Raw genomic sequence first — 112597 nt, forward strand, 5'->3', positions numbered from 1 at the left:
CCCGCCGCGATGTCCCATTCCCAGGACGCGCGCAACGTCAGCATCGCGTCGAACCGCCCCTGCGCCACCAGCCCCAGCCGATAGGCGATCGACGGCCTGTGGTGGCGGGCGAGCCGGGGCACGGCGCCCGCCCAGTGCCGCGGGTCCAGTGCGGGCCGGGTGACCAGCACATGGGCGCTGTCGGCGTCCCCTGTGTCGCTGGCCCGCAACGCGTTGCCGTTCAGCCGGGCGCCGCCGCCGAGGTCCGCTTCGTACAGGCGGTCGAGCATGGGCAGGTAGACCACCGCAGCGGTGATCTGCCCGTGGCGGGCGATGGCCAGCGAATGCGACCAGCTGTCCGAGCCTTCGATGAAGCTGCGCGTGCCGTCGATGGGATCGACGATGAACACATGCTCGGCCCCCAGCCGCGCGTCGCTGTCGGCGCTTTCCTCGCTCAGCCAGCCATAGCCGGGGCGCGCGCCGCGCAGGATGTCGGACAGCGCCGAATTGACCGCCATGTCCGCATCCGTCACCGGGCTGCCGTCCGCCGCCTTGTAGCGCACGCCCAGCGCGCCGCCGACATAGGTCGTGGCGATCCGCGCTGCCGCCCGCGCGGCGCGGATCAGCAGCGCAAGGTCACTCTCCGGCAAGGGTCAGCCCCTCGACCAGCAGCGACGGAATGACCCGGCCCAGCCAGACGCGGGCATCGTTGGCCGGGGTCATCCGCAACAGGAAATCGCGCAGGTTGCCGGCGATGGTCACGCCCGAGACGGTATAGGCGGGGACGCCGTTTTCGACCCAGACCCCAGCGGCGCCCCGCGAATAATCGCCGGTGTTGGGATTGATTGTCGCGCCGATCATCGAGGTCACGATCAGCCCGGTGCCCATCTGCGCGATCAGCGCGTCACGGCTGTGGGGGCCCTGCGTCAGCGCAAGGTTCCAGTTGCTGGGCGAGGGGCCCGCGCCCGTGCCGCGCGCGGCGTTGCCGGTGGGGTCCATGCCCAGCTTGCGCCCGGTGGCCAGATCCAGCGTATAGCCCTTGAGGATGCCGTTTTCGACGATGGCGCGGCGCCGCGTGGGCAGGCCTTCGGCATCGAAGGGGCGCGATCCCGCGATGCGCGGGCGCAGCGGATCCTCGATCAGCGACAGCCCTGCGGGCAGCACCTGTTCGCCCAGCGCGTCACGCAGCCATGAGGCCCCGCGCGCCACGGAGGCGCCGTTCACCGCGCCCAGCAGATGCCCGATCAGCGACGACGACACCCGTTCATCGAACAGCACCGGCCAGGCGCCGGTCCTGGGCTTGCGCGGGTTCAGACGTTCCAGCGCGCGCTCCGACGCGCGGCGGCCGATTTCTTCGGCGGGGCGCAGATCGGCCTGAAAGGTGCGGCTGTCGCCATCGTAGTCACGCTCCATCGTCAGGCCTGACCCGGCGATGGCCACGCAGGACCGCGACCGGCTGGTGCGGCTGTAGCCGCCGGAAAACCCGTTGGACGCCGCAAGATGCACCCGCCGCTGCCCGTATCCCGCCGAAGCCGATTGCACCTGACCGATGCCGTCCACCGCCAGCGCCGCGGATTCGGCGGCGCGCGCGTCTTCCTGCAATTCGGCGGGCGAGGGTTCGGGGGCTGGGTCGCACAGCTCCAGCGGGCCGGCATCCCAGTGCCGCACCAGCTGATCGGGGCCGGCAAGCCCCGCATAGGGGTCTTCGGGGGCTTCGCGCGCCATGGCCACGGCGCGTTCGGCCATCGTGGTCAGGGTTTGGGTGCGCACGTCGGACGACGAGACCACCGCCACCCGCCTGCCCACGAACACCCGCAGACCGATGTCCACGCCTTCGGAGCGTTCCGCCTGTTCCAGCGCGCCGCCGCGCACGTCGATCTCGATCGAGCTCCCATCGACGGCGATGGCGTCAGACGCATCGGCGCCCGCCTTTGCGGCTGCGTCCAGAAGGGCGCGGGTGAGTGTGTCGAGTGATCGGGTCTGGTCTGTCATGGGGCCTCCGCCTGGGCTGTCCATCGAGGTAGGGTGTGGCGGGGCAAGGCGCAAGGAAAAGCGCGCCCCGCCCGTTCGACCGCCCGTTCATCCGCCCGTTCATCCGTCAGTCGCGCTTGCCGACCACGCCGACGATCGGCCCCATCGACCGCCCGACAAGATCGCGCCGCCCGAGCGCCGGCGCGTACAGGCGCGACACGTTGCCATCCAGAAACAGCGCCTGTCCGATCCCCAGCCTGTCGCGAAAGAAGCTGGCGAATTCGTGAAAGTTCACCGCGTTGTCCGAAATCGCAAAGATCGCCGTCTTGCCGTCATCGGATGTGCCGACCCCGTTGCGCAGATACCGCGAATCGCTGCCGTCGATGAACCGCGGATGCAGCGCGCCGTCGATGACAAGCATCGGCCCCGACTGGGTGGCGTAAGTGCAGGCGGGCCTGTCGGCCAGATAGCGGCGGGTTTCGATCACATCGGCGCGCTTGGCGCGAATGCACAGGATGCCGTTGGGCAGCAGGCCGAAATTGCCGGGGCTGGCGCTGGATACCGCCTCGCGCTGGGTTTCCCCGTCTTCGATATACAGCCCGACCGGGGCGCGATCTTCGTGATACATCCCGGCGTTCATCGCAAACAGCAACGACTTGCCATGGGCACCAAGGCTTGCGTCCAGCTGGGGGAATTGCCCCCAGACGCCGCCCTGCGGGTTGTGCAGAAAGGTGCGCAGCTCTTCGCGCCGCGCATCCACCGTGCACCAGGTGTAGCCGTTGCCGCCGAACGCGCCGCTTTCGCATTCGACCGCACCTGCCTGCGATCCGGTCCAGGACGCGATCAGTGCGATGGCGATACCTGCGGCGAAAAGGCGGGCGCGCATGGGATCAGTCCTCGACGTCGCGGCGCACGGCATCCTGGGCGAACAGTCGCCGCGTCTCGTCGAGCCGGTCGAACGTCTCGTCAAGGCGAAAGCGCAGCTCTGGCGCGTATTTCAGGGTCAGCGCCTTGGACACGGCGCGGCGCAGTTCGGACTGGTTGTGCTTGAGCCGGTCGAACATCAGATCCGTATCGCCCCCGCCGAGGGGAACCACATACGCGGTCGCCACCTTGAGATCGGTCGAAACGCTGACCTCGCCGACGGTGATCGACAGACGGTTCAGATCGGGGTCGTGGATGTCGCCGCGCTGCAGCACTTCGGACAGGGTGCGGCGGATAAGTTCGCCGACCCGCAGCTGCCGTTGCGTGGGCCCTTGCCCGTCGTGGGATTTGTTCTTTGCCATCGTTCCCACTTAGTCGTCCGACGGGGCTTTGCCAAGCGGCAGCGCGCGCGCTAAGCAAGGCGAAACTGACGAACAGGAGAGCGGGATGACCGATAAGCCGGGCGTGGTGGTGACGGGGGTGTCTGGTCGCATGGGCCAGATGCTGGTGCGCGAGCTGGAAACAAGCGACCGGCTGAGGCTGGCGGCGGCTGTCGAACGAACGGGCCACGCTTGGGTCGGGCGCGACCTTGGCGCCTGCATGGGCGGTCAGGACAGTGGCGTCATGGTCACCGATGACGCGCTTGAGGCCTTTTCAAAGGCGCAGGCCGTGATCGACTTCACAACGCCCGCCGCGACGGTCGCCTTTGCCGAACTGGCCGCACAGGCGCGCGCGGTGCATGTGATCGGCACCACAGGGCTGGATGAAAGCGATCTGGCCAGGATTGCGGCCGCCGCCCGCCACGCGGTGGTGGTGCGCGCCGGCAATATGAGCCTCGGCGTGAATCTGCTCACCAGGGTCACGCGGCAGGTGGCTGCGGCGCTGGATGAGGACTGGGATATCGAGATCGTCGAATCGCACCACAACCAGAAAGTCGATGCGCCTTCGGGAACGGCGCTGATGCTGGGCGAGGCCGCCGCCGCCGGGCGGGGCGTCGATCTGGCCGAGGTGTCGGACCGGGGCCGCGATGGCATCACCGGCAAGCGCGCGCGGGGGCATATCGGATTCCACGCGCTGCGCGGCGGCGATGTCGTGGGCGAGCACGAGGTGATCTTTGCCGCCGCTGGCGAGCGTATCTTTCTCAAGCATGTAGCCTCTGACCGCGGGCTTTTCGCGCGCGGCGCGCTGAAGGCGGCGCTGTGGGGGCAGGACAAGGCGCCGGGGGAATACGACATGCTTGACGTCCTGGGACTTGGGAACTGAAACAGGCGCGCCTGATGGGGCGGCAGGGGGCGCTGCCCCCTCGGCCTTGCGGCCTCACCCCCGGAGTTTTTAGGGCAAGATGAAGCCTGGGCGCGGCGCCACGTCTTCATCTTGCTCGATAAACTCCGGGGGAGTCGCGCATCGCGCGGCGGGGGCAGCGCCCCCAGCCCGGATGACGTCCGCGCCTTTCGCCGGGGCGGCACGCGCTGGGGCTACTGTCGGTGCGCGGTGTCAGAAGTCGATGGCGAGTCCCTTTTTCTCCCAGTCGCCGTAGCGGGCGGGGTCGAGTCCGTCGCGGCCTCCGTATTCTCTGGGCGCAGGGTTGCGCGCGATCTCTTCCTCGGCCAGGCGGCGCCGTTCGGCGGCTTCGGCGAGGGCGCGTTTTGCGGCCGGGGCCAGATCGGTGGTTTCGGTGGCCTGTGAGGGGGCGGGCGTGTTGGTCATGGCGGCTTTCCTCGTGTGGTTCCTCCTGATATAGGGCCCGCCAGCCCATCCAGACAACCCGGGAGAGATCCATGGCCGCCATTCCCTCTGCCCGTGCGCAGACCGTTCATCTGCTGGGCCAGGTGCTTGGGCAGGGGCGGGGGATGTCCGACGCCATGTCCGGGCCGGCCTGGCGGGCCCTGCCGCCCGCCGATCGTGCGGCCGCGCAGCGCATGGCGCAGGATGTCTTGCGCACCCTCGACAAATGCGACCGGGTGCTGAAGCCGCACCTGCGCAAGGCGCCGCCGCTGTTCGTGCACAATGTGCTGCGGCTTGGCGCCTTCGAGCTGTGCACCGGCGGCGCGGCGCATGGGGTGGTGAACGAGGCGGTGCGGATCGTCGGGGCCGACCGCAAGACGCAGACCATGAAGGGCATGGTCAACGCCGTTCTGCGCAAGGTGGCCGAGGATGGCCCCGAGCACTGGGACAAGCTGCGCGCGCCGCGCCTGCCGCGCTGGCTGCGCGATCCGTTGGTGGCGGCCTGGGGGGCCAGGCCTGTCACGGCGATGGAGGCCGCGCATTATGCGGGCGCACCGCTGGATCTGACCCCCAGAGACGATGCACAGCGTGTCGCGACGGCCACCGGCGGGGTGTTGCTGCCCACGGGGTCGGTGCGGTTGATGCAGGCCGGGCAGGTCTCGGCCCTGCCGGGGTTCGATGCAGGAGAGTGGTGGGTACAGGATGCGGCGGCGGCCTTGCCGGTACGTCTGCTGGGCGATGTGACCGGCCTGCGGGTGCTGGACATGTGCGCCGCGCCTGGCGGCAAGACCATGCAGCTTGCGGCGGCGGGGGCGGATGTCACGGCGCTGGATATTTCCGCGAGCCGCATGGCGCGCGTCACCGAGAACCTTGCCCGGACCGGTCTGTCCGCCAATATCGTGACCGGCAATGTTCTTGAGCACGAAGGCCGATACGATGCCATCGTACTGGATGCGCCGTGTTCGGCCACGGGCACCATCCGCCGCCACCCCGATCTGCCCCATGCCAGGCAGGGCGAGGGAATTTCAGAGCTGATCGCCTTGCAGGCGGCGATGATCGACCACGCGCTGGGTCTGCTCGCACCGGGCGGGCGGATGGTGTTCTGCACCTGCTCGCTGATCCCGGACGAGGGCGAATGCCAGATCGAAGAGGCGCTGGTCCGCCATCCGGATCTGACGATCCTGCCCGCGCAGGCGCCGGGGCTGGAAAACGCCTGGCGCAGCGACGAAGGCGGGGTGCGCTTGCGGCCCGATTTCTGGGCAGAGCGCGGCGGCATGGATGGCTTCTACATGGCGGTGCTGCACAAACCCGGTTAAGCAGGGCCATTGCGGGATGACTTGATTTTGTGGCTTCGTTAAGACTGGCGCCAGCACGAACCGCGCCGGCAAGAGCTGCGGGCAGGACGCGGACAGGTAAACTGCGGTGAGGGGCGAAAGCACGGCATGGCACGGACAGCAGGCTGGTCCGCCGCAACGACGCGGTTCCTGAACCGGTTTCACGCGCGGCTTGCGGCGCGCGGGCGACCGGCGACGGCGTTCGTGTCGAGCCCGGAGCCGCGCAGCACCGGGCGGTTCGCCAGGGGGCGCCAGCTTTGCGCGGGAAACCTGATGTTCGCGGGGCATTTCGTCGAGGCGCGGGGGGCGATGATCTGGGATCTGGCCACGCCCGACGCCGCCTGGGACGAAGAAATCCACAGCTTTCGCTGGCTCGACGATCTTGCCGCCGTCGGGGACATGCGCGCCCGCGCCGTGGCGCAGGCCTGGCTTTGGGGCTGGATCGACCGTTACGGCAACGGCAGGGGCGATGGCTGGCTGCCCGAGGCGGCCGGTCAACGGCTGATCCGGTCGATCCATCACGCGCTGTTCGTGCTGCGTGGCACAGATGCGGACCGCTCGGCGCGGTTTTATCGCGCGCTGGCCCGGCAGACGGTCTTTTTATCGCGGCGCTGGAAGGCATCGCCGCCGGGGTTGCCGCGCTTCGAGGCGCTGACGGGGCTGCTATACGCGGGGCTGGCGCTGGAAGGGATGGCCGGCCATGTCGATCCGGCGCGGCGCGCGCTTGCCGCGGAATGCGCAGCACAGGTCGATGCACAGGGCGGCATTCCCACCCGCAACCCCGAGGAATTGCTGGAGGTGTTCACCCTGCTGACCTGGGCGCAGGCGGCGCTTGAGGCTGCGGCCCACGCGCCGGACCCGGCACTGACCGACGCGATCGTCCGCATCGCCCCGACCCTGCGCGCGCTGCGCCACGCGGATGGCGGGCTGGCCCGGTTTCAGGGCGGCGGTCGAGGGATCGACGGGCGGCTCGACCAGGCGCTGATCGCGTCGGGGGTGCGGCGCAAGCCGCGCGAGGGGCTGGCCATGGGCTATGCGCGGCTCGCCTTTGCCCGCACCTCGGTCATCGTCGATGCGGCGCCGCCGCCGCATGGGCCCGCCAGCGCCGATGCGCACGCTTCGACCCTTGCGTTCGAACTGACCTCGGGGCGGCGCCCGCTGATCGTGAGCTGCGGGTCGGGCGCGGTGTTTGGCGAAGACTGGCGGCGCGCGGGGCGGGCCACCCCGTCGCATTCGACGCTGTGCCTGGATGGCTACAGCTCGGCCCGGCTGGGGGCGTTGAAACCCATCGGCGGGGCCGAACGCGAATACCTCGAGGACGCCCCCGAGGATGTTCCCGTACAAATCACTTCGGCCGCGGGCGGGCTGCGGTTCGAAGGCGGGCATGACGGGTATCGCGGGACCCACGGGCTGACCCATGCGCGCGTGCTGGACCTGGCGCAGGACGGGCGCATGCTGTCGGGCGAAGACCTGCTGATGACGCTGAACGACCTGGACGTCCGGCTGTTTGACCGGCGCATGGATGCGGCCACGCTGGGCGGGCTGCCCTGGCAGGTGCGATTCCATCTGCATCCGGATGTGGATGCGGCGCTGGACATGGGGGGCAATGCCGTGTCCATGGCGCTGCGTTCGGGTGAAATCTGGGTGTTTCGCGCGGAATCCGGGGCCAAACTGACGCTGGAGCCGTCGGTTTACCTTGAAAAGGGCCGCATTCGGCCCCGCGCCGCCAAACAGGTCGTTTTATCCGGCCGCGCGATGGAGTATGCGACCCGCATCCGCTGGACCCTGGCCAAGGCACGGGACACCGCAATCGCGGTCCGTGACCTGGTCGAGGATGTGGCGGAAGACGAGCCGTCATGAACCATCTGGGAACCCGATCCGTATGCCCGACCTGCACAAAGTCACCCGCGCGCTGATTTCCGTATCCGACAAGAAGGGGCTCATCGAGCTGGGCCAGGCGCTGGCCTCGCGCGGGATCGAGATCCTGTCCACCGGCGGATCCGCCGCCGCCCTGCGCGCCGAAGGCGTGCCCGTGCGCGACGTGTCCGACGTGACCGGGTTTCCCGAAATGATGGACGGCCGGGTCAAGACCCTGCACCCGCGCATTCACGGCGGGCTGCTGGCGTTGCGCGACAACGACGCGCATGTCGCGGCGATGCAGGGCCACGACATTCCGGAAATCGACCTGCTGGTGGTGAACCTTTACCCATTCGAGGAAACCGTCGCCGGGGGCGCCGATTACGACACCTGCATCGAAAACATCGACATCGGCGGCCCGGCGATGATCCGTGCGGCGGCCAAGAACCACGCTTTTGTGACCGTCGTGGTCGATGTGGCGGATTACGAACCGCTGCTGGCCGAGCTGGATGCAAATGACGGCGCGACCAGCTATGCCTTTCGCCAGACGCTGGCGCAGGTTGCCTATGCGCGCACCGGCGCCTACGACGCCGCCGTGTCCACATGGATGGCCGGCGCGCTGAACGATGTCGCCCCGCGCCGCCGCGCCTTTGCCGGAACCCTCGCGCAGACGTTGCGCTATGGCGAGAATCCGCATCAGTCGGCCAGCTTCTACCGCGATGGCAGCGACCGCCCCGGCGTCGCCAGCGCCGTGCAGCATCAGGGCAAGGAACTGAGCTACAACAACATCAACGACACCGACGCGGCGTTCGAGCTGGTATCGGAGTTTCTGCCCGGCGATGGTCCGGCGGTGGCGATCATCAAGCACGCCAACCCCAGCGGCGTGGCGCGCGGCGCGACGCTTTTGGAGGCCTACAAAAAGGCCTATGACTGCGACCGGACATCTGCGTTTGGCGGTATCGTGGCGCTGAACGGCAAGCTGGATGCCGAAACCGCCGAGGCGATCACCGAGATCTTTACCGAGGTGGTGATTGCCCCCGGCGCCGATGACGCCGCCAGGGAAATCTTTGCCAGGAAAAAGAACCTGCGCCTGCTGACCACCAATGGCGTGGCAAACCCCGCGACGCCGGGGATCACCTATCGCCAGGTCGCGGGCGGTTTTCTTGTGCAGGACAAGGATACCGGCATGATCGGTCTTGACGATCTGCGGGTGGTGACCAGGCGCGAACCGACGCAGGACGAGCTGCGCGACCTGCTGTTCGCCTGGAAGGTGGCCAAGCACGTCAAGTCCAACGCCATCGTCTACGTCAAGGATGGCGCCACCGTCGGCGTCGGCGCGGGGCAGATGAGCCGCCTTGATTCGGCGCTGATCGCCGCGAAAAAGGCCGAGCGCATGGCCGAGGCGATGGGCCTGCCCGCGCCGCTGACCAAAGGCTCTGCCGTGGCATCGGATGCGTTCTTCCCCTTTGCCGACGGTCTGCTGGAGGCGGCGGCGGCGGGAGCGAGCACGGTGATTCAGCCAGGCGGGTCGATGCGCGACGACGAGGTCATCGCCGCCGCCGACGAGGCCGGGCTTGCGATGGTGTTCACGAGCATGCGCCACTTCCGCCATTGACCGTATACCGGTGCTTTCGATGGGGCGCGTGGTGAAAGGATTGCAGGAGGATGAGTCCGACAAACGGCGCGCGCCGTGCCCGCCGGGCCGTGCCTGGCTCATGGCCTCTGGGCGGGGACGATGCGGTCTGTGCCGCCGGGCCGGCGGGGGGGGGGGGCGCCAGCGCGTGCGCAACACGCGGCACAGGGAAGGCGATCAGCCTGCTATCCCCGGAGCCCTGAACCGTTGCCGGGTGTCCCTCTTGCAGTCAGGGTGCGAAACCACGCGGGAAGATGGCGGAACCGCGATTTCGCACCCGTCGCGCCGCTGCGAGAGATCCCCAGGTCGTCGGCCCGTGTCCCTCCTCCTGCCTGCGCCGTTGGCGTGACTGGTGTCCGGACCGGGGGCGGTCCGGGGGCGGTTTGCAGGCAGGCATCAGCCCGGCGTTTCGTCCAGCCCTACGGGCTGGCCAACCACGACGAAACGCAGCGCATCTGGTTTCAGGATGCGCGCGGCGACCCGTTTGGCATCCGCCAGCGTCACCGCCTCGACCTGCGCGTTGCGGGTCTGAACATAGTCCGGGGTCAGCCCGTCCATCTGCATCCCGACAAGAATGCGGGCGATCGGCCCGTTGCCATCGAAGCGCAGCGGGTAGGCGCCGGTCAGATAGGTCTTGGCCTGGTCCAGTTCGTCCTGCGTGACGCCGTTTTCTGCCATCCTGGCCCATTCGCCGCGGATCACCGCAACCGCTTCGGCGATGCGGTCGTTGGCCGAGGCCACGCGCCCGACATACAGCTCGGCATGGTCCATCGGCATCAGATAGGAATAGACGCCATAGGTCAGCCCGCGCTTTTCGCGCACCTCGTTCATCAGCCGCGCCTCGAACCCGCCGCCGCCAAGAATGGTGTTCAGCACATACGCCGCAAAGAAATCCGGGTCGTCGCGTTTGATGCCCTCATGCCCGAAGACGGCGACCGATTGCGGCGTGTCGAAGGGCACCACCGTCACGCCCGCGTCGGTGCCGACCTGCATGTCCGGGGGCAGCGGCGCGGTGCTGACGGGCAGATCGCCCAGCAGATCGTCGATCAGCACCGACAGCTCGTCGGCCGAGATATCCCCGGCGGCGGCAATATAGACCCGGTCGCGGGTCAGGGTGGCGGCGTGCGCGGCAATCAGATCGTCGCGGGTCAGCGCGGCCACGCTGTCTTCGGTGCCCTCTTTCGGGCGTGCATAGGGGTGATCGCCAAAGGCCACCTTGTCGAAGGCCGCGGCGGCGATGGTGTCGGGATCCTTGGCATCGTTGCGTAACCCGGCCAACACCTGCGCGCGGACGCGGTCGACGGCATCCTGATCGAAGCGCGGATCGTTCAGGCTGGCGCGCAGCAAGGCGGCCGCCGCGTCACGGTTTTCGGTCAGGAACTGGGCCGAGACCGACACCGCGTCCTGCGTCGCGTCAAAGCGGTAGCTGGCCGCCAGCGATTCGCTGGCCCTGGTGAAGGCGGCGCTGTCCATATCGCCGGCGCCCTCGTCAAGCAGGGCGGACATCAGGTTCACCGCGCCTTCCTTGCCCGCAACATCCATCGAGGTGCCGCCGCGAAACCGGATTTCCAGCGATGTGAAGGGAATGCTGTCTTCCTGTGCGAGCCAGGCGTGAAACCCGCCGGGGGTGTCGACGGTCTGGATGCGCATCTCGGCCAGCGCGGGCGTGGCGGTCAGCAGCGCGAAAGCGGCGGCGATAAGCGGCTTCATTGGGTCACCTCCTTGGTGGTGCTGACCGGCAGGGGGGGCGCGGGGACAGCGCGCGCGGCGTCGGCCGGCATCAGGTAGCCGGTGACAGACGCGGCGCGGTTCAGCACGCCGCGCGCCGCCGCGACGATTTCCTGCGGTTCGATCTGCTGAAGCAGGCCGGGCCAGGCGGCGATATCGTCCAGCGTCAGCCCCGAGGTCAGCGCATCGCCATAGCGCCGCGCCATGCGGGACACATCGTCCCGGTCATAGATTTCCTCGGCGCGTAGCTGAAACTTGATGCGTTCCAGCTGGGCCTCGTCGACGCCATCGGTCAGGAACTGCGCCAGCACCTCGTCCAGCTTTGCCTCGGCTTCGGGCAGGGTCACACCCGGCGCGGGCACCACGACGAGGCCGAAATCGGTGTCGTCATGGGTGGTGCCGTTGTACCACGCGCTTGTGTAGACGGCGGTCTGGCTGTCGAACTGCATCGCGCGCTTCAGCACAGAGGTCTGGCCGCCCGACAGAACCTCGCTCAGCAGTGTCAGCGCGGCGGCGGTGCGCTGGTCGCCGGGGTCGCGTTCGGGCGCGAGATAGCGGCGCATCACATAGGGCTGGGCGACGCGGGGGTCGGTCATGGACAGCCGGCGTTCGGCCAGTTGCGGCGGTTCCTGCGGACGCATGCGCTGTGCATCAAGGCCGGGATTGGGCAGCAGGGGGCCGTAATGCTGTTCGGCGAGGCCGCGTACCTCGTCCGGGGTGACGTCGCCTGCGACGATGACGATGGCGTTGTTGGGCGCGTAATTGCGGCGATAGAAATCGTAGGCGGCGGCCAGATCGAGCGTTTCCATTTCCTGCCGCCAGCCGATGATGGGCACGCCGTAGCGGCTGTTCATGTAAAGCGCCGCGCCAAGCTGTTCGCGCATCAGCGCCGAGGGGTCGTTTTCGACCCGCATGTTGCGTTCTTCGATGATGACATCGCGCTCGGTGGCGATGTCGCCCTCGTCAAGGCGCAGGTTCACCATCCGGTCCGCTTCCATCTGCATCATCAGCCCCAGCCTGTCGGCGGCGACGTTCTGATAATAGGCGGTCTGGTCCCAGGATGTGAAGGCGTTGTCGATACCGCCGTTTTCCGCGACCACCTTGCTGAATTCGCCGGGCGCCAGCGTGTCGGTGCCCTTGAACAGCAGATGCTCCAGGAAATGCGCCACCCCCGAGGTTCCGGCCGTCTCGTCCGCGGCTCCGGCGCGATACCAGACCATGTGGGACACGACGGGCGCGCGGTGGTCTTCGATGACCACGACCTCAAGTCCGTTGTCCAGGGTGAAGCTGGTGACCTGATCCTGCGCGGAGGCCGCTGGCGCGGTCTCCTGCGCGAAAACGGGCAGGGCGGTGAGCAGGGCTGCGGTGCAGGCCGCGGCGAGTCTCAACATCGGCAATACGCTCCGGTGGGGGATGGTGTGCCGGTCAAGCTACGCGCGAAAGAGAGGTATTCCAAGCGGTGGTGGCGGGATCGTGAAGCGCCGGTCAGTCCTCGTAGCCCTGTGGAGGCGCCGAAGGCGTGCGCGCCCCGGCCCGCCGGAACGCATCAAGCACCGCGTAGGTGTCCAGCCACTGGCTGCGATAGGCGTCGTAATATTCATCCTGCGGGACGATCTTGTAGCTGAACAGCGACTTGCGCTTGCGATAGGCCAGATCTTCGGCGGCAAGCCGGGTGCGGATCTGCGGGTCGCGCCCGAACCGCGATGCGGTGCCGATCAGCGCCCCATCGCCCGCCGGTGCGCCGGTTTCGGCCAGCCGCGCGGGGTTGCCACCCAGCGCTGCGACCGCATCCGCCTTGGGGGTCGGGTCGGTCCGGTTGGCCGCGCCGGGAACGGGAGCGGGCAGTTCGGCGAAATTCGGCGGCGTTTGCAGCGGCTTGGTAGGGAGAATGGCAAATTCCTCGGGCTGGCCGCTGTTGGTCTTGAGACGATGCAGGCGGATGTCCCGTTCGCCCGGCGAACAGGCGGCAAGGCCGGTGACCCCCAACATCAATGCGACCTGCGCCAACTTCATTGCCATACTCCGGACCTTGTCTTTCATTTGCTTTACCCTATCGCGCGCGGCCCGTCACGGGGCCTTTTTGCGCGGGCCGTTGCCCTGCGATCTTCCGCCCGGAAGCAGCACCAGACCAAGCGCCCCGGCAAAGATCGCAATATCCGCGACGTTAAAGGCGAACGGGTTGTCGATTCCGCAACACGACATGTTGAGAAAATCCGCCACCGCCCCGTACAGCAGCCGGTCCACCACGTTGCCCAGCGCACCGCCGATCAGCAGGCCCCCCGACACCAGCCCCGGCCAGCCCGGCGGGTCGCGCCGCAACCAGACCACGACGAACAGGACGATCCCCAGCGCGACCGAGATCAGCACCCATTTGGTCGCCTCGGACCCGCCGCCCAGCAAGCCGAAATTGATGCCGTAATTCCAGGCCATGCGGAAATTCAGCAACGGCGGCAGAATGTCGATGGCATGGCGCACATCCAGCGACATCACATGCACGACGATCCATTTGCTCAACTGGTCGATGATGAAGGTGAACAGCGCCACCCAGGTCACGATCCGCACGTTCTGTCTCCACCGCCTGGCTTTCGCCACGCTCTACCCTCCCGGCGCGCCAATGAAAAGGTCCGGCACAAGGGTGACCGCGTGGCGCGCCGGCCACAAGGGCAAATCGCTTTTGCAGTCCCGGCATGTCCGGTCGCAATCTTTCCACGATCCTGCTTTGTCAGGCCGCCATGCACCCATTTCCGCCCCAAGCGGGGGCCGCCGGGTCATCGCGCCTCTTGCTGTGCGTCGCAGCCCGGCGGAGCGACGACGCGAAAACGAAAAAGAGAGGCCACCGCCAGGCGCCTCTCTTAAGTCTCTTCGGGCCAGATCGGGGGGGGCGAACGCCGCCGCCCGCGATGCCCTCTAGTCGAGCAGCCCCGCGTGGCGCAGCGCCCCGTCCAGCCGGGCGGCCACGGGTTCGCTCACCGGCAGCAGCGGCAGACGTACGTCGTTTTCGCACAGCCCAAGCTTCGACATGGCGTATTTCGCTCCCGACACTCCGGGTTCGGCAAAAATCGCCTGATGCAGGGGCATCAGCTTGTCCTGAATCTCCAGCGCCCTGGCGTAATCGCCCGCCAGCGTCGCTTCTTGCAGTTGCGCGCTCAGCGCGGGGGCGACGTTGGCTGTCACCGAAATGCAGCCGATGCCACCCTGCGCGTTGAACCCGTGCGCGGTTGCGTCCTCGCCCGAGATTTGCAGGAAATCAGGCCCGCAGGTCATACGCTGGGCGCAAACCCGCGCAAGATCGCCGGTCGCGTCCTTGACCCCGACGATGCGCGGCAGTTTGGCCAGTTCACCCATGGTGGCGGGCGACATGTCCACGGCGGACCGACCGGGGATGTTATAGATCACGATCGGGATTTCGGCGCAGTCGTGCAGCGCGGTGAAATGCGCGATCATGCCCGCCTGCGTCGGCTTGTTGTAATAGGGCGTGACCACAAGTGCCGCGTCCGCGCCGATGCGCTTGGCGAATTGCACGAAGCGGATCGCCTCGTCGGTGTTGTTCGACCCCGCACCCGCGATGACGGGAATGCGGCCCGCGACGGCATCCACGACGCATTGAATCACCGCTTCGTGTTCGGAATGCGTCAGCGTCGGGCTTTCGCCCGTGGTGCCGACGGGCACAAGCCCGTGACTGCCCTGATCCACATGCCATTCGACAAGACGTTTGAGCGTGTCGAAATCCACTGCACCGTCCCTGAACGGCGTAATGAGGGCAGGCATCGACCCTTTCAACATGACACGCTCCATTTTCTGTTATCTCCTCGTGCGCAACGGCGATCCTCTGCCAGAGTTGTGAGTTGGACGGGCAAGGAAGGCACGCTAGTGTTCGCCGCGCGTCTATTCCTTTTCAGAACGGAAATTGCAAGCTTATGTCGCGCCTCTGGGTCCTGATCCTTTTTCTTCTCGTGTCGCTTCCGGCGACGGCACAGGAAACCCGCCCTCTGGCCAAGGCGATGGGGGATATGCGGTCGGGCAACTGGGCGGCGGCGCTGATCGATTCGCGCGGCGACGGTCAGGCCGCGCTGGACGTGATCCTGTGGCACTACCTGCGCGCCAGCCGGGGCGATGCCACCCAGATCATGGATTTCCTGGCCCGCAACCCCGATTGGCCGGGTATGGATTATCTGCGCGAGAAATCCGAAATCGCGATTTCGGAATCCGGCGATAATGACATCATCCGCGCGTTCTTCGATGGGTACCGCCCGCAAACCGGCGCCGGTGCGCTGGCGCTTGCCCGCAGCCATATGGCCCAGGGGCAGCGCGGCGCCGCCGAGGCCGAGGTGGTACTGGCCTGGCGCACCCTTGCGCTTTCGCCGGACGAGCGCAGCGCCTTTCTGGCCGACTGGGGAGATTTGCTGAAGGATCACCACCATGCGCGCCTGGATATGGCGCTGTGGAAGGGCTGGAGTTCCAACGCGCGCGCCATCATGTCTCTGGTGTCGGAAGACATGCGGGCGCTGGCTGAGGCGCGCCTGGGGCTGCGCGACATGGTGCCCGGTGTGGACGGGCTGATCGCCAAGGTGCCGGACTCGCTTCTGGATGACGCGGGGCTTGCCTATGAACGGTTCCTGTGGCGTGTGAAGAAGCGGCGCACTGACGATGCCATAGCCCTGCTTCTGGAGCGGTCGCAAACCGCCGAGACGCTGGGCGAGCCCTGGGCCTGGGCGGGCAACCGCGACGACCTGGCCCATGCGCTGATGCTGGATGGCAGGGACCGCGAAGCCTACCAGGTGGCGTCGACCCACCACCTGGTGGACGGGTCCGATTTCGCGGCGCTGGAATGGCTGTCGGGCTACATCGCGCTGCGCCGCCTCGATGATCCGAAAACGGCGCTGTCGCATTTCCGCGGCCATGGCGAGGCGGTGGAATCGCCGATCTCGCGCGGCAGGGCCGGGTATTGGCGCGGTCGGGCGCTGGAAGCGCTGGGCGACGCCGAGGGCGCGCAGACCGCCTATGCGGAAGGCGGGCGCTGGCAGACCTCGTTCTATGGGCTTTTGTCGGCGGAAAAGGCGGGGTTGCCAACTGATCCCGCCTTGTCGGGCGCCGAGGATTTTCCGCCCTGGCAAGAGGCGGCGTTCACCCAAAGCAGCGTCTACAAGGCTGCGATTCTGCTGCTGGCCTCGGGCGAGAAAGCCCTGGGCGAGCGATTCCTGACCCATCTCGCCGAGAGTTTGGATCGCCAGCAGATCGGACAGATGGGCCGCATGCTCGAAGAAATGCAGTTGCCGCATGTGCAGGTGATGCTGGGCAAGCGCGCCGCGCGCTATGGCATTGAATTGCCGGGGCCGTATTACGCGCTGCATCCCGACATCGTCGCGACCGAATTTCCGGTACCAAAGGAGCTGGTCCTGTCGATCGCGCGGCGCGAATCCGAATTCGATCCGGTGGTGGTCAGCCACGCTGGTGCGCGTGGTCTGATGCAGTTGATGCCGGGCACCGCCAAGGACGTTTCAGGCTGGCTGGGGATCAGCTACTCGGTCGATCGACTCACGTCCGACCCGGCCTACAACGCCACGCTTGGGTCGACCTATCTTGCCGACCTGGCGAAACGCTTCGACGGCAATATCGTGATGATGGCCGCGGGATATAACGCCGGGCCAGGGCGGCCGACCCGCTGGATGGCCGATTATGGTGACCCGCGAAAGGGCGAGATCGACGTGGTGGACTGGATCGAGATGATTCCGTTTAACGAGACGCGCAACTATGTGATGCGCGTGTCCGAAAGCCTGCCTGTCTACCGCGCGCGGTTGGGGCGGGACCCGCTGCCGGTGTCGTTCAGCGAAGAACTTGTCGGTGGCACCTTGCGCGTCAGCGACTGACGGGCGGTACATCCGGCCCAAGATTTTTCGTACGAAAAATCTTGGGCAACGTCGCGCGGGATCAGCGGATTTTTCGTACGAAAAATCCTCGGGCGGACGTTAGCCGAGGGCACGGCGCAGGATGACCATCGTCTCGTCGACGTTGCGGGCGCTTTGCACAAAATCCAGCAGTGAGCTTTCAGCGAATCCTTCATTGACCACATGAGTCATCAGCGCTTTGAGCGGTCCCCAGAAGCCGTCGCTGTCCAGCAGGACGATGGGCTTGTCGTGCAGGCCCAGCTGGCGCCATGTAAGGACTTCGAAGAACTCGTCGAGACTGCCGGCACCGCCCGGCAGCAGCACGATGGCATCGGCGTTCATCAACATGACTTTTTTGCGCTCGTGCATGGTTTCGGTTATCACAAGTCGGGTCAGATCGGTTTTACCGACCTCGCGGGCCAGCAGGTGGGTGGGAATCACGCCAAAGGTCTCTCCTCCGGCGCTTTGAGCCGCGCGCGCCACGATCCCCATCAGTCCGACGTCGCCCGCGCCGTAGATGAGACGCCAAGTCTCGCCCGCGATAGCCAGTCCCAGCGCCTCGGCCGCCCGGGCGTGGGTTGCATTTTTGCCATTGCGTGCGCCGCAATAGACACAGATTGACCGTTGGCTCATGGCTTTGACTCGACAAATGGATGATTTTGTCCGGTGATAACGGGATCGTCATGGCACCTCAACCGGTCGGAACCGCGTCCACGTCGGGACCTGCCTGGGATTTTGGACTTAAATATGGACAGCAAGCTTCTTGGATGGGGGATCCTGGGGGCCGTCGCGTTTGCGGGGGTTGCTGCCGTCATGTTTGGTGTGGACCGGGCCAGGGGCCCCTCGGATCTGGCCTCGCCGCAGGCGGAGGGGAGGGACTTGCCCGTCACGGCGCCGTCGTCGGCCCCCCCCTCTGCGGCGATGACATCGGGCTGGTCGGTGGACACGCCAACCCCGCCCGCCGCGGCATCGGCGCCCTTGTTGCCGGACAGCAGCGTGGCGGTGGCGAACGTTCCTCCTTCCGATCCGGCTCCGCCCAGCTTCGACCTCGTCCGCGCCGATCCGGACGGAATGACGCTGGTCGCGGGCAACGCCCCGCCCGGAGCGATCGTTTCAGTCCTGATCGACGGTGTCGCCCAGGCCACGGGGGCTGCGGATGACAGGGGGCGTTTCGCGCATTTCCTGGATCTGCCGCCCGACGATGCCGCGCGGGTGCTGACACTTCGCATGTCTGTGGGCGGGCGCGAGATCGTGTCGACCGACGAGGTCTTGCTGGCCGCGCCGCCGCGCCCATTGGCGCCGCAACAGCCGGTTCCACCGCAGGCGCTGGCGCCGGATGCTGTCGCGGTCACTGCCCCGACCGCCACCGCTTCGCCTGTCGACGCCCCGCCTGCCGCAACGCCGCGAGCCCCGGCGTCAGTCGCGTTTCTGTCGACTGAAGATGGGGTTGCGCTGATCCAGCCCGCCGTTCCGCCGCTGGCTCCCGGAGATGTGGCCATCGATGCCATCACCTATGACACGGGGGCGAAGGTCGCGCTGTCCGGGCGCGGCCGTGCCGGGGCACAGCTGAGGGTCTACCTCGACAACCGTTCCGTCGCGACGGCGACCGTGCCACGGGACGGGCGCTGGCGGGCCGAGCTGCCGCAGATCGACGCGGGCACCTACACGCTTAGGGTCGATCAGATGGGGGTGGACGGCGACGTTACCGCGCGCGCCGAAAGCCCGTTCCTGCGCGAATCCCCCGCAAAGCTGGCTGCCGTCGCGCAAGAGGCGGACGCGCCGCTGGCGGTGGTCACCGTCCAGCCGGGTCACACGCTGTGGGCGCTTGCGCGGGACCGATACGGCGACGGGTTCGCCTATGTAAAGGTGTTTGAAGCCAATCGCAGCCAGATCCGCGATGCGGACCTGATCTATCCGGGGCAGGTTTTCGATCTGCCCGACTGACGGGCGCGCCGGTCGTGCAAATGCGCACAGATCGGTCTTCGCGCGCGCGCAAGCGTGCCGCGCGTCGCTGGCATCCTGCCGGTCTGCGCGCTATGGGCGGCACAGCCGACCCGAAAGGACCAGCCATGCCCCCCGATACCGACACGGACACCGAGATCGCGCGCGCCGAGCGCCGCTCTGCCTGGCGCACGATCCGCCGCGTCGGCCCGTACCTGTGGCCTGACGGTCAGGGCTGGGTGAAACGGCGCGTCGTGCTGTCGCTGGTGCTGTTGCTGGTGGCAAAGCTGATCGCGGTCGGCACCCCGATCCTGTACAAGCGTGCCGTTGACAGCCTGTCGGGCGAGGTGCCCGATCTGGCGCTTGGAGCGGTGGGGCTGACCGTCGCCTATGGTGTGGCGCGGCTGACCACCGTTGGGTTCCAGCAGTTGCGCGACGGCATCTTTGCCCGTGTCGGCCAGCGCGCCCTGCGCCGCCTGGCGCTGGAAACCTTTTCCCATATCCACCGCCTGTCCATGCGGTACCACATCACGCGCCGGACCGGCGGGCTGAGCCGCATCATCGAGCGCGGCGTAAAGGGTGTGGATTTTCTGCTGCGGTTCATGCTGTTCAGCGTCGGGCCGCTGATCGTCGAGCTGCTGCTGGTCGGCGGGGTTCTGTTCTGGCTGTTCGACATCTGGTATCTGGCGGTCGTTGCCGTCACCATCGCGCTTTATGTCTGGTTCACCTTCAAGGTGACCGAATGGCGGGTGCGCCTGCGCCGGACCATGAACGATCAGGACACCGACGCCAACCAGAAGGCCATCGACAGTCTGCTCAATTTCGAGACCGTCAAGTATTTCGGGGCCGAGGCGCGCGAGGCCGCGCGCTACGATGACGCGATGCGCGGATATGAGGCGGCAGCGGTCAAGACCTCGACCTCGCTGGCCTTCCTCAACTTCGGCCAGTCCTTGCTGATCACCTGCGGGCTTGTCATCGTCATGGTGATGGCCGCAGTTGGCGTGCAGAACGGCAATCTGACGGTGGGCGATTTTGTCATGGTCAACGCCTACATGATCCAGATCACCATGCCGCTGAACTTTCTTGGCACGGTCTATCGCGAGATCCGCCAGAGCCTTGTGGACATGGGCCAGATGTTCGACCTGCTCGATCAGCCGCAAGAGGTGTCGGACAAGCCCGGCGCGCCCGCCATCACGGTCGCGGGCGGGGTCGTGGAATTCGACGACATCCGCTTTGGCTACGATGCCGAGCGCGCGATCCTGCGCGGTGTGTCGCTGCGCGTGGGGGCGGGGGAAAACGTCGCGCTGGTCGGGCCGTCGGGGTCGGGCAAGTCGACCATCGGACGGCTGCTGTTCCGCTTTTACGACGTGCAGGGCGGCGCCATCCGGATCGACGGGCAGGATCTGCGCGATGTGAGACAGGACAGCCTGCATGCGCAGATCGGCGTGGTGCCCCAGGACACCGTGCTGTTCAACGATTCCATCCGCTACAACATCGCCTATGGCCGCGCCGGGGCAAGCATGGACGACATCGTCGCCGCTGCGAAGGCCGCGCAGATCCACAGCTTTATCGAAAGCCTGCCAGAGGGGTATGACACCGCCGTGGGCGAGCGCGGGCTGAAGCTTTCGGGCGGTGAAAAGCAACGGGTGGGGATTGCGCGCACGCTGCTCAAGAACCCGCCGATCCTGCTGTTGGATGAGGCGACATCGGCGCTGGACACTGAAACCGAGGCCGAGATTCAGGACGCGCTCGAACGCGCGGGCGAGGGGCGCACCGTCATCACCATCGCGCACCGGCTGTCCACCATCGCCGACGCGGACCGGATCGTGGTGCTGGAGGCGGGCGAGGTCGTCGAAGAGGGCACCCACGAGGCGCTTTTGGCGCGCAAGGGACGCTACGCCCAGCTTTGGGCACGCCAGCAGGCGGAAAGCGAAGAAGCGGCCTGACCGCGGCTGCGCAGCGAGGCGGCAGGTTGGCTGTGAAAAGGCGTCGAATTGGTCAGGTTAGTTGACCGGTGTTGTTTCCGATCGGAAACTTCCCTAGACCGGACAGCAACCCGATTCCGCCAGGAGGCCCCATCATGACCACGCGACTTTCCCGCAGCGATCTTCGGGTCGATCCCGTTCTGGTCGATTTCATCGAGACCAAGGCCCTTGCGGGCAGCGGCGTGACGCCCGATCGGTTCTGGTCGGCGCTGTCGAGTCTTGCGCATGAGTTCGGCCCGCGCAACCGCGCGCTTATGGAAAAGCGCGACGATATTCAGGGGCTGCTGGACACTTGGCATCTGGAACGCCGCGGCCGGCCGCATGATGCCGCCGCCTACCGGGCGTTTCTGGAAAGGATCGGCTACATCCTGCCCGAAGGCCCCGATTTCGAAATCGAAACCCAGGACACCGATGCCGAAATCGCGAGCATCCCCGGCCCGCAACTGGTGGTTCCCATCACCAACGCGCGCTACGCGCTGAACGCGGCGAACGCGCGTTGGGGGTCGTTGTTCGACGCATTGTACGGCACCGACGCGCTGGGGTCGGTGGCGCCCAGGGGCGGGTTCGACCTGGACCGCGCCGCACAGGTGGTGGCGCGGGCCAAGGCGTTTCTGGATGAGACCTTTCCGGTGGCGGGCGGGCAGCACGCCGGGGCGGACGGCTATACCGTCGCCGATGGCGCGCTGCTGGTCGGTGGCAAGCCGCTGGCGTCGCCGGGGCAATTCGCAGGCTATCGCGGCGACGCGACAGCACCTGAGGCGATCTTGCTGCGCAACAACGGACTGCATGTGGAGCTGGCGCTGGATCGGGACCATTCCATCGGCAAGACCGACAGCGCGGGGCTTGCGGATGTCGTGATGGAATCGGCGATCTCGGCGATCATGGATTGCGAAGACAGCGTCGCCTGCGTGGATGCGCGGGACAAGACGCTGGCCTATGCCAACTGGCTGGGCCTGATGAAGGGCGACCTGTCGGACACGTTCGACAAGGGCGGCAAGACGGTGACCCGCACGCTGGCGGCGGACCGCAGCTATACCGCGCCGGATGGCTCGGCGCTGACGCTCAAGGGCCGGTCGCTGATGCTGGTGCGCAATGTCGGCCACCTGATGACCAACCCCGCGATCCTGCTTAAAGACGGCTCCGAGATCTATGAGGGGCTGATGGATGCGATGATCACCACGCTGATCGCAAAGCATGATCTGGCGCGCGAGGGCGGCAATTCGGTCAAGGGGTCGGTCTATGTGGTCAAGCCCAAGATGCACGGCCCCGAAGAGGTGGCGTTCGCCGACGAGATCTTCAGCTTTGTCGAAGACGCGCTGGGCCTGGCGCGATACACCGTCAAGCTGGGCATCATGGACGAGGAACGGCGCACATCGGTGAACCTGCGCGAATGCATCCGCGCCGCGAAGCACCGGGTGGCGTTCATCAACACCGGCTTTCTCGATCGCACCGGCGACGAGATGCACAGCTCGATGGAGGCGGGACCGATGCTGCGCAAGGGTGACATGAAGGACACCGCCTGGATCGCGTCCTATGAGGATCGCAACGTCGATGTCGGGCTGGCCTGTGGCCTGCGCGGACGCGCGCAGATCGGCAAGGGCATGTGGGCGATGCCGGATCTGATGGCGGACATGCTCAAGGCCAAGATCGGCCACCCCAAGGCCGGCGCGACCTGCGCCTGGGTGCCGTCGTCCACCGCGGCCACGCTGCACGCGCTGCACTACCATATGGTTGACGTGCTGGCGGTGCAGGCCGAACTTTTGGCGGGCGGGCCGCGCGGCACGCTGGACGATCTGCTGACCATTCCCGTGGCCGAGGGGGTCAACTGGTCCGACGCCGAAATCGCCGAAGAGATCGAGAACAACGCGCAGGGCATCCTTGGCTATGTGGTGCGATGGGTCGATCAGGGGGTCGGGTGTTCCAAGGTGCCCGACATCCACGATGTCGCTCTGATGGAGGACCGGGCGACCTGCCGGATTTCCTCGCAGCATCTGGCGAACTGGCTGCACCACGGCGTGGTGTCCGAAGACGAGGTGATGGCAGCGATGAAAAAGATGGCTGCCGTGGTCGATCGTCAGAATGCGGGCGACGCCGGCTATGTGCCGATGGCGCCGGGATTCGACGGGCCCGCGTTCAAGGCCGCCTGCGATCTGGTGTTCGAGGGCCACGTGCAGCCGTCGGGCTACACCGAGCCGGTGCTGCACAGGCGGCGGCTGGAACGCAAGGCGGGCTAGGCCGCCACATTTTTACAGGCATTTTGCCGAAATGATGAAAGGATGTCCCAGTGGCAGGGATTTCACTGAGCCGGGCGCGGCAAATGATCCGCAAGACGTTTGATGCGGGCAAGGAAGCACGAATGAACCCGCTGTCGGCGGTGGTGCTGGACGAGGGCGGCAACATCATCGCCTTTGAACGCCAGGACGGGGCAAGCCCCGGCCGGTTTCAGATCGCGCATGGCAAGGCCCATGGCGCGGTGATGCTGGGCATGCCCGGCAGCGCACAGATGGCGCGCGCTGAAGCACAGGCCTATTTCATGGCCGCGGCCAACGGTGCGTTCGGCGGTGCGCTGGTGCCGGTGCCGGGTGGCATATTATTAAAGGATTCCAAGGGCCGGACTCTGGGCGCGCTGGGCGTGACGGGCGATACGTCCGACAACGACGCCGTTGCCGGAAAAGCGGGCGTCGAGGCCGCCGGACTGGTGCCCGAGGTCTGAGCAACCTTTCGGAAACTTTGCTCCTGCACTATGTTGAGTTTCAGGTGCAGTAAAGAAGAGGTTCGCATGGCCCGCCCTGTCGTCGGAATCATTGGCAATTATCTCATGGTGAACGACAGCTACCCCGCGCATGCGGGGGGCGAGATGAACACCGAGGCGGTGTCCTGTGTATCGGACTGCGTGCCGCTGCTGGTCGCTCCCGATCCGCGCTTTGTCTCCGTCGACGAACTGATGGAGGTATGCGACGGATTCCTGCTGACCGGGGGACGCCCCAATGTCCACCCCGAGGAATACGGCGAAGAGGCGACCGAGGCGCATGGCACCTTTGACCGCGCGCGCGATGCCGTCGTGCTGCCGCTGGTGCGCGCCTGCGTCGAGCGCGGGCAGCCCTTCATGGGCATCTGCCGCGGTTTCCAGGAGGTGAACGTCGCCATGGGCGGCACGCTTTATCCCGAAATCCGCGATCTGCCGGGGCGTCTTAACCATCGGATGCCCCCCGATGGCACGCTTGAAGAAAAATTCGCGCTGCGCCACAAGGTGTGCCTGACCGAGGGCGGCTGTTTTCATAAACTCTTCGGTGCCGCCGAGGTGATGACCAACACGCTGCACGGGCAGGGCATCAAGACGCCCGGCGCGCGGATCGTCATCGAGGGGCTGGCGCCCGACGGCACCCCTGAGGCGATTGTGGTGAAGGGCGCGCCAGGCTTTACCCTGTCGGTGCAGTGGCATCCCGAATGGGACGCGGCCAACGACCCGGTGTCGCGCCCGCTGTTCGAGGCATTCGGCGATGCGGTGCGCGATTTTGTCGCCCGGCGCCACACGCGACAGCGGATCCCGGCCTGAGACGCGGTCACGCAGCCCGGCGGGCGTGCGCCAGCCCCTGATGCCCGCCGCCCGCGCCGCTTGTCAGACAGAGCGCCTGACGGCGCACAGTTCCAGTCGCTTTCCGGGCCTTGGGGCCCGTCGGCTTCGCGCGCGTGGCTGTCGTGACGCCTCATGAATGCGATCGCGCGGGTGGCAGGGCCGGCTGACAGGGTCGCCTGACACGCGCCCTGCGCAGGCGCGGTCAGGTCACGGATTTGCGCCGGTGATATTTCGGGTGGTCCCAAAGCGCGCCGCGCAGGATCCGGGCGAGCACCTCGACCGCTTCGCGGATCTCGGCCTCGCCGATATAAAGCGGGGTGATGCCAAAGCGCAGGATGTCGGGGGCGCGGAAGTCACCGATCACGCCAAGGTCGATGAGTGCCTGCATGATGGCGTAGCCGTGTTCCGAACGGAAAGAGACCTGGCTGCCGCGCGACTCGTTTTCGCGGGGGGTGGCGAGTTTCAGACCGGGGCAATGCGTTTCGATTTCCTCGATCATCAGCCCGCCGAGGTCGAGCGAGCGTTTGCGCAGATCGGCCATATCCACCCGATCCCAGACATCGAGCGCCGCGTCGAGCGCCGCCATTTGCAGCACGGGCGGCGTGCCGACGCGCATCCGCTCGATGCCGGTCGCGGGGCGGTAGCCCGGTTCGAACGAAAACGGTTTGTCATGCCCAAGCCAGCCGCACAGCGCGGGTTCGACGTGGTCGATGTGTTCAGGCGAAACGTAGATGAAGGCGGGCGCGCCCGGGCCTGCGTTGATGTATTTGTAGGTGCAGCCAACGGCGAAATCCGCGCCTCCGGCGGCGACATCCACGGGCAGCGCGCCGGCGGAATGCGCCAGATCCCAGATCACCACCGCGCCCATGTCGTGGGCCTTGCGCGTCAGCGCCTTGAGATTGTGGCGCCGCCCGGTGCGGTAGTCGATTTCGGTCACCAGCACTACGCCGACCTCTTCGGTGATGGCGTCTTCAAGGTCGTGGGGGGGCACCAGACGCAGGTCATGCCGGTCGCCGAGCAGGTGGATCAGCCCTTCGGCCATATACAGATCGGACGGAAAATTGCCCCTGTCGGACAGGATCGTGCGCCGTTCGGGCACGATCTGAAGCGCGGCGGACAGGGCCTGAAATACCTTGATCGACAGTGTGTCACCGATGACCACATGGCCGTGTTCGGCGCCGATCAGCCGACCGAGACGGTCGCCCAGCCGACGCGGCATATCCATCCAGCCGCAGGCGTTCCAGCCGGTGACAAGCCGTTCGCCCCATTCTTCGGTCAGAAGCCGTTCGATCCGGGCGGGGGTTGCTTTTGGCATCGGGCCCAGCGAGTTGCCGTCCAGATAGATCAGCCCGAGCGGGACGTGGAACTGATCGCGGGTCCAGGCGAAATCGGTCAATAGGCTCCTCCGGGCGGCTTGTGCGGCTTGTGGGGCTGGGTGGCGCAAGCGGTTCGGGCAACTTGACGCGGATTCGCGGGATCGGCAAGGCGTCGCGTCCTTGCGCGCGGTGCGCGACCACGGAGAGCGCGGTGGCGCGCCGCGCGGTCGGCGCTGTTTCAGCCGTGCCGATCGGTACTTGCGGTGGCGCGGTGGCTGCGCAATCCTGTCGATTGTGGCGCCTGGACCGGGAACCGGATGAGAAAATGGATCGACATTCCACCCGTATGGCTGGGTGCGTGCCTGGCGGTTGCCTGGTGGCAGGCGCATGCCTGGCCGATGGGGCTGGGCTTTGGCCCGGTGTGGGCCGATTTGCTGGGCGGTTTGCTTGTGGGCGCCGGCGCGCTGGTGATGCTGCTTGCCGTGGCCGAGATGCGGCGCAACCGCACCACGGTGATGCCGCATGGCGAGGTCTCGCATCTGGTGACAAGTGGAATTTTCGGCAGGTCGCGCAATCCGATCTACCTTGGCGATGCCATGATTCTCATGGGGTTTGTGCTGTATTGGGACGCGGTGTTCTCGCTCGTTTTGGTGCCGGTGTTCGTGTGGATTGTCGAAAGGCGATTCATCGAGAACGAAGAGCTGCGATTGCGACGCAAGTTTCTTTCGGAATATCGGGCATACTCGCAACAAACGAGAAGATGGCTTTGAATTCAACGGCGGATGCGGTTACAGGTCGCGTTGACGTTGAAGCCGGGGGGCGCCGCCTGTAGCACGGGCGGGATGGCCCGAACTGCCTGCGACAAATGGATACCTGAGAAACAAGAGGGGGATGACGAACGTGAAGATAGGGACGCCGAAGGAGCTTGCGCATGGTGAGAACCGTGTCGCGATGACGCCCGATTCGGCGCGCGCGCTGCACAAGCTGGGGCATGAGTGCCTTGTGGAAAGCGGTGCGGGCGCGGCGGCGGGGTTTGCGGATGCGGCCTATGAGGCGGCAGGCGTGACGGTGGTGGACAGCGCCGAGGTGCTGTATGCGCAGGCGGATGTGATCGCCAAGGTGCAGCCTCCGAGCGATGCCGAGGTGGACCGGCTGGGGCAGGGCAAGACGCTGATCTCGTTCTTCTGGCCGGCGGCCAACGAGGCGCTGATGCAGCGCGCCGCCGACACCGGCGCGAGCGTGATCGCCATGGACATGGTGCCGCGCATCAGCCGGGCGCAAAAGATGGACGCGCTGAGCTCGATGGCCAATATCGCCGGCTATCGCGCGGTGATCGAGGCCGGGAGCAATTTTGGACGTTTCTTCACCGGTCAGGTGACGGCGGCAGGCAAGGTGCCGCCCGCCAAGGTGCTGATCGTGGGCGCGGGCGTTGCGGGGCTGGCGGCCATCGGCACGTCGACCTCGCTTGGCGCGATCACTTATGCGTTCGACGTGCGTCCCGAGGTGGCCGAGCAGGTCGAATCCATGGGGGCGGAATTCGTCTATCTGGATTTCGAGGAAGATCAGGCGGATGGCGCGGCCACGGGTGGCTATGCGTCGGTGTCCAGCCCCGAATTCCGCGAGGCACAGCTGGCCAAGTTCCGCGAGCTGGCGCCCGAGGTCGACATCGTCATCACCACGGCGCTGATCCCCAACCGTGAGGCGCCCGAGCTGTGGACGCCGGACATGGTGGCCGCGATGAAGCCCGGCAGCGTCATCGTCGATTTGGCGGCCGAGCGCGGCGGCAATTGCAAGATGACCGTCAAGGATGAAAAGATCGTCACCGACAACGGCGTGACCATCGTTGGCTACACCGATTTCCCCAGTCGCATGGCGACGCAAAGCTCGACGCTTTATGCCACCAATATCCGCCACATGATGACCGATCTGACGCCGGACAAGGACGGCGTGGTCAATCATAACATGGACGATGACGTCATCCGCGGCGCCACGATCGCCCATGGCGGCGATGTGACATGGCCGCCACCCCCGCCCAAGACCAAGGCGATCGCGGCGCAAAAGCCCAAAGAGAAAGCCCCCGAGCTTACGCCCGAGGAAAAACGTGCGGCGGAAACGGCGGCGTTCAAGGCGCAGACTAAAACGCAGGTCACGTTGTTGGCCGTTGGGGGGGCATTGCTGCTGGCGGTGGGGCTGGTGGCGCCTGCCAGCTTCATGCAGCATTTCGTCGTCTTCGTGCTGTCGGTATTCATCGGCTTTCAGGTGATCTGGGGCGTGGCGCACAGCCTGCACACGCCGCTGATGGCAGTGACCAATGCGATTTCGTCGATCATCATCCTTGGGGCGCTGATGCAGATCGGATCGGGCAACTGGATCGTGATCGTGCTGGCGGCGCTGTCGGTGTTCATGACCGGCATCAACATCTTCGGCGGCTTCATGGTGACACGGCGCATGCTCGCCATGTTCCAGAAATCGTAAGGGGAGGAGATCGTTATGGAATTCGGATTCACAACGGCGGCCTATGTGGTCGCGGCGGTTCTCTTTATCCTGTCGCTGGGGGGGCTTTCGGGCCAGGAAAGCGCCAAGCGGGCGGTGTGGTACGGCATCGCGGGCATGGCGCTGGCGGTGTTCGCTACGCTGATCGGCCCCGGATCGGGGCTGTGGCTGCTGTCGGTCATTCTGATCGCGGCGGGCGGCATCGTGGGCATGTATGTGGCCAAAAAGGTCGAGATGACCGAGATGCCGCAGTTGGTGGCGGCGATGCATTCGCTGGTCGGTCTGGCGGCGGTGTTCGTGGGCTACAACGCGCATTTCACCATGCGCTCGGTTGCGGGCGGCGGTGAGCCGCATGGCGTCTTCGCCGAACTGGTGGCGCACAAGGCCCCGGTCGAGCTGAGCATTTTGCAGGTCGAGCTGTTCCTGGGCGTGTTCATCGGGGCGATTACCTTTACCGGGTCGGTCGTGGCCTATGGCAAGCTGGCGGGCAAGCTGTCGTCCAAGGCGGAAAAGCTGCCGGGCGGACATATGCTGAACATTGCGGCGGCCGTGATCTCGGTGATCTGCCTGCTGTGGTACATGGGCTCGGGCGGGTTTTTCCCGCTGCTGCTGATGACGCTGGCGGCGCTGTTCATCGGCTATCACCTGATCATGGGCATCGGTGGCGCGGACATGCCGGTGGTTGTGTCGATGCTGAACTCGTATTCGGGTTGGGCGGCGGCGGCGATCGGCTTTTCGCTTGGCAACGATCTGCTGATCGTGGTGGGCGCGCTGGTCGGCTCCTCGGGCGCGATCCTGTCGTATATCATGTGCAAGGCGATGAACCGCAGCTTCGTGTCGGTGATTCTGGGCGGCTTTGGCGGCACCTCGGGGCCGGCGATGGAGGTCGAGGGGGAGCAGATTGCCATCGACGCCGATGGCGTGGCCAGTGCTTTGGACGAGGCTGACAGCGTGGTCATCGTGCCGGGCTACGGCATGGCGGTGGCGCAGGCGCAACAGAACGTCGCCGAGCTGACGCGGCGTTTGCGCGCCAAGGGAAAAGAGGTTCGCTTTGCCATCCATCCGGTCGCGGGCCGTCTGCCGGGGCACATGAACGTGCTGCTGGCCGAGGCCAAGGTGCCCTATGACATCGTGCTGGAAATGGACGAGATCAACGACGATTTCCCGTCCACCGACGTGGTGATCGTCATCGGGTCGAACGACATCGTGAACCCCGCCGCGCAGGAAGACCCCAACTCGCCCATCGCCGGCATGCCGGTGCTTGAGGTGTGGAAGGCCAAGCAGGTGTTCGTATCCAAACGCGGTCAGGGCACCGGCTATTCCGGCATCGAAAACCCGCTGTTCTACAAGGACAACACCCGCATGTTCTATGGCGATGCAAAGGCATCTCTGGCGGAACTGCTTGGCAGGATCAGCTGAGAGCGGTGATCTTGCCGGTCCGTTCGGTCCGGTCATGAAAGGCGCGGTGGCGAAAGGCTGCCGCGCCTTTTCGTTTGTGTTTTCAGCGTCAAGCGGGGGCTGCGGTCGGTCGGCTTAAGGCCGCATTCTTGTTTATGAACAGTGCCTTATGGAATACCGCTCGGTGCAGGAAATTTGACTCGCGGGCGTCGCAAGGGTACCTTTCCCCATGCTGGACGCACAAGGACGACCGCCCGCAGGAACAGGCGCCTGCGGACAATAACGTCATGTCCCGCATTTCGGACGGAGACCAACAAAAAGGACAAAAAGTCCGTACAGGTTAGAAAGGTATCGAGCATGATCCTCATCCACCTCGAAGAAGACATGACGCGGCTCGAAGACGAGCGCGAGCATATCGTCGAAGTTCTCAAGGAGCTTGGCGAGGAAATCAGACGCCTCAAGGCGCAGATCGAGGAGGGGGAAGCCACATCGAAGACGGAGACGGGCAAATTGATGAGCGACGTGCGCTACTGGATGCGCGCGTCCCATGAAACGGAGGCGCAGATCGCCAATGTCAGACGAAAGCAGAAAGGGCTTGCCGGAGACTGGGCCCTTGATCTTGAACGCGCCCGCGATGAGATCGGGTGCCGCATGGCTCGCCTCCGCCGGTGCTGCGGTGCGGGAACAATTCCTGAATGAGATGACGGAGGGGGAGTGCCTTGCGCTCCCCTTTCTGTTCGAGTTCTGGGCGATGGAACACCAGTTGCCCCCGGCGGGTGACTGGCGGTCCTGGGTCATCATGGGTGGTCGCGGCGCGGGGAAAACCCGCGCCGGGGCCGAATGGGTACGGTCGTGCGTCGAGGGCGCGCTTCCGCTGTCGCCGGGGCGGTGCAAGCGGGTCGCGCTGATCGGCGAGACCATGGATCAGGTGCGCGAGGTGATGATCTTTGGGGAATCGGGCATCATGAATTGCTCGCCGCCCGATCGGCGCCCCGAGTGGCAGGCCACGCGGCGCTGCCTTGTCTGGCCGAACGGGGCAGAGGCGATGGTGTTTTCCGCGCATGACCCCGAAGGGCTGCGCGGGCCGCAATTCGATGCGGCCTGGGTGGACGAGCTGGCTAAATGGAAAAAGGCACGCGACACCTGGGACATGCTGCAATTTGCGCTGCGCCTTGGCGCGCATCCGCAGGTTTGCGTCACGACGACTCCGCGCAATATCGGCATTCTGAAGGAATTGTTGGAATTGCCGTCGACGGTGGTGACACGCGCCAGGACCGAAGCGAACCGGGCCAACCTTGCCGACAGTTTTCTGGAAGAAGTGCGCGCGCGCTACGGCAATTCGCGGCTGGCCAAACAGGAACTGGACGGCATCCTTGTCACGGACGTGGATGGCGCGCTGTGGACGCATGAGGTGCTGGAGAGGGCGCAGACGCTGAAGGTGCCCAAGGAATTCGATCGTATCGTCGTGGCGGTTGATCCGCCCGCGGGCGAGGGCAAGGCGGCGGATGCCTGCGGTATCGTCGTCGCGGGCGTGGTCTGCGACGGGCCGCCGCAATCATGGCGGGCCTGGGTGCTGGAGGATGCAACGGTGCAGGGCACCTCCCCCACCGGCTGGGCGCAGGCGGCGGCGGATGCGTTTGATCGCTGGCAGGCGGACCGGGTGGTCGCCGAGGTCAACCAGGGCGGGGCCATGGTGGAATCGGTGCTGCGGCAGGTCGCGCCGCAGATCGCTTTGCGCAAGGTTCATGCCACGCGGGGCAAATCCGCGCGGGCCGAGCCGGTGGCCGCGCTTTACGAGCAGGGCCGGATCGGTCATGCGGGGGCGTTTGTCGAGCTCGAGGAACAGATGGGCCTGATGACCGGCGCGGGGTTCGAGGGGCAGGGATCGCCCGACCGCGTCGATGCGCTGGTCTGGGCGCTGACCGAACTGGTGGTCGATTCACAGGCGGGGCACCGGCGGCCCGGCATGCGGATCATCTGAGCGTGACACCATGGGTCCGGGCGGAAACGTCCGGGCCTACAAGTCCTTGCGCATGTCGAAATTCGCAAGGGCCACGCCGCGGCGGACGATGCTGACTTCTGCGATGACCTTGAAACCGTGACGTTCGAAAAACGGGCGCGCGGCGCGGCTGACACTGGATGTCATCGCCCGTGCGCCGCCTGCACGGGCGATGCGCGTCAACGCCTCTAGCAGCTCTGCCCCGATGCCGTGCCCCGCGAAAGCGGGCCGCACGAAGGCCAGGTCGATATGACCCGGTGCCTGCAGGGTCATGTACCCCACCGCGTCCCCGCTGACCTCTGCCATCAGGCCCACCGATTCGCCCACGCGGTCGCGCCAGCGTTCCGGGTCGGGCTTTGGTCCGACCCAGGCGATGCGTTCGGCTTCGCTGTAATGGGCGGTCGTGCCGTTCAGCACCGCATCGCGAAAGATGTCGGCCACGGTGTCGGCGTCGTCGGACAACAGGGGGCGCAGGGTCGGGGTGTCGGTCTTCATCGATGTTCTCGGGCTGTGCTCGGGGCGGGGCGGTATCCCGTCGTATCCCGAAAGCCTACCGGGCGGATTCGCAACGAGCTAGGGCTTTGGCTGCATAGCTGCCTTTCGCGTGCATGGGCTGGGCGTTGCGCGCCCGGCGCGCGGTGCCGCCAGAGCGAATTAACTTCCAATTCATAGTGTGTGTCTCGAACGAACGCGATGCGGACCCGGGGCGGTCCGGGGAACGAAGCAAGGAGCGCCAGCCGATGGTATTCGATTTTCTGCGAGGCAACCGCAACGAAGACGCCGCGTCCGCGACGGCGCCCGAGGCCAAGGCGTCGGCCACCGGGCCTTTGGTGGCCTATGCGACGGCGGGCCGGGTGGCCTGGACGCCGCGCGACTCTGGCTCGCTGACGCGTCAGGGGTTTTCGGGCAACCCGGTGGGGTTTCGCGCGGTCAAGCTGATCGCCGAAGCCGCAGCGGCGCTGCCGCTGGTGTTGCAGGACGATTGCGAGCGATATGCACAGCATCCGCTGCTGTCTCTGGTCACCGCGCCCAACGCGGCGCAGGGCAAGGCCGAGCTGTTCGAAGCGCTTTACGGACATCTGCTGCTGTCGGGCGACGCCTATATCGAGGCGGTCTGCGCCGAGGCGGGTCTTCCGGTCGAACTGCATGTGCTGCGGTCGGACCGGATGCGGGTGATCCCTGGCGCCGATGGCTGGCCGGTGGCTTATGACTACATGGTCGACGGTCGCCGCCATCGTTTCGATGCCTCGGGGCCGGTGCCGCCGGTATGCCATGTGCGGGCGTTTCATCCGCAGGACGATCACTACGGGCTGTCGCCGTTTCAGGCCGCGGCGCAGGCGGTGGATGTGCACAACAGCGCCAGCCGCTGGTCCAAGGGGCTGCTGGACAACGCGGCGCGCCCGTCCGGCGCCATCGTATGGAACGGCGCCGACGGTCAGGGCACCATGTCGACCGAGCAGTTCGAGCGGCTGCGCGACGAGATGGAAAGCCTGCACCAGGGCGCGCGCAATGCGGGCCGTCCGATGCTGCTGGAAGGCGGGCTGGACTGGAAACCGATGGGCTTTTCGCCCTCGGACATGGAATTTCAGAAGACCAAGGAATCCGCCGCGCGGGAAATCGCGGTGGCCTTCGGGGTGCCGCCGATGCTGCTGGGTATTCCCGGCGAGGCGACTTTTGCGAATTATCAGGAGGCGCATCGCGCCTTCTACCGGCTCACCGTGTTGCCGCTGGCGACGCGCGTGACGGCGGCGGTGGGGCGCTGGCTGTCGACGCATCTGGGAGAGCATGTCGAGCTGAAGCCCGACCTTGACCAGGTGCCGGCGCTGGCCAGCGAGCGTGACGCGCAATGGGCGCGCGTGGCGCAGGCGGATTTCCTCACCGCCGCGGAAAAGCGCCGGATGCTTGGTCTGCCGGATATTCCCAAGGAGGATGACGGTGAGTGACCGGCGTATCGAATTCGAACCCTTTGCCTGCGCGCCGGCGCTGAAGCTGGAAGCGCATGAACGGGTCAGCCTGTTGCAGACCGAGGCGTTGAACGCGCGCATCGACCGGCTGGAACTGATGCTGGAGCGGGTCGAACGCAGGCTCTGGCTTGCGGTCTACGGAGTGGCGGCGGTGACATTGTCACAGGCATTTGTCGAGTTGATGTCGGTCGCCCGATGAGCGGATTTCGGAAAGGAACGGGAATGGACCTGGAACACAAGTTTTGCCGCTTTGATGCGGAGGTCGTCGTAGAGGGCGCGAAGATCGAAGGCTATGCCTCGCTGTTCGGGGCCTGCGACCAGGGCGGCGACGTGGTCGCGCCCGGCGCCTATGCCGGGTCGCTCAAGCGGCTGGCGGGCGAGGGGCGCGCGGTCAAGATGCTGTGGCAGCACGACCCCGCCCAGCCGATCGGCATCTGGGACGAGGTGCGCGAGGACGGCAAGGGCCTGTATGTGCGCGGCCGTTTGCTGGACAGCGTTGAAAAGGGCCGCGAGGCCGCCGCGCTGATCGCTGCCGGTGCCATCGACGGTCTGTCGATCGGCTATCGCACCGTCAGGGCGGCGAAGGATGACAAGGGGCGCAGGCTTCTTAAGGAACTGGAACTTTGGGAGGTGTCGCTTGTGACCTTCCCGATGCTTCCCAGTGCGCGTGTGGCGGCCAAGGGCGAGACCCCCGAGGATGCCATCATGCGTGAGCTGGCGCAGGCGCTCGAGGGCGCGCGCCTGGACCTGGCGGGCGTTTGACGCGCGTCTAACACGAACGGGATCGAGACTATGAGCAACTCCGAGACTGTTTCTCGGACCGGGGAAGATCTGACCCCGGTCGCCCGGGTGAGCGCCGCAATGTCGGGGCTTGTCGGGGATATCAAGGCCTTGCAGGCCGACTTTCAGGTGAAGCTTCATAAACAGGAAGAGCGACTGACCATGCTTGACGCAAAAATGACGACCTCTCGCGCGCGCCCTGCGCTGGCCACTTCGGCTGAGCACGATGCCCCCCACCAGAAGGCGTTCGACGCCTATCTGCGCACCGGCGACGATGACGGGCTGCGCGGCCTTGCCCTGGAAGGCAAGGGCATGTCCACCACCGTGGCGGGCGACGGCGGCTATCTTGTCGATCCCGTGACCTCGGATACCGTGAAATCGGTGCTTGACAGCACCGCGTCGATCCGCGCCATCGCGTCGGTCGTGACGGTCGAGGCGACATCGTATGACGTGCTGATCGACCAGGGCGAAACGGGGGCCGGCTGGGCGGACGAGATCGCGGGATCTTCGGAAACCGGAACGCCGACCATCGACCGCATCTCGATCAAGCTGCACGAGTTGTCGGCGATGCCCAAGGCCAGCCAGCGTTTGCTGGATGACAGCGCGTTCGACATCGAGACCTGGCTTGCGGGCCGCGTTGCGGACAAGTTCAGCCGTGCCGAGGCGTCCGCGTTCATCAACGGTGACGGTGTCGACAAGCCCATGGGCATCCTGTCGCATCCGGCGGTCGACAACGAGGTCTGGGCCTGGGGCAACATCGGCTATGTGCCATCGGGCGTGGATGGCGACATCGGCGGCGGCGATCCGATCATTGATCTGGTCTATGCGCTGGGTGCCGAATACCGCGCCAAGGCGTCGTTTGTGATGAACTCGAAGACCGCTGGCGCGCTGCGCAAGCTCAAGGATGCGGATGGCCGTCACCTGTGGTCCGACGGTCTGGCCGCCGCGCAGCCCGCGCGACTGCTCGGCTACCCCGTGCTGGTCTGCGAGGACATGCCCGAGGTCGGCACCGGCGCCGATGCCATCGCCTTTGGCGACTTCTCGGCCGGCTACACCATCGCCGAGCGTCCGGACCTGCGCGTTCTGCGCGACCCGTTCAGCGCCAAGCCGCACGTCCTGTTTTATGCCACCAAGCGCGTGGGCGGCGACGTGAGCGACTTCGCGGCGATCAAGCTGCTGCGCTGCGCCACGGCCTGAACCTGAAGCGGACATGGGGGCAGGGTGACCTGCCCCTGTGGGGCGCGCGTCGCGGCGGTCGCGTTGTCCAGCTGCTCCCCTCCGTCCGAGCAACGTGAGCGGCGCGCGCCCAACCTGGCCTCCGGACCCTTTGGCCCGGACGAGGATAGCGGAGAAAGAGAATGATGTTGATCGAAGAAACCCAGGTGCCCGATGCGGCCCTTCCGGTGGAGGCTTTGAAGCGCCACCTGCGGCTGGGCAGCGGGTTTGCCGAGGATGATGTTCAGGACGCGGTGCTCGGCTCCTTCCTTCGCGCCGCCATGGCCGCGATTGAGGCGCGAACCGGCAAGGCGTTGATAGCACGTGGCTTTGTCTGGACGCTGAGCCAGTGGCGTGACCCTCAGGCGGCGGTTTTCCCCATCGCGCCGGTCAGCGCGGTAAGCCAGCTTGCCATCGTCGACCGCTTCGGGGCGGCGACGGTCAGCGACACTGGCGCCTACCGGCTGGAAGCTGACGGCATGGCGCCAAGGCTGCGCCCGCAGGCGTCCGTGCTGCCTTGCGTCCCCGAGGGCGGGGCGGCCGAGATCCGCTTTACCGCCGGCTATGGGGCGGCGTTCGAGGACATTCCCGCCGATCTGGCGCAGGCGGTCCTGCTGCTGGCGGCGCATTACTACGAATACCGGGACGAGACATCGCTAAGCCAGGGGTGCATGCCCTTTGGCGTTACCTCGCTGATCGCGCGTTACCGTCCGATGCGCATGGGGTTCGGGGCATGAGCGTTCCTGTCCTGAACCGGGAACTGGCGCTGCAAGAGCGTCAGGGCGGCCCCGACGGCGCGGGCGGGCGGAGCGAGACCTGGGTTACGCTGGGCACGCTGTGGGCCGAGGTCACGCCGCGAAGCGGTCGCCAGACGCAAGGGTTCGCCGGAGCCGTGTCGCTTGGCACCTTTCGCATCACGGTGCGCGGCGCGCCCCAGGGGGCTGGCAACCGCCCCGTAGCGGGGCAGAGGTTCGTCATGGGCGCGCGGATTTTCGAGATCCTCGCCGTGACGGAAATCGAGCCCGGCGGGATGTATCTGGACTGTGACGCACGCGAGGAGGTGGCGGCATGACCTATGCGATTTCCGCAGCACTGCAAAGCGCGGTTTACGACCAGCTGATCGGCAATGCGGCCCTGACCGCGCTGGTCGGCGACGACATCTACGACGCGCTGCCGCAAGGCCCGCTGCCAAGCCTTTATCTGACGCTGGGGGCCGAAACCGTGCGCGATGCGTCCGACGGTACCGGCTACGGCGCCTGGCACGACCTGACCGTCGCGGTGGTGACCGATGCGGCGGGCTTTCACATGGCCAAGACCGTTGCCGCGGCGGCGTCAGACGCACTTGTCGATGCGGGGCTGGCGCTGAGCCGGGGACGGTTGGTGAGCCTGAATTTCCGTCGCGCCACGGCGCGGCGGCAAAGCGGCGGACGACGCCGTATCGACATGACCTTCCGCGCGCGCGTCGCGGAAGACTGACCCTTCAATCCAAGGAGTAAGGCAGATGGGTGCCCAGAACGGCAAGGATCTTTTGATCAAGGTGGACGTGACCGGTTCCGGCTCGTTCCAGACCATGGCTGGCCTGCGCGCGACGCGCATCAGCTTCAACGCGGAAAGCGTCGATGTGACCTCGCTGGAAAGCGATGGCGGCTGGCGCGAACTCTTGGGGGGCGCGGGCGTGCGGTCGGCCAACATCTCGGGGTCGGGTGTGTTCAAGGACACGGCCACGGATGAACGCGCGCGGCAGATCTTTTTCGACGGCGTGACGCCTGATTTTCAGGTCATCATCCCCGATTTCGGCACCGTCGAGGGCGCGTTCCTTGTGACGTCGATCGAATACGCGGGGTCGCACAACGGCGAAGCCACCTACGAGATGTCGCTGGCCTCGGCCGGGGCGCTGAGCTTTACTGCGGCACCGTGATGGCAAACCCCTGGGCAGGCGAGGTGGCGCTGACCATCGACGGCGAGCGCCACCTCATGCGGCTGACGCTGGGGGCGCTTGCGGAACTCGAAGCGGGTCTGGGCGAGGATTCGCTGGTCGATCTGGTGACCCGCTTTGAAACGGGGCGGTGCACCACCCGAGACGTGCTGAAGCTGATCGTCGCGGGGCTGCGGGGTGGCGGCTGGCCGGGCGGTGCAAAGGATCTGCTGAACGCCGAGATCGCCGGCGGCCCGATGGCCGCGGCACGGGCGGCGGCGGAACTGCTTGCACGGGCCTTTACGCTGCCGGACGAACAGTGATGCAGCGATTTGACTGGGGAACCTTGCTGCGTGCGGGTGTGCGCGGCCTTGGGCTGAAGCCGCATGAATTCTGGCAACTCACCCCGGTCGAATTGCGGGTGATGCTGGGCGAGGACAGCGGGGCGGCGCCGATGGCGCGCTCGCGGCTGGACGAGCTGCTGAGCGCCTTTCCCGACGACATGAAAGGAGACGGTCGATGACCGATTTCGATACGGCTGACGATCTTGATACCCAGCTTGCCGAGCTGGAGACAAGCTTGGGGTCCGCAACGGCCATGGCGGCGGGTTTCGACGCCGAGATGAAGCGCATCCACGGTACCTTTTCCGAAACGGGGCGCAACGTGGCGTCGTTGGAACGCTCGCTCAGCAAGGGGCTCAGCCGGGCCTTTGACGGGGTGATCCTGGACGGGATGAAGCTGACGGATGCGTTGCAGACGGTGGCGACGTCGATGATCGACGCGGCCTACAAGGCGGCGGTGACCCCTGTGACAAACCAGCTTGGCGGGATCGTCGCGGGGGGGCTGGGCAGTCTGTTCGGTGGCATGTCGCTGTTCGCGGACGGTGCGGCCCTTACCCAAGGCCGCGTCACGCCGTTTGCAACCGGGGGCGTGGTGAACGGCCCTGTCAGCTTTGCCATGCGCGGCGGCACCGGGCTGCTGGGCGAAGCGGGCCCCGAGGCCATCATGCCGCTGAGCAGGGGCGCTGACGGCAAGCTGGGTGTACGCACCCAGGGCAGCAGCCAGCCGGTCAGCGTCGTGATGAATATTTCGACGCCGGATGCGGCGAGTTTCCAGCGCAGCCAGTCCCAGATCGCGGCCCGCATGAGCCGCGCCCTTGGCTCTGGCGCGCGCAACAGGTGAGGGACGGAACATGAGCTTTCACGAGGTAAGATTTCCCACGGATCTGAGCTTTGGCGCGCTGGGCGGGCCGGAGCGGCGCACCGATGTGGTGGAACTGACCAGCGGGCACGAGGAACGCAACAGCCCCTGGGCGCATTCGCGCCGCCGCTATGATGCGGGGTTGGGCCTGCGCCGTCTGGATGACATCGAAAAGCTGCTTGGCTTTTTCGAGGCGCGCAGCGGTCAGCTGCATGGCTTTCGCTGGAAGGACTGGGCGGATTTCAAATCCTGCAAACCTTCGACCACGGTGGCGGCGACCGATCAAGCGATCGGCACCGGGGATGGGACGGCAACCGGCTTTCAACTTGTGAAAGCCTATGTTTCTGGCAGCGCCAGCTATACGCGCCCGATCACCAAACCCGTGGAGGGCACGGTCGTGGTTGCCGTGGCGGGTGTCGCATTGACGCAGGGCACGGATTTCGGGGTCAATGCCGCGACCGGAGAGGTCACGCTGACAACGCCCCCCGCGAACGGCGCGCAGATCACCGCAGGGTTCGAATTCGATGTGCCGGTGCGGTTCGATACCGACCACGTCCATGTCAGTATCGCCACGTTCCAGGCCGGTCAGGCGCCGGATGTGCCGGTTGTCGAGGTGAGGGTCTGATGGGAAAGCAGGAGCTTCACGACCATCTTGCGACCGGCATCACGACGGTGTCGCGCTGCTGGGCGGTTGCTCGCACGGACGGTCTGCGGTATGGGTTCACCGATCATGATGCGGATCTGGTCTTTGACGGGCTGACCTTTCGCGCCGACACCGGCCTGAGCGCCAAGGCGCTCAGCCAGGCGACGGGCCTGTCGGTCGACAACACCGAAGCAATGGGCGCGCTGCGCGACGATTCCCTGTCAGAAGCCGACATCGAAGCCGGGCGTTTTGACGGGGCCGAGGTGGTGTCGTGGCTGGTCAACTGGCGGGATGTCAGCCAAAGGCGCATCCTGTTCCGGGGCAGTATCGGCGAAATGCGCCGGGTGAACGGGGCGTTCCACGCCGAACTGCGTGGACTGACCGAGATGCTCAATCGCCCGACGGGGCGCGTGTACCAGGGGCCGTGTTCCGCGGTTCTGGGGGATCGTGTGTGCCGGGTGGATCTGTCCGATCCGCTGTATGTCCACGAGGGAACGGTGATTGCGGTCGATGAAAACCGCGCGGTCACCTTGCCCCCACTCGACACGTTTGAGGCCGGCTGGTTCCAGCGTGGCAGCCTGACGGTGCTGTCAGGCGTGGCGGCGGGGCTGAGTGGAGCGATCAAGCGTGACCGGATCACGTCGGCCGGTCGGGCGTTCGACTTATGGCAGGGACTGGGCGCCACGCTCGTACCCGGCGACACCGTGCGGATCACGGCGGGATGCGACAAACGCTTTGCCACCTGCCGGGAGAAATATGACAACGCGTTGAATTTCCAGGGCTTCCCGGACATCCCCGAGGAAGACTGGATGCTCGTCTATCCGCAGCGCGCGAAATCTCTTGGGGGAGGCAGCCGCAGATGACACGCATCGACCTTGTGACCGCCGCGCGGGGCTGGATCGGCACGCCCTACGTTCATCAAAGCTCGGTCCGGGGCGCGGGCTGCGATTGCCTTGGTCTTGTGCGCGGCGTCTGGCGCGAGGCCATTGGGCCGGAACCGGAAGACATCCCGCCGTATACCCGCGACTGGTCCGAACCGCAGGGCGACGAGGCGCTGTTTCGCGCCGGGTTGCGCCATATGACGCGCAAGGCATTGAACGACGAGGCGCCGGGCGATGTGCTGCTGTTCCGGATGCGGGCCAGTTCGGTCGCGAAACACCTTGGGCTTCAGGCCCGCACGGGCGAGGCCGCAAGCTTTGTCCATGCCTACAGCGGGCACGGCGTGATCGAAAGCGCGCTCAGCCTGCCCTGGCGTCGCCGCATCGTGGCGCGCTTTGCCCTTCCAACGGAGACGAACTGATGGCGACGATTGTATTTTCGGCCGTGGGCGCGGCGGTCGGCAGCGCGTTCGGCGGGTCTGTGCTGGGGCTGTCGATGACCGCTGTGGGCCAGTTCATCGGCGCAAGCTTTGGCCGCGCGCTGGATCAGCGGCTCATGGGGCAGGGATCGGAAAGCGTTGAAACCGGGCGCACTGACCGCTTTTACCTCAGCGGCGCCGGTGAAGGGGCGGCCATCGCGCGCGTCTATGGGCGCGTGCGGCTGGGCGGCCATGTGATCTGGGCCAGCGAATTCACCGAGAGCACGCACACCGAAAAGGTCGGCGGCGGCGGTGGCAAGGGGGGGCCGTCCACGCCGTCGTCCAAGGTGACCAGCTACAGCTATTCGCTGAGTCTTGCGCTGGCGCTTTGCGAGGGCGAGATCACCAGTGTCAACCGCGTCTGGGCGGACGGAGCCGAGTTCCCGATCAAGGATCTGAACATGCGCGTCTATCATGGAACGCGCGATCAGTTGCCCGACCCCCATATGGAAGTCATCGAAGGTACCGGCGCGGTTCCGGCCTATCGCGGCACGGCCTATGTCGTGATCGAGGACGTGGACCTGGCGGTGTTCGGCAACCGCATCCCTCAGTTCAGCTTTGAGGTCACGCGTCCGGCGCAGACCGATACAGCCCGCGGTCTGGCGGACGTGCCCCATTGCGTGCGCGGGATAGCGATGATCCCCGGCACGGGAGAATATTCGCTTGCCACCCAAGCGGTACCGATGAGCTATGCGCGCGATGGCGCCGGAATAGCGAACGTGAATTCGCCGGCCGAAGAACCCGATTTCAATGTCTCGCTCGACCAGCTTGTCGAAGAGGTGCCCGGTTGCGGGGCGGTATCGCTTGTGGTCAGCTGGTTCGGCAACGATCTGCGCTGCGGCGACTGCGAGATCCGTCCCAAGGTCGAACAATCCGAATTCGACAGCGATGCCATGCCCTGGCGGGTATCGGGGCTGGATCGCTCGACCGCGCAGCCCGTGCCAAGAGCCGGCGGCAGGCCGGTTTACGGCGGCACGCCTTGCGACCAGTCGGTCATTCAGGCGATTCAGCGCATGTCCGGGCAGGGCCTTGACGTGATGTATTACCCGTTCGTTCTGATGGATCAGCTTGCGGACAATGGTCTTCCCGACCCCTGGACGGGGGCGACCGGTCAACCGGTTCTGCCGTGGCGCGGGCGCATCACGCTTAGCGCCGCGCCGGGGCAGGCCGGCACGCCGGACGGCACCTCTGCCGCGACGGCCGAGGTCGCGGCCTTTTTCGGGACGGCGGCGGCTGCCGATTTCGCGATGTCGGACGGCGGAGTCAGCTACGCGGGCCCGGATGAATGGTCCTATAGCCGCTTCGTCCTGCATCAGGCCGCACTTTGCGCCGCGGCGGGCGGGGTCGAATCCTTTTGCATCGGCTCGGAAATGCGTGCGCTGACGCAAATCCGTGACGATATGGGGTTTCCGGCTGTGGCGCGGCTGAAGGCGCTGGCCGCCCAGTGCCGCGCGCTGCTTGGTCCCCAGGTCAAGATCAGCTATGCCGCCGACTGGACGGAATATTTCGGCTATCATCCTCAGGATGGGTCGGGCGATGTGTACTTTCACCTCGACCCGCTTTGGGCCGATCCGGACATCGACTTCATCGGCATCGACAATTACATGCCTGTCGCCGATTGGCGCGACGGCACGGATCATGCGGATGCGGGCTGGGGCGCGATCTACAACGAGGACTATCTGGCGTCCAACATCGAAGGCGGAGAAGGATTCGACTGGTATTACGCCAGCGACGCGAACCGCGCCGCGCAAATCCGGTCGCCCATTTCCGACGGCGCCCATGGCGAGCCGTGGGTCTATCGCTACAAGGATATTCGCAACTGGTGGGCCCACGCGCACCATGACCGGATCGGCGGGGTGCGTCAGGCCACATCCACCGGCTGGACACCGCAATCCAAGCCAGTGCGCTTTACCGAACTGGGTTGTGCAGCCATTGACAAGGGGGCGAACCAGCCAAACAAGTTCCTTGATCCCAAAAGCTCGGAAAGCGATCTGCCGCATTATTCCAACGGGCAGCGCGACGAGCTGATGCAGCATCAGTACCTGCGTGCGCTGTACGGGTACTGGGGCGATGCGGCCAACAACCCGGAGTCGTCCACCTATGGCGGCCCGATGCTGGATATGGATCACGCCTGTGTCTGGGCCTGGGATGCGCGTCCCTACCCTTGGTTTCCGGGGCTGAACAGCCTCTGGGCGGACGGGGACAACTACCGGCGCGGACATTGGCTGAACGGGCGGGCCTCGCAGCGCACACTTGCCTCTGTCGTCGCGGAAATTTGCGAAACGGTCGGGCTGTCCGACTACGATGTCAGCGCGTTGCACGGATGGGTGCGCGGGTATGTCGTGGACGAGGTCGGAGACGCGCGCCGGGCGATCCAGCCGCTGATGCTGGCGCATGGGTTCGACGCGGTCGAACGGGACGGAACGCTGCATTTCATCCTGAGGCGCGACCGGCAGGCCACACCGATCGATCCAAGCCGGCTGGCGATATCGGACGAACTGGAAGGCGATCTGGTGCGGATCCGTGCGTCAGAGGCTGAAATGGCCGGCCGCGTCCGGCTGCGCTTTGTCGAGGCGGACGGCGATCATGCGGTTGTCGGCGAAGAAACGGTCCTGCCGAATGAGCGCACCCATGCGGTCGCGGATACCGAACTGCCGCTGGTGATGACCCGCGGCGAAGGACGCCAGACCGTGGAACGCTGGCTGGCGGAATCGCGGGTGGCGCGTGATACGCTGCGCTTTGCCTTGCCGCCGTCGCAAATGCCGATCACCGCCGGGGACATCGTGTCGCTTCCCTCGGCGTCGGGGACGCTACAGGCCAGGGTCGACAGGGTCGAGATCGGCGCACTTCAGCTGATCGACGCGGTGCACCACGAGCCGGACGTCTACCAGCCGTCCACCTTCCCGGATCAATCGCCGACCCTGCGCGGTTTCGTGGCGCCGGTCCGGGTCACGCCGCTGTTCATGGATCTTCCGCTTGTCACCGGCGAAGAGGTGCCGCATGCGCCCTATCTGGCGCTGACCTCCGATCCGTGGCCGGGGTCTGTTGCTGTCTACGACTCGGCGACGGACGAGGATTATGTGCTCAACAGCGTGCTGGGCGGGCGGTCCATCGTGGGGCAAACGGAAACGGCGCTGGCCAGCGCGCCTGCGGGGCGCATCGACCGGGCCGGGGCGCTTCGTGTCCGGCTGTTTTCCGGCGCGCTGCAATCGGTCAGCGACGACCGTTTTCTGGCGGGTGGCAACCTTCTGGCGATCGGGGACGGCACGGCGGGCAACTGGGAGCTGTTGCAATACCGCGACGCGGCGCTTGTCGGGGAAGACACATGGGCGCTGTCGCACCGCTTGCGCGGCCAGCTTGGAACCGACGGGATCATGCCGCAAATCTGGCCCGAGGGATCCTATGTCGTGGCGTTGAACGGCGTGCCCGAACAGATCGACCTGCCCGCCGCCATGCTGCGCATCCAGCGCCACTATCGCATCGGCCCGGCCAGCCGGGGCTATGACGACGCAAGCTATATCCAGCGCGAAGAATCGTTCAGGGGTATCGGTCTGCGCCCCTATACCCCGTGTCATCTGCGGGCGGCGCAATCGGGCGGGGCGGTGTCGATCAGCTGGGTCCGCCGCACGCGGATCGACGGTGACAGCTGGGATCTTGAAGATGTTCCGCTGGGCGAGGAAAACGAACGCTACCTTGTGCGCATCATGCAATCAGGCACCGAGATCCGCCGGGCCACGGTCACCGAGCCGGGCTGGAGCTACGATCCGGCGGAGGATGGGCTGTCGGGGGCCTACAATGTGAAGGTGGCGCAGATCTCGGCGCGCTTCGGGCGCGGACCGTCGGCCAGCCTGGGGCTGACCGCATGAGACCGGTGCTGCACGGCGATCTTGTCGCCGGAGCCCGCGCGCTGTTGTGCGTGCCGCGCGGGCTCCGCTGGCGAGCGGCACGCGACCTTGTCGCACAAGCCGATGCGGCGGATCGCTATCGCCGCCGCCTTGGCCGGATACATCCCGACTGGGGCAACGGCACCCTTATGGCGGCGGCGCTTGGCCGTCCCCATGCGCCCGAACGGCGGCTGGACGATCCCGATTACGCCGACTGTCTGATCCTTGTGCTGGAGGCGGTCCGGCATTGGCGCCAGCGCCGCTGGACAGGGGTCATCGGGGCGCGCCCGGCAAAGCCGATGGTGTTTCATCACGTCAGACGATGAAAACGATCAACGATTTGCGTTTCAAGCCTCCGCCGCTATCTGCTATTGTCAGTGGATCGAACGGAGGTTGCCATGCCCGAAACCCGCGCAAAGATCGCCGAGCTGGACCCGGTCTGGGCCCGGATCACTCGCGAAGCCGAAGAGGCCGTCGCCGCCGAGCCGTTGCTTGGCGGCATGGTGCATGTCTCGGTGCTGCATCACGCGACGATCGAGGGGGCGCTGGCGTTCCGGATCGCGATGAAACTCGCAAACGGCGAAATGTCCGAACAGATCCTGCGGGAAATCTGTGACGAGGCGTATGCTTCCGACCCGTGGCTTGCCCGCGCGGCGCGCGCCGACATCCGCGCCACCTATGAACGCGACCCCGCCTGCCACCGGTTCCTTCAGCCGCTGCTGTACTTCAAGGGCTTTCAGGCGGTGCAAAGCCAGCGCGTGGCGCATTGGCTATGGGGGCAGGGGCGCAGGGATCTGGCGTTCTTCATCCAGATGCGCGCCTCCGAAGTGTTTGGCGTCGATATTCATCCCGCGGCAAAGATCGGCTGCGGCATCATGATCGACCATGCGCATTCCATCGTCATCGGCGAGACTGCCGTGGTGGGACACAATGTGTCTATCCTGCATTCGGTGACGCTGGGCGGGACCGGCAAGGAAGACGAAGACCGACACCCCAAGATCGGCGATGGCGTGCTGATCGGCGCCGGGGCCAAGGTTCTCGGTAACATCCGCATCGGCAACGGATCACGCATCGCGGCGGGCTCTGTCGTGCTGGAAGATGTGCCGCCCTGCAAGACGGTGGCGGGCGTGCCGGCCAAGATCGTAGGCGACGCCGGGTGCGACCAGCCCTCGCAACTGATGGATCAAAAGCTCACCGGGTGCAACTGCACCGGCTAGGCGACCCCCGCGGGCGGATCGCCCCGTCCGCGCTATGGGGGGTCACTCGGCGGCTACGGCAAGCCTGCGTTTCGGGCGGGCGTCGATCCACGCCAGCCCCAGCATCGCAATGCCTCCGACGGCCAGCAGCGCCCCGGCAAGGCCGGTGATGTGCCAGCCGTGGCCTGCGGCAAGCCCCATACCCGCCAGCCACGGACCGATGGCATTGCCCGCGTTGAAGGCGGCGTGGTTCAGCGCGGCGGCAAGGGTCTGCCCTTCTCCGGCGACATCCATCAGCCGCATCTGAAGCGGAATCACCAGCCCGGCGGTCAGCCCTAGCGCGGCGACGGCGGCAACCATCGCGATCCAGTGTCCCATCACCGCCGCGTACAGCAGCGTGGTCGCCACCATGCCCAGCAGCAGGATCAGCGTTCCGCCGAATTGCGACCAGGTGGCCAGGCGGCCTGCGTAGTAATTCCCCGCCGTGGCCCCCACGCCAAAGGCGGACAGCGCAAAGGGAATCACCCATTCCGGCGCGCCCCCCGCGGAAATCAACGCCGCCGAGAAATAGGAATAGACGGCGAACACCGCGCCAAATCCGATCGCGCCCACACCCAGCGTGAGCCAGACGGCGCGGTTCTTCAGCGCGGACAACTCACGCAGCGCGCTTGGCGCCGGCCCGCCCCGCACGTCCGGCGCCACCCGTGCCATCATCGCCATAGAACAGGCGGCGATCGCTGCGACGATGACAAAGCACCAGCGCCAGCCAAAGGCCTGCCCGATGGCCCCCGCGGCCGGCACGCCGACGATGTTGGCGACCGTCAGCCCCATCAGTACCTGCGCCACCCCGGCGGCCTTGCGACCCGGCGGGCTGAGTTCGGCGGCGAACAGCATCGCGATGCCCAGAAACGCGCCATGCGGCAACCCCGCCAGCACGCGTGAGATCACCAGCGTGTCGATCCCGGTCGCCAGCGACGTCAGGATGTTTGTCAGCATGAAAACCGCCATCAGCAGGATCAGCAACAGCTTGCGCGGCAGATAGCTGCCAAGGATCGCCAGCACCGGCGCGCCCACCACCACGCCGATGGCATAGGCGCTGACCGCGTGGCCGGCTTCGGGTTCGGCCACGCCCAGATCGCGGGCATAATAGGGCAGGAGCCCCATCGCGGCGAATTCCGTGATGCCGATGGCAAAGGCGCCCATCGCAAAGGACAGGATCGTCAGGCGCGCCTGGCGGTCGAGTTGGGCCATGGGTGTTCTCCGGGCTTTCGGGGACCGGCACGCGCACCGGAACGGTTGGCAGGGCACGGCAACGCCTGCCGCATTGGGCCATGAAGGACGCTAATGGCGAATGCCGGGGCAGAACAACTGTTCAATTCGCAAGGGTGCCATGAGTGCCGGACATACGCCGCCCAGACATACGCCGCCCAGACATACGCCGCCCAGACATACGCCGCCCAGACATACGCCGCCCAGATGTGCACCGCAAAGCGCCATGCGCCGCGACAAGACACATCCCCAAAAAAGAAAGACGCCCGCTGGTGGGCAGCGGACGTCCTGACACTGGCCCGCGCCGGGCGGACCAGTGAAAACAAACGGGATCAGGCCAGCATCATCATCGGGTTTTCCAGGTTCTCGACAATCGCCTTGAGAAGCTCGGCGCCAAGCGCGCCGTCGATGACCCGGTGATCGACCGACAGCGTAACCGACATGATCGTGGCGACCGTCAGTTCGCCATCGGCGCCGACGACCGGCTTCTTGACGCCCGCGCCCACGGCCAGGATCGCCCCGTGCGGCGGGTTGATGACCGCATCGAAATTGTCGATGCCGAACATGCCCAGGTTCGAGATCGCGAAGCTGCCGCCGACGTATTCGTGCGGCGCCAGCTTGCGGTCGCGGGCGCGTTTCGCCAGATCCTTCATTTCCGCCGACAGCGCTGACAGCGATTTCATCTCGGCATCCTTGAGCACCGGGGTGAACAGCCCGCCATCGACCGCGACGGCAACCGCCACATCGGACGGTTTCAGCTTCAGCAACCGGTCGGCGGCCCAGACGGCGTTGGCATCGGGCACCGTTTGCAGCGCCAGCGCGCTTGCCTTGATGATGAAATCGTTGACCGACAGCTTGACGCCGCGCCCTTCAAGCTGCTTGTTCAACTGGCTGCGGAATTTCAGCAGCGCGTCCAGCTTGATGTCCCGGCGCAGGTAGAAATGCGGAATGGTCTGCTTGGCCTCGGTCAGGCGGCTGGCGACGGTGCGGCGCATGCCGTCCAGCTTGACCTCTTGGTAGTCGCGATCCGCATACATCTTCATGACGGCTTCGGTCGACGGACCGGCGGGCATGACGGTGGCGTCGGCCTTTTTCGCCGCAGGGGCCGAAGCGGCCTCGGCGCTGGGGGCGTCGGCCTTGCCCGGCCGCGCGGCCTCGACGTCGGCCTTGACGATGCGGCCATGCGGCCCGCTGCCCTTGACCTGGCTCAGATCCAGCCCCTTGTCGGCCGCGATGCGGCGCGCCAGCGGCGTGGCAAAGACGCGCGTGCCGCCGGACGATCCGCCGCCGGTGGTTTTCGGCGCGGCCTCTTCGCCGGAATAGCCGCCCGCGGGGGGGGAGGCCGGGGTGGCGGGCGCGGTTTCGGTCGGCTGGTCCACCGGCTTGGGCGCCGGGGACACGTCGCCGATGTCATCGGCGCTTTCGCCTTCTTCCAGCATCACCGCGATGGGGGTGTTGACCTTGACGCCTTCAGCGCCGGCCTCGATGAGGATCTTGCCCACCGTGCCCTCGTCGACGGCTTCGAATTCCATAGTGGCCTTGTCGGTTTCGATCTCGGCGAGAATGTCGCCGGAGCTGACGGTGTCGCCTTCCTTCACCAGCCATTTGGCCAGCGTGCCTTCTTCCATGGTCGGCGAGAGGGCGGGCATCAGGATTTCAATCGGCACTGGGGGATCCTCCCGTTTCGGCGCAGCGATCCTTGGCCTCTGCGCAATCGTTGCGTATCTCGTTCAAGCGGCCGTTTTCGAAGCCAAAGGCGATCTGCCCCGGATGGTCGAGCACCTGGGCGATGACGATATCCTGGCCCCGGTCGAACCGCGACAGCGACGCATCGTCAAGCACTGCGACCACCCGGTCCCGGTCCTGCCCCCGCAGCGCCGCAAGCGCCACGCGCGACAGCGTCTGGTTTTCGCCCACGAGGCGTGTCTCGTCCATGGCCGCGTATTCCGTGTTTTTCTCATCCCGCATCAGCTCGCGGATCGTTTCTGTCGAGTGACCCACGAGCAGCCCCGCCGCAAAGGCGAGGCAGATGATGACGGGATTCAGCCTCACCGGTAGGTGACCTGCTTCACGGCGTCGATGACTTCGGCGGGGGTCAGCAGCGCGTGCTTTTCAAGGTTGGCCGCGTAAGGCATCGGCACGTCCTTGCCGGTGCAGTTGATTACCGGAGCATCCAGCCAGTCGAACGCGTTCTGCATGATATAGGCGCCAAGGTGGTTGCCGATGGACCCCACGGGAAAGCCTTCCTCGACGGTCACGCAGCGGTTGGTCTTTTTCACCGACTCGATGACTGTGCCGTAATCGAGCGGGCGCAGGGTGCGCAGGTCGATCACCTCGGCCTCGATGCCCTCTTCCGCAAGCTTTTCAGCGGCTTCCAGCGCGTAGGTCATGCCGATGCCAAAGCTGACGATGGTGACGTCCTTGCCGGTCCGCCAGATCTTGGCCTTGCCGAACGGCACGGTGAAATCATCCAGCACCGGCACATCGAAGCTGCGCCCGTACAGGATCTCGTTTTCCAGAAAGATCACCGGGTTGGGGTCGCGAATGGCCGATTTCAGCAGACCCTTGGCGTCGGCGGCCGAATAGGGCATCGCCACCTTCAGACCGGGGATCATCGCGTACCAGGCCGCGTAATCCTGGCTGTGCTGCGCACCGACGCGGGCGGCGGCACCGTTCGGGCCACGGAACACCATAGGAGCCCCCATCTGGCCGCCCGACATATACAGCGTCTTGGCCGCCGAGTTGATGATCTGGTCGATCGCCTGCATGGCGAAGTTGAACGTCATGAATTCGACGATCGGCTTCAGCCCGCCGAACGCGGCGCCCACACCGATCCCGGCAAAGCCGTGTTCGGTGATCGGCGTGTCGATCACGCGCTTGTCGCCGAATTCAGCCAGCAAGCCCTGGGTGACCTTATAGGCGCCCTGATATTCGGCCACTTCTTCGCCCATGACGAAGACGTTGGCGTCGGTGCGCATTTCCTCGGCCATCGCATCGCGCAAGGCTTCGCGCACGGTCTGCGATTTCATCTCGGTGCCTTCGGGCCAGTCCGGCGACGCGGCGGCGGCGGGCACGGTCGTGGCGGTTTCCTGCGGGCCGGGGGCGGCGTCGGCCGCGGCCTCGGCGGGTGCGCTTTGCGGGGCGCTTTCGGGCGCCGGGGCGCTCGCGGCGTCTTCGACGCTTTCGCCTTCCTCGACAATCACCGCGATGGGGGTGTTGACCTTGACGCCCTCGGTGCCCTCGTCGATCAGGATCTTGCCGACGATGCCTTCATCGACGGCCTCGAATTCCATCGTCGCCTTGTCGGTTTCGATTTCGGCCAGAATGTCGCCGGAGGTGACGGTGTCGCCCTCCTTGACCAGCCATTTCGCCAGCGTGCCTTCCTCCATCGTCGGAGAAAGCGCGGGCATCAGAATCTGCGTTGCCATTTTCGGTCGTCCTCCTGCCTCAGGCGTCGATCGCGTCGCCCTGGGGCACGTCATCGGAATAGATATCGGTCCATAGCTCTTCAAGCGCGGGCTCGGGGCTGTCCTTGGCGAACTCGGCCGAGGCGTTGACGATATCCTTGATCTCCTTGTCGATCGCTTTCAGATCGTCTTCGGAGGCGTGCCCGCCGGTCAGCAGCAGGTCGCGCACGTTCTGGATGGAATCGCGTTCCTCGCGCATCTTCTGCACTTCCTCGCGGGTCCGGTATTTCGCCGGGTCCGACATGGAATGGCCGCGATAGCGGTAGGTCTTGACCTCGAGGATATACGGGCCCTTGCCCTCGCGGCAATGCGCGACGGCCTTTTCGCCGGCGGCCTTGACCGCCAGCACATCCATGCCATCGACCAGTTCACCGGGAATGCCAAAGGGCGCGCCACGGGTGTAGATGTCTTCGCCGCTGGTGGATCGCTTTTGCGCGGTCCCCATGGCGTACTGGTTGTTTTCGATGACAAAGATCACCGGCAGCTTCCAGATCGACGCCATGTTGAAGGTCTCGTAAACTTGGCCTTGGTTCGCCGCGCCATCGCCGAAATAGGTGAATGTCACGCGGTCGTTTTCCAGATACCTGTCGGCAAAGGCAAGCCCCGCGCCAATCGGCACCTGCGCGCCCACGATGCCGTGCCCGCCGTAGAAATGCTTTTCCCGGCTGAACATGTGCATCGAGCCGCCCTTGCCCTTGCTGTAGCCGCCTTCGCGGCCCGTCAGCTCGGCCATGACGCCGTCGGGGTCCATTCCGCAGGCCAGCATGTGGCCGTGGTCGCGGTACGAGGTGACGCGCTTGTCGCCCTCGGAAGCGGCGGCCTCAAGGCCGACAACAACAGCCTCCTGACCGATGTAAAGGTGACAAAAGCCCCCGATAAGCCCCATGCCGTACAGCTGTCCCGCCTTCTCTTCGAAGCGGCGGATCAGCAGCATGTCGCGGTAGTATTGCCGCAGCTCATCAGGAGAGACATTCGGCTTGGCGCTGGATTTCCGGGCGGCCATGCGATTCCTCCCCAAGTAGTTTAGTGTTAAACTTTCCGCCAACCCTACCCAGCCCCGGCCCAAGTGTCAAAGGGCGCTTCCCTGGCATTGGTAAAAATCTCTGTGTGCGGGCGCGGCTGGCAGGCGATACGCGGCGCTTGCGGGGCGGGAGAAATCCGGCAATAATCCCGATATCAGGAAAAATTCTCGGAACAGACCAATGCCCGACGCCAAATCCGACGCTTCGCCAGACCCGTCGCCCGCCCCTTTGCCAGATCGCGCACCGGATCGCGCACCAGACCGCTCTCTGGCGCGTCTGACGGACCGCCTGTCCGACCGTCTGGCGCAATTGCGCGCGGGTCGCGGGATGACGCTGGACCAGCTGGCGCAGGCAAGCGGTGTCAGCCGCGCCGCGCTGTCACGGCTTGAAAAGGCCGAGGTCAGCCCAACCGCCGATGTGCTCGGCAGGCTGTGCACCGCCTATGGCATGACCATGTCGCGCCTGCTGGCGATGGTCGAGGATGGTTTTACCCCGCATGTGCGCAAGGCCGATCAGCCGGTCTGGACGGATGGCGGGTTTCAGCGGCGCGTGGCGTCTCCGGGCAATGCCGCGCTGGCCGCCGAGGTCATCGAATGCCGCCTCGAACCGGATACGCGCATCGCCTATGACGCGCCCCCGGTGCCGGATCTGGAACATCACCTGATGATGCAAAGCGGGCGCCTGACGGTGACGCTGGACGGGGTCGCGCATTCTCTGCGGCCCGGCGATGCGCTGCGATACCGGCTGTCGGGCGGATCGGTGTTCGAAACGCCCACGGAGAAGGGGGCCAAATATCTGCTGGTCCTCGTGACGCCGTGATCCGCGAACTGGACGCCGCCGGCGCCGCCGCGCATCTGCCCGACCTTGCGGGTACGCTGCACGCCTGTGTCGAAGACGGGGCCAGCGTCGGCTTCGTGATGCCGTTTTCGCCGGCCGGGGCCGAGGCGTTCTTTCGCGACTCGGTGCTGCCGTCGCTGGCGCGCGGGGGGCGGGTGATCTGGGGCGCGTTCGATGCGGGCCTGTTGGTGGGCACCGTACAGCTTGATCTTGAGATGATGCCGAACCAGCGTCACCGCGCCGAGGTCTGTAAGCTGCTGGTGCGCCCGTCCCATCGCCGCCGCGGTATCGCCCGCGCGCTGATGCAGGCGCTGCTGATGCGCGCGGATGCGGCGGACCGGACGCTTGTCACGCTGGACACCCGCTCGGGCGACGGGGCGCAGGCGCTTTATGCGGCATGCGGCTTTGACGTTGCCGGGGAAATTCCCGGTTTCGCGCTTGCGCCCGACGGCAGCGACAGGCGCGACGCCACGACCTATATGTACCGCAACGCCCCCGCGCGCGCGGCGCCCTGACTTCAGGCTTGCGCGCGCATATCCGAAACGGCGCGCTACGGAGCAGACAGCGCGAAATCGGGCAAGGTCAGTCTGCGTTGCAAAAAATTCTCTTGCGTCGACCGAAGGATCAATACCACTCTGCCCGCACGGCCAAGCTCCCGGATTGCAAAGAGGGGTTGGCACGAGGGTCCCGAATGCAATTCCTCAGGGGGAAAATTCATGAAAACGAAGTCGATTCTCAAGGCGACGGCGATGGCCGTGATCGTCGGCGGCACGCCGGTCTACGCACAGGACATGGATGCGCTGATCGCTGCCGCCACCGATGATGGGATGCTGTCGACCATCGCGCTTCCCCACAGCTGGTGCGGCTATGGTGACGTGATCGCCGGCTTCAAGGAAAAATACCCCGACATCGAGGTCAACGAACTGAACCCCGACGCCGGGTCCGCCGATGAACTGGAAGCGGTGCGCGCCAACCAGGGCAACACCGGCCCGCAGGCGCCCGATGTGCTGGACGTGGGCTTTGCCTTCGGCCCGCAGGCCAAGGACGAAGGCCTGACCATGGATTACAAGGTCGCCACCTGGGACACGATCCCCGACAGCGCCAAGGATGCCGATGGCCACTGGTACGGCGATTACTACGGCGTGCTGTCGTTTGTCGTGAACACCGATCTGGTCGATAACGTGCCCCAGGACTGGGAAGACCTGCTGAAACCCGAATACGCCAACGCCGTGGCGCTGGCAGGCGATCCGCGCGCGTCCAATCAGGCCATCCTTGCGGTCATGGCCGCCGGCATGGCGATGGGCGGCGAGGCCGGCACCGCGTCCGGTGAAGCCGGGCTAGAATTTTTCAGCAAACTCAGCGAAGCGGGCAATTTCGTGCCCGTGATCGGCAAGGCGGGTACGCTGGCGCAGGGCGCGACCCCGATCGTCATCGCGTGGGATTACAACGGCCTGGCCTGGCGCGACACGTTGGAAGGCAACCCGCCGCTGGAGGTGGTCGTGCCCGCCTCTGGCGTGGTCGCAGGTGTCTATGTGCAGGCGATCAGCGCCTACGCTCCCCAGCCCGATGCCGCCAAGCTGTGGATGGAATACCTTTATTCCGACGAAGGTCAGCTGGGCTGGCTGGAAGGCTACTGCCACCCGATCCGCTTCAACGATCTGGCGGCCAAGGGCGCCATCCCGCAGGAAATGCTGGACGCGCTGCCCCCCGCCGAAGCCTATGAACAGGCCGTCTTTCCCAGCCTTGACGAACAGGCCGCCAACAAGGAAGCCGTGACCGCCAATTGGGACAGCGTCGTCGGCGCGAACGTCCAGTAAGCCCATGCGCTCCGCCCGATGTCGTGTCGGGCGGGGCGCGCAAGCGATATGACAGCCCCCCCCCATACCCCCGCCCGCAAACCCGTGCTGCCGCTTGGCTGGCTCGGGTTGTTTCCGTTCGCCCTGTTCGCGCTGCTGTTCCTGATCCTGCCGACAATGAACATCGTGACCGGCGCGTTCCAGACCGCCGACGGTACGCCGACGTTGCAGAATATCGCCAACCTGTTCCAACCGTCGATCCTGTCGGCCTACTGGATTTCGATCCGCATTTCATTCGCCACCGCGCTGCTGGGCTGCCTGATCGGCTTTGGCATCGCCGCCGCCGTGACGCTGGGCAACCTTCCGGGCTGGCTGCGCGGTCCGGTGATGACATTTTCGGGGGTTGCGTCGAACTTCGCCGGTGTGCCCTTGTCATTTGCGTTCATCGCGACGCTGGGGCGGGTGGGGCTGGTCACGGTGCTGCTGCGCGAATGGTTCGGGTTGAACCTTTATAGCCTGGGATTCAACCTGCTCAGCTTCTGGGGGCTGACGCTGGTCTACCTGTTCTTTCAGATCCCGCTGATGGTGCTGATCGTCACCCCCGCGCTGGACGGTCTGCGCCGTGAATGGCGCGAGGCGTCCGATATCCTGGGTGCCACGGGCGGGCAATACTGGCGCATGGTTGCGCTGCCGATCCTGACACCGACGCTGCTGGGCACATTCGCGCTGCTCTTTGCCAATTCCTTTGGCGCGGTCGCCACCGCCTATGCGCTGACCGGATCGTCGTTGTCGATCGTACCCATCGTGCTGTTCGCCCAGATCCGCGGAGACGTGTTGCAAGACCCCCATCTTGGCTACGCGCTTGCGTTCGGCATGATCGTCGTCACCGGTATCGCCAACGGGCTGTATGTCTGGTTGCGCGCAAAAACCGAACGGTGGACGGTATGAAGCCCAAAGCCTGGTCCTGGCTGGTCTTTCTGCTGGGCTTTGCCTATTTCGCGCTGCCGCTGATCGGCACGCTGGAATTTTCGCTGCGAAAGCGGCGGGGGGAATACTCGCTGGATGCCTATGTCTGGGTGTTCGAGGATACCCAGTTTCGCGAAACCTTCGGCTATTCGGTGGTGATGGCGCTGCTGACCATCGTGTTCGGCATGCTGCTGGTGGTGCCGACCGCATATTGGGTGCGGCTGCGCTATCCGCGCCTGCGCCCGGTGGTCGAATTCATCACCCTGCTGCCGCTTGTCATCCCGCCGATCGTCATCGTATTCGGCTATATCCGGTTGTATAACACATCGTCCTTCCTGCCGATGACGGGTACGACCTTTGGCACCAATCTGCTTTTGATGTTCGGCTATGTGACGCTGTCATTGCCCTATATGTACCGCGCGGTGGATACCGGGCTGCGCACCATCGACGTGCGCACCCTGACCGAGGCCGCGCAAAGCCTCGGGGCAGGGTGGGTCACCATCATCGGGCGCATCATTCTGCCAAACGTGCTGATCGCGGTGATGTCGGGGGCGTTCGTGACCTTTGCCATCGTCATCGGGGAATTCGTGCTGGCAGCGCTGCTGAACCGCCCGGCGTTCGGGCCGTATATGCAGCTGATCGGGGCCAACCGGGCCTATGAACCGGCGGCTCTGGCCGTGATCGCCTTTACCATCACCTGGTTCTGCATCGGCCTGATGCAGGTCGCCAGCCGCATGACGCCGCAATCGCGCGCAAAGAGGTCCTGATGTCCTTTCTTCAACTCGATCAACTGCGCAAATCCTTCGGCGCCACGCAGGTGGTCAGGAACTTCGATCTCGAGATCGAACAGGGCGAATTCGTCTCGTTGCTTGGTCCGTCAGGATGCGGCAAGACCACGGTGTTGCGCATGATCGCCGGATTCGAGGCGCCGTCGCACGGGGCCATCCGGGTGGGCGGCGACGAGGTGACCCACAAGCGCCCCAACCAACGCAACGTGGGCATGGTGTTCCAGTCCTATGCGCTGTTTCCGAACCTCACCGTGGCGCAGAACGTTGCTTTCGGGCTGCGCGTCAAGGGCGCGGGCAAGGCGCAAAGAGCCGCGCGGGTGGCCGAGATGCTCTCGCTCGTGGGGCTGGTCGACTTCGGCAATCGCTACCCGTTCCAGCTGTCGGGGGGGCAGCAGCAGCGCGTGGCGCTGGCGCGTGCGCTGGCGGTACAGCCCAGGGTGCTGCTGCTGGATGAGCCGCTGTCGGCGCTTGATGCCAAGATCCGTGTCAGCCTGCGCGAGGAAATCCGAGAGATCCAGAAACGACTGGGCATCACCACGGTCTTCGTCACCCACGATCAGGAAGAGGCGCTGTCCATGTCGGATCGCATCGTGGTGATGAACGGAGGCGTGGCGCAGCAGGTCGGCACGCCGCATGAAATCTACTCCTCTCCGGCGAACCGGTTCGTGGCCGAATTTGTGGGGCGGCTGAATGTGCTTGACGCTGAGGTCACCGATCCGGCGACGGGCCGCGTCAGCGTCGGCGGAACCGAAATCTCCATGGGCAGGCCGCTTGGCGCGGGTACCGTCCCGCTGGCGCTGCGGCCCGAAGCGATCAGCCTCGGGCCGGCGCCCGGCCATGACGTCAGCTTTCGCGGCACCGTGGACGAGGTGCAGTTTCTCGGATCGGTGATCCGGGTGGGGACGCGGTTGGGCGCTGCGCAGGTTCTTCTGGATACCTTCAATCGAACCGGGCGCAAACCCCCGCGGCTTGGCGAAGAGCTGGAGTTCAGTTTTAGTTCCGTAGGGGTGATTCTGCTCGACTGAACCGGGGCACACCCGAAATTTCTTCGTCGAAGAAATTTCTTGTTCCCGCCCGCGTGCAAAAGTGCAGCGCAAGTGTCACCGCACCACGCCGGAGAAGTTTCTTCGTACGAAGAAACTTCGTCTTCCGCTCAGCCTTTCGCCAGGGCCAGGCCATGCGCCGCGCCAAGCAAGCGGAACCGCTCGCGATCGATAAAGTCTGCGGCCATCTCGTTCGGCTTGTCTAGCACGCTGCTGACCACATAAAGGCTGGCGGTAGGCATGGACGCGCCGAGCTCCTGCAACACGGGACGCAGCGTAAAATCCGGTGCCAGCGAATGCGCGTCCGATCCGGCGGTAAACACCGGGATCACCACCTGGCCCACCAGCGCGCCGGCGTTGAACTGATCCAGAAAGCTCTTGAGCAATCCTGTCATCGCGGCCTTGTAGGTCGGGGTGGCGAGGACTACGAAATCCGCCGCCAGCACCCTGGCTTTCAGCGCGCCCACATCGGGGTCGCCCCAGCCGAACAGGTTCGGCGCCAGTGTGGCGAGCTCGGCCACATCCGATGGCGGCGTGTCGTCCAGCAGCGCCGCCAGCGCCGCGCCAAGATCCCGCGCAAGCTGGCTGGTACGCCCTCCCGCAGACGGGTTTCCGGAAATGAGTTCGATGGTCATGTCGGTCCTATCTCAATTGACAAGGCAGGCCGAAACCCGCCCTGAAACGCTCAGAAATCGGTCAGGTTGTCGCGCAGCAGCTGGTGGGTGTATTCGGTCCTTACCAGCCCGCGGCGTTGCAACTCCGGTACCAGCCCGTCGGCAATCTCGATCAGATAGCGCCGGCCCACCCGCAGCACCGGGGTGGTCAGCAAGAAGCCGTCGCCGCCGATTTCGGCCATCGCCGCGCCCATCTTGTCGGCCACCGACGCCGGGGTGCCGATCAGTTCCAGCGAGGACACCAGCCCGCCGCCCTGCGCCGCTGCCAACTCGCGCAGCGTCTTGCCGCTGCCCCATTGCTGAAACTTGTCCAGCGTGCCGCTTTCGCCATTGGTTTCCAGCCTTTCGGGCAGGGGTTCATCCAGATCATACAGCGAGAAATCAATCTCGGTGATCGCGGAAATCGATGCCAGAACGTCGTTGCAGAAATGGTCCGAGGTGGTCTCGCGGACATATTTCGCCTGCGCGTCCTCTTCGGTTTCGCCCAGCGTGGGGGTGATGCAGAACAACACCTTGATCTCGTCGGGGGCGCGTCCCATCGCCGATGCGCGCGCGCGGATGTCATCGCGAAACGCCTTCATCCCGTCGACCCCGTTGGCCACCGACACGATCGCATCCGCGTGCCGCGCCGCGAAATCGCGTCCGCGCGGAGACGCCCCGGCCTGCACATAGACGGGGCGATGCTGCGGCGAGGGCACGGTGTTCAGCGGCCCGCGCACCTTGTAGTATTTGCCCTCGTGGTCGACAGAGCGCACCTTGTCGGCATCCGCGTAAATGCCCTTTTCGCGATCCAGCACCACCGCATCGGCATCCCAGCTGTCGAACAGCTTGTTCACCACGTCGATGTATTCATCCGCCATTTCATAGCGTTGCTCGCGCGGTGGCAGCTTGTCCATGCCGAAATTCTGTGCCGCCAGATCCTCGGCCGACGTCACCACGTTCCAGCCGAACCGCCCTCTGGTCAGGCTGTCGATGGTCGACGACAACCGCGCCAGCATGAACGGCGGATAGGCCATTGTCGACATGGTGGCGACCACCCCGATCCTGGACGTCGCCATGCCCATCGCCACCGCCAGCGGCGCCGGGTCGTGCTTGGGCGCCATCATGCCGTTGGCCAGCGAATACTTGCGGTCGGATCCGAAGGTTTCCGGCACCATCAGCTTGTCTTCGATCATCAGGAAATCGAAACAGGCGCGTTCCAGCGTCTGCGCCATCTCGATGTAGAACTGTCCGTCCCACGGATAGCCGCCCTGCCCGAAGGGCGCACGCCATTCATCGGGAGTGAAATTCATGAACCAGGCGAGGTGAAAGCGTTTGTCGGTCATATCGGGTTTCCTTGCTAGCAAGATCAGGCGGGTGCGCGGGCGATCTGCCGCGCAAGCCGGGGTTTTGCATCGAAATCGGTGGTGATGACGGACCCGTAGCGGTGCGGCGCATGCGGGTCGTGTCGGCGTTTTTCCACGGCGACGACGCGGGTGCCAAGGTGGAACGCCTCGGACAGGTCATGGGTGATCATCACCACCGTCATCTTGTGTTCGGCCCACAGCCCCAACACCAGTCGATGCATCGCGCGCCGGGTGGCGGGGTCGAGCGCGCCGAAGGGTTCGTCCAGCAACAGTACCTTGGGGTTCATCATCAGCGCCTGCGCGATGGCAAGCCGCTGCTGTTGTCCGCCCGACAGTTGGGCGGGGTACAGCGTGGCGTGATCACCCAGCCCGACGCGGTCCAGCATGTTTCGGGCGCGGGATTTCAGCGCGGCACGGGCGCGCCCCATCACGCGGCCGGTGAACGGGGCAGCGAGCCATTCCGGTCCGGTCATCACGTTGCGGATCACCGTGCGATGGGGCAGCACCGAATAGCGTTGGAACACCACGCCCCGGTCGGGCATCGGTTCTGCTGCGATGGGGGCGTCGTCGATCAGGATCCGCCCCGAGCTCGGGGCCTCCTGACTGAGCAGCATCCGAAGCAGGGTGGTCTTGCCCGCCCCCGAAGGGCCGACGACTGCCAGAAATTCATTGTCCTCGATGGTCAGCGAGACGTTTTCCAGAACCACGGTCTCGCCATAGCTCTTGGACACGTTGTCCAGGCGGATCACGGCCATCATCCGCCCTCCTTGAAGCGTGTCCAGGGAATGGCGTCATGCGCCTGGCGCAGCGCGTAATCCATCGCAAAGGCCAGCAGCGTGATCCACAGCACATAGGGCAGGATCACATCCATCGCGAGGTAGCGGCGCACCAGAAAGATGCGATAGCCAAGGCCGGCCTCGGCGGTGATCGCCTCGGCCGCGATGACGAACAGCCATGCTGCCCCCAGCGACAGCCGCACCGATGAAATCAGCCGCGCAAACACCTGCGGCAGTACCAGCCCCAGAATCATCTGCCAGCTCGATGCCCCCAGGGTCTGCGCCTTGACGATCTGTTCGCGCGGAATTTCGGCCACCCGCAGCATCACGTCGCGCAGGATGAACGGGGCGATGCCGAACACGATCAGCACGGTTTTCGACAGCTCGCCCAGCCCGAACAGGATGAACAGGATCGGCAGCACCGCCAGCGGCGGGATCAGCGAAAGCGCCGCGAAGAACGGCTCGAACAGCGCGCGCAGACAGGGGATGAACCCGACCGGCACGCCCAGCCCCAGCCCGATCACGGCGGAAATCCCAAGGCCGACGCCAAGCCGCGCAAGGCTGGCCCAGGTGTCCGCCCAGAACAGCCGGGCGCCGGTGGCCCGGTCGATGTCGAACATCAGTCGCGACATGGCCGAGGTGATCGCATTCAGCCCCGGCATCAGCTTGTCGGGTCCGTCTGCGCCCCGCGCGTCGGCGGCAATGGCATAGATGGCAACAGCCAGAATGAAAGGCAGCGCGCCCAGCAGAATCTTCATCCTGCGCGAGGGATGCCGGTTGATCAAGCGGCGCATGGAATGTCCTTGCACGGGGCGCCCCGGCACAGGGGCGCCCATAGGGGTCAGATGTCGCCTGCCGCGGCCATCCCGGCAAAGCTGGAGTCAAGGCGCAGCTTGACGTTTTCGGGATCGCCCAGCGTGGTGCCGCCGACCTCGATGCCGATCTCGTCAACCGACGCGGCGCCCGCGCCGAACAGGCCTTCGTCAAAGCTGAAGGTGCGCACCTTGTCCATGATCCGAACCGAGCTTTCGGCGTTCAGAAAATCCGCCGCATCGCCGGGGGTGTAGAAGAAATGCGTCTGGTCGACCTGGCCGGCAAAGCCCGCGATGTCGGTGCCCATGGCCGATGCCATGATCTCGTGCATCGGCCCGTCCCTGGTGTCTTCGCCGTGCATGACCGCCATTGCCTCGTACCAGGCGCCAGTGAGGGCCTTGCCGAACTCGGGGTGCTCGGCCAGCGTGTCGGTGCGGGCGATGAACACGTCCATGATTTCGCCGGGGATCTGGGAGCTGTCGAACAGCACCCTGGTTTCGGGCACCTGGTCCAGCATTTCGGCCACGATCGGGTTCCAGCTTGCGGCGTTGCGCATGCTGTCCTGCGTGATGTAGGCCGCGCCGATTTCCGCATCCGAGATGTTGACGGTCTTGACCCGCCACGGCGCGTCGATGCCGGCCTCGGCCAAGGCGCGGTTCAGCAGGTAGTGCGAGACCGAATATTGCAGCAGGTAAACCTCGTCATCCAGCAGCCCCTCGACGCTGTCCACGCTGCGCGACAGCAGCGCGTCGTTGCCATTGGAATAGTCGGTTACAAGAAAGATCGACGTGTCGACCCCGCCCGCCGCCGGCATGGTCAGCGCGTCCATTCCCGCCACGGCGACCGCGTCCAGCTCGCCCGCGATGAACTGGTTGATAGAGCCCACATAATCGTTGATCTGGATCAGCTCGACGTCGATGCCGAATTTTTCACCCCAGGCATCCATCAGCCCCTCGGCCTTCATGTAGGCCAGCGGCATGAAGCCGACATAGACCACATAACCCACCTTGAACGTGTTTTTTTCCCGCGCCTGGGCAGCGGCGGGGTCGGGGGCGGCAAAGCCGATGGCCGCGGCGATGCCAAGCAGGGCCAGGGTCTTGGGGAAGCGCATGTGGGGTCTCCGGGGTGGGTGTTGACGTGGTGGGCTGGGTCAACTGGGCGGGGCAATGATTGCGAAATCAAGCTTTTCCCGCACATGTTTTCCCTGCTACCAATCGTATGATGAGTAATTTGGCAGAGGCCCGTCAGAATGGCGAAAACCGCGAAACGGCAGCGCATGCACCCGCAGGCGCGCCGCGGGCAAATCCTTGAGACGATGCTGGCCCTGTGCGAGCATCAGCATTTCGCCGCCATCCCCATGCGGCGGCTGGCGGCGGATTGCGGGGTCAACATGGCGCTGCTGTATCACTACTTTGACAGCAAGGAGGCGCTGGTGCTGGCCGCGCTGCGCCATGCCATCGACGATTTCATCGTCCTGTTCGAGGATCTGACGGTCGACGACACCGCCCCCCTGGGCGCGGCGGATGCGTGGTTTCAGGCCAATATCGACGCGGCGCCGCGCCTTGTGCGCATGGTCAAGCTGATGAACGATTTCGCTTCGGACGGGCACCGCGACCCAAAGGCTTCGGCGATGGTCGATGAATTTTACGCCCGCGAACGGGATACCCTGCGCGACGCCATCCAGCGCGGTATTGCCGAGGGGCGGTTCCGGGCGCTGGACGCGGATCGCACCGCGCGGCTGACTTCGATCGCCTTTGACGGCATCTTCTTTGGAGGACCGGCGCGGGGCGATTACGATTTCGCGGGCAACCTGCGCGATCTGCGCGACCACCTGCTGGCGACGCTGGCGCCCTGACCTCAGGTGTTCTCGCACCAGCCGCCGCCGGGGGCGGGGGTCAGCAGCGGCGTGTCGAACACGCCTTCCAGCGGGGCCTGGGTCAAGGTCCGCCAGCGGTCGGTCTGGCGCATCGCGACGCCCATCGCCACCGGCGCGCAGTCGATGGCATTCAACAGCGACAGCCCGGCGCGCATCGACGCGCCCGAACTGGCCACATCGTCGATCAGCGCGACCCGTCGCCCCTGGATCAGCGGCAGCATGCGCGGATCCACATACAGGCGTTTGTCCGCCCCCGGCGAGGTGATCGAGGACATCGGCACCGACAGCGCCTCGTCGTACCAGAACTTGCGCGATGTCCCCAGCGGCACCATCCGTGCATGGCCCAGCCGGGCGGCGACCGCGCGCGCAAGGCCCAGGCCCAGCGTCGGCAGGCCCACGATCACCTCGGGCGCATGGCGGCGCAGGCCCTCGGCAAGCTGGTGGGCCAGCGTTTCCTCGACCTCGAACGACGCCTGGTTGAGGATGAGCGAGGCGATCCCCTTGCCATCCGTCAGCGTGCGGATCGGCAACCACAGCACCCGCCCGTCGGGCATGCGCGCCGGGTAGCGGTCGTTCCAGGGGGCGGGGGGCGGTGGGCCGGGGGAAAAGGTCTGCCAGAACTCATGGGGGTGCATGGTTTTGCCTTTCGGGGGATGCGCCGCAGGGCTAGCATGGGCGCCATGACGTTGCATCCCGATTTCGATCTCCCCGGCCTCACGGCGCTTCGGCGCGACCTTCACGCCCACCCCGAACTGGGGTTCGAGGAACACCGGACCTCGGCCATCGTGGCGGACCGCCTGCGCGCGCTGGGGCTTGAGGTGACGACCGGCATCGCCGGAACCGGCGTGGTGGGCACCTTGCGGGGGGGCAACGGCGCGATTGGGCTGCGCGCCGATATGGATGCGCTGGCAATGCCGGAAACCTCGGGCAAGCCCTGGGCATCGACGGTGCCCGGCCAGATGCATGCCTGCGGGCACGACGGGCACACCTGCATGTTGCTGGGCGCGGCCGAGGTGCTGGCCAGGGTCCCGCCCGCGATCACCGTGCATTTCATCTTTCAACCCGCCGAAGAAGGGCGCGGCGGCGCCAGAGCCATGGTCGATGACGGGCTGTTCGCCCGCTTTCCCTGCGACATGGTGTTCGGCCTGCACAACATGCCGGGGCTGGAGCCGGGCGAGATGGCGGTGGTCGAAGGCCCGCAGCTTGCCAGTTCCGACAGCTGGACGCTGACCCTGACCGGCACCGGCACCCATGGCGCCAAACCGCATCTGGGGCGCGATCCGATCCCGGCGGCGGGGATGTTTCTGGGCGCGCTGCAAACGGTAACGGGGCGCATCGTCGATCCGTTGCAACCCGCCGTGGTCAGCGCCTGTTCGCTGCGCGCGGGCGATCCCAAGGCGCTGAACGTGATCCCCGATATGGTTCAGATCGGCGGCACGGCGCGCGCCTACACGCCGCAAGTGCGCGACCAGCTGGAACAGGGCATCGGGCAACTGGCACAGGGGTGCGCGCAGGCGCAGGGGTTGAGGGCGGACTACAACTTTATCCGCCGCATCCCGCCGGTGGTGAACGAACGATCAGCGACGCGGATGGCGCTGGGTGCGGCGCGCGCGGCGGTGGCACAGGTGCGCACGGATTTTCCGCCATCCACCGCGGGCGACGATTTCGCCTTTTTCGCGAACGAGGTGCCGGGGGCCTATGTCTGGCTGGGCAACGGCCCCGCGCGCGATGGGGCGCTGCATCACAACACCGGCTATGATTTCAACGACGACGCCCTGCCGCACGGGGTCGCGTTCTGGGTCGCGCTGGCGCGGCAGGCCGCTACAGCAAAGGCGGGCTGAGCAACCGCCCCGCCTGCGGATCGGCAATGCCCAGATCGGTCTGGTGCGGCCCCTTGTTGCAGGCCAGCGTCGCGCCGACGAGCGCCTTGAACACCAGGTAGGGTGGCTGCCAGTCGACCACCGCATCCATCGCGGCGCGCAGTGCCACTAGCTGTGCCGCAACCTCTGCCAGTGGCGCCTCCGACACCAGCCCGGCTACGGGCAGGGGCAACAGCGCCGTCACCTTGCCCTGCACGGCAACGGCCATGCCGCCGCCGCAGGCGACGAGCGCATTGGCCGCCGCCGCCATGTCGATGGGGTCGGCACCGAAGACCGTCAGGTTATGGCTGTCATGGCTGACCGTGGTGGCAAACGCCCCGCGCCAATCGCCCCAGCCGGTCAGCAGCCCCACCCGAGGCACCACCGGCACGCGCCCGTGCCGGTGCAGCACCGCGATGCGGGTCGCCCCCCGGGGCAGCACAATGCGACCGCTCTCGACGGGGGCCGAGATTTCGGACCATCGCGTGAACCGCGGCCGGTCGATGGCCGCCAGCCGCGCGGTCTTGCCCGTGGCGGCAATGTCGAACGCCTCGGGCGTGACGGGACCCAGCGCCATGCTGTTTCGCAGTCGCGGCGGCATCGCCAGCGGTTCGGGCTGGCGCAGGGGGGCACCGTCGATCAGCACGGTTTCGGCGCGAAAATCCTTCAGCGAGCGGGTCAGCACCAGATCCGCGCGCCGCCCCGGCGCCACCAGCCCCAGATCGCCGCGCCCCAGTTTCCGGGCCGCGTTATACGTTGCCGCCTGCAACGCGCGCAGCGGGGGCAGGCCGTAGCGGATCATCCGGCGCAGCATGTCGTCCAACCCACCTGCGTTCGCCAGTTCATCGGGGAAGGTATCATCGGTGCACAGCGTCAGCGTGGGCGGGCAGTGGGGCAGCGCCGCCAGCGCCAGCGCGATGTCGGGCAGCAGGTGGTCGTGCGAGCCGCGCAGTTCGATCCACAGCCCGGCGCGCAGCTTTTCCATCAGGTCGTCGGCGCTGGTGAGTTCGTGGTCCGAGCCGATTCCGGCGGTGACAAAGGCCTGCAGTTCGGCCCCCGTCAGCCCGCGCGCATGGCCGCAGACCGGCTTGCCCGAGGCCAGCGCCGCCGTCAGGATGCCGCGCATCCGGGGGGCGCGCGAAATGACGGCGCCCATGTCCATGACCTCGGCGAGCCCGTGCATGTCGTCGCGTGCCAGCAGCCCGGCGATCACGTTGCCATCGAAATCCGCGCCGGCGGTTTCGTAGCCCGGCGCCGAGGGCACGCAGGACGGCACCAGCGGCAACAGGCGTGCGCAGGCGTTGGCGGCGGCGCGCGCGGCATAGTCCACCCCGTCGGTCCCGGCCACATTGGCGAATTCATGCGGATCCCACACCAGCGTCGTCACGCCGCGCGGAGCGACATGGGCGGCGTAGGTTTCGGGCGTGACCATCGAGCTTTCGACATGCATATGCGTGTCGATCAGCCCCGGTGTCACGATCATGCCAGCCGCGTCGATCACCCCTGCCGCATCCGTGCGGGTGCCCGGCGCATGAACCGACGCGATCAGGGCGCCGACAAGGCCGATATCGGCGGCGCGCAATTCCTGCATCACCGGATCGGCGATGCGCGCGCCGGTGAGGAGCAGGTCAAAGCGGCACTCGCCGCGCGCCGCTGCAATGGCGCGGTCGCGCAGGTCCGGAGTATCCAGGTCGCTGGGTGTCATATGGCCTCGGCATCGGGAACCAGAAGCGCCGAGAGGCACAGCCTGCGTACCGCCGCGGTGTCCAGATCGGTGATGACGCGGTGCACGCCATGTGGTGCGGTTCGGGTCTGGCCCAGACGTTCGGCATCGTGCAGTTCCACCGTCAACGACACGTCGGACAAGGTGAACAGATCGGGCGCCACCAACAGCGCGGCGGCGACCGGATCGTACAGCGCCATACCCGGACGGCCCCGCGTCAGACCGATGTCCAGGTAGCCCCCCATCAGGTCCTGCAAGGGTTGCGCCAGACGCGCAATATCCGTTTCCCGGATCTGTACGCGGCGGCAGGGTTCCAGATCGACCATGTCGATCGGGATGCCGCGCGACAGCAGCACGGCCAGCGCCTCGGGGTCGGCGAGCGCGTTGAATTCGGCGTGCTCGGAATGGTTGCCGCGCCCGGTGGCGCCCCCCATCCATGTGATGCACCCGATGTGCGCGGCCAGGTCGGGATGCGCCAGCACCAGCGTCGCAAGGTTCGTCAGCGGCCCCAGGGCCAGGATCTGCGCGTTGCCGCGCGCCCCAAGCCACCGGGCCAATGCAGGCAGAGCCGCGCCCAGTGCCCGGTCGGGCACCGGCGCCAGACGTTCCCCGCGGGTGGGCTGGCCATCGGGGCCAAGGATGTCTTTGGCTGTCTCGATTCCGCCAAGGATGGCGCAATCGGCGCCCTGCACCGGCTCCGGCCAGCCAAAGGCGGCACAGGCCGCCAGTGCATTGGCGCGCACGCCAGGCATTTCGGCGCAGCCGAACACCAGGCTGATGCCGTCGATCCCCAGCCGTTGCGCCAGCAGCAGCGCGGCAAGGTCATCGACCCCCATGTCCGTATCGACCCAGAGTCCCATTCAGCCCAGCCTTTCCAGTCGCACCGCGCGATCCTGCGGCAGATCAAAGGCGACCTTTTCGCCCAGGGTCAAGGCTTGCGCACTGGCGGGGGTATCCGCCTTGATCCGGCCCAGGGCGCTTTCGATGATGTATTCGCGCCGCTCGCCGGCAAAGGCGGTGCCGCGCACGGTGCCCTCGTGCGGGCCCGTTCCCAGCACGACGGCCCCTGGGCGCCACGCCAGCCCGCCGCCCGCGTCATCGGGCAGGATGGTTTCAAACCCGACGAAATCGGCGGCAAAACCCGTCACCGGCGCGGAATAGATCTGTTCCGGCGTGCCGACCTGTTCGATGGCCCCTCCGTTCATCAGCACGATGCGATCCGACAGCGCCAGCGCCTCGGACTGGTCATGGGTGACGAAGACCATTGTGATGCCGGTTTCCTTCTGCACCCGCTGCAGTTCCATGCGCATGTCCAGCCGCAGCCGCGCATCGAGATTCGACAGCGGCTCATCCAGCAACAGCACCTTGGGCTGCATCACGAGGGAACGCGCCAGCGCGACGCGCTGTTGCTGCCCGCCGGACAGATCGCGGGGGGCACGGTCGGCAAAGGCGTCAAGCCCCACGGTGGCCAGCCCGTCGCGGACCCTGGCATCCAGACCGGCCTCGCCGCGCAGCCGCAGGCCAAAGGCGATGTTTTCATAGACGGACAGGTGCGGGAACAGCGCGTAGCTTTGAAACACCAGCCCCACCTCGCGCCTGGACGGGGGCAGGCGGGTCACATCGCGCCCGTCGATGCTGATGCGCCCGGCGCGCGGCGTCATCAGCCCGGCGATGGCGCGCATGGTGGTGGTCTTGCCACAGCCCGACGGCCCCAGCAGCGACACCAGCTCTCCCCGCGCGATCGACAGGTTCAGCGCCTCGACCGCAACCGTGTTGCCATAGGCGAGGGTCAGCCCTTCAAGCGAAACAAAATCAGACATATTTCGAAAATCCAAGAAAGCGTTCGGCCATCAGGATGATGCCGATGGACAGGAACGCCAGCAGCGCGGCAAGGGCGGCGACGGACGGGTCATAGTTGATTTCCATATAGGCGATCATGTCGATGGGCAGGGTGCGGATGCCCGGCCCCGACAGGAACAGCGACACCGGCACCTGATTGAACGAGGTCACGAACCCAAGGATGAAGGCCGCCAGAATGCCGCCCCGGATGTTGGGCAGCACCACCTTGGTGACGGCCTGTATGCGGGTGCAGCCAAGGATCAGCGCCGCCTCTTCCATATCTGCCCTCAGGTTCTGCATGGATGCCGACACCACGCGTACCGCATAGGGCAGCACCAGCGCGGTATGCGCCAGAAACAGCGCCGCGAGCATTCCCAGACCCGTGGGCAGCACAAGGTAGCGCAGCAGGGCAAGGCCCACGATGATCCCCGGCACGATGATGGGCGAGGACACGATCAGGCGCACCGCCTCTGCGCCCGGCACATCGTAGCGGGTCAGCGCATAGCTGGCGGGAATGCCAAGCGCCAGCGCCGCGGCGGTGCCGCCGATGGCCAGAAACATCGACACGCCAAAGCTTTCGCGAAAGCTGTCGATGGTGAACACCTTGGCGTACCATTTCAGCGACAGCCCGTCGGGGGGAAAGGCCAGCGCGTTGCCCGCCGACAGCGACGCCGCGATGATGATCAGGAACGGCCCGATCAGAAAGGTCAGCGTGATCCCGAGGATCACCCAGCTTGGCAGGCGGGTCATCGGCGCGTCCTTGCGGTTGCCATGCGTTTCAGCAGCACATTGGCGGAAAACGCCATGACGATCAGGATCATCGCGATCACACTTGCCGAGGCGAAGTCATTGGCGACGCTAACACGCTGATACAACAGCGTTTCAAGCATCAGAACCTTGGATCCGCCAAGGATCGCTGGCGTGATATAGGCGGTCATCGAGCCGGTGAACACCAGCGTGCCGCCGACCACCAGCCCCTCGCGGGTCAGCGGCAGGATCACCTTGAAGAACACCTGCACCCAGTTCGCCCCCAGCACGCGGGCCGCCGGCACCGCATCGCGGGGCATGTTTTCCATCGCACTGACCAGGCTGATGATCATCAGCGGCAGGAACAGCTGCAACAGCCCGATGAACACGGCGGTTTCGGTGAACAGCAGCCTGAGCGGCGTGTCCATCAGCCCCGATCCCACAAGGATCTGGTTCACGAAGCCGGTCCGCCCCAGGATCACCAGCCACGCGTAGGTGCGCGCCACGGGCGAGATCATCAGCGGCAGCGTCACCATGGCGAACATTCGGCCCCGTGACGCCGGCGGCAGCGAGACGATGGCGAATGCGGTGGCATAGCCGATCACCGCCGACACCCCCGCGACCAAAGCGGCCAGTTTCAGCGTGCGCAGCATCACCACGCGGTTGCGTCCGCTGGCGAAGAAATCGAAATAAGGGGTCAGCGACCAGCCATCGGCGTTGCGGAATCCTTCGGACAAAAGGATGCACACAGGGACCAGAAAGAGCGCCGCGGCGAAGATCGCCGCGGGCATGGCAAGGGCCAGGCCAATGCGCCTGTCCTCGAACATTTATTTCATCACCTTGCTGTTCCACTGGTCCAGCCAGGTTTCGCGCTGGTCCAGGATCACATCGGGCGGAAGCAGCTTGAGCGAGGCCACCGTTTCGGCGCCATAGGTCAGGTTGTCGGCGATCTCGTCCGAAACCACGACCTCGGCGTTGGCGGGGCTGTCCACCAGCGCCTCGGCAAGCTTGGTCTGCACCTCGGTCGACAGCCAGAAATCCATGAATCGGGTCGCCAGGTCTTCGTTGCCGTTGTTCGCGGTCATCACCATGACGTTCATGCCGCCGGTCTGGCCTTCGGTCGGGGTCGCCCAGGCCATCGACAGACCGTTGTCCTTGAAGCTGGCCCACGCAAAGCGACCCACGGGCGCGGCCCAGATCTCTTCTTGCTGCATCAACTGCGCCAGCTGCGACGAGCGGACGTAGAATGTAACGATGTCATCGGCGTGCGCGGCGACCTCTTCGATGGGCGCGCTCAGGCTGTAATCCGCATCGCCCATGGCCTCACCGATCATGTACAGCGCGGGCGGGCCCTGGTTGGTGGTGACGTCGGGCAGGGCCACATTGCCGGCCAGCTCGGGCGACAGAAGGTCGGCCCAGCTTTCCACGGTGACCTTGTCGGACCGGTAGACGATGGACGTGGCATAGAACGTGTAGCCAACGCCAAGGTTGTCCCCCAGCGGGTCCTTGGCGATGTCATACAGCTTGTCGTGGTTTTTCAGGCTGGTCACGTCGATGGGCGCCAGCAGCCCCTTGCGGGCGGCGCCAAGCGCGTCATGGGTCGACAGCACGGCCATGTCGATGACGGGGGCGTCCTTGTTGGCCTCGATCTTGGCAAGGCGTTCGACGGAGTTGCCGGTTTCCACCACGATCTCGCAATCGCAGATTTCCATGAACGGGTCGTAGACGATTTCCTGAAACTCATCCTGGGCAAAGCTGTAGACCGAAATGGTCAGCGTGCCTTCGGCCAGGGCGGCGGCGGGCAGCAGCGCGGCGCCAAGGGCGGCGGCGCCGACGCGGGATCGTTTGGCGGTCATGCGGGGGTCTCCTTGTCGGGGTGGGTCGTGTCGGGGTGGGTCGTGGTTGATCCCCGCCTCAGCAATTGCACCGGAACGGTGCGGGGCGGCAGGGCGGGGTGGGAATCCAGCTGCGCGGCAAGACGGCCAAGCGCACCCGAAGCGATGGCGCGCAGATCCTGCGCCACCGTGGTCAGCCCCGGCGCGACAAGCGCCGAGAACGCGTGATTGTCAAAGCCGGTCACCGCCATGTCGCGGGGCAGGCGCAGCCCGGCGGCCTGAAGCCGGGTCAGCAGCGGCAGCGCGATCAGGTCGGACGTGGTGGCGATGGCGGTGATGCCCTGCGCGGCCAGCGTCTCGGGCGGGGGCAGCGGGGCATCATCCAGCCAATGCACCGGAGTGTCGCCCCCGGTCGCATGGGTCATACCGGCAATCCGGTCGGTTTGCACATGTGAGCTAGGGCTCTGGCCGACTAGCAGAATGCGCGCGTGGCCTTGCGCGCGCAAATGGGCGATGACCAGCCGCCCGCCCGCGATGTGATCGGCGCAGATGCTGTTGGCGGGGTTCGAGGTGGCGTCAATCACCGCCATCGGCACGCCCAGCGTGGGCACCCGCGTGCCCCGACGCGGCACCAGCACCAGCGCATCGGCGCCCTGGCGCACAAGCCGGTCGAGCGCGGCGTCCTGCGCTTCGTTCGTGCCGCGACTGTCGGCAATCAGCACGCCTTGACCGCGCGCCTGTGCCTCGGCCTCGATGGCCTGGGCCAAGGCGGGGAACAGCGGGTTGGCGATGTCGGGCAGGACCAGCCCGATGACGCCGCTGCGCCCGGTGCGCAAGGCCCGCGCGCTGGGCGAGGGGGCATAACCCTGCCGGTCGGCCTCATGCCGGATACGCGACTTGAGCGCCTCGGACACGCGCCCCTTTCCGGACAGCGCATTTGACACCGTGGCAATCGACACCCCCATGGAGCGTGCAATATCGTGAATGGTCGCCGTCATGCCATCCCGTCTGGTTAATCGTTTAATCAGACGATGGTGCCACAGTGTCACCCGGTTCAAGGCCCGTTCTGTGCAAACAGCGGTTATTCTGCGTGCCCTCCCCAGGACTGCCCCGGAAACGGGCGCCAGCGCGGCTCTGGGCATGGCGCTGCCGCCGTTGGCGCCAAAGCAGTGCCCGGTGATGAATCCTGCCTCGGAATCGGACAGGAAACGGACCATGGCGGCGATGTCATCGGGGTGCCCGTAGCGCGCGAGGGGCGAGGTAAGGTCCATGGCGATCTGCTCAGGGCTCATGCTGGTGGGGCTGGTCATGTCGGTCGCAATCGGACCCGGCGCGACGGCGTTGACCAGAATGCCGGAGGCCAGTTCGCGGGCAAGCGCCTTGGTCCACTGACAGGATCGCGCCCTTGGAGACGCAATAGGCAACCAGATCCTCACGCCCGAGCAGCGCAAGCTCGGACGCGAAATTCACGATGCGCCCCTCGTGGCTGCGCCGGGCAAATTCGCGGCGGTTCAGGAAACACCCACGCAGGTTCACGGCGATCACCCGGTCGAAATCCGCCGCTTCGGTGTCCGCAAGCATGAGCAAGGTCGCTCTGTCCTCCGCAAAGGCGCGGGCGACCTTGGGCGGCAGGATCGACTATGACGACAGGGGGCAGCGCGTGCTGGCGACCAGCGCCTCTGCCGGCATCGGCTTTGCCGTCGCCCGCCTGTTGCGCTTTGCGATGACGCCACCGGCCTAAATTTTTTATTTGATAAAAAATTTATCTGCCCTGAGTTCGGCCCGGCGCAAACGACGACGTCGCGCCCTAAATTTTTTAGAAGATAAAAAATTTAGTGTCGCGGAACGGATGAAGACGGTCATGTTTCAGGGGATGACGCCCAAGCCGCGCCGGAAAGAAGATCGCCGCCATCGTATCCTGTCCGACGCCAGCGGGCTTTTCGCGTGTAACGGTCATGCTGCCACCAACATAGAGCTGATCGCCGCCGCCGGGGTCAACCACGTCACCGCGCGCAACTACCACGGCACCAAGGCGGGGGGCTGCTGGGCACCGTGGCCGACAGCGCCGCACAGCGTGTCGCCCCGTTTGAAACGGTTGTGCCGCGGGGAGCGGAGCCGGTAACGCGCCCGGTAACGCGCCCTGTCGCGTTCGTCCGCGAAATCATGCAGCACGCCACCGAAGGTCTGGGCCGTGCACTTTGGCGGCAGGTGCTGGCCGAGGTTGCCGCCGAGACAGTCTCGCCCGCTGCGGTGGCGTACCAATGTCTTAACGATGGCCGGCGCCGCTGCTGGCCGACAGGCTTGGGCCAGATCGCCGTGCTGGGGCCGTCGCATTGTTCGATCTGCAAGATGCCCGGTACCATCGTTTCCTCGCCTCGGACAGGCTGACCGTCGACACGGCGGCTGCCGGTTTGCGCCACGACCTGACGGCGTTGCTGGCGCCGTCCTCTCACCACATGCCCCGACAGTCGTAGATCCCATGTTGCGTCACCCGCTTTCCTAGCCCGGTGGTGCGCTGCGTGACCTTTGACATCGACGCTGACAGCGTGATCGGCAACGCGAGTCCCGATGTCGCCGACTTGCGGTAGCGGCCTGTGTCCATGGGGCGCCAGGCGCACAGGTCGCCGTTCCGCGCCTCCTTGACACTTGCCGCGGGCTTGGCTTGCGCCAGACCCTTTTTTATGCCCGTTCGGGTGGTGCCGGCCTTCCCCGCGACGGACGAGCCGATCCTTGTGGGGGGCCACGAGGTTGGCCACCATTCCTGGTGTCACGAGGTCCCGATGGGCCATTCCGACGACCACGGGGCGGAATTGTTCGAACCTGCGCTTGACGCGCATGTGGCGATGGCGGGGCACAAGCCGCGCGGCTGCCGTGCCCAGACTGGTCCATCACGCCGCCCATGAAGGCCCGGCTGATCGCGCTGCCCCGGGTATTGGGGCACTGACGACCGGTCGCCCTTTGCCGATCTTGCGGAAGTCGACGATCTCATGCCGGTCCACGCGCCTTCGCGCGACGTCCCGGGGGGTGACGAAAAATTCGACGCGATGTACGCGGCGGGCCGGTTCTGGATGCCGATGCTGCCCCCGTGCCTGGCCGGGCGCCTTGTGCGCGGACTCCGGATGGAGAAACGGCTCAGCCGCATCGCCGACACCGGCGGCAGATGGCTTGCCCCGATGATGGAGGCCATCGCGGCTCATGCGCAGGCGGGCCGCAGCGATCTGCGTGTCGATGGCATCGGCCCCGCGATATGATGTCTGTCGGGCCGCGGGGGGCGCGCACCGCCGCGCGCGCGGTTTCGGTCGGACTTCGGCTGGACTTTGACAGGGATCTCGGCCATCTGTTGTGCAAGATACAGACGGGAGGCCTGAATGGCGGACGGAACCTTTGCGGCACTGATGTTGATTGCAGGGCTGGCAGACATGAACGCGAATCATTGCGGCACCGCCTCGGGCTGCCTTGGGCAAGGCGATGTCACGCCGCGTGTTGCCTTTTCGGCGGGCTCGTCGCTGGAACGTCGCGCGGAAACGGGGCCCGAAGCCTATCTGCGCTACGATTTCGCCCGCACCATCGGCCCGTTCGGACAGGCCGTCGGGCTGTCGCTGGGCGAGGAAAGCGGCGCCTGGCTGGGCTATGGGCTGACCTGGGGAACCACGTTCGGGAAAACGCCGTTCTATACGGAATTGCATGTGATGCCCGGCCTCTACGCGGCGTCGGATTCGTTCGATCTGGGCGGACCGCTTGAATTTCGCTCGGGCGCCGAGCTCGGTTACGAGGCGGACAACGGCTGGCGCTATGCGCTCAGCTTCGACCACCGTTCGAACATGAGCATCTACGATTCGAACCCCGGCATCGAGACGGTGCAGTTCCGGGTGTCGATGCCGATCCGCTAAATCCGCGCCATGGCGAACGGCCCGCTTGCGGGCGGGCGCGGGCGGTCAGCCAAAGCGTGACCGTCGCAGCCGCGCAAGCGCGCCGTTCGCGATGGCAAGCGGGTGCACGACCCCGATCTGTGCGGGCATTTCGGGCAGTTCCAGAATGCGCGCGATGGCCAGCCGATGCGCGCCGCCACCCGCACGCAGGGCCGTGCCGTCGCGGGCGATGTGAACGAACACGCCTCCGTGCTCGCGGCGGAAATAATCCGGCAGCTCCGACTTGGCCAGCAGACGCCCACGGGCACGGGTTTCGTCAAACAGCCGGTCAAGCGTCTCGTAGCGATGCACAAGGTCCGCACGCGTGGCGCAGCCGTCAGGGCTATGGCCGCCCTCGATCTCCCTGAGCAGCTTTTCGAACAGCGGTGTGTCTTCCCAAGCCACCCCGTCAACAAAATGCATCCGGCAGCTGACGTATTTGCGGTCTGCCCCGACCGGAGCGATCTGCCGGTCCCAGTCGCCGCCCAGAACCATACCGCTGTGCCGGCGCCGGCGGCGCGGACGAGGGGCGGCGGCGTGTTGGGCGATGGCGTTGGGATCGACATAGACGCATTCGTCCGACCGCGGCGCATCGGGTCCGTAAACCACCCGGTTCCACCAGTCGCGCGCGGCCTTGCGGGGCACATGTGCCCGGATGTCGCGCAGCCAGTTGACCGGGTGCAGGGTGGGGTGGTCGGCAAGGGCCATCCGTGTCGTCTCCGTGACGTTTGCAAGGCAAACATGTAACGCGGGCGCCGCATTTTCAAGCCGGACTCAGCCCGTCCGGGCGTGACCTGTGTCCGCCGGCATCGGTGGCCCACGATGCACCGCGCGGCTTGATGGCCCCTTTCCCCGGACGACCGGGGATCGTAGAGGACGTGCATGGACTATGATGTGATCGTGCTTGGTGCCGGGGCTGCCGGTCTGATGGCGGCTGCGACAGCCGGACAGGCGGGCGCGCGTGTGCTTCTGCTGGATCATGCGGACAGGCCGGGAAAGAAGATCCTGATTTCGGGCGGGGGCAGGTGCAACTTTACCAACACCGGGACCGAAGCGGGGTGCTTTCTGTCGGAAAACCCTCATTTCTGCAAATCCGCGCTGGCCCGCTATACCCAGTGGGATTTTCTGGCGCTGATCGAACGCCATCGTATCGCATGGCATGAAAAGACCCTGGGGCAGCTGTTTTGCGACGGGTCGGCCCGACAGGTGGTCGCGATGCTTGTCGATGAATGCAGCCGCGGCGCGGTCGAGATCCGCCTCGGAACCGGGATCGGGGACATCGGCCACGGCGACGGACTGTTCCGCGTCGCCGGGGCAACGGCCCCGCGGATGGTCGTCGCCACCGGTGGCCCCTCGATTCCGAAGATGGGCGCGACGGGCATCGCCTACCGGATCGCGGCGCGCTTCGGGGTGCCGGTCGTGACGCCGCGACCGGCGCTGGTTCCTTTCACGCTGGGGCCGGACGCAAAGGCATTCCGCGACATTTCCGGGGTGTCCTGCCCGGTAACGGCGCGGGTGGGGCCGACCTCGTTCGACGAGGCGGCGCTGTTCACCCATCGCGGGCTTTCGGGGCCGGCCATCCTACAGGTGTCGTCGTTCTGGAAAGCGGGCGATCCTGTGGTCCTGACGCTGGTCGAAAACGCCATGGAGATGTTGCGCGAGGCGCGGCGCAAGGCGCCCCGCTCCCGGTTGCGCGCGGCCCTGAGCGAGCACCTGCCGAACCGCCTGGCCGAGGTACTGGCCGACCGCATCGGACTGGAACAGGAACTTGCGAACAGCTCGGATGCAGAGCTGGAGCGGGTGGCGCGCCATCTGACGCACCTCACCTTTCATCCGACCGGGACCGAAGGGTATGCCAAGGCAGAAGTGACCGCCGGCGGCATCTCGACCGACGCGCTGTCGTCGCGGACGATGGAAGCCAAGGCCGTGCGGGGGCTGTATTTCATCGGCGAGGCTGTCGATGTGACGGGCTGGCTGGGCGGCTACAATTTCCAGTGGGCGTGGTCGTCGGGCTGGGCCGCCGGGTCCGCCTGTGCCGCGCCGCTCACCGGATGAACGCCCCGGCGCGGCGACAAGCCGGGACGCAGGCGCAAGCCACGGGATGACACCCCGCCGGATCGCCGCGCTCGGCACCCGGCGGTGACCGGTCACACGATATCGAAAACGATCGCATCCCAGTCGTCGGCCATGATCCCCGACAGGAAAAATGAACCGTCGGCCCAGCCAAGACGCGTGCCCTCGTCGGATTGGGTCATCTCCACCTCATCGACCGACGCGACAATGCCGCGCAGTTCGATGCGGTCTGCGGACACGGCGAAGTCGGACACCAGATCATGCCCGTCGCCGTCGAAGAAAACGAACGTATCCGCGCCGCCGCCTCCGCGCAGGGTGTCGTTGCCAGCGCCGCCAACGACCCTGTCGCCGTAGGTGCCGCCAAAGATCAGGTCGTCGCCGGCGCCGCCCCGCAGCAAGTCCGCGCCAGAGCCCCCGTAAAGGGTGTCGTCATCGGCGCCGGCGTGCAAAGAGTCATCGCCGCCGCCTCCGTGCATCTGATCGCGCCCGGCTCCGCCATTGACCACGTCGGTCCCGAATGATCCGCCCTGGCGGGTATCGGTGTAAATGTCGTTTCCGTTCCCGAGCCAGGCGCGATCACGACCGTTCCCGCCGCGCACGATGTCGTTTCCGGCACCGCCGAACAGCCTGTCGTCCTGAGGATTGCCAAAGATCAGGTCATCGCCGGTGCCCCCGCGCAGGGTGTCGGCGCCGGTGCCGCCGATGATCGTGTCGGCGCCGCCATTGCCAACGACGCTGTCGGTACCGGCGCCTGCGTCAATGCGGTTCGCAACCGGCGTCGCGGTGATCCGCGCGTTTCCAGACAGGGCACCGGCGGCATCGAACCACCCCCGTGTGTCAAGCGCCCGCACGACAAGATCGGCCACGGCCTGTGCGGCGAGCTGGTTGATGTGCATGTAATCTACTGCGGGGTCGCGAAAATACGCGGCTGGCAGATAATCGTCCACCAGCGGCATCGCATCGGTCCAGTCCAGAACATGACCGGGCCAGCGGCGATCCATCTCATCCCAGATTTCCGTCAGAATGGCGCCGGTCCCTGACGCCAGCCCCGACCCGTAGGGCAGGATCGGGGGGATGATCAGAAACCGCAGATGCCCCAGCGCGTCGATGGCGACGCGCAGGTCGTCGAGGTACGCGGCGACATCCGGCACGCCATCGGCGATCGGCAGCCCGTTCCAGCTGCCGTCCCAGATCACGGTCGTACCGGCCAGCAATGCGGCGTTTTCGGGGGCGGTCACGCGCGCCGCGACGCCCGCCAGCCCGGACCCGCCGACCGAAGTCGTCTGCACCGCGTAAGCGCCGACGATCCTGCCAATTTCCGAACTGAGCCGAGTGGACATCAGGCTGTCGCCTTCGGTGCGAATGAATGTCTGCAACAGAACCTCTTGGTTATGACCAACATAGCATCGGCGGACCCGGCGCAAAACTCAATGGCTCGCGGTGCGGCGCCACCCGGATGCTTCAAAGCAATTAGCGGTATCCCGCAGGCCGACCGGGGGCTCCCTTCTACCGCGCGAGAGCGCGGCGCGATACGCCACGCTCCGGGTTGTTGCCGGCAAGCCCGGCGGCGGCAGAAAGGCCTTCGCCGCCCCGGTTACCGCATCCGGTCAGACCGAGCCCGAGCTTCGGATCACACAGGACCCGCCTTGAGGCGCCCGCCTGCCGTGCGGGCGCCGGGACGTAGCGTCATCGGATATGGGTGGAGCACCCTGAAAAACCGCTGCGCCCGACCGCTATGTCCGGCCTGCCTCCGGCGGGAGTTTATTTGGCAAGATGAAGCCGGGGCGCGGCGCTTGACCTTCATCTTGCCCGATAAACTCCGGGGGGCCCGAAGGGCGGGGGCAGCGCCCCCTCTGCCGTGGGGGCGTGTCCAAAAGGCAGGGGAGGGCGGACGGCCCTTCCCAAGGACGGCACGTTTTGCTACTCTGACATGTACGACCCGGGCCAACCTGGGCGGATACAGGCAGACACCCGGCGCAATGCCGGAATTCACGAGCGGTGATCCCATGACGGAAATGGTTTACGGCACGGCTCCCGTGCGTGAGGGCGAGCCCGTATTGCCCAAGTGGTGGCGCACGGTCGATCGCTGGGCGCTGACCTGCGTGTTGATGTTGTTCGGCATCGGCATCCTGCTGGGGCTGGCGGCGTCGCCGCCGCTGGCCGAGCGCAATGGGCTTGCGCATTTTCACTATGTCCAGCGGCAGGCGTTTTTCGGCGCATTGGCGCTAAGCGCGATGATGTTGACGTCGATGTTGTCGCCGGTGGTGGTGCGGCGGGTCGCGGTTATCGGCTTTGTGCTGTCGTTTGTGGCGCTGCTGGGGTTGCCCGTCTTTGGCAGCGATTTCGGCAAGGGGGCCGTGCGTTGGTATTCGCTTGGCTTTGCTTCGGTGCAGCCGTCCGAATTTCTCAAGCCGTTGTTCGTGATCGTCGCGGCCTGGATGATGGCCGCAAATCAGGAGGTGGGCGGGCCTCCGGGCAAGCTTTGGTCGTTCGGGCTGACGATCACGATCGTGCTTGCGCTGGCGCTTCAGCCCGATTTCGGGCAGGCGAGTCTTGTATTGTTCGGCTGGGGCGTGATGTGGTTTGTGGCAGGGGCGCCGATGATCCTGCTGCTGGGCATGGCGGGGCTCACGGTGCTGGGCGGCATGTTCGCCTACAACAACTCGGAACACTTCGCGCGACGGATCGACGGCTTTCTGACGCCGGACGTCGATCCGCGCACCCAGCTTGGCTATGCGACCAATGCCATTCAGGAGGGCGGGTTTTTCGGCGTCGGCGTCGGCGAAGGCCAGGTGAAATGGTCGTTGCCCGATGCGCACACCGATTTCATCATCGCCGTGGCGGCCGAGGAATACGGTCTGATCCTGGTGCTGGTGATCATCGCGCTTTACACCGTTGTGGTGGTGCGCTCGCTGCTGCGGTTGATGCGCGAGCGCGATCCGTTCATCCGGCTGGCAGGCACCGGGCTTGCCGCCATGTTCGGCGTGCAGGCGATGATCAACATGGGGGTCGCGGTGCGGTTGTTGCCGGCCAAGGGCATGACGTTGCCGTTCGTCAGCTACGGCGGGTCGTCGCTGATTGCGGGCGGGATCGCTGTGGGCATGTTGCTGGCCTTCACCCGGTCGCGCCCCCAGGGCGAAATCGGCGAAATCCTGCGCGGCATGCGCAGGTAGCGCGGCGCCTGACGGGCAGGGGTTTTCCCGCATCGGACGCTGGTCTAAGGAGGCCCGCATTCTAGGGGCGCCCCTCGCCCCGTCATCAGCGGTACATCCCTGCGGGGTGCGGTACGATCAAGCGGAGGCAAGCGGCCAAGATGGAAGAGCGGTTCAGGCGTCCCTTGCTTGTCATGGCGGCAGGCGGCACCGGCGGGCACATGTTTCCAGCCCAGGCGCTGGCTGAAATCATGTTGCGGCGCGGCTGGCGGGTGAAACTGAGCACCGATGCGCGCGGCGCGCGCTATACCGGCGGCTTTCCCCACAGCACCGAGATCGAGCAGGTCGCCTCGGCCACCTTCGCCCGCGGCGGTGTGCTGGCAAAGCTGGGGGTGCCATTTCGCATAGCGTCCGGGGTTTTGCAGGCGGTGCTGGGGTTCCGCAAGGATCGTCCTGACGTGGTGGTGGGTTTTGGCGGTTATCCGTCAATCCCGGCACTGGCGGCGGCGCAGATCCTGAAGCTGCCGCGAATGATCCACGAACAGAACGGCGTGCCCGGCCGGGTGAACGAGGTATTTTCGAAAAAGGTCGATGTCGTCGCCTGCGGCACCTGGCCAACCGCGCTGCCCGCGGGGGTCGAGGCCGTGCATACCGGCAATCCGGTGCGCATGGCGGTGCGCGAGCGGACGGGCGCGGGTTACATGGTGCCCGGTGAATACCCGATGTCGATCCTTGTGATCGGTGGCAGCCAGGGTGCGCGCATCCTGTCCGACGTGGTGCCCCCGGCGATCGAAAAGCTGCCCGTCTCCGTTCTGCGCAACCTGCGTGTCAGCCATCAGGCGCGGGATGAGGACGGCGAGCGCGTGGCCCGGTTTTATTTCGATCACGCCATCGACGCCGATGTGCAGCCGTTTTTCGATGACATCCCGGCGCGGATGTCCGAGGCGCAGCTGGTGATTTCGCGCGCCGGAGCGTCATCGGTGGCCGATATTTCGGTGATCGGGCGCCCGGCGATCCTTGTGCCCTACGCGGTGGCGGCAGGGGATCATCAGACTGTCAATGCGCAGGGTCTTGTGGACGCGGGGGCGGCGATCCGCATTCCCGAAAGCAGGCTGACGGTGGATGCGATGACCCAGGCGATCCTTGCGGTTCTGACCAACCCCGAAGGCGCGGCGCAGATGGCCCATGCGGCGATGCGCCTGTCCAGGCCCGATGCGGCAGAGCATCTCGCGGCGCTGGTCGAACATCTGGCAGGTATGCAAGAGCAACACGAAACACAGGACGGGCAGGCATGAAACACGAAAGGCATGGCGACAGGGGCATGATGAACGCAGCGACGAAACTTCCCGGCGACGTGGGCGCGATCCATTTCGTGGGCATCGGCGGCATCGGGATGTCGGGCATTGCCGAGGTTCTGCTGAACCATGGCTATGTGGTGCAGGGCTCGGATCTGAAACGGTCGAAAATCACCGAGCGGCTGGAAGCCATGGGGGCGCTGATCTACGAAGGGCAGGCGGCAGAGAACCTCGCCGAGGCCGAAGTGGTGGTGATCAGCTCGGCCATCAAGCCGGGAAACCCCGAACTGGACGAGGCGCGCCGTCGCGGGTTGCCCGTTGTGCGCCGGGCCGAAATGCTGGCCGAACTGATGCGGCTGAAATCCAACGTCGCCGTGGCGGGCACCCATGGCAAGACGACGACGACCACGATGGTCGCGACGCTGCTGGATGCCGGGAAATACGATCCCACGGTCATCAACGGCGGCATCATCCATGCCTACGGATCGAACGCGCGCGTAGGTCTGGGCGAGTGGATGGTGGTCGAGGCGGATGAATCCGACGGCACCTTCAACCGACTTCCCGCGACCATCGCCATCGTGACCAATATCGACCCCGAGCATATGGAACACTGGGGCAGCATCGAAAACCTGCGCGATGGATTCTATCAGTTCGTGTCGAACATTCCCTTTTACGGTCTCGCCGTGTGCTGCACCGACCACGCCGAGGTGCAGGCGCTGGTGGGGCGCGTCAGCGATCGCCGTATCACCACTTACGGCTTCAACGCGCAGGCCGACGTGCGTGCGGTCAACCTGCATTACGAAAAGGGCATTGCCCATTTCGACATCCAGCTTCAGGCCGAAGACAAGATCATCGAAGGCTGTACCCTGCCAATGCCCGGGGATCACAATGTGTCCAACGCGCTGGCATCGGTGGCCGTGGCGCGCCACCTGGGAATGCGACGCGAAGACATCCGCGCGGCACTTGCAAGTTTTGGCGGCGTCAACCGGCGGTTCACCCGCGTGGGCGAGGTAAACGGCGTCACCATCATCGACGACTACGGCCATCACCCGGTAGAAATTGCCGCCGTGCTGAAGGCAGCGCGGCAGGCATCCGAGGGCCGGGTGATCGCGGTGCACCAACCGCACCGCTATTCGCGCCTGCATACGCTGTTCGATGATTTCTGCGCCTGTTTTAACGAGGCGGACGTGGTCGCCATCGCCGAAGTCTATGCCGCGGGCGAAGACCCGATCCCCGGCGCGACCCGCGACGATCTGGTGGCCGGTCTGATCCGCCACGGGCATCGGCACGCAAGAGCGATCCTCAGCGAGGACGATCTGGAACGGCTGGTGCGCGAGCAGGGGCGACCGGGCGATATGGTGGTCTGTCTCGGGGCGGGTACGATCTCGGCCTGGGCCAACAACCTGCCGGCGCGCCTTGACTCCTGAGCGCAAGCCAAAGATTTTTCGTACGAAAAATCTTGTGAACGACCGGGATGGGGCGGCAAGAATTTTCGTACGAAAATTCTTGCGCTTGGCCGGCGCGCGGAGCGCATCATGAGCCTGTCGCTTTTCATGGCCTGTGGCTGGGGGATCATCGCCAACGTAATGGGCATGCTGCCGGCGCGCGACAATCATTGGCGACGGGCGAGGCTCCTTATCGGTACGGGGTGTCCCATCGTGGTCTATGTGGGCTGGCAACACGGCCCGTGGATCGCCTTGATCGTCTTCGCCGCGATGGCAAGCGTGCTGCGCTGGCCGTTGCGTTATCTTTTGCGCCGTGTCACCGCCCGTTTGCGCGGATGACGTCCTGCCAGGCCCGTGACATGAAGGCAAACACCATGACCTTTCCTGCGACCCGAGGGCGCCTGACGCCCGACCGCCCTCTTTGCGATCTGACCTGGCTGCGCGTGGGCGGGCCTGCCGATGCGCTTTATCAGCCTGCCGATCTTGAAGATCTGCAAGGTTTTCTTGCGACGCTGGCGCCGGACGTGCCGGTGTTTCCCATGGGGGTCGGATCGAACCTCATCGTTCGGGACGGGGGGCTGCGCGCGGTCGTTATCCGCCTGGGCCGCGGGTTCAACCGGATCGAAACCGACGGCACACGCGTGACAGCCGGGGCCGCCGCGCTGGACGCGCATGTGGCGCGCAAGGCCGCCGCCGCGGGCATCGACCTGACCTTTCTGCGCACCGTCCCGGGCAGTATCGGCGGGGCGCTGCGGATGAACGCGGGGTGTTACGGCAGCTATGTCGCGGATCATCTTGTCGAGGCCCGCGCGGTGACCCGCGAGGGGGCTTTGGTCACGCTCGACCCGCAGGATCTGGCGTTTGGCTATCGAAACAGCACGCTGCCCGAAGGCTGGGTTCTGACCGAGGCGGTGTTCGAGGGTCTGTCAAGCGATCCCTCCGCGCTGGAGGCGCGCATGCAGGCGCAATTGGAACAGCGCGACGCCACCCAGCCGACCAGGGACCGCACCGCCGGATCGACCTTTCGCAATCCCGCCGGGTTCAGCTCGACCGGGCGGGCGGATGACACGCATGAGCTGAAGGCTTGGAAGGTGATCGAAAACGCCGGAATGCGCGGCGCCACGGTCGGCGGCGCGCAGATGAGCCCCAAGCACGCGAATTTCCTTGTGAATACCGGACAGGCGACCGCGGATGATCTGGAACGTCTGGGCGAAGAAGTGCGAAAAAGGGTTTTCCAACACAGCGGAATACAGCTAGAGTGGGAAATCATGCGGGTCGGTGATCCGCAGCTGGGTGGGTCCGAAGGATCGACCGAAAACTGAGGCCGGACAACCGGCCCGTCTGCGCCAGACGCGCAGCCCGAGCAGGGCACCAGACACGAACCGGGCCACACCCCGGCAGCGCGGGCGATAGCCCGGCATGACGACAGGCGGAGTCCGGATCGAACCGGACGCGCCGGACTGACAAAGTCCGGGGGCACACCTTCGGGCGGCAGAAAAACAAAAGGGGGCAACGCCCCCCAGGATCAAGGCGGTTTGGGGATGTCGAGCAGGGCAAACCCGAAAGTGGCGGTGTTGCTTGGTGGACCCTCGGCTGAACGCGAGGTGTCGCTGAGTTCCGGGCAGGAATGCGCCGCTGCTTTGAGGGGCGAAGGTTATCAAGTGACCGAGGTCGATGCCGGCCCGGATCTTGCGCAGCGGCTGACGGCGCTTGCGCCGGATGTGGTGTTCAACGCGCTGCACGGGCGCTGGGGCGAGGACGGCTGCGTGCAGGGTCTGCTGGAATGGTTGCGCCTTCCGTATACGCATTCCGGTGTACTGGCCTCGGCGCTTGCGATGGACAAGGAGCGGTCGAAGAATGCCTATCGCGCGGCGGGACTGCCGGTCGTCGACAGCCTTCTTGCCGACAAGTCCGAGATCGAGGCGGCCCACCTGATGGCGCCGCCCTATGTGGTCAAACCCTATAACGAAGGCTCGTCCGTTGGCGTCTACCTCGTGCAGCAGGGGGCGAACGCGCCGCCGCGGCTGGCCGCCGAAATGCCCGACACGCTGATGGTGGAAACCTATGCGCCGGGGCGTGAACTGACCACCACCGTCATGGGCGATCGGGCGCTGACCGTGACCGACATCCTGACCGACGGCTGGTACGATTACGACGCCAAGTACAAGGCGGGCGGGTCGCGCCATGTGATCCCGGCGCAGATCCCGCAAGCCATATTCGATGCCTGTCTCGACCACGCCTTGCAGGCCCATGAGGTGCTGGGGTGCCGTGGCCTCAGCCGCACGGATTTTCGCTGGGATGAAAGCCGGGGGCTGGACGGGTTGATTCTGCTGGAAACCAACACCCAGCCCGGCATGACACCAACCTCGCTTGCCCCCGAGCAGGCAGCGCACTGCGGCGTGAGCTTCGGGCAATTGTGCCGCTGGATGGTGGAGGACGCTTCTTGCAACCGATGACCGATGCCCCCGAGCCGCATTTCATTCGGCCCGATCCCGCGCCGTCGCGCCTGAAATATCGCATCGAACGCCTGATGCTGACCCCGCTGTTCCGCCTTGCGCTGCGGGTCGGGGTGCCGGCGCTGATCGGTTTCGGCGCGGCAAGCTGGTATTTCAGCTACGAAGACCACCGCACTGCCGTGGTCGACGGATACACAAACCTGCGCACCCAGATTCAGAACCGCCCCGAATTTCGCGTCAATCTGATGGCCATCGACGGGGCCAGCGCCAGCGTCGCGGACGACATCCGCGAGATCGTGTCGCTGGATTTCCCGATGTCGTCGTTCGATCTTGATCTGGACCTGATGCGCGCGACGGTCACCGCGCTGGACGCGGTCAAGGCCGCTCGGATCCGCATCCGGTCGGGCGGGGTGTTGCAGGTGGATGTGACCGAACGGGTGCCTGTCGCCCTGTGGCGCAACGCGCGCGGGCTGGAATTGCTGGACAAGACCGGCGTGCATGTCGGCCCGGTTGCCGCGCGCGGCCAGCGCCCTGATTTGCCGGTCATCGCCGGGATCGGCGCCGATGCGCATGTGGCCGAAGCGGTCGCGCTGGTGCGGGCCGCCGCCCCGCTGGCCGAACGGTTGCGCGGGCTGGAACGCATGGGCGCGCGGCGCTGGGATGTGGTGCTGGATCGCGGACAGCGCATCATGCTGCCCGAGGATAACGCCGTGCAGGCGCTGGAACGCGCCATCGCGATGGACCAGGCGGTCGACATGCTGGGCCGCGACATCGCTGCTGTCGACCTCAGGCTGCCGCGGCGCCCGACGCTGCGGCTGACCGGGGCCGGGCAAGAACAATACTGGCGGATCAAGGCCATGGAGACCGGAGAAAAACAACAATGATCGAGCTCTATGAATCCCAGCGCGCCATGCGCCACATGCGCAAGGCAGCGATGCACCGGGGCGTGGTCGCCATTCTGGACGTCGGCAGTTCCAAGATTGCCTGCCTGGTGCTGCGCTTTGACGGCAACGAGACGATGGGCGACGATGGTGTCGGCTCGCTTGCCGGGCAATCCGGCTTTCGGGTGATCGGCGCGGCGACGACCCGGTCGCGCGGCGTCAGCTTTGGCGAGATCGCCGCCATGGGCGAGACGGAGCGCGCCATCCGTACCGCCGTGCAGGCGGCGCAGAAAATGGCGAATATCCGCGTCGATCATGTGATCGTCGGCTTTTCGGGGGCGGAGCCGCGCAGCTACGGGCTGACCGGCAAGGTGGACATTGAAAACACCACCGTCACCGAACAGGACGTGGCGCGGGTGCTGTCATCCTGCGACGTGCCCGATTTCGGCTCGGGGCGTGAGGTGCTGCACGCGCAGCCGGTGAATTTCGCGCTGGATCACCGCTCGGGGCTGTCGGATCCGCGTGGCCAGATCGGTCACAGCCTGTCGACCGACATGCACATGGTGACCGTGAACGCGCAGGCGATCCAGAACATCGTGCATTGCGTCAAGCGATGCGACCTTGAACTGGCCGGGCTGGCATCGTCGGCCTATGCGTCCGGAATCTCGGCCTTGGTCGAGGATGAACAGGAACTGGGCGCGGCCTGCATCGACATGGGGGGCGGCACGACGGGCGTGTCGATCTTCATGAAGAAACACATGATCTATGCGGACACGGTCGCGATGGGCGGCAACCATGTGACGGGCGACATTTCCATGGGGCTGCAGATCCCGATGGCGATGGCCGAGCGGATCAAGACATTTTACGGCGGGCTGTTCGCCACCGGCATGGACGACCGCGAGATGATCGAGATTTCCGGCGACACCGGCGACTGGCATCACGACCGCCGTCAGGTCAGCCGGGCCGAACTGATCGGCATCATGAAGCCGCGCGTCGAAGAGATTCTGGAAGAGGCGCGCGCCTGTCTGGATGCGGCCGGGTTCGACCACATGCCATCGCATCAGATCGTGCTGACGGGGGCGGCCAGCCAGGTGCCGGGGCTGGACGGGCTGGCCAGTCGCATTCTGGGGCATCAGGTGCGGCTCGGGCGCCCGATGCGCGTGCATGGGCTGCCACAGGCCGCCACGGGGCCGGGCTTTGCCAGCGCGGTCGGCATGTGTCTGTTCGCGGCGCATCCGCAGGACGAATGGTGGGATTTCGAAATTCCCGTCGACCGCTATCCGGCGCGCTCGATCGCGCGCGCGGTAAAGTGGTTTCGGGACAACTGGTAGAGCCGCCGCCCGCCGGTTGGCCCAGGGCGGCACGATCACGGTAATTTTTGCAGATCCGGCGGGCCGCCGCGTGACAGCCCCGCCGCGGCATGATAAAACATACACAGACCGCTGTGGATAAGGCGGCGCACGAGGGACGGGCAGTCCCCCAGAACGACCGGACGACACCGCGCATCGCCCCATTTTGCAAGGGGGCGCCGTTGCGTCTCTAGGTGTGTCATCTGCGCTGATCCCCAAATATGGGGATGTCGGCGAAATCCCGCGCGCCGCTTGACCAGAACCCCTATATTTCGTGGTGATTCTGCGTTTTTTGCGTGACCCGAGGCTTGGGTTTGGGTAAGAATTGTCGGCAAAGGCGCAAGGACAGGCGTGCAAACAAGTCATAAATGACAGGCGGACACTGACATGACTCTCAACCTCTCGATGCCAGGCCAGGACGAAGAGCTGAAGCCCCGGATCACGGTCTTTGGCGTTGGCGGTGCCGGCGGCAATGCCGTCAACAACATGATCGAAAAGAACCTTGAAGGCGTCGATTTCGTTACGGCCAACACCGACGCACAGGCGTTGCAGCAGTCGATGTCGGCCAACAAGGTTCAGCTTGGCGTCAAGGTGACCGAAGGTCTGGGCGCCGGGGCGCGCGCCTCGGTCGGTGCCGCCGCCGCCGAGGAAAGCATCGAGCAGATCGTCGATCACCTGGCGGGCGCGCACATGTGCTTCATCACTGCCGGCATGGGCGGCGGCACCGGCACCGGCGCCGCCCCGATCATCGCGCAGGCCGCGCGCGAGCTGGGCGTGCTGACTGTCGGCGTCGTGACCAAGCCGTTCCAGTTCGAAGGCATCAAGCGGATGCGCCAGGCCGAAGAGGGCGTCGAAGCCCTGCAAAAGGTCGTCGACACGCTGATCATCATCCCGAACCAGAACCTGTTCCGGCTGGCCAACGAAAAGACCACCTTTACAGAGGCGTTCAGCCTTGCGGATGACGTGCTGTATCAGGGCGTCAAGGGCGTCACGGACCTGATGGTGCGTCCGGGACTCATCAACCTCGACTTTGCCGATGTGCGGGCCGTGATGGACGAGATGGGCAAGGCCATGATGGGCACCGGCGAGGCGGAGGGCGAAGATCGCGCCATCCAGGCCGCCGAAAAGGCCATCGCGAACCCGCTGCTGGACGAAATCAGCCTCAAGGGCGCCAAGGGTGTGCTTATCAACATCACCGGCGGGCACGATCTGACGCTGTTCGAGCTTGACGAAGCCGCCAACCGCATCCGCGAGGAAGTTGACGCCGATGCCAACATCATTGTCGGCTCGACGCTGGATGACAGCATGGCAGGCGTGATGCGCGTGTCGGTCGTGGCGACCGGCATCGACGCGTCGAGCGCGCATCTGGAAATTCCGGTGCCGCGTCGCCGGATGGCCGAGCCGCTCAAGGGCGGAATGATCGAAGAAGACGCGCCCAAGCCCGCCGCGGCCCCCGCGCCGCGCCCCGTCGCGGCCCGTGCCCCCGAGCCCGAGTATGAGGAAGAAGAACCTTCGCTGTTCGAGAACATGGGCCAGCAGCGGTTCGAGGAAGAGGCGGACGAAGGCAGCTACGAACCTGCCTACCAGCCCGAAGCCGCCATTGACGAGGACGAACTTCCTACGCCCGTCTATCGCCCGCAGGTCGCCCAGTTCCAACCCCAGTCGGATGTGTTCGAAGCCGAACCGGAAGCGTTCGTCGCGCCCAAGGCGCCCGCGCCGGGCACGCCGTCGCCCGATGCCATGGCGCGTCTTCAGCAGGCAGCGGCCCGCAACCGCCAGGCGGGTATGGCCGCACCTGTGCGTCCGCAGCCTCAGCAGCAGCCTGCCGCCGCGCCGACCCGTGTGGCGGATGCCGACAGGCCGCGTTTCGGGATCAATTCGCTGATCAACCGGATGACCGGGCACGGCGAAGCGCAGGCGCCGCGCCGCGCCCAGCCGTCGATGCAGCCGCATCAGCCGGCACCCGTGGCCGACACCGAAGAGGCCGCGGATCAGGACCGGATCGAGATCCCGGCCTTTCTGAGACGCCAGGCGAACTGACATTTCGCGTCGATCGCGATGCAAACGCCCCCTCGGTGAGGGGGCGTTTTTCGTTAAGCGCCATAGGGTTGCCGGATGCGAAAACAAGGTGCGCAGGGTTTCGCGCATTCAAGCCGCGCGATGTTTCATTCGGTTGCAATACTTGATTTGAGATGACGCGCCGGCGTGGATATCTCCATCATCAAGGAACCGCCTGTGGGGGGCGGATCACCGAAATATCCGAGGTTTCGACCGTGCAGACCACAATCAGATCCGCAGTCAGCTTTCAGGGCGTGGGCCTTCACTCGGGCCGTGCCGCCCGCCTGACCATCCGCCCGGCCAGCGCCGAACACGGCATCTGGTTCAAGCGGACCGACATCCTGCTGGGCGACGCGCTTGTGCCGGCGCGCTGGGACGCGGTCGAGGTGTCGCCGCTGTGCACCCGAATCCGCAATCGCGCCGGCGCGACGATTTCCACCATCGAACACGTCATGGCCGCGCTGGCAGGCTGCGGTATCCACAACGCGCTGGTCGAAATCGACGGCCCCGAGGTCCCCATCCTTGACGGTTCGTCCGCGCCGTTTGTGCGTGCGATCCTGGCGCGCGGCACCCGCACCCTGCGCGCGCCGGTGCGCGCCATCGAAATCCTGGCCCCCGTGCATGTGCAGACCGCGCGCGGCTGGGCCCGTCTGTCGCCCGCCCGGCCCGGTCAGGGCCTGACCATGGATTTTCACATCGCCTTCGACGATGCGGCCATCGGCGAGCAGGACAAGAGCCTGAACCTTGCCAATGGCAGCTTTGTGCGCGAACTGTGTGACAGCCGCACCTTTTGCCGTCAGGCGGATGTGGATGCGATGCAGGCCAACGGTCTGGCGCTGGGGGGCACCTATGAAAACGCCGTGGTCGTGGATGGCGACAAGGTTCTGTCGCCCGGCGGGCTGCGCCATGCCGACGAAGCGGTGCGCCACAAGATGCTGGATGCGCTTGGCGATCTTTACACGGCGGGCATGCCGATCCTCGGCCACTATGAGGGGCACAAGGCCGGTCACGCCATGACCAACATGCTGCTGGCCGCGCTGTTTGCCGCACCCGATGCCTGGCGTGTCGTGGAATGCGATGCGGTCTGCGCCGCGACGCTGCCCGGTGCCGGTGTTGAAATCGACGAGATTCCGGCCGTGGCCTGACGGCGTGGCTGGGCCTGGTCACTGCATGGCAACGTCCTGCCGCAAAAGAGCGTAAAGGCGTTTTGCACCGGAATTTTCTGTGCTAGTGACTTGGCCCAAGGGCCGCCCAAACGGCCCGTTGGTACGGGAAATGAGGATTGTCGGGCATGGCAGGCGGCACAAGATCGCGGACGATTGTGATCGGGGCGGCGGTTACCGCGCTTCTTCTCGGGGCTTGCACCGCGCAGGAGCGTCCCGGATACGCTCGCGGGAACGTGCCTCTGGAAACATTCACTGCAGAGCAGATCTTCGAACGGGGCGAGTACGAGATCGACAGGAAGGATGGCGAGCAGGCGGCCTATTACTTCGGTGAGGTCGAGCGGCTGTACCCCTATTCGGAATGGTCCAAGCGCGCGCTGATCATGCAGGCCTACGCCTATCATCTGGAAAAAGACTACGAGAACAGCCGCGCCTCGGCGCAACGCTTTATCGACTTTTACCCGACCGATGACGACGCCGCCTATGCGCAATATCTGCTGGCGCTCAGTTATTACGACCAGATCGAGGAAGTGGGCCGCGATCAGGGCCTCACCTTCCAGGCGCTGCAAGCGCTGCGGCAGGTGATCGAACGCTATCCCGACAGTGAATATGCACGCTCGTCGATTCTCAAATTCGACCTGGCTTTCGATCACCTTGCGGGCAAGGAGATGGAAATCGGGCGCTATTATCTCAAGCGCAAGACCTTTGGTGCGGCGATCAACCGTTTCCGGTCGGTGGTCGAGGATTTTCAGACCACGACGCACACCCCCGAGGCGCTGCACCGTCTGGTCGAATCCTACCTGTCGCTGGGTCTGACCGATGAGGCACAGACCGCCGGTGCGATCCTGGGATACAACTTCCAGGGCTCGCAGTGGTACGAAGACAGCTACAAGCTGCTGACCGGGCGCGGGCTGGCGATGGAGCCGCGCGGCGACAACTGGCTGTCGACGGTGTATCGTCAGATGGTCAAGGGCCAGTGGCTCTGAGAATGGCTCTGGACGCGCATTCCGCAGGGCAGGGGCACCATGCTGCGCGCGCTTGAAATCAGGGACATGCTGATCATCGACCGGCTGGATCTTGCGTTTCAGCCGGGGTTGAACGTGCTGACCGGGGAAACCGGGGCGGGCAAGTCGATCCTGCTGGACAGTCTGGGGTTTGTGCTGGGCTGGCGCGGGCGCGCCGAACTGGTGCGCAGCGGGGCGGCCCAGGGCGAGGTGACGGCGGTGTTCGAACTGTCCGCGACCCACGCCGCGCGCGCGGTGCTGGAAGACGCCGGGCTGCCGGTGTCGTCCGAATTGATCCTTCGTCGGGTCAACACCGCCGACGGGCGCAAGACCGGCTGGGTGAACGACCGACGCGCCAGCGGCGAGGTGCTGCGCCGTCTGTCCGAAACGCTGATTGAACTGCACGGCCAGCACGATGATCGGGGTCTTCTGAACCCGTCGGGGCACCGCGCCATCCTGGACGATTACGCCGCGACCGATCCGCTGATCGCCGCCACCCGCGCCGCCTGGGCGCAGCGGCGCGAGGCCCGCAAGGCGCTGACAGCCGCCGAAGACGCGCTGGATGCGGTGCGCGCCGAAGAGGATTTCCTGCGCCACGCGGTGGCCGAACTGGAAAAACTTGCCCCGGAACCGGGCGAAGACCAGACGCTGGACGAACGCCGCCGCATGATGCAGGCTGCCGAACGCATCCGCGAGGACATCGCGCGTGCGTCGGACGCCATCGGCTATGACGGCGCCGAGGGTGCGATGTCCAACGCGCTGCGCTGGCTGGAAGGTGCGTCGGAAAAGGCCGAAGGGCGGCTTGACGGGGCGATGGCGGCGCTGACCCGCGCCATGGCCGAACTGGACGAGGCCGGGCGCGAGGTGGCCGATTGCCTCGATGCGCTGGAATTCAACCCGGCCGAACTGGAAGACACCGAAGAGCGGCTGTTCGCCCTGCGCGGGCTGGCGCGCAAGCATGCCGTTGCCCCGGACGATCTGGCCGAACTGACGGCAACGCTGTCGGATCGCCTGGCGGCGCTGGACAGGGGGGCCGAGGATATTGCCGATCTGAAACGCGCCGTCGCCGATGCCGAAACCGCCTATGACGCTGCCGGCGATGCGCTGAGCGGAACGCGCCGCGACGCCGCCGGGCGGCTGGACGCCGCCGTCGCCGCCGAACTGGCGCCGCTCAGGATGGAGCGCGCGGTGTTTCGCACCGAAGTGACGCCCGGCGAGCCCGGCCCCGAGGGGCGGGACGCGGTGGCTTTTACCGTCGCCACCAACCCCGGCGCGCCGTCTGGGCCGTTGAACAAGATTGCATCGGGGGGCGAGCTGTCGCGCTTCCTGCTGGCGCTCAAGGTGTCGCTGTCGCAGGAACGCAACCGCGGCGTCACGATGATTTTCGATGAGATCGACCGGGGCGTCGGGGGCGCCACCGCCAATGCCGTGGGCCGCAGGCTCAAGGCGCTGGCAGACGACGGGCAAGTGCTGGTCGTGACCCATTCGCCGCAGGTGGCCGCCCTTGGGGCGCATCACTGGCGGGTGTCCAAACGGGTGGAAAGCGACATGACCCTGTCGACCGTCACGCCGCTTGCCGATGACGCGCGCGAGGATGAGATCGCGCGCATGCTGTCGGGCGACACCGTGACGCCCGAAGCCCGCGCCGCGGCGCGGGCGCTGCTGGGCTCGTTCTAGCCCCGCGCGCCCAGCCCCAGCTGCATCAGCGTCTTGCGCAGCGGTGTGACGCTGTAGAGCGCATTCAGCGCCCTTGCCCGCGCGTCGCGCAACGGCGGTGCCGACAGCATCGAGGCGCGGTTCAGCAGGGTGATCCCCGCCACCCGCGCGCGCACATCCGCGATGCGCGCCCGGTGATAGCTGTCCAGCATGCGCGCATCGCCCAGACTGTCCGGCCTGGCCTGTGCCAGATCCAGCAGCGTGGCGACGTCGTTCAGCGACATGTTCAGCCCCTGCGCCCCGATGGGGGGCACCACATGTGCGGCCTCGGCGACCAGCGCCATCCGCTCGGCGCTAAGCCGGTCGGCGTGCTGTGCGATGATCGGCCAGAGCGTGCGCTGCGAGGCCAGCGTCAGCCGCCCCAGCAAATGGCAGGAGCGTTGCGACATTGCGTCCTCCAGGTCGGGTGTGGCAAGCGCGAACAGCGCCTCGGCTCTGGGGCCCTGTTCCATCCAGACCACGGCCGAGGAAGGCCGGCCTTCGTGATCGGGCAGCGGCACAAGCGTAAAGGGGCCGCCGGTGCGGTGAATCTCGGTCGAGACGTTGCCGTGGGGCAGGGGATGCGTCACCGCAAAAGCCAGCGCCTTTTGTCCGAACCGCGTGGTGCTGACGCCGATCCCCGCAGCCTGGCGCATGGGCGACGCGCGCCCGTCGGCGGCGATCACCAGGCGCACCTGCGCCGTGGTACCATCGGACAGGCCGACGCGGGCATGGGCCTGCCGGGTGAACAGCGTGGTCGTGGCAGTGCCGGGGCGGAAATCGACGCCGGGCATGTCGTGCAGGGCGGCAGCCATTTCGCGCCGCAACAGCCAATTGGGCAGATTCCAGCCGAACGGCTTGTCAGAGATGTCCGAGGCGTCGAAATCCTTGATGACGCGCGGCTCGGGCACGGCGCCGCCTGCATCGACGATGCGCATGGTCTGAAGCGGCATGGCGTGATCCGCCAGCCTGTCCCACAGCCCGCAGCTCTTCAGGAACGCCTGCGCGGGTTGCAGGAAGGCGGTGGAGCGCAGATCGGCGCCGGGGGCGGCACGGGTGGTGACCGGCGGGGCCGGATCGACGCAAAGCACCGAAAACCCGGCCGCTCCGAACGCCGCCGCCGCCGTCAGCCCCGCGAGTCCGCCGCCTGAGACAAGAATGTCGTGATCCATGGCCGATCTCCTTTCGGGTGTTATCTAGGGCGTGCCGCTCAGGACCCCAGCGTAATCAGCAGGATCATCGTGTAACATACTGGCACTAGCGCCAGCGCGCACATCGCCAGTCCGACGGCGCCGAAGGTCACGGTGGCGGCGATCACCCCCGCCAGCAGCACCGCGACAGCGACGTACAGCCAGGTTTCCATGCTCAGGCCCCGTGCGGGGCGGGTCGCAGGATCGGTGGTGGCGGCCTGTGTCGTATGCATGCGGCAAACTCCTGTCGGGTCGGATCGGGCGCGGGGGCGCTGGGGGCGTGCATAAAGGGTCACGCCGTGGATATCATCGGGCGGAATGACGCAGGCGCGGTCACCCGTGGTCGATGCCGCGCAAGAACGCGCCAAGGTCGGGGGCGTGGTGCTGGATGTGATCCCCGGCGCCGCGTTCGGGCGCCACATGGACGGTGCGCATCCCCATCGCAAAGGGCGCCGCCAGGTTGCGCGGGTCGTCTTCGAACATCGCCGCGCTGCGCGGGTCGGTGCCGTCAAGCGCGAACACCGTCTCGAACGCCGCCGGGTCGGGTTTGGGCCGGTAGCCCGCGTGTTCGACGCCGTAGATCGCATCGAACGCCGCCTCCAGCCCGCGCGCCCGCAGGACCTGCGCCGCATAGGGGGCGCTGCCGTTGGTATAGACGATTCGGCGCCCCGGCAGCGCGGCGATCAGGTCGGCCAGGTGCGGATCGGGGGTCAGGGCGTCAAAGCTGATGTCGTGCACGTCGATCAGGTATTGTTCGGGGTCAATGCTGTGTTCGGCCATCAGCCCGGCCAGCGTGGTGCCGTGCAGATGCCACCAGGTCTTGCGCAGACGATCCGCCTCGGGGTGGTCGCTGCCGGTCACGCGCATGACGAAGTCGGTCATCCGCCGTTCGATCTGGTCAAAAAGCCGCACGCCGGGCGAATAGAGCGTGTTGTCCAGGTCGAAAACCCAGTGGCGCACGCTGGAAAAGGGTCGTTTCATCATGGCCCTGATCCTATCCGCACCCGCGCGGCGCGGCAATGGGCGCAGGCGCCGCGAACGGGCGCATTGATCCCTGGGCGTCGATAGCGGTATCGTCGTCCATCTGATCAGGAGAGAGTGATGAACCAGCACCGTTCGCCGAACAAGGATGCCTATACGCTGATCTTGGACGCGATCGATTCCGGCATCTATCGGCCCGGCGATCGGCTGGTGGAAAGCGAGTTGGCCGACCGCTTCGGGGTATCGCGCACGCCGATCCGCGAAGCGTTGCAGCGGCTGGAAACGCAAAGCCTGCTGGCGCGCGACGGGCGTTCGCTGATCGTGGCGTCGCTGGATCATAACCAGATGGCCGAACTCTATGTGGTGCGCACCGAACTGGAAGGGCTTGCGGCGCGGCTGGCCGCCCGCCATGCCTCTGACGAAGAGGTGCAGGTGCTGGGCGAGATGGTGGCCGACGACCGCGCGCTGCTGAACGATCCCGCGGCGTTGGCGCGGGCCAACCGGCGGTTTCACCGGATGATCCATCTGGCCTCGCACAACCGCTTTCTGGTGCAGCAGCTTGACCTTGTGCACAGGTCGATGGCGCTGATGGCGACCACGTCGCTGGCCGCCCGCGGGCGGGGCGAGATCGCGCTGGCCGAGCACAAGGCCATCGTCGATGCCATTTCGCGGCGCGACGAGGATGCGGCCTACAAGGCGCTGCGGGACCATATCTCGGTGGCGCTCGTCACGCGGCTGAAGCTTGACAGCCACAACGTCGATTAGACGTCGATCGGGTCTTCGGGCATGTCGGCGCTGTCATCGTCGGGTGCAGAATGGCCGTGCATCGTCTTGTCCCAGTAAAACGGGCGGGTGACGAGCTCATAGGCGGCCTTGTAGACCGCCAGCGTGCCCAGCGGGAAATACAGGAACAGAGTCGGAACCCACGGCATCAACCCGCGATGCGGGCTGCGTGACACCGCCGTGACCCCGACAAGCACCGAAATCGCCTCGGTCGCCAGAAACAGCACGATCATGGTGCCCATCAGGCCGGGATGCGCGCCCTCCAGCAACGGCGGGCGCCAGCCGGCCAGCACCAGCCAGTAGGACCATAGGACCGGCGCCAGCAGGAACTGCGTAAAGGCCGACAGAAAGATCGCCTGCACGCCGAAAAACCGCCACGCCCCCAGATCCCGAAGCAGCCGCCGGGGCGCGCGCGTGTGGACGCGCCAGGTGATCATGTAGCCCTTGAGCCAGCGCGACCGCTGACGGACCCAGGGCCAGGCGCGGTTGTTGGCCTCTTCGCGGGTGACCACCGGAATCAGTTCGGTGACATATCCGTGCCGGGCCAGCCGCACGCCCAGATCCGCGTCTTCGGTGACGTTATGCGCATCCCACCCGCCAACCTCTTCCAGGGCCTCGCGGCGCAGGAACACCGTGGTGCCCCCCAGCGGGATAGCAAACCCCAGTCGGGCGAGGCCGGGCAGCACGACCCTGAACCACGAGGCGTATTCGATGGCAAAGCAGCGCGACAGCCAGTTGGCCTTTGGGTTGTAGAAATCCAGGATACCCTGAAGGCAGGCGATTTTCGCGGGGACGCGGCTGAAATGCTCGGCCACCCGTTTCAGCTGGTCCGGGGCGGGGCTGTCCTCGGCGTCATAGATGCCGATGATGTCGCCACGGGCAAAGCGCAGCGCATAGTTCATGGCGCGCGGCTTGGTGGTGACGGTGCCGTCGGGCACCTCGATCACGCGCATCCAGGGCGGCAGGTCAACCTGCGCCAACGCGGCGCGGGTCATGGTGTCCTGTGCTTCGAGGATCAGGATCACATCAAGCTGCGCGCGCGGATAATCCAGACGCCCGAGCCGTTCGATCAGGCTGCTGGCGATGCGTTCCTCGCGAAAGAGCGGAACCAGAACGGAAACAGGGGGAAGCGCATGTGCCGCGATAAAAGTGCGCCCCTGGGGGCGCGCGGCCGCCTCCACCCGGCGAGCAGGGCGGCCAGCTTCAGGCCCTGTGCAAACAGAAGGGTGACAAGGGCCAGAACCGTCGCGCTGCCAAAGAACAGCGACGGGTGCGCGTACAGCATCCACAGGCAGCCAAGGCCGAACCCCGCCCCCAGCAGGGCCTGCGCGGGGGACATGCTGTCCATGTCCCGGCAGCTTTCATCGGCGGGCACCTGGGTTTCCGCCCGGCGGGCCATGGCATCGCCGTGTCGGCGCGCAATGACGCCCTGAATGTCGGATTCCAGCGCCAGGGCCATGGCGACGTGTTCGGCCTGACCGGGCAGCTGGTCGATCACTTTGTCAAAGGTTTCGGGGCGCGAGGTGGCGACCACCAGCGTCTCGCCGATCCACATCCACGGCAGGGCCGACAGTTTCAGGCAGGCTTCGGGCGTGATCGCATCCACCAGGTTGTCATCGGGCGGGGTTTGTGCCGAAGAGAGCGTCATCGCGCCGTAGTGCAGCGCCTGTGCGTCAAGTACCTGGCCGGGGCTGGCAAGGTCTTCGGCCAGCAATACGCGCGGGAGGGCGGCGCCGCTGCGCAGGGCCTCGGCAAGCGCGAACACCGCGTCGCCGGCGCCAAGGTTGCCGTTGGCCAGCAGGATGGCCCCGATCGGACGCCCCCGCGGGCTTGCGGTTTGCTCGAGTCGTGAGGTCCGGAAAACTGCGCTCGGGCTGCTCATTTTTATCTCCTGACCCCCCTGGAACGGGATCAGGTTCGATAAATCCAGTAAACGAAGCGTTAATTCGCATCGGCTGAAAGGGAATATTCATCCTTCTTACATGATGTTCACGAATCGTTCGAACAGATAGAAGCTGTCCTGCGGTCCCGGCGATGCCTCGGGGTGGTGCTGCACCGAGAAAACCGGCCGGTCGACCATGCGAATCCCGCAGTTCGATCCGTCAAACAGCGACACATGAGTCTCTGTCACGCCGGTCGGCAGCGACTGCCCGTCGACCGCGAAGCCGTGGTTCATCGAGGTGATCTCGACCTTGCCGGTCTCGATCTCCTTGACGGGGTGGTTGGCGCCGTGGTGGCCGTGGTTCATCTTGACCGTACGCCCGCCAAGCGCCAGCGCCAGCATCTGATGACCAAGGCAGATGCCGAACAGCGGCACACGGCTTTCGCTCAGGATGCGCTGAAGCGTGGGCACCGCGTAGCCGCCGGTGGCGGCCGGGTCGCCCGGTCCGTTCGACAGAAAGATCCCGTCGGGCTGATGCGCCAGCACCTCGTCAGCGGTGGCCGACGCAGGCAGCACGGTCACATCGCACCCAGCCGAGGCAAGGCACCGCAGGATGTTGCGCTTGGCGCCGTAATCAATGGCGACGACCTTCTTGCCGGGCTCGGATCGCCGGACGTACCCGTCAGGCCAGGCCCACCGCATTTCATCCCAGCGATAGCTTTGGGCGCAGGTGACATCCTTGGCCAGGTCAAGGCCCGTAAGGCCCGGAAAGGCCCGTGCCGCCGCCACCAGCTTTTCCACGTCGAAACGACCGCCAGGATCATGGGCCAGCGCCACATGCGGTGCCCCCGACTGGCGAATGGCACGGGTCAGGCGGCGGGTGTCGATGCCGCCGATGGCGATGCGCCCGCGCGAGGCAAGCCAGTCCGACAGTTCCTGCACCGCGCGCCAGTTCGACGATTGCGTCGGCATCCACTTGACCACCATGCCGGCTGCCACCGGCTCGCCCGTTTCGTCATCGTCCGGGTTTACGCCGACATTGCCGATATGCGGAAAGGTAAACGTCACGATCTGGCCCGCGTAGGACGGGTCGGTCATGATTTCCTGATAGCCGGACATGGCGGTGTTGAAACACAGTTCGGCCTGCGCCTGACCTTCAGCGCCGAAGCCCTGACCGTAAAACAGCGTGCCATCGGCAAGGGCTAGGCAGGCAGTGGGCGTGGATTTGGCGGACATGGGGCGACTCCTCGTGGCAGCGGGGCGGCAAATTGTGCCTTAGGTAAGGCTTGCGCCGGTCCGGGTCAAGGTCCGCTCGAAAATGGAAACACATTAGTTTTCATATGCTTAGGTGGATGAGAGGCAGAGTTGCGAAATGTCGTCGTTTTGCATAAGTTGACGTTTCGGGACACAGAATGACGGGATACTCAATGGATTTGCGCGCGCGCATCTCGGCTGCGACGAAGCAGGCGATGAAGGACCGGGCCGCGGCACGGCTGTCGACCCTGCGGCTGATCAACGCGACGATCAAGGATCGCGACATCGCCGCGCGGGGCGAAGGCAACGACGCGGGCGTTTCCGACACCGAACTTCTCGCGATCCTTGCGAAGATGGTGAAGCAACGCCGCGAAAGCGCAAGCACTTACGAAGAAGGCGGGCGGCTTGACCTTGCCGAGGCGGAGATGGCCGAGATCGTGGTGATCGAGGAATTCCTGCCGCGCGCCCTGTCCGACGATGAGATCACCGCCGCGGTAGACGCCGCGATGACCGAGGTGGGCGCCAGTTCGATCCGCGATATGGGCCGGGTGATGGGCGTGCTCAAGGGCCGCTATCAGGGGCAGATGGATTTCAGCGCGGTCGGCCCCGTGGTGAAGGAAAAGTTGTCGCACGCCGGCTGAGCCGGGGGTGAAAAGTCTTCGTCGAAGACTTTTCTGATCCCGAAGCGCCGGTTGCGGGATGCGCGCGGGGCAAAGAAAATTCTTCGACGAAGAATTTTCGGGCGTGGGTGTCAGGGGATGGGAAACTGCGTCCTGACACGCGCCCAGTGGGCTGGGTCTATGGGGTATCGTTGCACGAAGCGGGACTTGAATCCGACCCGTCCCCGCCGCGCCCCGAAATTCTCGCCGTGGTTCAGCACATACAGGACCGACGGGCAGCGCATCCGCGCAAGCGGCAAGCCGGCCAGCCGCGCCAGATACGGAAACATCCTGTGCTCATGCGCGGTCATCGCCTTCAGAAAGGCGGTGCTTTGCGGCAGTGTGGGGTCATGGTAGAGTGCCACGCACGAGCCACAGAGTTTCCAGAACGGTTTGCGCAGCGGCATCCGTGCGGTACGCGGGCCGGCCAGCGCCACGTCGCCGGTCGCATGATCCATGACATAGCCGGTGCCGACCAGCCATCCCGCAGCATCGCTTTGCAGCATTTGCGCCACGCTGCCATCGCGTAGCAGATCGTCCGCATCGAAGCTCATGACATAGGCGGGGCCGGTCTCCATCGTTTCCAGATCTTCGCAAAGTGCCGCCAGTTTGCGCCATTTGTCATTGCCCGGCGTCGGGTCGTCAAAGGGCAGCCAGCGCAGTCTTGGATCGTCGGGCAGGGGGGGGCGCTGCTGGCAACAGATAACGGCTTGCCACGGCGCCGTTTGCCTGCGGAAGCTTTCGATGGTGCTGTTCAGGCGCTGGACCACCGCCCCCCAGTCGCCGACCTGCGCAGGGCCGACCAGAGGCACCAGAAAGATCACCTGGCCGGCCGGGCTGCGGTGCGGGCTCGCGGCGTCGCGCAGATCCAGGGCTGCCGCTTCGGATGGTGCGGGGGACAGCCTTCGGGCAAGCGCGGGCGACAGGGCCGCCGCAACCAGCATCGCGGCGCGCTTGTATTTCGGGGTGGCTGGGGCCTGCGCCATGGGGAACCTCTTCGGGCAAGTGGCGCGTTTCAGGCGCGCCTTAGCAGCCGCACCCTGTCGCTCAGTTCGACAAAGAGCGCCTTGCGCTCTTCTTCGCTCAGAAACGCGCCGATCTCAACCTGGCGTCCGCCGCCGCGCAAGGTGACGTAATGGGGCACGGGGCCGCCGGTGACGTGCAGATCGACCGCCAGCCAGTGGGTGTTGCCCTGCCAGTCCTGCGTCGGACCGCGCGGATTGTGTCGGGTCAGCCGCGCCGTTTGCGGTCCGAGCGTCAGCACTTCCAGCACCGATCGCTCGCGGCTGTTATGTCGCAACGCCCACCACAACCCGGCAATGGCGGCCAGGATGAATGGCAGCAGCCCCCACAACAGAACCGTTCCGATCAGCCAGAACACCGGCAGGATCGCCAAAAGAAAAAAGCTGGCCATGAAAACGGAAAAGCCATGCGCGGTCAGTGACTGATGCGGCCACAGATGTAATTCGGCCATGTTCGGGCGGTCGGTTTCCCAGCGGTAGGGCATTGTCGTCCTGGATGTTCGTCTGCGGATGACGGGTTCGGCGCAGAGTTCTGACCCGCGTGCAGGGGGATTCCCTGATCTTGCGATTAGGTTTCAGGGATCGCGCAGCCCTGTCAAGATAACCCGCCCAAAGTTCTTGTACGCACCCTGCGAAGGGCAGACCTTCCGTTGACCCGGCCCCCGAAAACCGCTTCGGATTGGCTGTCTGTCGGAGAATGCGGGAAGGCGCGCTGCACGCCTCTGAAAGGGGCGCCGGAAGACGGCGTGTCGCGGTCGATCCCCGGCGATCAGGCCGCGTTTGAACGGCGTCTTTGAACGCGGCAACCGGCAACTGGCAGACGGCGGTGATCGGCGACGAGGTCAGGATGCTGCGTGCTGAAGTCGAAGAGGCCGCGGCACAGGGCGGCCTTTCGGTGTGGTGCTGTCTTCGTTTGCCATCCACGAACCTGTTGATGATGCGATGCGCCTCACGCTCACGCGGATCGTCGGGTAGGCCAGTTTCCACGAGTTCCCGCTTGCCTGGGATGGGGCGCGGCTCTTTCGGAACGGCGACCCGGACTGTCCGCTTTTTCCCGCGTGCGCCTTACATGTTTCATACCAGTCTCAAGCACCTGTTTGTAGCAGGTCTTGTAGCGCATGCCCCATGAAAAACGGGGACTTCAGCAATATCAAGCGCATCGACGGGGAGTGAGTGAGAGGCTGGACAACGACCCAAGCGGGGCTCGTTACGGCTGCTTCCTTCCGGACCTGACCGGGTTGGCGAGGCGCCTGCCCGCGCCAACCTCTCACCTCCCCAACTAGTGCCTCCGGAAGGGATGTTCAAGCCCCAACCGTTGTGCCGTATCAAGGTCCGCCGACGTCGCGGCGTGTCAGATCTGACCGTGTCCGGGGGCTGCCTGGCGCCGAACCAAAGACAGTCGGTGGCCATCTGCTGCGTCTCGTTCTGATGCCGGATGCGCTTGTCCAAAAGCACCGCAGCCCGCCCCCCGCTTGCGGCCCGGTGTAAGAGCAGCGGGGGCCGACACCCGGCGCCACGGTGTACGATCACGAAATATGCAAACGCGGACGTTGGGTGCTTCTGTGGCGGCATATGATCGCGCGGGGTTGCATTTCCTTGAGCCTTGGGCACAGTCATAGGTAGAATTTTCAGGATGCAACAATATCTTTCCGGGTGCTCGACCGATGTCAGACGTGTTGAGAATTTTCAAATGCGGGCACTGCGGCCACAACCTTCGGTTTGGCTCGCGGCGCTGCGGAGAGTGCTACAGCACGACGCCGGTGTGGAATCGCTGCACGCCCATGCGGCTGCTGACGGTGGTTGTGCTGCTCTGCGCGGGCGGGGTCGGGGTGATCATGCTGGCCTGAGCTCGCAGGGCGGGTCTGGGCCTTCCGGCGGGGCCGGACTATTCCATCGCAAGGATCATGTTGCGCACCACCGGATAGATTTCGTTGTCCCAGCGCCGGCCATTGAACACCCCGTAATGTCCGACATTGGCCTGCAGATGGTGCCGTTTCAGATGTGGGCGCAGGGTTGAACACAGATCGTGCGCGGCCGTGGTCTGACCCAGTCCGCAAATGTCGTCGCGCCCGCCTTCGACCGTCAACAGCGCGGTGTTGCGGATCTTTGACGGATCGACCTTGCGCCCGCGAAAGGTCAGATCGCCGGTCGCGAGTTCTGCCTTCTGGAAAACCCGGTCGATGGTTTCGATGTAAAATTCCTCGGTCAGGTCGAGCACGGAAAAATATTCGTCGTAGAAATCCTTGATGCGCGCGGCTTCGCTGGCTTCGCCCCTGGACAGGTGGTCGTACAGCTTGCGGTGCTGCGACTGATGCCGTTCCATGTTCATCGACATGAAGGCGGTCAATTGCACAAATCCGGGATAAACCCGGCGTCCGCCGCCCGGATGGCGCAGCGGCACGGTCGAGATGACGTTGCTCTTGAACCACGACAGCGGCTTTTCGTTCGCCAGTTCGTTCACCGCGGTCGGGCTTTCGCGCACATCCACCGGGCCGGCCATCAGCGTCATCGACCGGGGCGTGGCGGAGTTGCGATCCTCCGACATCACCGCGACGGCGGCAAGCGCCTGCACGCAGGGCTGGCAGACCGCAAGGATGTGCCCGCCGGGGCCGATCGCCTCCATGAAGCGGATGATGTAGTCGATGTAATCCTCGACCCCGAAGGCCCCGGCAGACCGGGGCACGTCGCGCGCGTTCTTCCAATCGGTGATGTAGACATCGTGATCGCGCAGCAGGGTGCGCACGGTTCCCGCCAGCAGCGTGGCGAAATGTCCCGACAGCGGGGCGGTCACCAGAACCTTGGGCTGGTCGGTGTCGATGTCGCGGCGAAAACGCAGCAGATTGCCATAAGGAAGGTCAAGCACCACCTCTTCGGTTACCGGCACGTCGCGGTTCTGAACCCTGACCGAATGAATGCCGAAACTCGGCCGCTCGTGGCTGAGCTGGAAGCGCGACATCATTTCCATCATCGCCGTCTGACGGCGCAGCACCGCGCCCATCCTGCGGGGGGTGAAAGCAAGACATCTGAGCGCCGCAGAGCGAAAAGGGGCCAGAATATCGTCAAAACTTTGGTAGGCTGCATAAAGCACGTCGATCCATCCCCTTGTTTCATGAATGGTCTAGCCAAGACCGGAAGAGCGTGCGACAAAAATCATGACGCACTGCAGCATGAAGATCCAGGAACGCTCGGATGGCCAAGGCAACGCTCACGATTTCATCAAAGAACTATTCGTCCTGGTCGCTGCGCGGCTGGCTCTTGTGCAAGATGTCGGGCCTGGATTTCGATGAAATGCCCGTCAATCCCGATGATGAGAACGCGCGGCAGGAATTGCTGCTGCTTTCGCCCACGGTGCGCGTGCCCCGGCTGGTGCACGGGGATATCCAGGTCTGGGACGTGCAGGCCATCGCGGGCTATCTGAACGAGACGTTCCCAGAGGCCTGCATGTACCCCGCCGACCGGGTCGCGCGCGCGCATTGCCGGGCGATCTCGGGCGAAATGCATGCGGGGTTTCACAACCTGCGCTCGGCGCTGCCGATGAACCTCAAGGCGCGGCACGACAACTTCAAGATCTTTTCAGGCGCACGGCCCGATGTGGCGCGGATCTGCGAGATCTGGACCGAGTGCCTTGACGCCTACGGCGGCCCGTTCCTGTTCGGCCCGCCGACGCTGGCGGATGCGATGTATGCCCCGGTCTGCACCCGGTTCCGCACCTATGCGGTCAGGCTCGAACCGCGGCTGGAAGCCTATATCGACACGGTTCTGGACTGGGCACCGATGAAGGAATGGATCGCCGCCGCCCTGGCCGAACCCGAAGAGATCGAAGAACTCGACGTCGAATTCTGAACGCGCGGCGCCGTGGCGGGGCTTTTGCCGACCGGAATGTCTCCTGGGGGGCCGCGCCGGCCGTCCGGAGCGTGCCAGCCGATCCCGGACCAGGCTCGGGTTTTGCGCCCCGTCAGGGGGCGATGCGCTCAGCCGGCCCGCCGCGCCAGCAAAAGCGCCCCGTCCAGCGCGGTACCCGACGGGGGCACGCGGTTTTCGGCCATCTCTCGGGGCAGCCATCTGGCGTAGGCGGGCGCCACACCGCCCATCAGGCAGATCGGCTCTCCGGGCGACCAGCCAAGCGCATTCAGCCCCGTCGCAAGCCAGGCAGCCCCGCGGCGCATCTGCATCGCCGCGGCGGCATCCTGCGATTCGGTGATCCTGGGCGCGAGGCGGGCGAAATCCTGCGGTGTGGCGCGGGCGGCAAGCGCCACGATGCCGACGACGCCGCCGAAATCCCGCAGCACCGTCTCGGCCAGCGGCGTCATCGGTTCCAGCCCGTCATGGGCGCGCAAGCAATAGGACAGCAACTCGCGCCCCAGCCACGCGCCAGAGCCTTCGTCCCCCAGCACCAGCCCGTGCCCGCCAAGCGTAACGAATGTCGCACCGTCCTGACGGGCAAGAAAGCTGCCGGTCCCGATCCCGGCAAGGCAGCCGGTGCGGTCCCCCAGCGCACCGGCCAGGGCGGCGCGGCGGTCTTCGTCGACCGTGGCGCGCTCAAGCGGCAGGGCGGCGCGCAGACGGTCCGCCATCTCGGGGCCGGTCACGCCGGCAACCGCAAGCCATGCGGGGCAGGGGCGCAGCGCATCCAGAGACAACCCGGCCTCTTGCGCCAGTTGCGCCAGACCGGCGCGCAGCACCGTCACCGCCGCGTCGAAATCGCTGGTCACATTCGCGGCGCCCAGCGTCACCTCGGTGCGTTGCCCGTCGTGTTCCAGCGCGAGGCGGCAGGTCGTACCACCCGCATCCACCCCCAGAATCATCGCGACAGCTCTTTCATGCCGCGATCAATGCCTTCCAGCGTCATCGGCACCATCCTGTTTTCAAAGATCTCGCCGATCATGCCGATGCTCTGGGTATAGTGCCACTGGGTTTCCGGCACCGGGTTGATCCACAGGTGGTGGGGCCATTGGGTGCGGGCGCGTTCCAGCCAGGTCTGTCCGGCCTCGGCGTTCCAATGTTCAGACGCGCCGCCCGGATAGGCGATTTCGTAAGGCGACATCGATGCATCCCCCACAAAGACGCATTTGTAATCCGGCCCGTAGGTGTTCAGCACATCCGTTGTCGCCGTCTGGGCATCCCAGCGGCGGGCGTTGTCGCGCCACACACCTTCGTAAAGGCAGTTGTGAAAGTAGAAATGTTCCAGATGCTTGAATTCCGCCCGCGCGGCGGAAAACAGCTCTTCGACGACGCGGATGTGCGCGTCCATCGACCCGCCCACGTCCAGAAACAGCACCAGCTTGACCGCGTTGCGCCGCTCGGGGCGGGTTTTGACGTCAAGATAGCCGTGTTCGGCGGTGGCGCGGATGGTGCCGTCCAGATCCAGCTCCTGATGGGCCCCGTCGCGCGCCCATTTGCGCAGCCGCTTGAGCGCCACCTTGATGTTGCGCGTGCCCAGCTCGACGCTGTCGTCCAGATTGCGGAATTCGCGCTTGTCCCAGACCTTGACGGCGCGGCGGTGGCGGCTTTCGTCCTGGCCGATGCGCACGCCTTCGGGGTTGTAGCCATAGGCGCCAAAGGGCGAGGTGCCGGCGGTGCCGATCCACTTGCTGCCGCCCTGATGGCGGCCGTCCTGGTCCTTGAGCCGCTGTGCGAGCGTTTCCATCAGCTTGTCGAACCCGCCAAGCGCGTCGATCTCGGCGCGCTCTTCGGGGGTCAGGTGCTTTTCGGCCATCTTGCGCAACCAGTCCTCGGGCAGGTCGACCGCCTGCATCACCTGTTCGGAGTTGATCGTTTCCATCCCCTTGAAGGCGGCGGCAAAGGCGCGGTCGAACCGGTCGAGATGGCGTTCGTCCTTGACCATCGCGGTGCGGGCCAGAAAGTAGAACCCTTCAAGATCGTAGGTGACCAGCCCCGCCTTCATCGCTTCCAGAAAGGTCAGGTATTCGCGCAGGCCGACCGGCACCTGCGCGGCGCGCAGTTTTTCGAAAAAGGGAACGAACATGGTCCGAGCTCCTGTCTGGGGGGTGCGCCAAGCTTGGGGCGCATGTTACCCGGCGGGGCGGCGTGTGCAACCGCACAGGTCAGGGCTGTGTCGGCCTTGCCGTGCCCCCGGCTGACAGTCGTTCGCTGCGTGCCCCTTTGTGCCGCTTGTGTACCCCAGAGGTGCTTCGGGGCATGATCGTCTGGAATCGCGGATCCTGCCCCGCCGCCCGACCGATGCTGCCCGACCGATGCTGCCCGCCCGGTGCTGCCGGGGGCACGGCAGGCGCCGCCTTCGGTCCGAACCGCCATGACCGGGATTCGGACAACGTCCAGGGTCGCGCGCCCGCGTTGTGCGAAGGGTGCGATTCCCCGGCGGCGCCTGACCCCGGCGCGAAGCGCGCACGCCTCAGACGGCGTGCTGGCGAAGAACCTCCAGCGGCACAACGTCCAGCGTCCGAAGATGGGTTGCGCGCAGCGACACCTTGGGCGCGCAGCCTTCGTCATGGGCCTGCAGGAAGCGCATCGCGCACAGGCACCAGCTGTCGCCCGGCTTCAGCCCCGCAAAGCGAAATTCACGCCGCGGGGTGCTGAGATCGTTGCCCACATAGGCCGAATAGGCCAGAAATTCCGCCGTCATCACGGCGCAGACCGTATGACTGCCGCTGTCCTGCGCGCAGGTGTTGCACGCGCCGTCGCGAAAATATCCGGTCAGCGGGTCGGTCGAACAGGGCTGAAGCGGTTGGTTCAGGACGTTGACCGGGGGGGCCATCGGGGGCATGTCGGGTCTCTTTCTGCTGCGAAAGGGGCAAGGGCGTCCAGATCCGAAGAGGCGGTTGATCGCAGGGTGGCAAACGCGCGCGATGTTGTCCAGTGCGCTAGCGGAACCTGTCCGCGAGCTTTTGCAGCGCGGACCGGGTGTCATCCGACGGGGGCGCGGGGGGCTTTGTCGCGGTGGGGGCGTCGGCCCGCGGCGGTGTGGGGGCATCGGGGGCGGGGGGGGCGGGGCGCGTCGTCGAGGAACGCGGCGGGTTCACCCGCAGCGCCACCGCGTTCTGGAACCGGCCCTTGTCGCCGCCCGCCAGCGCAGCCGCGCCGTCTGAAATGCCGCGCAGCAGATCTTCCAGCCAATCCTGATCCGCCTTGGTGAAATCATGCAGCACATAGCCCGCCACCGCATCCTTGCGTCCCGGATGCCCGATGCCCAGGCGCACCCTGTCATAGGCCTCGCCGATATGGGCATGGATCGAACGCAGCCCGTTGTGGCCGGCGTGGCCTCCGCCGGATTTGACGCGGCACTTGCCGGGGGCAAGGTCCAGCTCATCGTGGAAGACGGTGACATCGGCGGGATCGAGTTTGAAGAAGCGCATCGCTTCGCCCACCGACTGCCCCGAGAGGTTCATGAAGGTGGCAGGCTTGAGCAGCACCAGCTTGTCGCCGCCAAGGCGCCCCTCGGACATCTCGCCCTGAAATCGCGCGCGCCACGGCGAAAAACCGTGATCCTGTGCGATCCGGTCCATCGCCATGAAGCCGATATTGTGCCGGTTGCGTTCATATTTTGCGCCCGGATTGCCGAGCCCCACAAAGATCTGCACCGCCGCGCGCCCTTTTTGCCGTTCCTGCGTTCCACCCCCTAGATAGGGCGCGCGGGCGGGGTTTCACAACCCGTTGCCACGGACGGAGCGCAGGGAAAAGCCGCGCGCGATGCCGCGACCGGCCCTCCGGAACGCCCCGCACCTTGCCATGTCAGGCAAGGCCGCCGGTCATGCGACGCGATACAGGCCGGACGGCCGTATGACGGGCCGGCTTTTCAGTCTGCGGTCCGGGCCATCCCTGCGCTTGGCGGAACGGTCAGGTTCCCGAAACCGCGCATGGTTCTGACGGTGATGCGGGATGCGGGGCCGGGGCGCGCAAAGCCAGCAAAGCCCCCGGCGCGGCGTCCGTCTAGCGTTCCAGCACCATCCGCCCCCGGGCGATTTCCAGCCTGTCAAAGCGTTGCAGATAGCTCATGCCCAGCAAGGAGGTGGTCATGTCGCCCTGGTTGACATAGGCGCGCAGGTTACGGTCGCTGAACGGGCCAAGCGCCACCGCATCCAGCGTCACCGGCGCGGTGCGCACCGGACCGTTGGCGGTGTGAGCCTCGCCCCTGTAAAGCAGATCCGTCACGTCGATGCCCGCGCGCTCGGCGTCGCGGCGCGTCAGCACCATGCCCGAGGCGCCGGTATCGACGACAAAGCGGGTCGGCACGCCGTTCACATCGACCGAGACGTAGTAATGCCCGTCCGGCGCGCGCGGCAATTCGATCCGGCCCTGATCGGCAAACACCGCCTGCTGCGGCAGCACCGTGGCGCGGATGTCCTTCCACAAGCCCACCGCGGCGATGGCCCCAAGGATAATCAGCGCCCAGGCCCCGGCATATTGCAGCTTGAGCGCGGTGCGCGTGCGATTGCGAAACACCATGAGCGCGATCAGCGCGCTGGCCAGCAGGCTGAGATAGGCAAGGCGGGCAATGTCGAAATCGGGCACGGGCGCGGCTCCTGCGGGTCGGGGCTGATATGGGGGCGCGGCCCGCCCGGATCTAGCCGGACACCGCGATATGGCGCACTCCGTCGATGACGAACTGCACCGAAAGGGCGGCCAGCAGCATGCCCAGAAGGCGGGTCACGACGACGATGCCGGTGTGCCCGAGCGCGCGTTCGATGAGACCTGCCGTCAGAAACAGCAGAAGCACCATGGCGACGACGCTCAGCATGACGCCGATCACCGCCGCGATGCCAAGCGCGTCGGTGGTCTGACCGGCGAGCAGGATCATCGTGGCGATGGCGCCCGGCCCCGCGATCAGCGGGATGGCGATGGGAAAAACCGAAGGGTCGGGCAGGGCGCCGTCTTCGCCCGCCTTGTCCTCGCGCCGCTTGGACCGGCGTTCGAAAAGCATGTCGAGCGCGGTAATGAACAGCAAAATGCCCCCCGCGATGCGAAACGCGGACATGGAGATCCCGATGAAGCCCAGCACCGCCTCGCCAAAGAACGTGAACAGCAACAGGATCGCCGCGGCGATGGCGCAGGCGCGCAGCGCCAGCACGCGCCGGTGCGCCCCCGTCGCGCCCTGCGTCAGCGCGATGAACACGGGCGTCAGGCCGATCGGGTCGATCACCACGAACAGCGTCGCAAAGGCGGTCACGAGAAAAGCGGCATCCATGGCTCAAGCGGTAATCATCGCCCGCCCGCTTGTCCAGTCGTCCGCGTGCGACCGGGCCGGGGGGCAGCCCCGCAATGTGCTGTCGGGCGCGGCTGCGGTCGCGCGGAGGGTTGCAAAGCCCCGCAGCCACGCGCAGCGGGGGCACCGGCACGAACAGCACCGCGCCCCCAAGTCCGGGCATCACCATGACCTGCCCCGGCGATGCCCTCTGCCCCGTGGCCAGATACATAAAGGCGTCGCCGAGCGTCGGAAACGCCATCGACCCCACCATCAGCGCGACGGCGCAGGGTCTCGACGGGGTCAGGTAATCACATCGGGCGCGTCGCGTCCGGTGCGGGCCTTGATCCCTGCGATGGTTTCGGCGGCGGCGATGATGTCGGCCAGCGCCTCTTGCGGGTCGAGGTTGAACCTGGCGGCGTCTTCCTCGACCTTTTCGTGGTAGACGCGCAAGGTCGCGCCATCGGTGCCGGTGCCCGACAGGCGCAGCACGACGCGGCCGCCCCCGGCAAAGCCGATCCGCAGGCCCTGACCTTCGGACCGCGACCCGTCAACCGGATCGTCATAGGCGAATTCATCCGCCGTCTCGACGGTCAGCGCGCCAAAGCTCTGCCCCGGCAGGCTGGCAAGCTGGCCGCGCACATGATCCATCAGACCGTTGGCGGCCGCCGCATCCACCGCCTCGTAATCGTGGCGCGAATAATAGTTGCGCCCGTATTCGGCCCAATGCGCATCCAGCAGCTCGGCCACCGACCCGCCCTTGACCGCGAGGATGTTGAGCCAGAACAGAACCGCCCAGAGGCCATCCTTTTCGCGCACATGATCGGACCCGGTGCCAAAGCTTTCCTCGCCACACAGCGTGGCGCGACCCGCGTCCAGCAGGTTGCCGAAGAATTTCCAGCCCGTGGGGGTTTCATAGCAGTCTATGCCCAGCCTGGCGGCCACGCGGTCCACCGCCTGGCTGGTCGGCATCGACCGTGCGACGCCCTTCAGACCGTCGCGGTAGCCCGGCACCAGCGTGGCGTTCGCCGCGATCACCGCAAGGCTGTCGGAGGGCGAGACATAGGCCTTGCGCCCCACGATCATGTTGCGGTCGCCATCGCCGTCTGACGCCGCACCGAAATCGGGGCCGCTGTCGGACATCATCTCGTCCCAAAGCTGCTTTGCCCAGGTCGGGTTGGGGTCGGGATGGCCTTCGCCGAAATCGGGCAGGGGCAGGCCGTTCATCACCGTGCCGGGCGGGGCGCCGAGGATTTCTTCCAAAATGGTGCGGGCATAGGGGCCGGTCACCGCGTGCATCGCATCGAACCGCATCCGGAAACCCGACTTGAACAGCCCCGAAATAGCGTCGAAATCGAACAATTCCTGCATCAGCGCGGCGTAATCGGTCACGGGATCGACGATCTCGATTTCCATGTCGCCAAGGGTCAGCGTGTCGAGCGTGCGCAGCCCGATGTCCTGGGATTCCGCGATGTGCAACTCGGACACCACCTTTGTGGCGTCAAAGATCCTGGCCATGACCGATTCCGATGCGGGGCCGCCGTTGGCGCTGTTGAACTTGACGCCGAAATCGCCGTTCGGCCCGCCGGGGTTGTGGCTGGCCGACAGGATGATGCCGCCATCCGCGCCCCTCTTGCGGATCAGATGCGACGCCGCCGGTGTCGACAGCAGCGCGCGCTTGCCCACGATCACCTTTTTCGCACCGCTTGCGGCCGCCATGCGCAGCACGACCTGCGCCGCCTGGCTGTTGAAATGCCGGCCGTCGCCGCCCAGCACCAGCGTCTTGCCCTGGACGCCGCCGATACCGTTCCAGATGCTTTGGATAAAGTTTTCCAGATAGTGGTGGCCCTGAAAGACAGCGGTCTTCTTGCGCAGCCCCGAGGTGCCGGGCTTCTGGCCCTCGATCGGCTCGGTGGGGATGGTGCGGAATGTGGTCATCGTCGTCTCCTATCGCCCGGCACGTTTCATGATCCGGGCGGTCGTTGCAAGCAGCGGCGCGTGTTTGATGCCGTCGACACCGACGGGCAGGCGCTGGCGCCAGTTCGGATATTCCCAGACGGTGCCGGGAAGGTTGGGCTGGGTGTCCATTTCCAAGACGTCTTCGACCTGCATCGCGACCATACGCGCCGATGTGGCGGCCAGAAAGCCTGCCATCGCCTCGACGCTGTCAGGGGGGGCGCCGTCGCGCCAGGGTTCGGTCGCACCGTCAAAGCCTGCGACCTCGCGTCCGCGCCAGGCCAGCGTGCTGTCGAGGTGTTCGGGCGGCGTGATGCCCAGCTCGACGCGTGTTCTGACCTCGCGTCCGGCGCGCCAGCCCTTCCAGGTGGGCAGATCATGCGACGAAAAGCTGGCGATGACCCCCTCGGGGTATTCCTGTGGGGTCTTGTACCAGGGCGGGTCGCCGTCGTGTTCGAACATGGTCAGGCGGCAGCCAAGGATGCCGCTGTCGATGAGCGATTGCTGCAACCCGTCCGGAATCACGCCCAGATCCTCGCCCACGATGACAGCGCCGGCGCGCGCGGCCTCCATCCGGGTGACGGCCAGCATTGCCTCGCGCGGCATGGCCACATAGGCACCCGGCAACCCGTCGGGCACCCAGTAGGCGCGTTCGA

113 protein-coding genes and 1 other RNA gene (2 of these 114 running past the window's edge) are annotated in these 112597 nt (G+C 66.0%); 61 read left to right on the top strand and 53 right to left on the bottom strand.

What is annotated here, in order from left to right; translation table 11 throughout:
- The 4 genes from ATI53_RS01630 to rbfA all read right to left on the bottom strand — a co-directional run.
- On the bottom strand, positions 1–629 hold the 5' portion of the coding sequence (locus ATI53_RS01630; RefSeq protein WP_009506721.1) for an inositol monophosphatase family protein. 169 nt of this gene lie to the left of the window's left edge; only the first 629 of its 798 coding nucleotides appear in the window; it begins with the start codon at positions 627–629; its stop codon lies beyond the left edge, outside the window.
- Positions 616–1971: a TldD/PmbA family protein gene (locus ATI53_RS01635; RefSeq protein WP_111549584.1), complete on the bottom strand. Its 1356-nt coding sequence runs from the start codon at positions 1969–1971 to the stop codon at positions 616–618. Before ATI53_RS01635 ends, ATI53_RS01630 begins: the two co-directional genes overlap by 14 nt.
- Before the next feature lie 106 nt (positions 1972–2077).
- A complete protein-coding gene (locus tag ATI53_RS01640) occupies positions 2078–2836 on the bottom strand; it encodes a phosphodiester glycosidase family protein (RefSeq protein WP_111549585.1) in 759 nt (252 codons plus the stop codon).
- A gap of 4 nt (positions 2837–2840) precedes the next feature.
- Complete coding sequence (gene rbfA / locus ATI53_RS01645; protein WP_009506715.1) at positions 2841–3236, bottom strand: 30S ribosome-binding factor RbfA; 396 nt, start codon at positions 3234–3236, stop codon at positions 2841–2843.
- 85 nt (positions 3237–3321) lie between these two features.
- On the opposite strand from rbfA, the gene dapB reads away from it, so the two are divergent.
- Positions 3322–4137: a 4-hydroxy-tetrahydrodipicolinate reductase gene (gene dapB, locus ATI53_RS01650; RefSeq protein WP_009506713.1), complete on the top strand. Its 816-nt coding sequence runs from the start codon at positions 3322–3324 to the stop codon at positions 4135–4137.
- A 231-nt stretch (positions 4138–4368) separates the two neighbouring features.
- Here the strand turns inward: dapB and ATI53_RS01655 are convergent, their stop codons facing one another.
- Positions 4369–4581 carry a DUF1674 domain-containing protein gene (locus ATI53_RS01655; RefSeq protein WP_111549586.1) on the bottom strand — a complete coding sequence of 71 codons (213 nt, stop codon included), beginning with the start codon at positions 4579–4581 and terminating at the stop codon, positions 4369–4371.
- Between the two features lie 71 nt (positions 4582–4652).
- On the opposite strand from ATI53_RS01655, the gene ATI53_RS01660 reads away from it, so the two are divergent.
- The 3 genes from ATI53_RS01660 (at position 4653) to purH (ending at position 9405) form a co-directional block, all read left to right on the top strand.
- Positions 4653–5915 (top strand): RsmB/NOP family class I SAM-dependent RNA methyltransferase, encoded by a 1263-nt coding sequence (locus ATI53_RS01660; protein ID WP_009506709.1) that lies wholly within the window; start codon positions 4653–4655, stop codon positions 5913–5915.
- Between the two features lie 126 nt (positions 5916–6041).
- Positions 6042–7793, top strand: a complete 1752-nt coding sequence (locus tag ATI53_RS01665; RefSeq protein WP_111549587.1) for a heparinase II/III family protein — start codon at positions 6042–6044, stop codon at positions 7791–7793.
- A gap of 22 nt (positions 7794–7815) precedes the next feature.
- Entirely contained in the window at positions 7816–9405 is a 1590-nt protein-coding gene (gene purH, locus ATI53_RS01670; RefSeq protein WP_111549588.1) for a bifunctional phosphoribosylaminoimidazolecarboxamide formyltransferase/IMP cyclohydrolase, read from the top strand.
- Between the two features lie 414 nt (positions 9406–9819).
- Here the strand turns inward: purH and ATI53_RS01675 are convergent, their stop codons facing one another.
- From ATI53_RS01675 to dapA, 5 genes are all read right to left on the bottom strand, one after another.
- Positions 9820–11133 carry a M16 family metallopeptidase gene (locus ATI53_RS01675; RefSeq protein ID WP_009506703.1) on the bottom strand — a complete coding sequence of 438 codons (1314 nt, stop codon included), beginning with the start codon at positions 11131–11133 and terminating at the stop codon, positions 9820–9822.
- Positions 11130–12542 (bottom strand): M16 family metallopeptidase, encoded by a 1413-nt coding sequence (locus ATI53_RS01680; protein ID WP_009506701.1) that lies wholly within the window; start codon positions 12540–12542, stop codon positions 11130–11132. The genes ATI53_RS01675 and ATI53_RS01680 overlap by 4 nt, the downstream gene beginning before the upstream one ends.
- A gap of 94 nt (positions 12543–12636) precedes the next feature.
- A complete protein-coding gene (locus tag ATI53_RS01685; RefSeq protein WP_009506699.1) occupies positions 12637–13170 on the bottom strand; it encodes a DUF3035 domain-containing protein in 534 nt (177 codons plus the stop codon).
- A 48-nt stretch (positions 13171–13218) separates the two neighbouring features.
- On the bottom strand, positions 13219–13713 hold the full coding sequence (gene lspA, locus ATI53_RS01690; protein ID WP_009506698.1) for a signal peptidase II: 495 nt from the start codon (positions 13711–13713) through the stop codon (positions 13219–13221).
- 345 nt (positions 13714–14058) lie between these two features.
- Complete coding sequence (dapA, locus tag ATI53_RS01695; RefSeq protein ID WP_009506696.1) at positions 14059–14934, bottom strand: 4-hydroxy-tetrahydrodipicolinate synthase; 876 nt, start codon at positions 14932–14934, stop codon at positions 14059–14061.
- 134 nt (positions 14935–15068) lie between these two features.
- Between dapA and ATI53_RS01700 the strand changes: the two genes are divergently transcribed.
- Positions 15069–17018: a lytic transglycosylase domain-containing protein gene (locus tag ATI53_RS01700; protein ID WP_111549589.1), complete on the top strand. Its 1950-nt coding sequence runs from the start codon at positions 15069–15071 to the stop codon at positions 17016–17018.
- Positions 17019–17117: 99 nt separating this feature from the next.
- On the opposite strand, the gene ATI53_RS01705 is transcribed toward ATI53_RS01700, so the two are convergent.
- Positions 17118–17669 carry an LOG family protein gene (locus ATI53_RS01705; protein WP_111549590.1) on the bottom strand — a complete coding sequence of 184 codons (552 nt, stop codon included), beginning with the start codon at positions 17667–17669 and terminating at the stop codon, positions 17118–17120.
- A gap of 114 nt (positions 17670–17783) precedes the next feature.
- Here ATI53_RS01705 and ATI53_RS01710 point away from each other — a divergent pair, with 114 nt between their 5' ends.
- From ATI53_RS01710 to ATI53_RS01730, 5 genes are all read left to right on the top strand, one after another.
- Positions 17784–18980 carry a LysM peptidoglycan-binding domain-containing protein gene (locus tag ATI53_RS01710; protein WP_111549591.1) on the top strand — a complete coding sequence of 399 codons (1197 nt, stop codon included), beginning with the start codon at positions 17784–17786 and terminating at the stop codon, positions 18978–18980.
- A gap of 125 nt (positions 18981–19105) precedes the next feature.
- Positions 19106–20923: an ABCB family ABC transporter ATP-binding protein/permease gene (locus tag ATI53_RS01715; RefSeq protein WP_111549592.1), complete on the top strand. Its 1818-nt coding sequence runs from the start codon at positions 19106–19108 to the stop codon at positions 20921–20923.
- Positions 20924–21057: 134 nt separating this feature from the next.
- The gene (locus ATI53_RS01720) at positions 21058–23196 is read left to right on the top strand and encodes a malate synthase G (RefSeq protein WP_009506686.1); all 2139 of its coding nucleotides are present in this window, start codon (positions 21058–21060) and stop codon (positions 23194–23196) included.
- A gap of 50 nt (positions 23197–23246) precedes the next feature.
- Positions 23247–23675: a GlcG/HbpS family heme-binding protein gene (locus tag ATI53_RS01725; protein WP_009506684.1), complete on the top strand. Its 429-nt coding sequence runs from the start codon at positions 23247–23249 to the stop codon at positions 23673–23675.
- Positions 23676–23741: 66 nt separating this feature from the next.
- The gene (locus tag ATI53_RS01730; RefSeq protein WP_009506682.1) at positions 23742–24518 is read left to right on the top strand and encodes a gamma-glutamyl-gamma-aminobutyrate hydrolase family protein; all 777 of its coding nucleotides are present in this window, start codon (positions 23742–23744) and stop codon (positions 24516–24518) included.
- A 223-nt stretch (positions 24519–24741) separates the two neighbouring features.
- Here ATI53_RS01730 and kynU read toward each other — a convergent pair whose 3' ends face one another.
- Positions 24742–25935, bottom strand: coding sequence for a kynureninase (gene kynU / locus ATI53_RS01735; protein WP_009506681.1), 1194 nt, complete (start codon positions 25933–25935; stop codon positions 24742–24744).
- A 237-nt stretch (positions 25936–26172) separates the two neighbouring features.
- On the opposite strand from kynU, the gene ATI53_RS01740 reads away from it, so the two are divergent.
- The 5 genes from ATI53_RS01740 to ATI53_RS01760 all read left to right on the top strand — a co-directional run bounded on the left by ATI53_RS01740 (position 26173) and on the right by ATI53_RS01760 (position 31727).
- Positions 26173–26625: a methyltransferase family protein gene (locus ATI53_RS01740; RefSeq protein WP_111549593.1), complete on the top strand. Its 453-nt coding sequence runs from the start codon at positions 26173–26175 to the stop codon at positions 26623–26625.
- A 130-nt stretch (positions 26626–26755) separates the two neighbouring features.
- Complete coding sequence (locus ATI53_RS01745; RefSeq protein WP_111549655.1) at positions 26756–28330, top strand: Re/Si-specific NAD(P)(+) transhydrogenase subunit alpha; 1575 nt, start codon at positions 26756–26758, stop codon at positions 28328–28330.
- Between the two features lie 15 nt (positions 28331–28345).
- Entirely contained in the window at positions 28346–29767 is a 1422-nt protein-coding gene (locus ATI53_RS01750) for an NAD(P)(+) transhydrogenase (Re/Si-specific) subunit beta (RefSeq protein ID WP_111549594.1), read from the top strand.
- 336 nt (positions 29768–30103) lie between these two features.
- Positions 30104–30445, top strand: a complete 342-nt coding sequence (locus ATI53_RS01755; protein WP_009506673.1) for a hypothetical protein — start codon at positions 30104–30106, stop codon at positions 30443–30445.
- Positions 30381–31727 carry a DNA-packaging protein gene (locus ATI53_RS01760; protein ID WP_083840719.1) on the top strand — a complete coding sequence of 449 codons (1347 nt, stop codon included), beginning with the start codon at positions 30381–30383 and terminating at the stop codon, positions 31725–31727. The genes ATI53_RS01755 and ATI53_RS01760 overlap by 65 nt, the downstream gene beginning before the upstream one ends.
- Positions 31728–31763: 36 nt before the next feature.
- Here ATI53_RS01760 and ATI53_RS01765 read toward each other — a convergent pair whose 3' ends face one another.
- A complete protein-coding gene (locus tag ATI53_RS01765) occupies positions 31764–32240 on the bottom strand; it encodes a GNAT family N-acetyltransferase (protein ID WP_009506669.1) in 477 nt (158 codons plus the stop codon).
- Between the two features lie 245 nt (positions 32241–32485).
- On the opposite strand from ATI53_RS01765, the gene ATI53_RS01770 reads away from it, so the two are divergent.
- The 17 genes from ATI53_RS01770 (at position 32486) to cysE (ending at position 45920) form a co-directional block, all read left to right on the top strand.
- On the top strand, positions 32486–33688 hold the full coding sequence (locus ATI53_RS01770) for a phage portal protein (protein ID WP_009506668.1): 1203 nt from the start codon (positions 32486–32488) through the stop codon (positions 33686–33688).
- Positions 33675–33908, top strand: a complete 234-nt coding sequence (locus ATI53_RS01775) for a GTA head formation protein, RCAP_rcc01685 family (protein ID WP_111549595.1) — start codon at positions 33675–33677, stop codon at positions 33906–33908. Before ATI53_RS01770 ends, ATI53_RS01775 begins: the two co-directional genes overlap by 14 nt.
- Positions 33909–33931: 23 nt before the next feature.
- The gene (locus ATI53_RS01780; RefSeq protein ID WP_009506664.1) at positions 33932–34471 is read left to right on the top strand and encodes an HK97 family phage prohead protease; all 540 of its coding nucleotides are present in this window, start codon (positions 33932–33934) and stop codon (positions 34469–34471) included.
- Between the two features lie 30 nt (positions 34472–34501).
- On the top strand, positions 34502–35686 hold the full coding sequence (locus tag ATI53_RS01785; protein ID WP_111549596.1) for a phage major capsid protein: 1185 nt from the start codon (positions 34502–34504) through the stop codon (positions 35684–35686).
- Between the two features lie 161 nt (positions 35687–35847).
- Complete coding sequence (locus ATI53_RS01790) at positions 35848–36441, top strand: head-tail connector protein (RefSeq protein WP_009506661.1); 594 nt, start codon at positions 35848–35850, stop codon at positions 36439–36441.
- On the top strand, positions 36438–36776 hold the full coding sequence (locus ATI53_RS01795) for a head-tail adaptor protein (RefSeq protein WP_111549597.1): 339 nt from the start codon (positions 36438–36440) through the stop codon (positions 36774–36776). The genes ATI53_RS01790 and ATI53_RS01795 overlap by 4 nt, the downstream gene beginning before the upstream one ends.
- Positions 36773–37180, top strand: coding sequence for a DUF3168 domain-containing protein (locus ATI53_RS01800; protein WP_111549598.1), 408 nt, complete (start codon positions 36773–36775; stop codon positions 37178–37180). Before ATI53_RS01795 ends, ATI53_RS01800 begins: the two co-directional genes overlap by 4 nt.
- 25 nt (positions 37181–37205) lie before the next feature.
- Positions 37206–37622 carry a phage major tail protein, TP901-1 family gene (locus ATI53_RS01805; RefSeq protein WP_111549599.1) on the top strand — a complete coding sequence of 139 codons (417 nt, stop codon included), beginning with the start codon at positions 37206–37208 and terminating at the stop codon, positions 37620–37622.
- Positions 37622–37942 (top strand): gene transfer agent family protein, encoded by a 321-nt coding sequence (locus ATI53_RS01810; protein WP_009506653.1) that lies wholly within the window; start codon positions 37622–37624, stop codon positions 37940–37942. Before ATI53_RS01805 ends, ATI53_RS01810 begins: the two co-directional genes overlap by 1 nt.
- Positions 37942–38142, top strand: coding sequence for a rcc01693 family protein (locus ATI53_RS01815; protein ID WP_009506651.1), 201 nt, complete (start codon positions 37942–37944; stop codon positions 38140–38142). Before ATI53_RS01810 ends, ATI53_RS01815 begins: the two co-directional genes overlap by 1 nt.
- On the top strand, positions 38139–38801 hold the full coding sequence (locus ATI53_RS01820; RefSeq protein ID WP_111549600.1) for an RcGTA-type gene transfer agent tail tape measure protein: 663 nt from the start codon (positions 38139–38141) through the stop codon (positions 38799–38801). Before ATI53_RS01815 ends, ATI53_RS01820 begins: the two co-directional genes overlap by 4 nt.
- 10 nt (positions 38802–38811) lie before the next feature.
- The gene (locus tag ATI53_RS01825; RefSeq protein ID WP_111549601.1) at positions 38812–39444 is read left to right on the top strand and encodes a DUF2460 domain-containing protein; all 633 of its coding nucleotides are present in this window, start codon (positions 38812–38814) and stop codon (positions 39442–39444) included.
- Entirely contained in the window at positions 39444–40325 is an 882-nt protein-coding gene (locus ATI53_RS01830; protein ID WP_111549602.1) for a phage/gene transfer agent baseplate hub protein, read from the top strand. Before ATI53_RS01825 ends, ATI53_RS01830 begins: the two co-directional genes overlap by 1 nt.
- Positions 40322–40762 carry an NlpC/P60 family protein gene (locus tag ATI53_RS01835; protein WP_111549603.1) on the top strand — a complete coding sequence of 147 codons (441 nt, stop codon included), beginning with the start codon at positions 40322–40324 and terminating at the stop codon, positions 40760–40762. The genes ATI53_RS01830 and ATI53_RS01835 overlap by 4 nt, the downstream gene beginning before the upstream one ends.
- Positions 40762–44685: a baseplate multidomain protein megatron gene (locus ATI53_RS01840; RefSeq protein ID WP_111549604.1), complete on the top strand. Its 3924-nt coding sequence runs from the start codon at positions 40762–40764 to the stop codon at positions 44683–44685. The genes ATI53_RS01835 and ATI53_RS01840 overlap by 1 nt, the downstream gene beginning before the upstream one ends.
- Positions 44682–45029 carry a DUF7742 family protein gene (locus ATI53_RS01845; protein WP_034453437.1) on the top strand — a complete coding sequence of 116 codons (348 nt, stop codon included), beginning with the start codon at positions 44682–44684 and terminating at the stop codon, positions 45027–45029. Before ATI53_RS01840 ends, ATI53_RS01845 begins: the two co-directional genes overlap by 4 nt.
- A 72-nt stretch (positions 45030–45101) precedes the next feature.
- The gene (gene cysE, locus ATI53_RS01850; protein ID WP_009506641.1) at positions 45102–45920 is read left to right on the top strand and encodes a serine O-acetyltransferase; all 819 of its coding nucleotides are present in this window, start codon (positions 45102–45104) and stop codon (positions 45918–45920) included.
- Positions 45921–45962: 42 nt separating this feature from the next.
- Here the strand turns inward: cysE and ATI53_RS01855 are convergent, their stop codons facing one another.
- The 5 genes from ATI53_RS01855 to pdhA form a co-directional block, all read right to left on the bottom strand.
- Positions 45963–47150, bottom strand: a complete 1188-nt coding sequence (locus ATI53_RS01855) for an MFS transporter (RefSeq protein WP_009506639.1) — start codon at positions 47148–47150, stop codon at positions 45963–45965.
- Between the two features lie 350 nt (positions 47151–47500).
- On the bottom strand, positions 47501–48835 hold the full coding sequence (locus ATI53_RS01860) for a pyruvate dehydrogenase complex dihydrolipoamide acetyltransferase (RefSeq protein ID WP_009506637.1): 1335 nt from the start codon (positions 48833–48835) through the stop codon (positions 47501–47503).
- Entirely contained in the window at positions 48825–49220 is a 396-nt protein-coding gene (locus tag ATI53_RS01865; protein WP_009506636.1) for a hypothetical protein, read from the bottom strand. Before ATI53_RS01865 ends, ATI53_RS01860 begins: the two co-directional genes overlap by 11 nt.
- Positions 49217–50596 carry a pyruvate dehydrogenase complex E1 component subunit beta gene (locus ATI53_RS01870; protein ID WP_111549605.1) on the bottom strand — a complete coding sequence of 460 codons (1380 nt, stop codon included), beginning with the start codon at positions 50594–50596 and terminating at the stop codon, positions 49217–49219. Before ATI53_RS01870 ends, ATI53_RS01865 begins: the two co-directional genes overlap by 4 nt.
- Positions 50597–50615: 19 nt before the next feature.
- Entirely contained in the window at positions 50616–51638 is a 1023-nt protein-coding gene (gene pdhA / locus ATI53_RS01875) for a pyruvate dehydrogenase (acetyl-transferring) E1 component subunit alpha (protein WP_009506633.1), read from the bottom strand.
- 199 nt (positions 51639–51837) lie between these two features.
- Between pdhA and ATI53_RS01880 the strand changes: the two genes are divergently transcribed.
- The 6 genes from ATI53_RS01880 to ATI53_RS01905 all read left to right on the top strand — a co-directional run bounded on the left by ATI53_RS01880 (position 51838) and on the right by ATI53_RS01905 (position 57069).
- Positions 51838–52476, top strand: a complete 639-nt coding sequence (locus ATI53_RS01880) for a helix-turn-helix domain-containing protein (protein ID WP_111549606.1) — start codon at positions 51838–51840, stop codon at positions 52474–52476.
- Positions 52473–53009, top strand: coding sequence for a GNAT family N-acetyltransferase (locus tag ATI53_RS01885; protein WP_009506629.1), 537 nt, complete (start codon positions 52473–52475; stop codon positions 53007–53009). The genes ATI53_RS01880 and ATI53_RS01885 overlap by 4 nt, the downstream gene beginning before the upstream one ends.
- A 234-nt stretch (positions 53010–53243) precedes the next feature.
- Positions 53244–54311, top strand: coding sequence for an ABC transporter substrate-binding protein (locus ATI53_RS01890; protein WP_375342726.1), 1068 nt, complete (start codon positions 53244–53246; stop codon positions 54309–54311).
- Between the two features lie 48 nt (positions 54312–54359).
- Positions 54360–55238, top strand: a complete 879-nt coding sequence (locus ATI53_RS01895) for an ABC transporter permease (protein WP_009506625.1) — start codon at positions 54360–54362, stop codon at positions 55236–55238.
- Positions 55235–56023 (top strand): ABC transporter permease, encoded by a 789-nt coding sequence (locus ATI53_RS01900; RefSeq protein ID WP_009506623.1) that lies wholly within the window; start codon positions 55235–55237, stop codon positions 56021–56023. Before ATI53_RS01895 ends, ATI53_RS01900 begins: the two co-directional genes overlap by 4 nt.
- A complete protein-coding gene (locus ATI53_RS01905) occupies positions 56023–57069 on the top strand; it encodes an ABC transporter ATP-binding protein (RefSeq protein WP_009506621.1) in 1047 nt (348 codons plus the stop codon). Before ATI53_RS01900 ends, ATI53_RS01905 begins: the two co-directional genes overlap by 1 nt.
- Before the next feature lie 128 nt (positions 57070–57197).
- Here ATI53_RS01905 and ATI53_RS01910 read toward each other — a convergent pair whose 3' ends face one another.
- Genes ATI53_RS01910 through ATI53_RS01930 form a run of 5 tightly spaced genes read right to left on the bottom strand, consistent with a single transcriptional unit; the run spans position 57198 to position 61807 of the window.
- Positions 57198–57722 carry an NADPH-dependent FMN reductase gene (locus ATI53_RS01910; protein ID WP_111549607.1) on the bottom strand — a complete coding sequence of 175 codons (525 nt, stop codon included), beginning with the start codon at positions 57720–57722 and terminating at the stop codon, positions 57198–57200.
- Between the two features lie 50 nt (positions 57723–57772).
- Positions 57773–59086 carry an NtaA/DmoA family FMN-dependent monooxygenase gene (locus ATI53_RS01915; protein ID WP_111549608.1) on the bottom strand — a complete coding sequence of 438 codons (1314 nt, stop codon included), beginning with the start codon at positions 59084–59086 and terminating at the stop codon, positions 57773–57775.
- 23 nt (positions 59087–59109) lie between these two features.
- Entirely contained in the window at positions 59110–59862 is a 753-nt protein-coding gene (locus ATI53_RS01920) for an ABC transporter ATP-binding protein (protein ID WP_009506616.1), read from the bottom strand.
- Entirely contained in the window at positions 59862–60677 is an 816-nt protein-coding gene (locus ATI53_RS01925; protein WP_111549609.1) for an ABC transporter permease, read from the bottom strand. The genes ATI53_RS01920 and ATI53_RS01925 overlap by 1 nt, the downstream gene beginning before the upstream one ends.
- Positions 60678–60724: 47 nt before the next feature.
- Positions 60725–61807 carry a putative urea ABC transporter substrate-binding protein gene (locus ATI53_RS01930; RefSeq protein ID WP_111549610.1) on the bottom strand — a complete coding sequence of 361 codons (1083 nt, stop codon included), beginning with the start codon at positions 61805–61807 and terminating at the stop codon, positions 60725–60727.
- 138 nt (positions 61808–61945) lie between these two features.
- On the opposite strand from ATI53_RS01930, the gene ATI53_RS01935 reads away from it, so the two are divergent.
- Positions 61946–62551: a TetR/AcrR family transcriptional regulator gene (locus tag ATI53_RS01935; protein WP_009506610.1), complete on the top strand. Its 606-nt coding sequence runs from the start codon at positions 61946–61948 to the stop codon at positions 62549–62551.
- Between the two features lie 2 nt (positions 62552–62553).
- On the opposite strand, the gene ATI53_RS01940 is transcribed toward ATI53_RS01935, so the two are convergent.
- Positions 62554–63207 (bottom strand): phosphoribosyltransferase, encoded by a 654-nt coding sequence (locus ATI53_RS01940; RefSeq protein ID WP_111549611.1) that lies wholly within the window; start codon positions 63205–63207, stop codon positions 62554–62556.
- 45 nt (positions 63208–63252) lie between these two features.
- Between ATI53_RS01940 and ATI53_RS01945 the strand changes: the two genes are divergently transcribed.
- Complete coding sequence (locus ATI53_RS01945; RefSeq protein ID WP_111549657.1) at positions 63253–64413, top strand: M20 aminoacylase family protein; 1161 nt, start codon at positions 63253–63255, stop codon at positions 64411–64413.
- Here ATI53_RS01945 and ATI53_RS01950 read toward each other — a convergent pair.
- The 8 genes from ATI53_RS01950 to ATI53_RS23780 are packed head-to-tail and all read right to left on the bottom strand — an operon-like array spanning position 64394 to position 72156.
- On the bottom strand, positions 64394–66136 hold the full coding sequence (locus tag ATI53_RS01950; RefSeq protein WP_111549612.1) for an adenine deaminase: 1743 nt from the start codon (positions 66134–66136) through the stop codon (positions 64394–64396). The genes ATI53_RS01945 and ATI53_RS01950 overlap by 20 nt on opposite strands.
- The gene (locus tag ATI53_RS01955) at positions 66133–67014 is read right to left on the bottom strand and encodes a nucleoside hydrolase (RefSeq protein WP_111549613.1); all 882 of its coding nucleotides are present in this window, start codon (positions 67012–67014) and stop codon (positions 66133–66135) included. Before ATI53_RS01955 ends, ATI53_RS01950 begins: the two co-directional genes overlap by 4 nt.
- A complete protein-coding gene (locus tag ATI53_RS01960) occupies positions 67015–67974 on the bottom strand; it encodes an ABC transporter ATP-binding protein (protein WP_111549614.1) in 960 nt (319 codons plus the stop codon).
- Complete coding sequence (locus ATI53_RS01965) at positions 67967–68743, bottom strand: ABC transporter permease (RefSeq protein WP_009506599.1); 777 nt, start codon at positions 68741–68743, stop codon at positions 67967–67969. The genes ATI53_RS01960 and ATI53_RS01965 overlap by 8 nt, the downstream gene beginning before the upstream one ends.
- Positions 68740–69567, bottom strand: coding sequence for an ABC transporter permease (locus ATI53_RS01970; protein WP_111549615.1), 828 nt, complete (start codon positions 69565–69567; stop codon positions 68740–68742). Before ATI53_RS01970 ends, ATI53_RS01965 begins: the two co-directional genes overlap by 4 nt.
- Entirely contained in the window at positions 69568–70596 is a 1029-nt protein-coding gene (locus ATI53_RS01975; protein WP_111549616.1) for an ABC transporter substrate-binding protein, read from the bottom strand.
- A complete protein-coding gene (locus tag ATI53_RS01980; RefSeq protein WP_240778534.1) occupies positions 70593–71939 on the bottom strand; it encodes an SDR family oxidoreductase in 1347 nt (448 codons plus the stop codon). The genes ATI53_RS01975 and ATI53_RS01980 overlap by 4 nt, the downstream gene beginning before the upstream one ends.
- Positions 71857–72156: an SDR family NAD(P)-dependent oxidoreductase gene (locus tag ATI53_RS23780; protein ID WP_009506592.1), complete on the bottom strand. Its 300-nt coding sequence runs from the start codon at positions 72154–72156 to the stop codon at positions 71857–71859. The genes ATI53_RS01980 and ATI53_RS23780 overlap by 83 nt, the downstream gene beginning before the upstream one ends.
- On the opposite strand from ATI53_RS23780, the gene ATI53_RS23150 reads away from it, so the two are divergent.
- Complete coding sequence (locus ATI53_RS23150) at positions 72155–72316, top strand: hypothetical protein (RefSeq protein ID WP_009506590.1); 162 nt, start codon at positions 72155–72157, stop codon at positions 72314–72316. The genes ATI53_RS23780 and ATI53_RS23150 overlap by 2 nt on opposite strands.
- A gap of 75 nt (positions 72317–72391) precedes the next feature.
- Here ATI53_RS23150 and ATI53_RS22890 read toward each other — a convergent pair whose 3' ends face one another.
- Complete coding sequence (locus ATI53_RS22890) at positions 72392–72577, bottom strand: hypothetical protein (protein WP_146609873.1); 186 nt, start codon at positions 72575–72577, stop codon at positions 72392–72394.
- Between the two features lie 679 nt (positions 72578–73256).
- Here ATI53_RS22890 and ATI53_RS01995 point away from each other — a divergent pair.
- The 3 genes from ATI53_RS01995 (at position 73257) to ATI53_RS02005 (ending at position 74465) form a co-directional block, all read left to right on the top strand.
- A complete protein-coding gene (locus ATI53_RS01995; protein ID WP_111549619.1) occupies positions 73257–73478 on the top strand; it encodes a polysaccharide deacetylase family protein in 222 nt (73 codons plus the stop codon).
- Between the two features lie 84 nt (positions 73479–73562).
- Positions 73563–73826, top strand: a complete 264-nt coding sequence (locus ATI53_RS02000) for a polysaccharide deacetylase family protein (RefSeq protein ID WP_111549620.1) — start codon at positions 73563–73565, stop codon at positions 73824–73826.
- A gap of 117 nt (positions 73827–73943) precedes the next feature.
- Positions 73944–74465: an acyloxyacyl hydrolase gene (locus ATI53_RS02005; protein ID WP_009506581.1), complete on the top strand. Its 522-nt coding sequence runs from the start codon at positions 73944–73946 to the stop codon at positions 74463–74465.
- 45 nt (positions 74466–74510) lie between these two features.
- On the opposite strand, the gene ATI53_RS02010 is transcribed toward ATI53_RS02005, so the two are convergent.
- Positions 74511–75191: a hypothetical protein gene (locus ATI53_RS02010; RefSeq protein WP_009506579.1), complete on the bottom strand. Its 681-nt coding sequence runs from the start codon at positions 75189–75191 to the stop codon at positions 74511–74513.
- A 174-nt stretch (positions 75192–75365) separates the two neighbouring features.
- Between ATI53_RS02010 and ATI53_RS02015 the strand changes: the two genes are divergently transcribed.
- Positions 75366–76538, top strand: a complete 1173-nt coding sequence (locus ATI53_RS02015; RefSeq protein ID WP_009506577.1) for a BaiN/RdsA family NAD(P)/FAD-dependent oxidoreductase — start codon at positions 75366–75368, stop codon at positions 76536–76538.
- A 92-nt stretch (positions 76539–76630) separates the two neighbouring features.
- On the opposite strand, the gene ATI53_RS02020 is transcribed toward ATI53_RS02015, so the two are convergent.
- Positions 76631–77932 carry a calcium-binding protein gene (locus ATI53_RS02020; protein WP_111549621.1) on the bottom strand — a complete coding sequence of 434 codons (1302 nt, stop codon included), beginning with the start codon at positions 77930–77932 and terminating at the stop codon, positions 76631–76633.
- A 630-nt stretch (positions 77933–78562) separates the two neighbouring features.
- Between ATI53_RS02020 and ATI53_RS02025 the strand changes: the two genes are divergently transcribed.
- The 12 genes from ATI53_RS02025 (at position 78563) to recN (ending at position 93036) form a co-directional block, all read left to right on the top strand.
- A complete protein-coding gene (locus ATI53_RS02025; RefSeq protein WP_111549658.1) occupies positions 78563–79729 on the top strand; it encodes a peptidoglycan glycosyltransferase FtsW in 1167 nt (388 codons plus the stop codon).
- Between the two features lie 140 nt (positions 79730–79869).
- Positions 79870–81003, top strand: coding sequence for an undecaprenyldiphospho-muramoylpentapeptide beta-N-acetylglucosaminyltransferase (gene murG, locus ATI53_RS02030; protein WP_111549622.1), 1134 nt, complete (start codon positions 79870–79872; stop codon positions 81001–81003).
- Between the two features lie 29 nt (positions 81004–81032).
- Positions 81033–82430: a UDP-N-acetylmuramate--L-alanine ligase gene (murC, locus tag ATI53_RS02035; RefSeq protein ID WP_111549659.1), complete on the top strand. Its 1398-nt coding sequence runs from the start codon at positions 81033–81035 to the stop codon at positions 82428–82430.
- 108 nt (positions 82431–82538) lie between these two features.
- Positions 82539–82787 carry a DUF2484 family protein gene (locus ATI53_RS02040; protein WP_009506570.1) on the top strand — a complete coding sequence of 83 codons (249 nt, stop codon included), beginning with the start codon at positions 82539–82541 and terminating at the stop codon, positions 82785–82787.
- Positions 82788–82822: 35 nt separating this feature from the next.
- Positions 82823–83770 carry a UDP-N-acetylmuramate dehydrogenase gene (gene murB, locus ATI53_RS02045; RefSeq protein ID WP_034453452.1) on the top strand — a complete coding sequence of 316 codons (948 nt, stop codon included), beginning with the start codon at positions 82823–82825 and terminating at the stop codon, positions 83768–83770.
- Between the two features lie 219 nt (positions 83771–83989).
- Entirely contained in the window at positions 83990–84904 is a 915-nt protein-coding gene (locus ATI53_RS02050; RefSeq protein ID WP_190323907.1) for a D-alanine--D-alanine ligase, read from the top strand.
- Positions 84901–85788, top strand: coding sequence for a cell division protein FtsQ/DivIB (locus tag ATI53_RS02055; protein ID WP_111549623.1), 888 nt, complete (start codon positions 84901–84903; stop codon positions 85786–85788). The genes ATI53_RS02050 and ATI53_RS02055 overlap by 4 nt, the downstream gene beginning before the upstream one ends.
- The gene (gene ftsA, locus ATI53_RS02060) at positions 85785–87116 is read left to right on the top strand and encodes a cell division protein FtsA (RefSeq protein ID WP_111549624.1); all 1332 of its coding nucleotides are present in this window, start codon (positions 85785–85787) and stop codon (positions 87114–87116) included. Before ATI53_RS02055 ends, ftsA begins: the two co-directional genes overlap by 4 nt.
- A 405-nt stretch (positions 87117–87521) precedes the next feature.
- Positions 87522–89174: a cell division protein FtsZ gene (ftsZ, locus tag ATI53_RS02065; protein ID WP_034453430.1), complete on the top strand. Its 1653-nt coding sequence runs from the start codon at positions 87522–87524 to the stop codon at positions 89172–89174.
- Positions 89175–89407: 233 nt separating this feature from the next.
- Complete coding sequence (gene lpxC / locus ATI53_RS02070) at positions 89408–90337, top strand: UDP-3-O-acyl-N-acetylglucosamine deacetylase (RefSeq protein WP_111549660.1); 930 nt, start codon at positions 89408–89410, stop codon at positions 90335–90337.
- Positions 90338–90483: 146 nt separating this feature from the next.
- Positions 90484–91341, top strand: a complete 858-nt coding sequence (locus ATI53_RS02075) for an outer membrane protein assembly factor BamD (protein ID WP_009506560.1) — start codon at positions 90484–90486, stop codon at positions 91339–91341.
- A 39-nt stretch (positions 91342–91380) separates the two neighbouring features.
- Complete coding sequence (recN, locus tag ATI53_RS02080) at positions 91381–93036, top strand: DNA repair protein RecN (protein ID WP_111549625.1); 1656 nt, start codon at positions 91381–91383, stop codon at positions 93034–93036.
- On the opposite strand, the gene ATI53_RS02085 is transcribed toward recN, so the two are convergent.
- From ATI53_RS02085 to ATI53_RS02095, 3 genes are all read right to left on the bottom strand, one after another.
- Positions 93033–94226, bottom strand: coding sequence for a UbiH/UbiF family hydroxylase (locus ATI53_RS02085; RefSeq protein ID WP_111549626.1), 1194 nt, complete (start codon positions 94224–94226; stop codon positions 93033–93035). The genes recN and ATI53_RS02085 overlap by 4 nt on opposite strands.
- A gap of 38 nt (positions 94227–94264) precedes the next feature.
- Positions 94265–94477: a hypothetical protein gene (locus ATI53_RS02090; protein WP_111549627.1), complete on the bottom strand. Its 213-nt coding sequence runs from the start codon at positions 94475–94477 to the stop codon at positions 94265–94267.
- A 100-nt stretch (positions 94478–94577) separates the two neighbouring features.
- Entirely contained in the window at positions 94578–95228 is a 651-nt protein-coding gene (locus ATI53_RS02095; protein ID WP_111549628.1) for a pyrimidine 5'-nucleotidase, read from the bottom strand.
- Between the two features lie 117 nt (positions 95229–95345).
- Between ATI53_RS02095 and ATI53_RS02100 the strand changes: the two genes are divergently transcribed.
- Complete coding sequence (locus ATI53_RS02100) at positions 95346–95990, top strand: GntR family transcriptional regulator (protein ID WP_009506555.1); 645 nt, start codon at positions 95346–95348, stop codon at positions 95988–95990.
- Here the strand turns inward: ATI53_RS02100 and ATI53_RS23785 are convergent.
- The 3 genes from ATI53_RS23785 to carA all read right to left on the bottom strand — a co-directional run bounded on the left by ATI53_RS23785 (position 95987) and on the right by carA (position 99126).
- Positions 95987–97189 carry a glycosyltransferase family 2 protein gene (locus tag ATI53_RS23785; protein ID WP_051989536.1) on the bottom strand — a complete coding sequence of 401 codons (1203 nt, stop codon included), beginning with the start codon at positions 97187–97189 and terminating at the stop codon, positions 95987–95989. The genes ATI53_RS02100 and ATI53_RS23785 overlap by 4 nt on opposite strands.
- A complete protein-coding gene (locus ATI53_RS23790) occupies positions 97078–97890 on the bottom strand; it encodes a GspE/PulE/PilB domain-containing protein (protein ID WP_051989535.1) in 813 nt (270 codons plus the stop codon). The genes ATI53_RS23785 and ATI53_RS23790 overlap by 112 nt, the downstream gene beginning before the upstream one ends.
- A gap of 96 nt (positions 97891–97986) precedes the next feature.
- Positions 97987–99126, bottom strand: coding sequence for a glutamine-hydrolyzing carbamoyl-phosphate synthase small subunit (gene carA, locus ATI53_RS02110; protein ID WP_111549629.1), 1140 nt, complete (start codon positions 99124–99126; stop codon positions 97987–97989).
- A gap of 191 nt (positions 99127–99317) precedes the next feature.
- On the opposite strand from carA, the gene ATI53_RS02115 reads away from it, so the two are divergent.
- Complete coding sequence (locus ATI53_RS02115) at positions 99318–99785, top strand: GatB/YqeY domain-containing protein (protein WP_009506553.1); 468 nt, start codon at positions 99318–99320, stop codon at positions 99783–99785.
- Between the two features lie 110 nt (positions 99786–99895).
- Here the strand turns inward: ATI53_RS02115 and ATI53_RS02120 are convergent, their stop codons facing one another.
- The 3 genes from ATI53_RS02120 to ffs all read right to left on the bottom strand — a co-directional run bounded on the left by ATI53_RS02120 (position 99896) and on the right by ffs (position 102094).
- Positions 99896–100789, bottom strand: a complete 894-nt coding sequence (locus ATI53_RS02120; RefSeq protein WP_111549630.1) for a hypothetical protein — start codon at positions 100787–100789, stop codon at positions 99896–99898.
- 29 nt (positions 100790–100818) lie between these two features.
- On the bottom strand, positions 100819–101310 hold the full coding sequence (locus tag ATI53_RS02125; protein WP_009506551.1) for a DUF2244 domain-containing protein: 492 nt from the start codon (positions 101308–101310) through the stop codon (positions 100819–100821).
- Between the two features lie 687 nt (positions 101311–101997).
- An RNA gene (gene ffs, locus ATI53_RS02130) (signal recognition particle sRNA small type) lies at positions 101998–102094 on the bottom strand.
- Between the two features lie 395 nt (positions 102095–102489).
- Here ffs and ATI53_RS22895 point away from each other — a divergent pair.
- Positions 102490–102672 carry a hypothetical protein gene (locus ATI53_RS22895; protein WP_146609874.1) on the top strand — a complete coding sequence of 61 codons (183 nt, stop codon included), beginning with the start codon at positions 102490–102492 and terminating at the stop codon, positions 102670–102672.
- Between the two features lie 38 nt (positions 102673–102710).
- On the opposite strand, the gene ATI53_RS02135 is transcribed toward ATI53_RS22895, so the two are convergent.
- Positions 102711–103913 (bottom strand): polyhydroxyalkanoate depolymerase, encoded by a 1203-nt coding sequence (locus tag ATI53_RS02135; protein WP_034453428.1) that lies wholly within the window; start codon positions 103911–103913, stop codon positions 102711–102713.
- A gap of 101 nt (positions 103914–104014) precedes the next feature.
- Between ATI53_RS02135 and ATI53_RS02140 the strand changes: the two genes are divergently transcribed.
- Positions 104015–104668, top strand: coding sequence for a glutathione S-transferase family protein (locus ATI53_RS02140; RefSeq protein WP_009506548.1), 654 nt, complete (start codon positions 104015–104017; stop codon positions 104666–104668).
- Positions 104669–104796: 128 nt separating this feature from the next.
- On the opposite strand, the gene ATI53_RS02145 is transcribed toward ATI53_RS02140, so the two are convergent.
- The 8 genes from ATI53_RS02145 to malQ all read right to left on the bottom strand — a co-directional run.
- On the bottom strand, positions 104797–105630 hold the full coding sequence (locus tag ATI53_RS02145; RefSeq protein ID WP_009506547.1) for a glucosamine kinase nucleotide-binding domain-containing protein: 834 nt from the start codon (positions 105628–105630) through the stop codon (positions 104797–104799).
- Entirely contained in the window at positions 105627–106811 is a 1185-nt protein-coding gene (locus ATI53_RS02150; RefSeq protein WP_009506546.1) for a vWA domain-containing protein, read from the bottom strand. Before ATI53_RS02150 ends, ATI53_RS02145 begins: the two co-directional genes overlap by 4 nt.
- A 387-nt stretch (positions 106812–107198) precedes the next feature.
- Positions 107199–107570 (bottom strand): DUF2237 family protein, encoded by a 372-nt coding sequence (locus tag ATI53_RS02155; RefSeq protein WP_009506545.1) that lies wholly within the window; start codon positions 107568–107570, stop codon positions 107199–107201.
- A gap of 97 nt (positions 107571–107667) precedes the next feature.
- Complete coding sequence (gene pth / locus ATI53_RS02160; protein WP_111549631.1) at positions 107668–108384, bottom strand: aminoacyl-tRNA hydrolase; 717 nt, start codon at positions 108382–108384, stop codon at positions 107668–107670.
- A 349-nt stretch (positions 108385–108733) separates the two neighbouring features.
- Entirely contained in the window at positions 108734–109315 is a 582-nt protein-coding gene (locus ATI53_RS02165) for a retropepsin-like aspartic protease family protein (RefSeq protein WP_009504932.1), read from the bottom strand.
- A 52-nt stretch (positions 109316–109367) separates the two neighbouring features.
- Positions 109368–109988 (bottom strand): MarC family protein, encoded by a 621-nt coding sequence (locus tag ATI53_RS02170; protein ID WP_009504933.1) that lies wholly within the window; start codon positions 109986–109988, stop codon positions 109368–109370.
- A 300-nt stretch (positions 109989–110288) separates the two neighbouring features.
- A complete protein-coding gene (locus ATI53_RS02175) occupies positions 110289–111923 on the bottom strand; it encodes an alpha-D-glucose phosphate-specific phosphoglucomutase (protein ID WP_111549632.1) in 1635 nt (544 codons plus the stop codon).
- Positions 111924–111932: 9 nt separating this feature from the next.
- Positions 111933–112597, bottom strand: the 3' end of a protein-coding gene (gene malQ / locus ATI53_RS02180) for a 4-alpha-glucanotransferase (RefSeq protein WP_111549633.1). Its footprint extends 1192 nt past the window's final position; only the last 665 of its 1857 coding nucleotides appear in the window; the start codon falls outside the window, past its right edge; it ends in the stop codon at positions 111933–111935.

The sequence above is a fragment of the Salipiger aestuarii genome, from assembly GCF_003259905.1.
GTDB classification, from domain to species: domain Bacteria; phylum Pseudomonadota; class Alphaproteobacteria; order Rhodobacterales; family Rhodobacteraceae; genus Salipiger; species Salipiger aestuarii.

Excerpts from the sequence above, each read along its gene's own strand:
- ATI53_RS01820 (WP_111549600.1), top strand. The coding sequence starts at position 38,139 with ATGACCGATTTCGATACGGCTGACGATCTTGATACCCAGCTTGCCGAG.
- ATI53_RS23150 (WP_009506590.1), top strand. The coding sequence starts at position 72,155 with ATGAGCAAGGTCGCTCTGTCCTCCGCAAAGGCGCGGGCGACCTTGGGC.
- ATI53_RS01805 (WP_111549599.1), top strand. The coding sequence starts at position 37,206 with ATGGGTGCCCAGAACGGCAAGGATCTTTTGATCAAGGTGGACGTGACC.
- ATI53_RS01855 (WP_009506639.1), bottom strand. The coding sequence starts at position 47,150 with ATGGCCCAACTCGACCGCCAGGCGCGCCTGACGATCCTGTCCTTTGCG.
- ATI53_RS02150 (WP_009506546.1), bottom strand. The coding sequence starts at position 106,811 with ATGTTCGTTCCCTTTTTCGAAAAACTGCGCGCCGCGCAGGTGCCGGTC.
- ATI53_RS01770 (WP_009506668.1), top strand. The coding sequence starts at position 32,486 with ATGGTATTCGATTTTCTGCGAGGCAACCGCAACGAAGACGCCGCGTCC.
- ATI53_RS01720 (WP_009506686.1), top strand. The coding sequence starts at position 21,058 with ATGACCACGCGACTTTCCCGCAGCGATCTTCGGGTCGATCCCGTTCTG.
- ATI53_RS01665 (WP_111549587.1), top strand. The coding sequence starts at position 6,042 with ATGGCACGGACAGCAGGCTGGTCCGCCGCAACGACGCGGTTCCTGAAC.
- ATI53_RS01765 (WP_009506669.1), bottom strand. The coding sequence starts at position 32,240 with ATGAAGACCGACACCCCGACCCTGCGCCCCCTGTTGTCCGACGACGCC.
- ATI53_RS02145 (WP_009506547.1), bottom strand. The coding sequence starts at position 105,630 with ATGATTCTGGGGGTGGATGCGGGTGGTACGACCTGCCGCCTCGCGCTG.
- ATI53_RS02125 (WP_009506551.1), bottom strand. The coding sequence starts at position 101,310 with ATGCCCTACCGCTGGGAAACCGACCGCCCGAACATGGCCGAATTACAT.
- ATI53_RS02005 (WP_009506581.1), top strand. The coding sequence starts at position 73,944 with ATGGCGGACGGAACCTTTGCGGCACTGATGTTGATTGCAGGGCTGGCA.
- ATI53_RS02115 (WP_009506553.1), top strand. The coding sequence starts at position 99,318 with ATGGATTTGCGCGCGCGCATCTCGGCTGCGACGAAGCAGGCGATGAAG.
- ATI53_RS02085 (WP_111549626.1), bottom strand. The coding sequence starts at position 94,226 with ATGGATCACGACATTCTTGTCTCAGGCGGCGGACTCGCGGGGCTGACG.
- ATI53_RS02100 (WP_009506555.1), top strand. The coding sequence starts at position 95,346 with ATGAACCAGCACCGTTCGCCGAACAAGGATGCCTATACGCTGATCTTG.
- ATI53_RS01930 (WP_111549610.1), bottom strand. The coding sequence starts at position 61,807 with ATGCGCTTCCCCAAGACCCTGGCCCTGCTTGGCATCGCCGCGGCCATC.
- ATI53_RS01925 (WP_111549609.1), bottom strand. The coding sequence starts at position 60,677 with ATGCGCCGCTTGATCAACCGGCATCCCTCGCGCAGGATGAAGATTCTG.
- ATI53_RS02095 (WP_111549628.1), bottom strand. The coding sequence starts at position 95,228 with ATGATGAAACGACCCTTTTCCAGCGTGCGCCACTGGGTTTTCGACCTG.
- ATI53_RS01880 (WP_111549606.1), top strand. The coding sequence starts at position 51,838 with ATGCCCGACGCCAAATCCGACGCTTCGCCAGACCCGTCGCCCGCCCCT.
- ATI53_RS01760 (WP_083840719.1), top strand. The coding sequence starts at position 30,381 with ATGAGATCGGGTGCCGCATGGCTCGCCTCCGCCGGTGCTGCGGTGCGG.
- ATI53_RS02175 (WP_111549632.1), bottom strand. The coding sequence starts at position 111,923 with ATGACCACATTCCGCACCATCCCCACCGAGCCGATCGAGGGCCAGAAG.
- rbfA (WP_009506715.1), bottom strand. The coding sequence starts at position 3,236 with ATGGCAAAGAACAAATCCCACGACGGGCAAGGGCCCACGCAACGGCAG.
- ATI53_RS01685 (WP_009506699.1), bottom strand. The coding sequence starts at position 13,170 with ATGGCAATGAAGTTGGCGCAGGTCGCATTGATGTTGGGGGTCACCGGC.
- ATI53_RS02015 (WP_009506577.1), top strand. The coding sequence starts at position 75,366 with ATGGACTATGATGTGATCGTGCTTGGTGCCGGGGCTGCCGGTCTGATG.
- ATI53_RS01895 (WP_009506625.1), top strand. The coding sequence starts at position 54,360 with ATGACAGCCCCCCCCCATACCCCCGCCCGCAAACCCGTGCTGCCGCTT.
- ATI53_RS01640 (WP_111549585.1), bottom strand. The coding sequence starts at position 2,836 with ATGCGCGCCCGCCTTTTCGCCGCAGGTATCGCCATCGCACTGATCGCG.
- ATI53_RS01675 (WP_009506703.1), bottom strand. The coding sequence starts at position 11,133 with ATGAAGCCGCTTATCGCCGCCGCTTTCGCGCTGCTGACCGCCACGCCC.
- ATI53_RS01795 (WP_111549597.1), top strand. The coding sequence starts at position 36,438 with ATGAGCGTTCCTGTCCTGAACCGGGAACTGGCGCTGCAAGAGCGTCAG.
- ATI53_RS01810 (WP_009506653.1), top strand. The coding sequence starts at position 37,622 with ATGGCAAACCCCTGGGCAGGCGAGGTGGCGCTGACCATCGACGGCGAG.
- ATI53_RS02025 (WP_111549658.1), top strand. The coding sequence starts at position 78,563 with ATGACGGAAATGGTTTACGGCACGGCTCCCGTGCGTGAGGGCGAGCCC.
- ATI53_RS01775 (WP_111549595.1), top strand. The coding sequence starts at position 33,675 with ATGACGGTGAGTGACCGGCGTATCGAATTCGAACCCTTTGCCTGCGCG.
- ATI53_RS01970 (WP_111549615.1), bottom strand. The coding sequence starts at position 69,567 with ATGTTCGAGGACAGGCGCATTGGCCTGGCCCTTGCCATGCCCGCGGCG.
- ATI53_RS01815 (WP_009506651.1), top strand. The coding sequence starts at position 37,942 with ATGCAGCGATTTGACTGGGGAACCTTGCTGCGTGCGGGTGTGCGCGGC.
- carA (WP_111549629.1), bottom strand. The coding sequence starts at position 99,126 with ATGTCCGCCAAATCCACGCCCACTGCCTGCCTAGCCCTTGCCGATGGC.
- ATI53_RS01890 (WP_375342726.1), top strand. The coding sequence starts at position 53,244 with ATGGCCGTGATCGTCGGCGGCACGCCGGTCTACGCACAGGACATGGAT.
- ATI53_RS01750 (WP_111549594.1), top strand. The coding sequence starts at position 28,346 with ATGGAATTCGGATTCACAACGGCGGCCTATGTGGTCGCGGCGGTTCTC.
- ATI53_RS02000 (WP_111549620.1), top strand. The coding sequence starts at position 73,563 with ATGCCGGTCCACGCGCCTTCGCGCGACGTCCCGGGGGGTGACGAAAAA.
- ATI53_RS01825 (WP_111549601.1), top strand. The coding sequence starts at position 38,812 with ATGAGCTTTCACGAGGTAAGATTTCCCACGGATCTGAGCTTTGGCGCG.
- purH (WP_111549588.1), top strand. The coding sequence starts at position 7,816 with ATGCCCGACCTGCACAAAGTCACCCGCGCGCTGATTTCCGTATCCGAC.
- ATI53_RS01870 (WP_111549605.1), bottom strand. The coding sequence starts at position 50,596 with ATGGCAACGCAGATTCTGATGCCCGCGCTTTCTCCGACGATGGAGGAA.
- ATI53_RS01955 (WP_111549613.1), bottom strand. The coding sequence starts at position 67,014 with ATGGGACTCTGGGTCGATACGGACATGGGGGTCGATGACCTTGCCGCG.
- ATI53_RS01705 (WP_111549590.1), bottom strand. The coding sequence starts at position 17,669 with ATGAGCCAACGGTCAATCTGTGTCTATTGCGGCGCACGCAATGGCAAA.
- ATI53_RS02055 (WP_111549623.1), top strand. The coding sequence starts at position 84,901 with ATGACCGATGCCCCCGAGCCGCATTTCATTCGGCCCGATCCCGCGCCG.
- ATI53_RS02090 (WP_111549627.1), bottom strand. The coding sequence starts at position 94,477 with ATGCATACGACACAGGCCGCCACCACCGATCCTGCGACCCGCCCCGCA.
- ATI53_RS01910 (WP_111549607.1), bottom strand. The coding sequence starts at position 57,722 with ATGACCATCGAACTCATTTCCGGAAACCCGTCTGCGGGAGGGCGTACC.
- murC (WP_111549659.1), top strand. The coding sequence starts at position 81,033 with ATGAACGCAGCGACGAAACTTCCCGGCGACGTGGGCGCGATCCATTTC.
- pdhA (WP_009506633.1), bottom strand. The coding sequence starts at position 51,638 with ATGGCCGCCCGGAAATCCAGCGCCAAGCCGAATGTCTCTCCTGATGAG.
- ATI53_RS02120 (WP_111549630.1), bottom strand. The coding sequence starts at position 100,789 with ATGGCGCAGGCCCCAGCCACCCCGAAATACAAGCGCGCCGCGATGCTG.
- ATI53_RS01700 (WP_111549589.1), top strand. The coding sequence starts at position 15,069 with ATGTCGCGCCTCTGGGTCCTGATCCTTTTTCTTCTCGTGTCGCTTCCG.
- ATI53_RS01715 (WP_111549592.1), top strand. The coding sequence starts at position 19,106 with ATGCCCCCCGATACCGACACGGACACCGAGATCGCGCGCGCCGAGCGC.
- ATI53_RS01730 (WP_009506682.1), top strand. The coding sequence starts at position 23,742 with ATGGCCCGCCCTGTCGTCGGAATCATTGGCAATTATCTCATGGTGAAC.
- recN (WP_111549625.1), top strand. The coding sequence starts at position 91,381 with ATGCTGCGCGCGCTTGAAATCAGGGACATGCTGATCATCGACCGGCTG.
- ATI53_RS22895 (WP_146609874.1), top strand. The coding sequence starts at position 102,490 with ATGTCAGACGTGTTGAGAATTTTCAAATGCGGGCACTGCGGCCACAAC.
- ATI53_RS01935 (WP_009506610.1), top strand. The coding sequence starts at position 61,946 with ATGGCGAAAACCGCGAAACGGCAGCGCATGCACCCGCAGGCGCGCCGC.
- ATI53_RS01800 (WP_111549598.1), top strand. The coding sequence starts at position 36,773 with ATGACCTATGCGATTTCCGCAGCACTGCAAAGCGCGGTTTACGACCAG.
- ATI53_RS01960 (WP_111549614.1), bottom strand. The coding sequence starts at position 67,974 with ATGTCTGATTTTGTTTCGCTTGAAGGGCTGACCCTCGCCTATGGCAAC.
- ftsA (WP_111549624.1), top strand. The coding sequence starts at position 85,785 with ATGATCGAGCTCTATGAATCCCAGCGCGCCATGCGCCACATGCGCAAG.
- ATI53_RS01755 (WP_009506673.1), top strand. The coding sequence starts at position 30,104 with ATGATCCTCATCCACCTCGAAGAAGACATGACGCGGCTCGAAGACGAG.
- ATI53_RS01975 (WP_111549616.1), bottom strand. The coding sequence starts at position 70,596 with ATGACCGCCAAACGATCCCGCGTCGGCGCCGCCGCCCTTGGCGCCGCG.
- ATI53_RS02075 (WP_009506560.1), top strand. The coding sequence starts at position 90,484 with ATGGCAGGCGGCACAAGATCGCGGACGATTGTGATCGGGGCGGCGGTT.
- ATI53_RS01680 (WP_009506701.1), bottom strand. The coding sequence starts at position 12,542 with ATGTTGAGACTCGCCGCGGCCTGCACCGCAGCCCTGCTCACCGCCCTG.
- ATI53_RS01840 (WP_111549604.1), top strand. The coding sequence starts at position 40,762 with ATGGCGACGATTGTATTTTCGGCCGTGGGCGCGGCGGTCGGCAGCGCG.
- ATI53_RS01635 (WP_111549584.1), bottom strand. The coding sequence starts at position 1,971 with ATGACAGACCAGACCCGATCACTCGACACACTCACCCGCGCCCTTCTG.
- ATI53_RS02010 (WP_009506579.1), bottom strand. The coding sequence starts at position 75,191 with ATGGCCCTTGCCGACCACCCCACCCTGCACCCGGTCAACTGGCTGCGC.
- ATI53_RS01790 (WP_009506661.1), top strand. The coding sequence starts at position 35,848 with ATGATGTTGATCGAAGAAACCCAGGTGCCCGATGCGGCCCTTCCGGTG.
- ATI53_RS01940 (WP_111549611.1), bottom strand. The coding sequence starts at position 63,207 with ATGCACCCCCATGAGTTCTGGCAGACCTTTTCCCCCGGCCCACCGCCC.
- ATI53_RS01660 (WP_009506709.1), top strand. The coding sequence starts at position 4,653 with ATGGCCGCCATTCCCTCTGCCCGTGCGCAGACCGTTCATCTGCTGGGC.
- ATI53_RS01915 (WP_111549608.1), bottom strand. The coding sequence starts at position 59,086 with ATGACCGACAAACGCTTTCACCTCGCCTGGTTCATGAATTTCACTCCC.
- ftsZ (WP_034453430.1), top strand. The coding sequence starts at position 87,522 with ATGACTCTCAACCTCTCGATGCCAGGCCAGGACGAAGAGCTGAAGCCC.
- ATI53_RS01900 (WP_009506623.1), top strand. The coding sequence starts at position 55,235 with ATGAAGCCCAAAGCCTGGTCCTGGCTGGTCTTTCTGCTGGGCTTTGCC.
- ATI53_RS01920 (WP_009506616.1), bottom strand. The coding sequence starts at position 59,862 with ATGGCCGTGATCCGCCTGGACAACGTGTCCAAGAGCTATGGCGAGACC.
- ATI53_RS23790 (WP_051989535.1), bottom strand. The coding sequence starts at position 97,890 with ATGAGCAGCCCGAGCGCAGTTTTCCGGACCTCACGACTCGAGCAAACC.
- ATI53_RS01830 (WP_111549602.1), top strand. The coding sequence starts at position 39,444 with ATGGGAAAGCAGGAGCTTCACGACCATCTTGCGACCGGCATCACGACG.
- dapB (WP_009506713.1), top strand. The coding sequence starts at position 3,322 with ATGACCGATAAGCCGGGCGTGGTGGTGACGGGGGTGTCTGGTCGCATG.
- murB (WP_034453452.1), top strand. The coding sequence starts at position 82,823 with ATGACCTTTCCTGCGACCCGAGGGCGCCTGACGCCCGACCGCCCTCTT.
- ATI53_RS01710 (WP_111549591.1), top strand. The coding sequence starts at position 17,784 with ATGGACAGCAAGCTTCTTGGATGGGGGATCCTGGGGGCCGTCGCGTTT.
- ATI53_RS01655 (WP_111549586.1), bottom strand. The coding sequence starts at position 4,581 with ATGACCAACACGCCCGCCCCCTCACAGGCCACCGAAACCACCGATCTG.
- ATI53_RS02155 (WP_009506545.1), bottom strand. The coding sequence starts at position 107,570 with ATGCCCCCGATGGCCCCCCCGGTCAACGTCCTGAACCAACCGCTTCAG.
- ATI53_RS01905 (WP_009506621.1), top strand. The coding sequence starts at position 56,023 with ATGTCCTTTCTTCAACTCGATCAACTGCGCAAATCCTTCGGCGCCACG.
- ATI53_RS02040 (WP_009506570.1), top strand. The coding sequence starts at position 82,539 with ATGAGCCTGTCGCTTTTCATGGCCTGTGGCTGGGGGATCATCGCCAAC.
- ATI53_RS01780 (WP_009506664.1), top strand. The coding sequence starts at position 33,932 with ATGGACCTGGAACACAAGTTTTGCCGCTTTGATGCGGAGGTCGTCGTA.
- murG (WP_111549622.1), top strand. The coding sequence starts at position 79,870 with ATGGAAGAGCGGTTCAGGCGTCCCTTGCTTGTCATGGCGGCAGGCGGC.
- ATI53_RS01950 (WP_111549612.1), bottom strand. The coding sequence starts at position 66,136 with ATGACACCCAGCGACCTGGATACTCCGGACCTGCGCGACCGCGCCATT.
- ATI53_RS01740 (WP_111549593.1), top strand. The coding sequence starts at position 26,173 with ATGAGAAAATGGATCGACATTCCACCCGTATGGCTGGGTGCGTGCCTG.
- ATI53_RS01835 (WP_111549603.1), top strand. The coding sequence starts at position 40,322 with ATGACACGCATCGACCTTGTGACCGCCGCGCGGGGCTGGATCGGCACG.
- ATI53_RS02170 (WP_009504933.1), bottom strand. The coding sequence starts at position 109,988 with ATGGATGCCGCTTTTCTCGTGACCGCCTTTGCGACGCTGTTCGTGGTG.
- ATI53_RS01845 (WP_034453437.1), top strand. The coding sequence starts at position 44,682 with ATGAGACCGGTGCTGCACGGCGATCTTGTCGCCGGAGCCCGCGCGCTG.
- ATI53_RS01945 (WP_111549657.1), top strand. The coding sequence starts at position 63,253 with ATGACGTTGCATCCCGATTTCGATCTCCCCGGCCTCACGGCGCTTCGG.
- cysE (WP_009506641.1), top strand. The coding sequence starts at position 45,102 with ATGCCCGAAACCCGCGCAAAGATCGCCGAGCTGGACCCGGTCTGGGCC.
- ATI53_RS01965 (WP_009506599.1), bottom strand. The coding sequence starts at position 68,743 with ATGACCCGCCTGCCAAGCTGGGTGATCCTCGGGATCACGCTGACCTTT.
- ATI53_RS02050 (WP_190323907.1), top strand. The coding sequence starts at position 83,990 with ATGTCGAGCAGGGCAAACCCGAAAGTGGCGGTGTTGCTTGGTGGACCC.
- ATI53_RS23780 (WP_009506592.1), bottom strand. The coding sequence starts at position 72,156 with ATGCTTGCGGACACCGAAGCGGCGGATTTCGACCGGGTGATCGCCGTG.
- ATI53_RS01995 (WP_111549619.1), top strand. The coding sequence starts at position 73,257 with ATGCCCGTTCGGGTGGTGCCGGCCTTCCCCGCGACGGACGAGCCGATC.
- dapA (WP_009506696.1), bottom strand. The coding sequence starts at position 14,934 with ATGTTGAAAGGGTCGATGCCTGCCCTCATTACGCCGTTCAGGGACGGT.
- ATI53_RS01785 (WP_111549596.1), top strand. The coding sequence starts at position 34,502 with ATGAGCAACTCCGAGACTGTTTCTCGGACCGGGGAAGATCTGACCCCG.
- ATI53_RS02140 (WP_009506548.1), top strand. The coding sequence starts at position 104,015 with ATGGCCAAGGCAACGCTCACGATTTCATCAAAGAACTATTCGTCCTGG.